Annotated in this window: 99 protein-coding genes, 5 tRNA genes, 1 other RNA gene and 1 pseudogene (1 of these 106 cut by a window edge); 47 read left to right on the forward strand and 59 right to left on the reverse strand. The window is 59.1% G+C overall.

Going from position 1 to position 103730, the window contains the following annotated elements; genetic code table 11:
* The 10 genes from GWQ27_RS06480 to GWQ27_RS06525 form a co-directional block, all read left to right on the forward strand.
* Nucleotides 1–914, forward strand: the 3' portion of a protein-coding gene (locus GWQ27_RS06480; protein WP_275906949.1) for a CoA-acylating methylmalonate-semialdehyde dehydrogenase. The gene continues 598 nt to the left of window position 1, outside the view; 914 of the gene's 1512 nt are visible here — the last part of the coding sequence; the start codon falls outside the window, past its left edge; its stop codon occupies nucleotides 912–914.
* 114 nt (nucleotides 915–1028) lie between these two features.
* Entirely contained in the window at nucleotides 1029–2186 is a 1158-nt protein-coding gene (locus GWQ27_RS06485; protein WP_275906950.1) for an acyl-CoA dehydrogenase family protein, read from the forward strand.
* Between the two features lie 201 nt (nucleotides 2187–2387).
* On the forward strand, nucleotides 2388–3185 hold the full coding sequence (locus GWQ27_RS06490; protein ID WP_275906951.1) for an enoyl-CoA hydratase: 798 nt from the start codon (nucleotides 2388–2390) through the stop codon (nucleotides 3183–3185).
* Complete coding sequence (locus GWQ27_RS06495) at nucleotides 3178–4290, forward strand: enoyl-CoA hydratase/isomerase family protein (RefSeq protein WP_275906952.1); 1113 nt, start codon at nucleotides 3178–3180, stop codon at nucleotides 4288–4290. The genes GWQ27_RS06490 and GWQ27_RS06495 overlap by 8 nt, the downstream gene beginning before the upstream one ends.
* 76 nt (nucleotides 4291–4366) lie before the next feature.
* Nucleotides 4367–5299: a 3-hydroxyisobutyrate dehydrogenase gene (mmsB, locus tag GWQ27_RS06500; protein WP_021140245.1), complete on the forward strand. Its 933-nt coding sequence runs from the start codon at nucleotides 4367–4369 to the stop codon at nucleotides 5297–5299.
* Between the two features lie 69 nt (nucleotides 5300–5368).
* Nucleotides 5369–6130: an SDR family oxidoreductase gene (locus tag GWQ27_RS06505; protein WP_059113254.1), complete on the forward strand. Its 762-nt coding sequence runs from the start codon at nucleotides 5369–5371 to the stop codon at nucleotides 6128–6130.
* A 388-nt stretch (nucleotides 6131–6518) separates the two neighbouring features.
* Entirely contained in the window at nucleotides 6519–7955 is a 1437-nt protein-coding gene (gene arcD, locus GWQ27_RS06510) for an arginine-ornithine antiporter (protein WP_021140247.1), read from the forward strand.
* Between the two features lie 92 nt (nucleotides 7956–8047).
* On the forward strand, nucleotides 8048–8836 hold the full coding sequence (locus tag GWQ27_RS06515) for a sulfite exporter TauE/SafE family protein (protein WP_275906953.1): 789 nt from the start codon (nucleotides 8048–8050) through the stop codon (nucleotides 8834–8836).
* A gap of 101 nt (nucleotides 8837–8937) precedes the next feature.
* Nucleotides 8938–9034, forward strand: an RNA gene (gene ffs, locus GWQ27_RS06520) — signal recognition particle sRNA small type.
* Between the two features lie 435 nt (nucleotides 9035–9469).
* Nucleotides 9470–10291: a site-specific integrase gene (locus GWQ27_RS06525; protein ID WP_275906954.1), complete on the forward strand. Its 822-nt coding sequence runs from the start codon at nucleotides 9470–9472 to the stop codon at nucleotides 10289–10291.
* Between the two features lie 187 nt (nucleotides 10292–10478).
* Here the strand turns inward: GWQ27_RS06525 and GWQ27_RS06530 are convergent, their stop codons facing one another.
* Both GWQ27_RS06530 and GWQ27_RS06535 read right to left on the reverse strand, forming a co-directional pair.
* Complete coding sequence (locus GWQ27_RS06530; RefSeq protein WP_275906955.1) at nucleotides 10479–10937, reverse strand: toll/interleukin-1 receptor domain-containing protein; 459 nt, start codon at nucleotides 10935–10937, stop codon at nucleotides 10479–10481.
* Between the two features lie 466 nt (nucleotides 10938–11403).
* Nucleotides 11404–11784 carry a DUF2513 domain-containing protein gene (locus GWQ27_RS06535; protein WP_265468058.1) on the reverse strand — a complete coding sequence of 127 codons (381 nt, stop codon included), beginning with the start codon at nucleotides 11782–11784 and terminating at the stop codon, nucleotides 11404–11406.
* 829 nt (nucleotides 11785–12613) lie between these two features.
* Here GWQ27_RS06535 and GWQ27_RS06540 point away from each other — a divergent pair.
* Nucleotides 12614–13373 (forward strand): annotated as a pseudogene (locus tag GWQ27_RS06540) (cytolytic delta-endotoxin (insecticidal protein)).
* Nucleotides 13374–13728: 355 nt separating this feature from the next.
* Here the strand turns inward: GWQ27_RS06540 and GWQ27_RS06545 are convergent.
* On the reverse strand, nucleotides 13729–14499 hold the full coding sequence (locus GWQ27_RS06545; protein WP_021139302.1) for a Crp/Fnr family transcriptional regulator: 771 nt from the start codon (nucleotides 14497–14499) through the stop codon (nucleotides 13729–13731).
* Nucleotides 14500–14912: 413 nt separating this feature from the next.
* Between GWQ27_RS06545 and GWQ27_RS06550 the strand changes: the two genes are divergently transcribed.
* From GWQ27_RS06550 to GWQ27_RS06570, 5 genes are all read left to right on the forward strand, one after another.
* Complete coding sequence (locus GWQ27_RS06550; RefSeq protein WP_238138523.1) at nucleotides 14913–15248, forward strand: hypothetical protein; 336 nt, start codon at nucleotides 14913–14915, stop codon at nucleotides 15246–15248.
* A complete protein-coding gene (locus GWQ27_RS06555) occupies nucleotides 15248–15694 on the forward strand; it encodes a phage holin family protein (RefSeq protein ID WP_059167700.1) in 447 nt (148 codons plus the stop codon). Before GWQ27_RS06550 ends, GWQ27_RS06555 begins: the two co-directional genes overlap by 1 nt.
* A gap of 452 nt (nucleotides 15695–16146) precedes the next feature.
* Nucleotides 16147–16296 (forward strand): lmo0937 family membrane protein, encoded by a 150-nt coding sequence (locus GWQ27_RS06560; protein ID WP_111906204.1) that lies wholly within the window; start codon nucleotides 16147–16149, stop codon nucleotides 16294–16296.
* A gap of 317 nt (nucleotides 16297–16613) precedes the next feature.
* Complete coding sequence (locus tag GWQ27_RS06565; RefSeq protein ID WP_011898735.1) at nucleotides 16614–16925, forward strand: BON domain-containing protein; 312 nt, start codon at nucleotides 16614–16616, stop codon at nucleotides 16923–16925.
* A 552-nt stretch (nucleotides 16926–17477) separates the two neighbouring features.
* Nucleotides 17478–18494, forward strand: coding sequence for a diguanylate cyclase (locus GWQ27_RS06570; protein ID WP_275906956.1), 1017 nt, complete (start codon nucleotides 17478–17480; stop codon nucleotides 18492–18494).
* A gap of 28 nt (nucleotides 18495–18522) precedes the next feature.
* Here the strand turns inward: GWQ27_RS06570 and yjfF are convergent, their stop codons facing one another.
* The 5 genes from yjfF to GWQ27_RS06595 form a co-directional block, all read right to left on the reverse strand.
* Nucleotides 18523–19536 carry a galactofuranose ABC transporter, permease protein YjfF gene (gene yjfF, locus GWQ27_RS06575; RefSeq protein WP_275906957.1) on the reverse strand — a complete coding sequence of 338 codons (1014 nt, stop codon included), beginning with the start codon at nucleotides 19534–19536 and terminating at the stop codon, nucleotides 18523–18525.
* Complete coding sequence (gene ytfT / locus GWQ27_RS06580; protein WP_275906958.1) at nucleotides 19529–20551, reverse strand: galactofuranose ABC transporter, ATP-binding protein YtfT; 1023 nt, start codon at nucleotides 20549–20551, stop codon at nucleotides 19529–19531. Before ytfT ends, yjfF begins: the two co-directional genes overlap by 8 nt.
* A gap of 8 nt (nucleotides 20552–20559) precedes the next feature.
* Nucleotides 20560–22092 (reverse strand): sugar ABC transporter ATP-binding protein, encoded by a 1533-nt coding sequence (locus GWQ27_RS06585; protein ID WP_345893538.1) that lies wholly within the window; start codon nucleotides 22090–22092, stop codon nucleotides 20560–20562.
* Between the two features lie 59 nt (nucleotides 22093–22151).
* On the reverse strand, nucleotides 22152–23111 hold the full coding sequence (gene ytfQ, locus GWQ27_RS06590; protein WP_021139292.1) for a galactofuranose ABC transporter, galactofuranose-binding protein YtfQ: 960 nt from the start codon (nucleotides 23109–23111) through the stop codon (nucleotides 22152–22154).
* Nucleotides 23112–23389: 278 nt separating this feature from the next.
* Complete coding sequence (locus GWQ27_RS06595) at nucleotides 23390–24268, reverse strand: LysR family transcriptional regulator (RefSeq protein ID WP_275906960.1); 879 nt, start codon at nucleotides 24266–24268, stop codon at nucleotides 23390–23392.
* 165 nt (nucleotides 24269–24433) lie between these two features.
* Between GWQ27_RS06595 and GWQ27_RS06600 the strand changes: the two genes are divergently transcribed.
* Entirely contained in the window at nucleotides 24434–25870 is a 1437-nt protein-coding gene (locus tag GWQ27_RS06600) for a glycoside hydrolase family 1 protein (RefSeq protein ID WP_275906961.1), read from the forward strand.
* Between the two features lie 91 nt (nucleotides 25871–25961).
* Here GWQ27_RS06600 and GWQ27_RS06605 read toward each other — a convergent pair whose 3' ends face one another.
* On the reverse strand, nucleotides 25962–26720 hold the full coding sequence (locus tag GWQ27_RS06605) for an SDR family oxidoreductase (RefSeq protein ID WP_275906962.1): 759 nt from the start codon (nucleotides 26718–26720) through the stop codon (nucleotides 25962–25964).
* Nucleotides 26721–26850: 130 nt separating this feature from the next.
* Between GWQ27_RS06605 and GWQ27_RS06610 the strand changes: the two genes are divergently transcribed.
* The 3 genes from GWQ27_RS06610 to GWQ27_RS06620 all read left to right on the forward strand — a co-directional run bounded on the left by GWQ27_RS06610 (nucleotide 26851) and on the right by GWQ27_RS06620 (nucleotide 29803).
* Complete coding sequence (locus GWQ27_RS06610) at nucleotides 26851–27783, forward strand: LysR family transcriptional regulator (RefSeq protein ID WP_275906963.1); 933 nt, start codon at nucleotides 26851–26853, stop codon at nucleotides 27781–27783.
* A 154-nt stretch (nucleotides 27784–27937) separates the two neighbouring features.
* Nucleotides 27938–28783 (forward strand): deoxyribonuclease IV, encoded by an 846-nt coding sequence (nfo, locus tag GWQ27_RS06615; protein ID WP_159166472.1) that lies wholly within the window; start codon nucleotides 27938–27940, stop codon nucleotides 28781–28783.
* Between the two features lie 33 nt (nucleotides 28784–28816).
* Nucleotides 28817–29803, forward strand: coding sequence for a Gfo/Idh/MocA family oxidoreductase (locus tag GWQ27_RS06620; protein WP_275906997.1), 987 nt, complete (start codon nucleotides 28817–28819; stop codon nucleotides 29801–29803).
* A gap of 98 nt (nucleotides 29804–29901) precedes the next feature.
* Here GWQ27_RS06620 and GWQ27_RS06625 read toward each other — a convergent pair whose 3' ends face one another.
* Complete coding sequence (locus GWQ27_RS06625) at nucleotides 29902–30831, reverse strand: LysR substrate-binding domain-containing protein (protein WP_275906964.1); 930 nt, start codon at nucleotides 30829–30831, stop codon at nucleotides 29902–29904.
* Nucleotides 30832–30930: 99 nt separating this feature from the next.
* On the opposite strand from GWQ27_RS06625, the gene GWQ27_RS06630 reads away from it, so the two are divergent.
* From GWQ27_RS06630 to GWQ27_RS06645, 4 genes are all read left to right on the forward strand, one after another.
* Nucleotides 30931–31923: a TDT family transporter gene (locus tag GWQ27_RS06630; protein WP_275906965.1), complete on the forward strand. Its 993-nt coding sequence runs from the start codon at nucleotides 30931–30933 to the stop codon at nucleotides 31921–31923.
* A 275-nt stretch (nucleotides 31924–32198) separates the two neighbouring features.
* A complete protein-coding gene (gene lpxM, locus GWQ27_RS06635) occupies nucleotides 32199–33188 on the forward strand; it encodes a lauroyl-Kdo(2)-lipid IV(A) myristoyltransferase (protein WP_234592942.1) in 990 nt (329 codons plus the stop codon).
* Nucleotides 33189–33321: 133 nt separating this feature from the next.
* Nucleotides 33322–34317 carry a lipid A biosynthesis acyltransferase gene (locus tag GWQ27_RS06640; RefSeq protein ID WP_059114068.1) on the forward strand — a complete coding sequence of 332 codons (996 nt, stop codon included), beginning with the start codon at nucleotides 33322–33324 and terminating at the stop codon, nucleotides 34315–34317.
* Between the two features lie 178 nt (nucleotides 34318–34495).
* Nucleotides 34496–35356 (forward strand): PA4780 family RIO1-like protein kinase, encoded by an 861-nt coding sequence (locus GWQ27_RS06645; protein ID WP_021139282.1) that lies wholly within the window; start codon nucleotides 34496–34498, stop codon nucleotides 35354–35356.
* 96 nt (nucleotides 35357–35452) lie between these two features.
* Here the strand turns inward: GWQ27_RS06645 and GWQ27_RS06650 are convergent, their stop codons facing one another.
* The 3 genes from GWQ27_RS06650 to GWQ27_RS06660 form a co-directional block, all read right to left on the reverse strand.
* On the reverse strand, nucleotides 35453–35968 hold the full coding sequence (locus tag GWQ27_RS06650; protein ID WP_275906966.1) for a GNAT family N-acetyltransferase: 516 nt from the start codon (nucleotides 35966–35968) through the stop codon (nucleotides 35453–35455).
* Complete coding sequence (locus GWQ27_RS06655; RefSeq protein WP_275906967.1) at nucleotides 35965–37203, reverse strand: GGDEF domain-containing protein; 1239 nt, start codon at nucleotides 37201–37203, stop codon at nucleotides 35965–35967. The genes GWQ27_RS06650 and GWQ27_RS06655 overlap by 4 nt, the downstream gene beginning before the upstream one ends.
* Nucleotides 37204–37399: 196 nt before the next feature.
* Nucleotides 37400–37891, reverse strand: a complete 492-nt coding sequence (locus GWQ27_RS06660; RefSeq protein ID WP_275906968.1) for a prolyl-tRNA synthetase associated domain-containing protein — start codon at nucleotides 37889–37891, stop codon at nucleotides 37400–37402.
* A gap of 185 nt (nucleotides 37892–38076) precedes the next feature.
* Here GWQ27_RS06660 and GWQ27_RS06665 point away from each other — a divergent pair, with 185 nt between their 5' ends.
* Nucleotides 38077–40497, forward strand: a complete 2421-nt coding sequence (locus tag GWQ27_RS06665) for a DNA polymerase II (RefSeq protein ID WP_275906969.1) — start codon at nucleotides 38077–38079, stop codon at nucleotides 40495–40497.
* Nucleotides 40498–40687: 190 nt separating this feature from the next.
* On the opposite strand, the gene GWQ27_RS06670 is transcribed toward GWQ27_RS06665, so the two are convergent.
* The 8 genes from GWQ27_RS06670 to GWQ27_RS06705 all read right to left on the reverse strand — a co-directional run bounded on the left by GWQ27_RS06670 (nucleotide 40688) and on the right by GWQ27_RS06705 (nucleotide 44124).
* Nucleotides 40688–40764 (reverse strand) — tRNA-Val (locus tag GWQ27_RS06670).
* 34 nt (nucleotides 40765–40798) lie between these two features.
* Nucleotides 40799–40875 (reverse strand) — tRNA-Val (locus tag GWQ27_RS06675).
* Between the two features lie 101 nt (nucleotides 40876–40976).
* Nucleotides 40977–41053 (reverse strand) — tRNA-Val (locus GWQ27_RS06680).
* A gap of 18 nt (nucleotides 41054–41071) precedes the next feature.
* Nucleotides 41072–41148: transfer RNA gene (locus GWQ27_RS06685), tRNA-Val, on the reverse strand.
* A gap of 13 nt (nucleotides 41149–41161) precedes the next feature.
* Nucleotides 41162–41238 (reverse strand) — tRNA-Val (locus GWQ27_RS06690).
* Nucleotides 41239–41391: 153 nt separating this feature from the next.
* Nucleotides 41392–42438 (reverse strand): DUF3080 family protein, encoded by a 1047-nt coding sequence (locus GWQ27_RS06695; RefSeq protein WP_275906970.1) that lies wholly within the window; start codon nucleotides 42436–42438, stop codon nucleotides 41392–41394.
* Nucleotides 42413–43765, reverse strand: a complete 1353-nt coding sequence (locus tag GWQ27_RS06700) for an MATE family efflux transporter (RefSeq protein WP_275906971.1) — start codon at nucleotides 43763–43765, stop codon at nucleotides 42413–42415. The genes GWQ27_RS06695 and GWQ27_RS06700 overlap by 26 nt, the downstream gene beginning before the upstream one ends.
* 152 nt (nucleotides 43766–43917) lie before the next feature.
* Nucleotides 43918–44124: a YaeP family protein gene (locus GWQ27_RS06705; protein WP_005311233.1), complete on the reverse strand. Its 207-nt coding sequence runs from the start codon at nucleotides 44122–44124 to the stop codon at nucleotides 43918–43920.
* A gap of 130 nt (nucleotides 44125–44254) precedes the next feature.
* Between GWQ27_RS06705 and GWQ27_RS06710 the strand changes: the two genes are divergently transcribed.
* Nucleotides 44255–44872 carry a riboflavin synthase subunit alpha gene (locus GWQ27_RS06710; protein WP_234576954.1) on the forward strand — a complete coding sequence of 206 codons (618 nt, stop codon included), beginning with the start codon at nucleotides 44255–44257 and terminating at the stop codon, nucleotides 44870–44872.
* An 83-nt stretch (nucleotides 44873–44955) separates the two neighbouring features.
* Here GWQ27_RS06710 and GWQ27_RS06715 read toward each other — a convergent pair whose 3' ends face one another.
* The 4 genes from GWQ27_RS06715 to GWQ27_RS06730 form a co-directional block, all read right to left on the reverse strand.
* Nucleotides 44956–45159, reverse strand: coding sequence for a CPXCG motif-containing cysteine-rich protein (locus tag GWQ27_RS06715; RefSeq protein WP_017412080.1), 204 nt, complete (start codon nucleotides 45157–45159; stop codon nucleotides 44956–44958).
* 148 nt (nucleotides 45160–45307) lie between these two features.
* Nucleotides 45308–45967 carry a hexitol phosphatase HxpB gene (hxpB, locus tag GWQ27_RS06720; RefSeq protein ID WP_275906972.1) on the reverse strand — a complete coding sequence of 220 codons (660 nt, stop codon included), beginning with the start codon at nucleotides 45965–45967 and terminating at the stop codon, nucleotides 45308–45310.
* Nucleotides 45968–46073: 106 nt separating this feature from the next.
* On the reverse strand, nucleotides 46074–47252 hold the full coding sequence (purT, locus tag GWQ27_RS06725; RefSeq protein ID WP_275906973.1) for a formate-dependent phosphoribosylglycinamide formyltransferase: 1179 nt from the start codon (nucleotides 47250–47252) through the stop codon (nucleotides 46074–46076).
* Nucleotides 47253–47339: 87 nt separating this feature from the next.
* On the reverse strand, nucleotides 47340–48230 hold the full coding sequence (locus GWQ27_RS06730) for a DMT family transporter (protein ID WP_042871757.1): 891 nt from the start codon (nucleotides 48228–48230) through the stop codon (nucleotides 47340–47342).
* Nucleotides 48231–48456: 226 nt separating this feature from the next.
* Between GWQ27_RS06730 and GWQ27_RS06735 the strand changes: the two genes are divergently transcribed.
* Nucleotides 48457–49044: an FMN-dependent NADH-azoreductase gene (locus GWQ27_RS06735; RefSeq protein ID WP_275906974.1), complete on the forward strand. Its 588-nt coding sequence runs from the start codon at nucleotides 48457–48459 to the stop codon at nucleotides 49042–49044.
* A 112-nt stretch (nucleotides 49045–49156) separates the two neighbouring features.
* Here GWQ27_RS06735 and GWQ27_RS06740 read toward each other — a convergent pair whose 3' ends face one another.
* The 4 genes from GWQ27_RS06740 to GWQ27_RS06755 all read right to left on the reverse strand — a co-directional run bounded on the left by GWQ27_RS06740 (nucleotide 49157) and on the right by GWQ27_RS06755 (nucleotide 51540).
* Nucleotides 49157–49336 (reverse strand): hypothetical protein, encoded by a 180-nt coding sequence (locus tag GWQ27_RS06740; protein WP_005311246.1) that lies wholly within the window; start codon nucleotides 49334–49336, stop codon nucleotides 49157–49159.
* A gap of 163 nt (nucleotides 49337–49499) precedes the next feature.
* Nucleotides 49500–49688 (reverse strand): DUF4250 domain-containing protein, encoded by a 189-nt coding sequence (locus tag GWQ27_RS06745; RefSeq protein ID WP_058393964.1) that lies wholly within the window; start codon nucleotides 49686–49688, stop codon nucleotides 49500–49502.
* Nucleotides 49685–50155, reverse strand: coding sequence for a MarR family transcriptional regulator (locus GWQ27_RS06750; RefSeq protein ID WP_005311250.1), 471 nt, complete (start codon nucleotides 50153–50155; stop codon nucleotides 49685–49687). The genes GWQ27_RS06745 and GWQ27_RS06750 overlap by 4 nt, the downstream gene beginning before the upstream one ends.
* Before the next feature lie 170 nt (nucleotides 50156–50325).
* A complete protein-coding gene (locus GWQ27_RS06755) occupies nucleotides 50326–51540 on the reverse strand; it encodes a UPF0149 family protein (protein ID WP_275906975.1) in 1215 nt (404 codons plus the stop codon).
* Between the two features lie 212 nt (nucleotides 51541–51752).
* On the opposite strand from GWQ27_RS06755, the gene GWQ27_RS06760 reads away from it, so the two are divergent.
* Together GWQ27_RS06760 and GWQ27_RS06765 are read left to right on the forward strand one after the other, a co-directional pair.
* Complete coding sequence (locus tag GWQ27_RS06760; protein WP_275906976.1) at nucleotides 51753–52631, forward strand: S1-like domain-containing RNA-binding protein; 879 nt, start codon at nucleotides 51753–51755, stop codon at nucleotides 52629–52631.
* On the forward strand, nucleotides 52632–52943 hold the full coding sequence (locus GWQ27_RS06765) for a DUF1289 domain-containing protein (RefSeq protein ID WP_021139268.1): 312 nt from the start codon (nucleotides 52632–52634) through the stop codon (nucleotides 52941–52943).
* Between the two features lie 44 nt (nucleotides 52944–52987).
* Here GWQ27_RS06765 and GWQ27_RS06770 read toward each other — a convergent pair whose 3' ends face one another.
* A complete protein-coding gene (locus GWQ27_RS06770; RefSeq protein ID WP_005311259.1) occupies nucleotides 52988–53311 on the reverse strand; it encodes an HI1450 family dsDNA-mimic protein in 324 nt (107 codons plus the stop codon).
* Nucleotides 53312–53453: 142 nt separating this feature from the next.
* Between GWQ27_RS06770 and GWQ27_RS06775 the strand changes: the two genes are divergently transcribed.
* Complete coding sequence (locus GWQ27_RS06775; RefSeq protein ID WP_162829730.1) at nucleotides 53454–53594, forward strand: hypothetical protein; 141 nt, start codon at nucleotides 53454–53456, stop codon at nucleotides 53592–53594.
* A 73-nt stretch (nucleotides 53595–53667) separates the two neighbouring features.
* Here GWQ27_RS06775 and mtgA read toward each other — a convergent pair whose 3' ends face one another.
* The 5 genes from mtgA to minC all read right to left on the reverse strand — a co-directional run bounded on the left by mtgA (nucleotide 53668) and on the right by minC (nucleotide 56762).
* Nucleotides 53668–54438 carry a monofunctional biosynthetic peptidoglycan transglycosylase gene (mtgA, locus tag GWQ27_RS06780; RefSeq protein WP_275906977.1) on the reverse strand — a complete coding sequence of 257 codons (771 nt, stop codon included), beginning with the start codon at nucleotides 54436–54438 and terminating at the stop codon, nucleotides 53668–53670.
* Nucleotides 54423–54749: an HI1450 family dsDNA-mimic protein gene (locus GWQ27_RS06785; RefSeq protein WP_005311263.1), complete on the reverse strand. Its 327-nt coding sequence runs from the start codon at nucleotides 54747–54749 to the stop codon at nucleotides 54423–54425. The genes mtgA and GWQ27_RS06785 overlap by 16 nt, the downstream gene beginning before the upstream one ends.
* A gap of 196 nt (nucleotides 54750–54945) precedes the next feature.
* Nucleotides 54946–55212: a cell division topological specificity factor MinE gene (gene minE, locus GWQ27_RS06790; RefSeq protein ID WP_005311265.1), complete on the reverse strand. Its 267-nt coding sequence runs from the start codon at nucleotides 55210–55212 to the stop codon at nucleotides 54946–54948.
* A 2-nt stretch (nucleotides 55213–55214) separates the two neighbouring features.
* Nucleotides 55215–56027, reverse strand: a complete 813-nt coding sequence (gene minD / locus GWQ27_RS06795; protein WP_005311266.1) for a septum site-determining protein MinD — start codon at nucleotides 56025–56027, stop codon at nucleotides 55215–55217.
* Between the two features lie 18 nt (nucleotides 56028–56045).
* Complete coding sequence (gene minC / locus GWQ27_RS06800) at nucleotides 56046–56762, reverse strand: septum site-determining protein MinC (protein WP_005311268.1); 717 nt, start codon at nucleotides 56760–56762, stop codon at nucleotides 56046–56048.
* A 106-nt stretch (nucleotides 56763–56868) separates the two neighbouring features.
* On the opposite strand from minC, the gene GWQ27_RS06805 reads away from it, so the two are divergent.
* Both GWQ27_RS06805 and GWQ27_RS06810 read left to right on the forward strand, forming a co-directional pair.
* Nucleotides 56869–57147 (forward strand): YcgL domain-containing protein, encoded by a 279-nt coding sequence (locus tag GWQ27_RS06805; RefSeq protein WP_059167725.1) that lies wholly within the window; start codon nucleotides 56869–56871, stop codon nucleotides 57145–57147.
* Nucleotides 57147–58106 (forward strand): lytic murein transglycosylase, encoded by a 960-nt coding sequence (locus GWQ27_RS06810; RefSeq protein ID WP_169046058.1) that lies wholly within the window; start codon nucleotides 57147–57149, stop codon nucleotides 58104–58106. The genes GWQ27_RS06805 and GWQ27_RS06810 overlap by 1 nt, the downstream gene beginning before the upstream one ends.
* A 169-nt stretch (nucleotides 58107–58275) precedes the next feature.
* Here GWQ27_RS06810 and GWQ27_RS06815 read toward each other — a convergent pair whose 3' ends face one another.
* The 3 genes from GWQ27_RS06815 to GWQ27_RS06825 form a co-directional block, all read right to left on the reverse strand.
* Nucleotides 58276–59646, reverse strand: coding sequence for an L-serine ammonia-lyase (locus GWQ27_RS06815; protein ID WP_021139264.1), 1371 nt, complete (start codon nucleotides 59644–59646; stop codon nucleotides 58276–58278).
* Between the two features lie 286 nt (nucleotides 59647–59932).
* Nucleotides 59933–61315, reverse strand: coding sequence for an L-serine ammonia-lyase (locus GWQ27_RS06820; RefSeq protein ID WP_219592564.1), 1383 nt, complete (start codon nucleotides 61313–61315; stop codon nucleotides 59933–59935).
* A 212-nt stretch (nucleotides 61316–61527) separates the two neighbouring features.
* On the reverse strand, nucleotides 61528–61812 hold the full coding sequence (locus GWQ27_RS06825; protein ID WP_005311279.1) for a pyrimidine/purine nucleoside phosphorylase: 285 nt from the start codon (nucleotides 61810–61812) through the stop codon (nucleotides 61528–61530).
* A gap of 269 nt (nucleotides 61813–62081) precedes the next feature.
* Here GWQ27_RS06825 and GWQ27_RS06830 point away from each other — a divergent pair, with 269 nt between their 5' ends.
* Nucleotides 62082–63320, forward strand: coding sequence for a dicarboxylate/amino acid:cation symporter (locus tag GWQ27_RS06830; RefSeq protein ID WP_099993332.1), 1239 nt, complete (start codon nucleotides 62082–62084; stop codon nucleotides 63318–63320).
* A 48-nt stretch (nucleotides 63321–63368) separates the two neighbouring features.
* On the opposite strand, the gene GWQ27_RS06835 is transcribed toward GWQ27_RS06830, so the two are convergent.
* Nucleotides 63369–63785, reverse strand: coding sequence for a MerR family DNA-binding transcriptional regulator (locus GWQ27_RS06835; protein ID WP_234595930.1), 417 nt, complete (start codon nucleotides 63783–63785; stop codon nucleotides 63369–63371).
* A 132-nt stretch (nucleotides 63786–63917) separates the two neighbouring features.
* On the opposite strand from GWQ27_RS06835, the gene GWQ27_RS06840 reads away from it, so the two are divergent.
* Nucleotides 63918–65081 (forward strand): acetyl-CoA C-acyltransferase, encoded by a 1164-nt coding sequence (locus tag GWQ27_RS06840; RefSeq protein WP_275906978.1) that lies wholly within the window; start codon nucleotides 63918–63920, stop codon nucleotides 65079–65081.
* On the opposite strand, the gene GWQ27_RS06845 is transcribed toward GWQ27_RS06840, so the two are convergent.
* The 11 genes from GWQ27_RS06845 to GWQ27_RS06895 all read right to left on the reverse strand — a co-directional run bounded on the left by GWQ27_RS06845 (nucleotide 65078) and on the right by GWQ27_RS06895 (nucleotide 77476).
* Entirely contained in the window at nucleotides 65078–66301 is a 1224-nt protein-coding gene (locus GWQ27_RS06845) for an EAL domain-containing protein (RefSeq protein WP_275906979.1), read from the reverse strand. The two genes, GWQ27_RS06840 and GWQ27_RS06845, sit on opposite strands and share 4 nt — an antisense overlap.
* 144 nt (nucleotides 66302–66445) lie before the next feature.
* The gene (locus GWQ27_RS06850; RefSeq protein WP_275906980.1) at nucleotides 66446–67702 is read right to left on the reverse strand and encodes an outer membrane protein transport protein; all 1257 of its coding nucleotides are present in this window, start codon (nucleotides 67700–67702) and stop codon (nucleotides 66446–66448) included.
* A gap of 253 nt (nucleotides 67703–67955) precedes the next feature.
* Nucleotides 67956–69242 carry an outer membrane protein transport protein gene (locus tag GWQ27_RS06855; RefSeq protein WP_265462119.1) on the reverse strand — a complete coding sequence of 429 codons (1287 nt, stop codon included), beginning with the start codon at nucleotides 69240–69242 and terminating at the stop codon, nucleotides 67956–67958.
* A gap of 408 nt (nucleotides 69243–69650) precedes the next feature.
* Nucleotides 69651–70394 (reverse strand): DUF3379 domain-containing protein, encoded by a 744-nt coding sequence (locus GWQ27_RS06860; RefSeq protein ID WP_275906981.1) that lies wholly within the window; start codon nucleotides 70392–70394, stop codon nucleotides 69651–69653.
* Nucleotides 70387–70977, reverse strand: coding sequence for a sigma-70 family RNA polymerase sigma factor (locus GWQ27_RS06865; protein WP_011898743.1), 591 nt, complete (start codon nucleotides 70975–70977; stop codon nucleotides 70387–70389). The genes GWQ27_RS06860 and GWQ27_RS06865 overlap by 8 nt, the downstream gene beginning before the upstream one ends.
* Before the next feature lie 36 nt (nucleotides 70978–71013).
* Nucleotides 71014–72522 carry a hypothetical protein gene (locus tag GWQ27_RS06870; RefSeq protein ID WP_275906998.1) on the reverse strand — a complete coding sequence of 503 codons (1509 nt, stop codon included), beginning with the start codon at nucleotides 72520–72522 and terminating at the stop codon, nucleotides 71014–71016.
* A gap of 23 nt (nucleotides 72523–72545) precedes the next feature.
* Nucleotides 72546–74051, reverse strand: a complete 1506-nt coding sequence (locus tag GWQ27_RS06875; protein WP_275906982.1) for a VWA domain-containing protein — start codon at nucleotides 74049–74051, stop codon at nucleotides 72546–72548.
* Nucleotides 74052–74075: 24 nt separating this feature from the next.
* Complete coding sequence (locus tag GWQ27_RS06880) at nucleotides 74076–75071, reverse strand: VWA domain-containing protein (RefSeq protein ID WP_275906983.1); 996 nt, start codon at nucleotides 75069–75071, stop codon at nucleotides 74076–74078.
* Nucleotides 75068–75634, reverse strand: a complete 567-nt coding sequence (locus GWQ27_RS06885; RefSeq protein ID WP_275906984.1) for a DUF4381 domain-containing protein — start codon at nucleotides 75632–75634, stop codon at nucleotides 75068–75070. Before GWQ27_RS06885 ends, GWQ27_RS06880 begins: the two co-directional genes overlap by 4 nt.
* Nucleotides 75619–76512 (reverse strand): DUF58 domain-containing protein, encoded by an 894-nt coding sequence (locus tag GWQ27_RS06890; protein ID WP_275906999.1) that lies wholly within the window; start codon nucleotides 76510–76512, stop codon nucleotides 75619–75621. The genes GWQ27_RS06885 and GWQ27_RS06890 overlap by 16 nt, the downstream gene beginning before the upstream one ends.
* Nucleotides 76513–76525: 13 nt before the next feature.
* Nucleotides 76526–77476: a MoxR family ATPase gene (locus GWQ27_RS06895; RefSeq protein ID WP_275906985.1), complete on the reverse strand. Its 951-nt coding sequence runs from the start codon at nucleotides 77474–77476 to the stop codon at nucleotides 76526–76528.
* 182 nt (nucleotides 77477–77658) lie between these two features.
* Between GWQ27_RS06895 and fadI the strand changes: the two genes are divergently transcribed.
* Both fadI and fadJ read left to right on the forward strand, forming a co-directional pair.
* A complete protein-coding gene (gene fadI / locus GWQ27_RS06900) occupies nucleotides 77659–78969 on the forward strand; it encodes an acetyl-CoA C-acyltransferase FadI (RefSeq protein WP_005311309.1) in 1311 nt (436 codons plus the stop codon).
* The gene (gene fadJ / locus GWQ27_RS06905; protein WP_275906986.1) at nucleotides 78969–81119 is read left to right on the forward strand and encodes a fatty acid oxidation complex subunit alpha FadJ; all 2151 of its coding nucleotides are present in this window, start codon (nucleotides 78969–78971) and stop codon (nucleotides 81117–81119) included. Before fadI ends, fadJ begins: the two co-directional genes overlap by 1 nt.
* Nucleotides 81120–81304: 185 nt before the next feature.
* Here the strand turns inward: fadJ and GWQ27_RS06910 are convergent, their stop codons facing one another.
* Nucleotides 81305–81883, reverse strand: coding sequence for an alkylphosphonate utilization protein (locus GWQ27_RS06910; RefSeq protein WP_017412092.1), 579 nt, complete (start codon nucleotides 81881–81883; stop codon nucleotides 81305–81307).
* Between the two features lie 254 nt (nucleotides 81884–82137).
* On the opposite strand from GWQ27_RS06910, the gene GWQ27_RS06915 reads away from it, so the two are divergent.
* The 4 genes from GWQ27_RS06915 to GWQ27_RS06930 all read left to right on the forward strand — a co-directional run bounded on the left by GWQ27_RS06915 (nucleotide 82138) and on the right by GWQ27_RS06930 (nucleotide 86546).
* A complete protein-coding gene (locus GWQ27_RS06915; protein WP_275906987.1) occupies nucleotides 82138–83367 on the forward strand; it encodes a methyltransferase in 1230 nt (409 codons plus the stop codon).
* A 335-nt stretch (nucleotides 83368–83702) separates the two neighbouring features.
* Nucleotides 83703–85154 carry a chitinase gene (locus tag GWQ27_RS06920; RefSeq protein WP_275906988.1) on the forward strand — a complete coding sequence of 484 codons (1452 nt, stop codon included), beginning with the start codon at nucleotides 83703–83705 and terminating at the stop codon, nucleotides 85152–85154.
* A gap of 350 nt (nucleotides 85155–85504) precedes the next feature.
* Entirely contained in the window at nucleotides 85505–85876 is a 372-nt protein-coding gene (locus tag GWQ27_RS06925) for a VOC family protein (RefSeq protein ID WP_219589993.1), read from the forward strand.
* Between the two features lie 271 nt (nucleotides 85877–86147).
* Nucleotides 86148–86546: a GFA family protein gene (locus tag GWQ27_RS06930; RefSeq protein ID WP_256688348.1), complete on the forward strand. Its 399-nt coding sequence runs from the start codon at nucleotides 86148–86150 to the stop codon at nucleotides 86544–86546.
* Between the two features lie 346 nt (nucleotides 86547–86892).
* Here the strand turns inward: GWQ27_RS06930 and GWQ27_RS06935 are convergent, their stop codons facing one another.
* Nucleotides 86893–88191 carry a diguanylate cyclase gene (locus GWQ27_RS06935; RefSeq protein ID WP_275906989.1) on the reverse strand — a complete coding sequence of 433 codons (1299 nt, stop codon included), beginning with the start codon at nucleotides 88189–88191 and terminating at the stop codon, nucleotides 86893–86895.
* Between the two features lie 152 nt (nucleotides 88192–88343).
* Nucleotides 88344–88868 carry an endonuclease SmrB gene (smrB, locus tag GWQ27_RS06940; RefSeq protein ID WP_005315464.1) on the reverse strand — a complete coding sequence of 175 codons (525 nt, stop codon included), beginning with the start codon at nucleotides 88866–88868 and terminating at the stop codon, nucleotides 88344–88346.
* 82 nt (nucleotides 88869–88950) lie between these two features.
* Here smrB and prmB point away from each other — a divergent pair, with 82 nt between their 5' ends.
* Nucleotides 88951–89886 carry a 50S ribosomal protein L3 N(5)-glutamine methyltransferase gene (prmB, locus tag GWQ27_RS06945; protein ID WP_275906990.1) on the forward strand — a complete coding sequence of 312 codons (936 nt, stop codon included), beginning with the start codon at nucleotides 88951–88953 and terminating at the stop codon, nucleotides 89884–89886.
* A 12-nt stretch (nucleotides 89887–89898) separates the two neighbouring features.
* Nucleotides 89899–90987: a chorismate synthase gene (aroC, locus tag GWQ27_RS06950; protein ID WP_021140549.1), complete on the forward strand. Its 1089-nt coding sequence runs from the start codon at nucleotides 89899–89901 to the stop codon at nucleotides 90985–90987.
* 121 nt (nucleotides 90988–91108) lie between these two features.
* Here aroC and GWQ27_RS06955 read toward each other — a convergent pair whose 3' ends face one another.
* On the reverse strand, nucleotides 91109–91951 hold the full coding sequence (locus tag GWQ27_RS06955) for a transporter substrate-binding domain-containing protein (protein WP_265462108.1): 843 nt from the start codon (nucleotides 91949–91951) through the stop codon (nucleotides 91109–91111).
* Nucleotides 91952–92274: 323 nt separating this feature from the next.
* On the opposite strand from GWQ27_RS06955, the gene GWQ27_RS06960 reads away from it, so the two are divergent.
* Nucleotides 92275–93678 carry a DEAD/DEAH box helicase gene (locus tag GWQ27_RS06960; protein WP_275906991.1) on the forward strand — a complete coding sequence of 468 codons (1404 nt, stop codon included), beginning with the start codon at nucleotides 92275–92277 and terminating at the stop codon, nucleotides 93676–93678.
* A 110-nt stretch (nucleotides 93679–93788) separates the two neighbouring features.
* Here the strand turns inward: GWQ27_RS06960 and GWQ27_RS06965 are convergent, their stop codons facing one another.
* The 4 genes from GWQ27_RS06965 to cra form a co-directional block, all read right to left on the reverse strand.
* Entirely contained in the window at nucleotides 93789–94478 is a 690-nt protein-coding gene (locus tag GWQ27_RS06965; RefSeq protein ID WP_021140546.1) for an RES family NAD+ phosphorylase, read from the reverse strand.
* On the reverse strand, nucleotides 94478–94882 hold the full coding sequence (locus GWQ27_RS06970; protein WP_275906992.1) for an MbcA/ParS/Xre antitoxin family protein: 405 nt from the start codon (nucleotides 94880–94882) through the stop codon (nucleotides 94478–94480). The genes GWQ27_RS06965 and GWQ27_RS06970 overlap by 1 nt, the downstream gene beginning before the upstream one ends.
* A 269-nt stretch (nucleotides 94883–95151) precedes the next feature.
* Nucleotides 95152–96345 (reverse strand): aromatic amino acid transport family protein, encoded by a 1194-nt coding sequence (locus tag GWQ27_RS06975; protein WP_275906993.1) that lies wholly within the window; start codon nucleotides 96343–96345, stop codon nucleotides 95152–95154.
* A gap of 331 nt (nucleotides 96346–96676) precedes the next feature.
* Nucleotides 96677–97663, reverse strand: coding sequence for a catabolite repressor/activator (gene cra, locus GWQ27_RS06980; RefSeq protein WP_275906994.1), 987 nt, complete (start codon nucleotides 97661–97663; stop codon nucleotides 96677–96679).
* Between the two features lie 307 nt (nucleotides 97664–97970).
* Here cra and fruB point away from each other — a divergent pair, with 307 nt between their 5' ends.
* Genes fruB through fruA form a run of 3 tightly spaced genes read left to right on the forward strand, consistent with a single transcriptional unit; the run spans nucleotide 97971 to nucleotide 101787 of the window.
* A complete protein-coding gene (gene fruB, locus GWQ27_RS06985; RefSeq protein WP_275906995.1) occupies nucleotides 97971–99071 on the forward strand; it encodes a fused PTS fructose transporter subunit IIA/HPr protein in 1101 nt (366 codons plus the stop codon).
* Nucleotides 99071–100066 (forward strand): 1-phosphofructokinase, encoded by a 996-nt coding sequence (gene pfkB / locus GWQ27_RS06990; protein WP_275906996.1) that lies wholly within the window; start codon nucleotides 99071–99073, stop codon nucleotides 100064–100066. Before fruB ends, pfkB begins: the two co-directional genes overlap by 1 nt.
* Nucleotides 100063–101787, forward strand: coding sequence for a PTS fructose transporter subunit IIBC (gene fruA, locus GWQ27_RS06995; protein ID WP_017411671.1), 1725 nt, complete (start codon nucleotides 100063–100065; stop codon nucleotides 101785–101787). The genes pfkB and fruA overlap by 4 nt, the downstream gene beginning before the upstream one ends.
* A gap of 99 nt (nucleotides 101788–101886) precedes the next feature.
* Here fruA and GWQ27_RS07000 read toward each other — a convergent pair whose 3' ends face one another.
* Complete coding sequence (locus GWQ27_RS07000) at nucleotides 101887–102138, reverse strand: DUF1289 domain-containing protein (protein ID WP_219597286.1); 252 nt, start codon at nucleotides 102136–102138, stop codon at nucleotides 101887–101889.
* Between the two features lie 150 nt (nucleotides 102139–102288).
* On the opposite strand from GWQ27_RS07000, the gene mltA reads away from it, so the two are divergent.
* Entirely contained in the window at nucleotides 102289–103440 is a 1152-nt protein-coding gene (gene mltA / locus GWQ27_RS07005; RefSeq protein ID WP_005315504.1) for a murein transglycosylase A, read from the forward strand.
* The last annotated feature ends 290 nt before the right edge of the window (nucleotides 103441–103730 follow it).

The raw sequence follows: 103730 nt of genomic DNA on the forward strand, positions 1-103730 counted from the left end.
GAGCCCCCAAAGGCATCCTCTCCGTTGTACACGGCGGCGCCGAGCAGGTGGATGCGCTGCTGTGTCATCCCGATGTGAAGGCGGTCAGCTTCGTCGGCTCTGCCCGGGTCGGGGCTCACGTCTATCGCACCGCCACCGAACACCTCAAACGGGCCCAGTGCTTTGTCGGTGCCAAGAACCACATGGTGATCATGCCGGATGCCAACAAGGGGCAGGTGCTGAGCAACCTGGTGGGGGCCGGCGTTGGCGCGGCCGGTCAACGCTGCATGGCCATCAGTGTGGCTGTGTTTGTCGGCAGTGCCCGCGACTGGATCCCCGAGCTTGCCGCCGAGTTTGCCAAGGTGAGGCCCGGGGTCTGGCAGGATCCCGAGGCGGCCTATGGTCCCCTCATCAGCCCGGAGGCGAAAGTCAGGGTAGAGGGCCTCATCGAGGCGGGGATCAAGGAGGGGGCTGAGTGTCTGCTCGATGGTCGCTTCTGCGATGTGGCGGGCTATCCGGTGGGCAACTGGGTGGGGCCGACCCTGTTTCGCGGTGTGACCCCAGAGATGCGAATTTATAAAGAGGAAATTTTCGGCCCCGTGCTCGCCTGCCTGGAAGTAGACAATCTGGACGAAGCGCTGACCCTCATCAACACCAACCCCTACGGTAACGGCACCGCCATCTTCACCGGTTGCGGCGCGGCGGCCCGCAAGTTTCGCCACGAGGTGGCCGTGGGTCAGGTGGGGATCAACGTGCCCATTCCGGTGCCGCTGCCGTTTTTCTCCTTTACCGGCTGGCGTGGCTCTTTTTACGGGGATCTGCACGCCTACGGCAAGCAGGCGGTGCGCTTCTACACCGAGACCAAAACGGTGACTGAGCGCTGGTTCGACGAGGATATCCCCACAGGCCCCAATATGACCATCAGCCTGAGTTAAGGGGGGCGAAAAGACACAGGACTTGGCAATGCCGACCGGCGCGAACCTGACATCAGCCTGCGTTGAGCGCGGGCCACAGAGACAACAGACAAAGGATACAAGGAAGCGGACAAGATGGACTTTACCCTGACCGAGGATCAACAGGCTTATGTCGAGGCGGCCACCGCCTTTGCCAATGAGGCGTTCAAACCCCATGCCGCCCGCTGGGACAGAGATCACGAGTTTCCCATCCCCACCATCAAGCAGGCGGCGGCGCTCGGCTTTTGCGGCCTCTATACCCCGGAACAGTACGGCGGGCTCGGTCTGCCCCGGCTCGATGCCAGCCTGATTTTTGAGCGCCTCGCCATGGGCTGCACCTCCACCACGGCTTATCTGACCATCCACAACATGGTGAGCTGGATGCTGGGCAGCTGGCTGCCTGCCGCGGTTGCCGAGGAGTGGGTGCCCAGGCTCGCCAGCGGCGAACTGCTGGGCTCTTATTGCCTAACCGAGCCGGGGGCGGGTTCAGATGCGGCGGCCCTCAAGACTCGTGCGGTGCGTGACGGCGAGGACTACCTCATCGACGGCAGCAAGGTGTTCATCTCGGGGGCGGGCAGCACGGATGTGCTGGTGGTGATGGCTCGCACCGGGGGCGACGGGGCCAAGGGGATCTCTGCCTTCATGGTGCCTGCCGATAGTGAGGGGATTGTCTACGGCAAGGCGGAGGAGAAGATGGGCTGGAACAGTCAGCCGACCCGGGAGGTGGCCTTCAACGGGGTGCGCATTCCCGCCAGCTATCGACTGGGGCAGGAGGGGGAAGGCTTCAAGTTCGCCATGCAGGCGCTGGATGGCGGGCGTATCAACATCGCCACCTGCTCTGTGGGTACCGCCCAGCAGGCGCTAGACGATGCACTGCGCTATGTGCAGCAGCGCCAGCAGTTTGGCCACCCCATCAGCGAATTTCAGAGCGTGCAGTTTCGTCTCGCCGACATGGCCACCGAGCTGGCGGCGGCTCGGTTGATGGTACGCCAGGCCGCCGACAAGCTGGACAGAGGCAGTCCGGACAAGAGCGCCTGGTGTGCCATGGCCAAGCGTTTTGCCACCGATGTGGGTTATCGCGTCTGTGACGAGGCTCTGCAACTCTTTGGCGGCTATGGTTATATCCGCGAGTATCCGCTTGAGCGTTACCTGCGCGATACCCGGGTACACCGCATTCTGGAAGGCACCAACGAGGTGATGAGGCTGATCATCGCCCGTCGCCTGCTGGCGGATCCTGGTCTGTCACTGGAGTAAGGGGGGCGCCGCTTTTCCTGGAGAGCGCCAAGGCAGGTGATGCGGCTGATCATCGCCCGCCGCCTGCTGGCGGATCCCGGTCTGTCGCTGGCGTAACATATTATCTGCCTCCGAGACGTCATCAGGCTTTGTGAGCCAGCCGAAGGTTGGCTCCATTCAACCCTGTCATCATGGGGCAGTCTCATTCACAAGGACAATGCAATGACAAGGATCAGGCTCGAATATCACGGTCACGTGGCCTATATCACCCTCGACCATCCGCCCGCCAACACCTGGACCCTGGCCAGCTTGCAGGCCTTCTTGCAGATGATGGTGGAGCTCGACAGTCGCCCCGATGTGGTGGCTCTGGTGATCCGCGGGGCGGGGGACAAGTTCTTCTGCGCCGGCGCCGATCTCAAGATGTTTGCCGATGGCGATCTGGACCATGCTCGCGAGGTTGCCGAGGCCTTTGGTCATGCTTTCGAGGCGCTGGCCCGTTTTCATGGCGTCAGCATAGCCGCCATCAATGGTTACGCCATGGGCGGCGGACTGGAAGTGGCGCTGGCCTGTGACATCCGCATCGCCGAGCTGCAAGCCAAGCTTGGGTTGCCGGAAGCGTCCGTGGGTTTGCTGCCCTGCGCCGGTGGCACTCAGCGGCTCACAGAGCTGGTGGGGCCTGGCTGGGCCAAGCGTATGATCTTGTGCGGCGAGAAGGTCAACGCCACCCTGGCCTACGAGATGGGGCTGGTGGAGGAGGTGGTCAAAGAAGGGCACGCCTGGGACGCGGCGCACCAGATGGCCCAGTTGGTGGAGCGTCAGAGCCCGAGTGCCCTGCGCGCCTGCAAGACCCTTATCAATCAGGGGCGCAGCGGCCCTCGTGATGCTGCCTTGCCGCTGGAGCGCAGCCTGTTTCTCGAGCTGTTTGCAGACGCCAACCAGCGTGAAGGGGTGGCGGCCTTCCTGGAGAAGCGCCCGCCCCGCTGGCAGTATGAAAAATCCAATGGAGTGACGAATGAGTGAATCGGTACGCATAGAGACCCATCCCACGGCGGACGGCCATCATATCGGCGTCTTGACCCTGGACAGTCCTGCGTCTCTCAATGCCCTGAGCCTGCCGATGATCCAGGCTCTGCAGCGCGAGCTCACGCGCTGGGAGCAGGATCCCGGCGTGGTCTGCGTGATATTGCAAGGGGCCGGCGAGAAGGCATTTTGCGCCGGTGGTGACATCCGCTCCTTCTATTACCGCAGACAGGAGGAGAGTGAGCAGGCGCTGTTTGGCTATGCGCGGGATTTCTTTGAGCAGGAGTATCGGCTCGACCACCATATCCACCGCTACGGCAAGCCCCTCATCTGTGTGGCGGATGGCATCTGCATGGGGGGGGGCATAGGCCTGTTCGCCGGCGCCGACTTTCGGGTGGTGACCGAGAAGAGCCTGTTCGCCATGCCGGAGGTGACGATCGGCCTCTATCCGGATGTGGGGGCCAGCTGGTTTTTGAGCCGGATGCCGGGGCGACTCGGGCTCTGGCTCGGTCTGACCGGCGCCCGTTTCAATGGCGCGGATGCCATCGGCCTGGGGCTGGCGGATCACGCTATCGCCAGCAGTGAGCGTGCAGCCTTGTTGCCTCGCCTGGCCGGGTTGGACTGGTGTGGCAGCCAGGCGCCACGGGAGCAGATCGATCAGCTGTTGAGGGGCTTGCAGGCAGAGGCAGACAAAAAGCTGCCAGCACCTGTGCTCTTGCCCCATCAGGCCAAGATCGATGCCCTGCTGGTCGGTCGCACCCTGCAAGGGGTGCTGGACAGCGTGTTTGATGCCAGCTTCGATCCCGATCAGGGTGAAGGGTGCCTGGCGCAGGCCCGCGAAACATGCCGCAGTGGCAGCCCCATCAGCCGCGCCATTCTGTGGCGCCAGTACTGGCAGGCGCGCCGCCAGTCGCTGGCCGAGGTGTTTGCCGATGAGCTGGCGCTGTCGGTCAATTGCGTGTTGAAAGGGGATTTTGTGGAAGGGGTGCGGGCACTGCTCATCGACAAGGACAAGTCCCCCCGTTGGCAGGCGCCGCAAGCTGGCACTGAGTGGCTGGATGCCTTCTATCACTGGCCCGAAGGGAAAAACCCCCTGGCGCCTTGAGTCTTCGACGGGAAGGCGTAAGGGTGGATGAACGGACACAGGTGCTGGATAGCCAGCACGGCAAGGAGCAGACGAGATGACAAGGATTGGTTTTATCGGGCTGGGCAACATGGGGGGCCCCATGGCCGCCAATCTGGCCAGGGCGGGGCACGGTGTCAGGGTATTTGACTTGATGCCGGAGAGTGTCGCCAAGGCGATTGCGGCTGGCTGTATCGCCGCCGGGGATGCCCGCGAGGCGGTGGCCGATTGCGAGGTGGTCATCAGCATGCTGCCCGCCGGTGAGCATGTACGCGCGCTCTGGCTCGGCGAGAGTGCTGGAGAGAGGGGCGGACAGGATCTGCTGGCGGCCTTGCCAACGGGAGCCCTGGTGATTGACTGCTCCACCATAGATGTGGCGTCGGCCCGCCAGGTGGGGGAAGCGGCAAAGGCGCGGGGCATTCGCTTTGTCGATGCCCCCGTTTCGGGTGGCGTGGCGGGGGCGAGCGCAGGGACCCTCACCTTTATCGTCGGTGGTGAACTGGCGGATTTCGAGGCGGCCAGCCCCATTCTGGCCCACATGGGGCAGAACCTGTTTCATGCCGGAGCGCTGGGGGCGGGCCAGATCGCCAAGATGTGCAACAACATGCTGCTCGCCATCCACATGGCCGGCACAGCCGAGGCGTTGGCGCTCGGGGTGAAGGAGGGGCTGGATCCGAGCGTGCTTTCCACCATCATGGGCAAGAGCTCGGGCAACAACTGGAGCCTGGAGCGCTACAACCCCTGGCCTGGCGTGATGGAGAACGTGCCCGCCGCCCGCAATTATCAGGGGGGCTTTATGACCCGCTTGATGGTCAAAGACTTGGGGTTGGCCATGGCGCTGGCCGAGCATGCCCACAGCGCTGTCCCCATGGGGGCGCTTGCCCGCAACCTGTTCAACCTGCACGCAAGCCAGGGCCAGGAGAGCAAGGATTTCTCCAGCATCGTCGAGCTCTATCTGGATAAAATGCGGGATCAGTCCAAAGCCGGTTGATCTCGGGTGCTCTGCTCTCAACTCATTCACCCAATCATGTATGGCCAGACAAACTGGCAAGGAGTACCCATGGATATCAAGCAGAAGATCATCGCCGTCACGGGCGCGGGGCGGGGGCTCGGCCGGGCCATTGCCCTCAGTCTGGCCAGTCAGGGCGCAGTACTGGCGTTGATCGATGTGAATCGTGCGGATTTGGAGGTGACCGAAGCCGAGGTGCGCAGTCGCGATGGTCAATGCACCCTGTTCGTCTGCAACGTGGCGAGCGAAGCCGAGGTTGAGGCGACCTTTAGTGCCATCAAAGAGCAACTTGGCGCCTTGCATGGCCTCATCAACTGCGCCGGTATCCTGCGGGACGGCATGCTGATCAAGGTGAAAGAGGGCGTGCTGGTGGAGAAGATGAGTCTGGCCCAGTGGCAGGCCGTCATCGACGTCAACCTGACCGGCACCTTCCTCTGTGGTCGCGAAGGGGCGGCCCTGATGGCCCAGGGGGGGCAGGGGGGTGTCATCGTCAACATCTCCTCCATTGCCCGTGCCGGCAACATGGGCCAGAGCAACTATGCCGCCAGCAAGGCGGGAGTGGCCTCTCTGGTGGTGACCTGGGGGCGGGAGCTGGCTCGCCACGGCATTCGGGTGATGGGCATAGCCCCCGGCGTGTTTGCCACCGACATGACGGCGGCGATGAAACCGGAAGCGATGGCCCGCATGCAGCAGGCCATCCCGGTTGGCACCCTGGGGGAGGCGCACCAGCTGGCCGACACCGTGCATTTTATTCTCGCCAATGACTATCTGTCGGGCCGTATGATAGAGCTCGACGGTGGCCTGAGACTCTAGTTTTGTCGCCCACCACTAGATGCCCCTGGCCGCTGGTACAGGGGCATTTTTATTGTGCGCTTGACTCGCGGGCCAGCCCGGCGGCGCTGACAGCCATCTGCATGCCCATGCAGGTCTGATCCGGAAAAACGGGGGCCAGGTCATGGAAAAATGTGAAATATCAACGGGTCTTTCTTAATTTGAACCAGCTCACAGGCACTCGGGGTCAGTACTGTAAAATTGCGCGCGGTCAAGACGGGGCATGATTGACGGTACGAGGGATTGCGGTCGGAATAGTCATGCAATATAGTTGCCGCCTTTTTCACGGGGTACGGATTTTTAGCCCCTCCCATATTGCGCGCAGTATGAATACGGACGCTCTGCCGCCGCCTAATCAAACAGGATTGAGATGGACAAGAAACTAGGGCTTGGCGCCCTCATCTCGCTGGTGATCGGCTCCATGGTCGGCGCCGGGGTCTTCAGTCTGCCACAAAATATTGCCGCTCATGCCAGTGCCGGGGCCGTTGCCCTGGGTTGGGCCATCACGGGTCTGGGCATGATCTGCCTCGCGCTGGTTTACCAGAATCTTTCCATGCGCCGCCCGGATCTCGATGGCGGTATCTTCAGTTACGCCAAGGCCGGTTTCGGCGATTTCATCGGTTTCAACGCCGCCTGGGGTTACTGGCTCTGTCAGCTGCTGGCCAACGTCTCCTATGCCATCGTCGTGTTCAGCGCCCTGAGCTACTTCTTTGACACGCCGGACAATGTCATCTTCGGTGACGGCAACACGCCGGTGGCCATCATACTGGCCTCCATCCTGATCTGGTCGGTGCATGCGCTGGTGCTGCGCGGGATCCAGGTCGCCGCTCTGGTGAACATCATCACCACCATCGCCAAGATGGTGCCGCTCATCGTGTTCTGCGTCGCCATACTGCTCGCCTTCAACATGCAGACTTTCACCCTGGATATCTGGGGCCACGACAACGTGGAGCTGGGATCCGTGATGGATCAGGTCAAGTCCACCATGAAGGTGACGCTCTGGGTCTTCATCGGCATCGAAGGGGCTGTGGTGGTCTCTGCCCGTGCCCGTCACCGCAAGGACGTGGGCCGAGCCACCGTGCTGGCGCTGCTCGGCGCCCTGACGCTCTATGTCATGGTGACCCTGTTCTCCCTGGGGGTCATGAGTCAGCCGGAACTGGCCCAGCTCAAGAATCCCTCCACCGCCATGATCCTTGAAAAAGTGCTGGGTCCCTGGGGCGCCTGGCTCATCAACATAGGTCTGGTGATCTCCGTGATGGGGGCCTTGCTTAGCTGGACAGTGCTGGCAGCGGAAGTACCTTACATAGCCGGCAAGACAGGTGTCTTCCCCAGCTGGTTTGCCAAGGAGAACAAGAACGGCTCGCCGCAGGTGTCGCTCTGGTGTTCCACCTGTCTGGTGCAGATCTTCCTGATCATCATCTACTTCCAGAGCAGCACCTATCTGGCGCTGGTCAACATCGCCACCTCGGCGGCGCTGGTGCCCTACGTCTTCTCCGGTGCCTATGGCCTCAAGCTGGCAATGAAGGGAGAGACCTACGAGGGTCAACCCCATCAGCGCAAGCGTGACCTGCTGCTGGCACTTGTGGCCACGACTTATGGCTGCTGGCTGGTCTATGCCGCCGGTGTGGAGTATCTGCTGCTGGTGGCGCTGCTCTACAGCCCGGGCATCTTCATCTACTGGAAGGCGCGTCAACACCACGGGCTGCGCGGCCTCAACCGACTGGAGCAGGGGATGACGGCGGCCCTGCTCGGGTGCGCTGTGCTGGCCTTCTACAAGGTGATGGACGGTACCATTCCCTTGAGTTAACCGGCACAATGAAGAGATGGCCCAAGGGCCATCTCTTTTTTTATGCGCGTGTTGGCCTTGGGGCCATGGCGCTGCCTCGGGAAGGAATGTTTATGCTGTTTATGGGTTATCTGTTGCTGGGCGCGTTTGCTGGCATGCTGGCGGGACTGTTCGGCATTGGCGGCGGTCTTATCATAGTGCCCGTGCTGGTGGTGAGCTTCAGGGCCATGGGATTTGAGCCCGACATCATCACCCATCTGGCGCTTGGCACCTCGTTGCCCACCATGATCTTCACCGGTTTCAGCTCGCTGCGGGCTCACCAAGAGGCAGGTGCGGTCGACTGGATGATGATACGGCGCCTCGGGGTCGGCATGCTGATTGGCGCCTGGCTCGGTGGCATGACCGCCAACCAGCTCAGTGCCGGCACCCTCAATGTCATCATCGGCTGTTTCGCCTGGGCCATGGCATTGCAGATGGGGCTCAACCTCAGGCCAAAGGCGGAGCGCCATCTGCCCGGCCCAGTGGGAACCGGCATAGCGGGCACCCTCATCGGCTGGATGTCGGCACTGTTCGGCATCGGCGGCGGCTCGCTGACAGTGCCTTATCTCTGCTGGAACAGCGTACCGATGCGCAACGCGGTTGCAGCCTCTGCGGCCTGCAGCATGCCCATAGCGCTGGCGGGCAGCCTCAGCTACCTCTACGCCGGCTGGGGTCATGCTGACTTGCCCGAGTGGAGTGTCGGTTTCATCTATCTGCCCGCCCTGCTCGGCATAGTGCTCACCAGCACCCAGTTTGCCCGGGTGGGCGCCAGGCTGGCACATCGACTTTCTCCCAAGCGGCTCAAGCAGGCCTTCGCCCTGCTGATGTTGCTGGTCGGGGCGAAATTCATGCTGTTTAGCTGACTCATTCGGCAGATTGTTGAAAAATAAGGCAAACGGTACGCCCGCAGGCAGAAAGCCATTGCAATGAAATGGGACTTTGCTATTCTCCTCGCCGGTGGTCCCATTGGTCCTCTCGCATTGATAACTCGTCAACCTGGTCAGGACCGGAAGGTAGCAGCCAAGGCGGGGGACTCGAGTGCCGGGATGTGGCTGGTGGGGCCACCACCTGTTTCTGCAATTCAATAAGTTACGACTAACAACCCCCTTCCGACCTCTTGGTAATCCACTTTGTGTGGATGAATCAGGAGTCTTCATAGTGAATCTCTGGCTCAGTCCTCAAGGTATCTGGTACTACCGCAAGGTGACCGTGCTCCCCTGTGGTCGCCGCAAAGACATCAAGAAATCTCTCCGTACTCGGGACAAGCTGGTCGCTCGTGAACAAGTGGCTCAGTTGCTCGCCTGTGCGCGTTCTCGGGGAAAGCCTGAGACTGTCCAGCCAGAACCTCAGCCAAGCTCCCTGCCGGAGCCTCAGCGGCTACCGCAACAGACACCATCTGCGACCATGCCAGCCCCTCAGTCAGTCCCTGCGGCTCCTTCTGCCATTGCATCCCTGTACTTTCAGAACTCAGTGAGCGTTACCTGAAAGAAAAGGCGTTGTCCTGGGCACCAAAAGAGCTCAGCAATCAGAAGAACTACATCGGTTACTTCATCAAGGCGCTGGGGGACAGACCTCCAACAGCGTACAGCAAGGCTGATGTGGTCAAGTTCAAGGACGAGCTACTGAACTCAGGGAAGAGCCCGACGACTATCAACAAGTATCTCCAAAAGCTCTCTCTGCTGTTCGTCTGGTTATCGAACCACCACGAGGGGATCGTCAATCACTTCGCTGGACTCAAGTTACAGCGGGTCAAAGAGGTCAATGCTCGAAGCGGGTACACATCTGCGGAGAAACAGCTGTTGATCCAGTGGGCGAAAGAACAGCAGCCATACCGCAAGTGGATAGCGTTGCTCGGCCTGTATACCGGAGCGAGAGCTAATGAGATTTGCCAGTTGTACGCAGACGATGTGCAGCAAGTCGACGAGGTATGGTGCCTGAACATTAGAGACAACCGCCCAGACCAGAAGCTCAAGACGGCCAACAGTACCCGCCTGATCCCTATTCACTCCTCGCTGATTGCTGGTGGCTTTATTGGCTATGTGCAGGAAAGGGCAGGGGGGCGGCTGTTCCCTGAGCTACCTCATCGACAAGACGGTTACAGCCATCTTTGGGGGCAGTGGTTCAGTCGTCATCGTCCTGTAGACAAAGACTTCCACAGCCTGCGGCATACAGTGGCAACAGCGTTAAAGGATCATGGTGTACCGCTACAGTATGCGGCGGCCATTTTGGGCCATACCAACGGGGCGATCAGTTATGACCGATACGGTGGTGGGGTTGCCGTCGAGAAGCTATTGGCTGCTATAGAAGCGGCACTATGAACGGGATCGTCTGGGTAATCTGCCTTGGCGGTGAGAACAGGAAGGTGAATAAGAGGTCTGGCCGTGTGCAGGTCTGGAAGACAGGGCCGAGGTTTGGCTATGTGGACGAGTACGGTAACTGAGCTAACCAGAAGCAAGCCCAGTTACCTAATCACTAAAGCGTACTCATAGAGCAATCGCACCTGAATTAGGAACCGCTGCGTGAAGCGAGCAAGGGGCTTACATTGCGAAGATCAGCATACGTTGTGTTATGCACGATTGGGACAAGCTGGTTACCCGCTAATAGAGCTGAAAGCTCTTTGTCAGCAACCCCCTCTTTGGGCAGTCTTTCCAGAAGCGAAGGGGTAACAAGCACAAGCCCAATTCGGGAGTTTGCCAAACCCCTGTCGATTGCCCGCATCATCGGAACACCAAGACCAAGATCCTTCTCACTGAACCAGACTTTGACTCCCGCCGCTTCAAGCAGATCATGTAGCTCTTTGGCCGCGCCTTTACGGTCATCCCACGCATGACACAAAAATACATCACGAAGGTCTGGCTGTGCTGCTGCTCTTGTTTCTACGGTTTCACGGATTGGTGTGAGTGATGTCACTTCATTGGGAGTGTAGAAAACTACGGAACCGGCTTTTGACCAGCTAGGTTTCACACTACGGCTGCTGCTTCCCGATGAAGATGATGAAGGGCTGTAGCCACCGTAACTACTACCACCATAACTACTACCGCTGTATCCGCCACCGTAACTTCGACTTTTATTACGACAAGCAGGACAGGCAGCCGCTGCCGCAGCTGAACTATGTCCCCGAACTGGTGCTGTACATTGAGCCATGTTTCAATTCTCCCTTACAACTCTATCGCGTATTGGTCGTCAAATTAATTGACTAAATTTCAACAACTTATAGCAGGTTGACTCAGTTGTTGCACGAAAGCACGGTTATAACCCAAATGGGTATTAGAGGGCAATTGAATGATCACTCAATAGCAACAGGCCTCACGCGAGGCCAATAAAAATCCTTAGTCTGGGCTTTGCTGGTGTACTCCTGCTTGAAATCTTCAGGTCTATCTGTGCCCCACAGGGGCCAAGATTTCAAGCAGGAACGCGGATAGAAGTGATGTTACGCAGATAACCCTAGCATTGACGTCATTGCAGCAGCAGCCACCGCTTTGATTGTCTCGAAGGTCATGTCGAGCCCCTTGGTTGTAAAGGTCTCTTTAGTCTTGTTCCACACGGTATCGCTGCGGGTTGCGTCTAGGAATTCATGGCCTGTCCATGTAAGGCGGGTCGCGGTGAAGTTAATGGGACCACGACCAAGAACTCGGCTCATTTTCCCTTCAACTAGCCCCGCTTCAATCAGCAACTCCATGTGGTAGGAGATTGTATAAGCGGCATTCGCATCGGTAAGCTCAAAATTCCCAAGTGACAAGTAGTGGTCTGTGTTTGGTAATCCTTCTAATTTGGTGAGTAGATCTCTTACGGTATCCCAATCACGCTTCATCTTCTGTCCTTGTTATTACACGGCTGATACCAAGCAGCCGCCGACCTTCTTACCTTCGTTTGACCCACGGTGGTTATGGTATGCACGGCAGTAATCAATTGCGTCCCCTCGTGTTTCCACCATGTACTGGTCCCTTATTCCGGCGCGGTTGAACACCTTCCTGATTTCCGCCTCTACGTCCTCTCTAGTGCCATGAATTTGCACGACACGGTGGGTATTCCCTGACTGGCGATAGAAGGTGAGCTGGAAAGAAGTGACCCCATCAAATCGAGACCAAGCGTCAGCGGCGTCAACCACTTGGGTTTCAACCTTAGACGATGAAAAAGCCCACCCAAGCAGGGCAAGTAGTAGTCCCCCGCCGAGGGCTATCAAGGTATTCGTAGCTTGATCCATGTGGGTTCTCAGTCAGATCCAGACAAGATGGCATCTTACCCAATAGGGACCCTTCGGTAAATTTGGAAAAAACTGTGAGTCCACTCTTGAGGATTAAACCGCCAGCCAATACCCCCCGTAGGGGTCCCCTGCATCAGCCTGCCGCTCGCCCTATACATCAGTCTCCATAACTGCCTGAGCGGCAGCCTGTCCTTCTGCTTGTCCGTACCCTAAGCCATCCCAGCGCCAGCACATAGAAGATCCCCAGCGCCATCCTGTGGTCCTCCTTTCTCTATGCCTGCTGTGGTCCCAGCATCCCCATCACTCGATCACCCTAGGTCTGTCCTCTCGCCCATCACGCTGTTGTCCTAGCTCTGCCCTGTAGTCCATAAAGGTATACCTTACTGGCCGTTGAACACCACAGTCAGCAATCACAAGACAACACAAGGACGAATCAATGAATACCACAGTTGATAAAGTGAAAAACGTTGTGACTCGAAACACCTATGTTTCGCTGAGTGCGAGTGCGGACCAGATTAACTTCAACGAGATCTTCTCCATCACGGATCCCAACATTGCCCCCCAGGCGTTTGCGATGGCGCAGGTTTTCCAGCAGGCGCTGGTGCCCACTGATGACAAGAAGTCGCTTCGCTTTGATGTGCAAACAGCCATAAACCTCATCAAAAAAGCATCCTGAAATGGCGGTGATCAACTTCACCGATCAAGTGGTCGAACAATCCAACTCAGCCGTCCAGTTGATGGTAGACAAGGTGCTGGAGATATTGAGCAAGGTGTTGGGAGTCGTGCTTGGTGCAGCGCCGAAGCAAAAACTGACCGAGTCGATCGCGAGTGCGTTCACCGGCCTGGATGAACAAAAGAATGATGCCTGGATTTTCTGGGAGCACACGACAGCCCACAAGACTACCTATCAATACAACATCCTGTTCGGGGTCCAGTCCAAAGAAACCGGCCTGTTCCTCTATGGCCTGCCGATGGGGATGGAGATCACCGTCGATATCGAAAAGGAAAAAGTCCTTTTCATCACGCTGAAGGACAAAGAGTCCTACCGTGTACATCTGCAATCGCTCTCTGTTGTTGAGATGATCAAGGCGCACAGCAACCTGAAGCTGGCAGCGAAAGCTGGCGGGAAGGATCCGCATCAGGAAGCGCAAGAGTTCTTCGCTCTGCAGAAGAAAAAAGAGCCGGTCCGCATCTAATTACCGACATGCCTCAACCAAAACGCCCTTCTGTGAAGGGCGTTTTTTTATCTGGTGTCATGTGGTGATGTTCTTCTTCCATGTCAAACACAGCCAATACAGCGTGACGCAGGTTGTGTCGAGGGAACCTTCATTACATAACAACAGCCGAGTCATGCTCGACATGAAGGGGATGTTGGAGCGTAAAGCCAGCGCTCTCCTTGGGTTGTGTCGCGCTAGCCTGGGTTATCTCATGTGTTTCTGGCTCACTTGCCAAGGCGCAAGGTATCTGCGCCCATGCCTACAGCGGCCGTTATGAAGGACTAAAAAAGCCCTCTCAGGCGCCAGGCAACCTTATGCACGTCTGGCCCAGTCGTCAGCCGCTATGAGTGACGCACTCAAGGGGCTTGGGTATTGGCACTGACTTGGTTGACGAGTGCATATAGGGGAGCAGACGTTCGGTTTCTTTCTTCACCACCGAGTAGCATTCACAGCTTAATCGCTCGAGTTTGGGACGATCCAGCACAGTGATTTGGCCCCGGCGATATTCGATGACGCCCAGTTTTTGCAGTTTCCCTGCCGCCTCAGTGACGCCTTCACGGCGAACACCCAGCATATTGGCAATCAATTCCTGAGTCATCGTCAACTGGTTGCTGGGCAATCTGTCCAGCGATAGCAACAGCCAGCGGCACAGTTGCTGATCAATGGAGTGATGGCGATTGCAAACCGCCGTTTGTGCCATCTGAGTCAACAAGGACTGAGTGTAACGCAGCATCAGATGCAACAAATCGCCGTGGACATTGAACTCGGTCTTCAACAGCTGTCCTTTCATGCGGTAGGCGTAACCTGCGCTTTGCACAATGGCACGATTAGTGGTGCTTTCTCCGCCCATAAACAGCGCGACACCAATCAATCCTTCATTACCGACGACGGCAATTTCGGCAGATGCACCGCTTTTCATCACGTACAAGAGTGAAACGATGCAGTCGAGAGGAAAATAAACATGGTGAAGCGTATCACCTGATTCATAGAGCACCATGCCTAAAGGAAAGTTCATCAACTCAAGATGGGGATGCAATCTGCTATATGTGTCAGCTGATAGCGCAGCCAGCAGGTGATTCTGCTGGGGATGATAATTATCAGTCATACATATTCCAAATGTTAAACAAAACTTTCACCAGCCTATCATAGTCACAGATTGTTTACCTTCGGTATGTGCGCTATCGCACATAGAGAAATATATAAACGTGATGAGAACTAAACAAGGGCATTTTATGTGCTCTACCGTACAGACTAGCCTGACTGGCAGGATTATTATTTTGAGTGACAAGGAATATATTTACAGTCAATTTCATAGCGTAGTGACAGGGAGGTGGCGGGCTGAAAAGAGCCTCCCTGAATAGTGTTTATCCATTCACTCCTGCGTTGCCCCTTGTCTTATGTAACACCGCCAGACAATATTTCAATTCATGGCCTGTGTCCTTTCACCAAGTATCATGTTGTCAGGTCGGATCGTGATTATTTCATCCGCCCTTTGTCATATTGAACGGGAGAGTAATAATGAGTGAACAAAAGCAAGTCATGTCAGGCGAAAGTGTTTCTGATTCGGTTGAGGATACCAGCAAGAAGTTGCATGACGCTGTCGACAGTGCATCCAAGACCGTTCATCCTGCGTTGGATAATTTGAGCGAGCGTTCCCATCAAACGGTAGATAAATTAGCTGACGTTGCTATGAATGTTGCCGAATCCATTGAACAGAAAAGCGATAGTCTGCGAGAAATGAAAATGAAGCTGTTCGACCAGTGTCGTACACAGATTAATGACAAGCCGCTCATGGCGCTCGGTATTGCCATCTCCACCGGATTTTTAGTGGGTTGGTTACTGAAGAAGCGTTAATGAACACGGAACGAACCACAGAGAGTGCGCCCATTCCTGACGCAGAATTGACACCGACGGAGTCGGTGTCAATTACCAGCCTGGCGACCTCGGTTTTTGGACTGCTTGGTGAACAACTGCAAGAGCGATTGCAGTTGTTCAGGCTGGAAGTACAACAGGCAGTGAGCAGCCTGATTGGCATGCTTGTCTGTGGTCTGGTCGGGGCTTTTTTATTAGTCAGCTTGTGGTTGATGTTGGCTGCGGCCTCACTATGTTGGTTACTCGAGCAGGGAATGGCTACGAGTAGCGCCTTATTCATCATCAGTGTGGGCAATGGACTCGCCATTGGCGGGGTCATGATACGGTATCGTCGTTATCAGCAGAATATATGTATCGATGCGGTGGCGACCAGCAATGCACCCGTGCCATCAGACGAGTCCTCAACCATGCCTGGAGCACCTTTATGAAGCTGCCTGTAGCGTGTCATACCCGCCCCCTTGTTCAAGGCTCCCGCCGGGAGAAGATTGCCATCTTGCGGCAGCGACTGCAGTCCCGTCAGTTGACGATAGTCGGGCTGTCCCATCTCATGAAGCAGACACTGCAAACGAGGCTCACTCATCCTCTTGTGCTTTGTTCTGCTGCCTGCGCGGGTTTTGTGCTTGGTTATGAGGGACCGCAAAGGCGAGGCGCGCCAGTCACAACCGGCAGAGTGACGTCAAGTTTGGCATCGGGAATAGATATGTTTCTGCTGGTGTCACGACTGTTTGGTCAGCCAGAACAGAAAAACAAAGACATGTCACACCGTCAATAACAGATGGCAGAATGGCCATATGTTATATTCATGTTCATGAATATATGCTTGCTTAAGCACGGTTATTATAATTCATGAGCAATCACAACCCATTATTTAGGAGAGTATATGCTATATACCCTTGCTATAGTGATGCTTCTGCTTTGGGCTGTTGGTCTGGTAACAGCCACCACCCTTGGTGGTTTCATTCATGTGCTGCTTGTTATCGCGGTAGTTGTTGTTTTACTTCGTATTATTCAAGGTCGTCGAGTGCTATGACATAATCTGACGTGTGCGCTGGTGAATATACTAATGTTAACCAATTTTAGATGTCACATTATGAATGTGGTGGTCAGTTAACTGAGCCGTTATGTTCGTTAGCGCACAGACGACAAGATGATATAGCCGTAAATTATAATGTAGCATGCCAATCAATAAGGTGCTGGCTGCTTGGCTCGACAAGCGTGAGTGTGTGGTTATCGTTATTCACAGTAACGCTATACAGAGTTCTGGCACTCACAGACACCATGTTCTAATGAAGCATACATTTCAGTTTTTAATTTGAAATGTTTAACACTATTTGGAGTAAACATTAAATGAAAACTACAAATCGCTTTTCAATTCTGTTGGCTATCGCCGTTCTGGTCACTGCGGTCGGTTGTGCATCAACTAAAAATAAAGCAGGCACAGGTGAATACTTGGATGACTCTGTGATTACTACCAAGGTTGTCACAGCTATCTTCAATGATCCGGACCTGAAATCAGCCGAGATCAATGTAGAGACCTTTAAAGGTGTCGTACAGTTGAGTGGTTTTGTTAAAGATAGCGCCAATATCAATAAAGCCGTTGTTGTCGCCAAAGGTGTCAACGGTGTCACCTCTGTCAAAAATGATCTGCGCTTGAAATAAGGCAGTGACAGTCACTATCCAAGTTGCCTAATCCAATGACTTGGCTCCTGAATATGCCCCGGGGCGGATCTTGTTATGTGATCTTCCCCAGGTCGAAAAGGGCACGCTGATCACCATGTAAATATGTCTTGGTCAGTTTGATAGCGAGGCCGAACGTTGAATTTATGCTCCTGTTCCGGGAGCATTTTTATATCTATTGATGCTGCATTTTCCCGGGATTTTTCCTGTCATCCGGTGGTGATGAAGGGTGTCAGGTGGTGGCCGATTGCTTCAACGACGTAGGGTGGGTCGATCTGGTGCGCGAAGGCTCCGACTGCGTAGTACGGGTGGGCGCGCTGGGATCCTCGAGTCTGGTGGCCCGCCTCCAGTGAATGAGTTTGGCGCTAATTGAATCGCGACGTCTCTTTTAGAGACGCATTTGGATTTGATGTCAAATTTGATATTTGATGATTTGCTCATTATGAGATCTGGCCACGATCGCTTGGCTAGTCGGGTTCCGTTTCACCTGTCATATTTAAGGCGGTGGCCCAGTGCCGTGAGCGGAGCAAGTCTATGCGGGTGGAACGTCAGCGTCTTATTCGTTCATTGTTTGATGAATACATAGAAATGTATTCGGCACGTGATGTTCGTCTTGTTACCCGGTTTAGTGACAATTTCAGTGGCTATGCAGGCAGTAGTGACCAGCTTGTCACCGATAGGGAAGAGTGGATACGCATCACTCGCAAAGATTTCGCACAAATCCCCGAGCGGATCCATATCGAAATGCTGGATCTGTCATTGCAAGATTTGGCAGAGGATGTGGTCGTCGCGACCGGTTTTTTCCACATTCACCTGCCCATACCTGACCATATCTTGTCGCGGGAGACGGCCAGGTTGGTGTTGATCTTCCGCCACGAAGAGGGCGAGTGGAAAATCGCCCATAGCGGGATCTCGCTTCCCTACGGGTTGGCGCAGGATACCGAAGTCTATCCCGTGGCGCGCTTGTGCGAGCGCAACCTCGAACTGGAACGCATCATTGAGATCCGCACTCATGAGTTGGCCGAAGCCAATCGGCAGTTGGAAATCCTGAGTAACACAGATGCCCTGACCAACATTGGCAATCGACGCCTGTTCGATCACATCCTGCAGCAGGAGTGGAACCGCGGGTTGCGCAGCGGCATTCCACTGGCCTTGATCATGCTCGACATCGATCACTTCAAGCAATTCAACGATCACTATGGTCATCTGGCCGGGGACAGCTGTCTGCGGGCGCTGGCCCAGGCGTTGTCACAGTCCGGGCGCAGGGCAGGGGAGCTGGTGGCCCGCTACGGCGGTGAGGAGTTCGTCATCTTGTTGCCCAGCATGAACATGCAGACGGCGTTTGCCACGGCGCAGCATCTTCACCGTCTCATCCTTACACTGGCCTTGCCACGGGCTGACTCGCCGCTGGGGATAGTGACCGTCAGTTTCGGGGTGGCCAGTTTGCAGCCTTCCACCACCCAATCAGCCATTGAACTGGTGCAACAGGCGGATGCCGCCCTCTATCACGCCAAATTGGCTGGCCGCAATTGCATCGCACTGAGCGAGTAACAAGGCGGTACGTTCTCACTCCACGCCATTATCTGGGGGCACTCTCGATGGAGGCCTGCCGCTTGAAAAGCACGGGTTTGCTGGTTTTTCGATGTTCCGAAAATACGATCAGCATGCGCTGCAGGGCGATGAAGCAAAACAGCAGCAGGCCTATGATGATCTTGGTCCACCAGGAGCTGAGGGTGCCGTCGAAGTTGATATAGGTCTGGATCAATCCCTGGATCAAGACGCCAAACAGCGAGCCAAAGACGGTGCCTACGCCACCACTGAGCAAGGTACCGCCAATGACCACGGCGGCGATGGCATCGAGCTCGACCCCGACAGCGGCGAGCGGATAGCCCGCCGAGGTATAGAGCGCAAACACGATGCCCGCTAGGGTCGCCAGTGTGGTGGAGAGCAGATAGATGCGGATCGTTGTCTGGCGCACCGAGATCCCCATCAAGGCTGCCGAGGTGGCATTGCCGCCGATGGCATAGACGTTGTTGCCAAAGCGGGTTCGATTGGCGAGCAGCATGCCAAGTAACACCACCGCCAGCATGATCAGGGCCAGCAGGCTCAAGCGCCCACCGCCCGCCATCTTCCATGACAGACTCGACAGGTAGGTAAAGGTCGGATGATCGATGGGCAGGGATTGCTCCGAGATGAGGAAGCTTGCCCCCCGCAGAAAGAACATGCCCGCCAGCGTGATGATAAAGGCCGGGATCTTCAGGGTATCGATCAGCCAGCCCATGAGGGCACCAAAACTGGCTCCCAGCATCATGACCAGGGGGATGGCCAGACAGGGGCTTACCCCCAGATCGCCAATGAGCTTGGCGAGCAAGACCCCGGTAAATGCGATCACGGCGCCCACCGACAGATCGATGCCGCCAGAGAGGATCACGAAGGTCATGCCCACGGCTACTATGCCAAGAAAGGCATTGTCGGTCAGTATGTTGCAAATGATGCGGGTAGATAAAAAGGCGGGAAAGGAGGCAAGGCACACCAGATACCCGACCAGAAACACCATGATGGTCACCATCAAGGGAAGATTGCGTTTAAACATGGCGAGCCCCTCGGGAAAACAGGTGATTGAGTGCAGGGGATTGCATGACGAGCACCGCCAGCACCACCATGGCCTTGACGATTTGATTCCACTGGGGCTGATAGCCGGAGAGCAGAATGCCGGTGTTCACCCCTTGAATGATCAGTATGCCGATCAGGGAGAGTGCGAGGTTGAAGCGTCCTCCCATCAGCGAGGTTCCCCCTATCACCACCGCCAGAATGGCATCCATCTCCAGCCAGAGGCCGGCGTTGTTGGCATCCGCTCCCCTGATGTCGGCCGCCACTATCATGCCGGCGACGGCAGCCAGCATGCCACTCAGCAGATAGGTGGCGATCACCACCATGGGAGTATTGAGGCCGGCATTGTTGGCCGCCTTGATGTTGATCCCCACGGCTTCGATGAAGAGCCCGAGCGCGGTGCGCTTGGTCAACAACCAGATGAGCAGCGCCGCCCCCAGGGTGATGATGACAGGGGTAGGAAGATAAAAGAGTGACCCGCTGCCGAGCCAGGCCAGGGCCTCGTTGTTGAAGGTGATGATCTGCCCCTGCGTGATGAGCTGGGCGATACCGCGTCCCGCCACCATCAGGATCAGGGTTGCCACTATGGGCTGGATCTTGAAGACAGCGACCAGCACCCCATTCCACAAGCCGCATAAGAGCCCGACCCCGAGCACGGAGCACAGAATGACGGGAATGCTGTGGTCGCCGGTGGCCATGCTTGCCATGGTTGCGCCGCTGATCGCCATCACGGCACCCACCGACAGGTCGATGCCGCCAGTGGCAATCACCAGTGTCATGCCAAGGGAGAGCAGGGCCACAGGGGCGCAGCGGTTGAGAATGTCGATCAGGCTGCCGAACAGGCGGCCATCCTGAATATGGATGGCGAAAAAATTGTCGGCGACCAGGGCGTTGATGAGCAGCACGCAGAGCAAGGCCACGCATTGCGCCGTGCCTGTGGGCAAATATCGGCTGGCCCGCGCTCGCCGGATGGGGATGGGTAGTATGGATGACGTCATATCAGGCCTCACATGGCAATGGCGTTCATGATGGCAGGGACAGACAGCGCATCGGTTGCCAGCTCTGCCACCTGTTTTCTGTCTCGCAATACGATCACCCGATCGGCATAACTCACCAGCTCCTCCAGCTCCGATGAGATGACCAGCAGCGCCAGGCCATTGGCACAGAGTGATTCGATCAGGCGGATGATCTCGGCATGGGCCCCCACATCTATGCCCCGGGTGGGTTCGTCCAGGATCAGAAACTGCGGTTTGGTCAGCAGCCAGCGGGCCAGCAGCACCTTCTGCTGGTTGCCCCCTGACAAGAACTGGATCGGCTGCTCCGGACCCGGGGTCTTGATCGCCAGCTGTTCAATGAAGCGCGCCGTGATCTCGTCCTGCTCCTTGCGTGACAGGGGATGCAGCCAGCCCCGCTGGGCTTGCAGGGCCAGCACCATGTTCTCTCGCACCGAGGCCGAGGCGATGATGCCGGCGTTCTTGCGATCCTCCGGGCAAAAGCCAAAGCCGCTGGCGGCGGCCTGACGAGCGGAGCGGATTGAGGTGACCTTGCCGCGCACCCGGCATTCGCCACTGTCACTGGGCTGAATGCCAAACATCAGCTCGGCGGTTTCGGTACGACCCGACCCCAGCAAGCCAGCCAGACCGACGATCTCCCCCGGCATGACGTCCAGGCTGAAGGGGGCTATCACCCCTTTCTTGCCATAGTGTTTGAATGACACTGCGGGGTGGCTGCTGCGCAGGGTTTTGCCCGCACGCTGGAGCGCATTCTCGGCCAGCTCGCGCCCCAGCATCATCTTGACCAAGTCCAGCTGCGGCAGTGTGGCGGTTTCACGGGTGCCGACCCGCTCACCATTGCGCAGCACAGTGATGCGATCGCTGATGTCGTAGACCTGGTCGAGAAAATGGGTGATGAAAATCAGGCTGACGCCCTTGTCTCTCAAGCTGCGCATGATGGAAAACAGCATCTGCACTTCGCTGGTATCCAGGCTCGCCGTTGGTTCATCCAGGATCAGGATCTTCGCTGACAACGAGATGGCCCTGGCGATGGCGACAATCTGCTGCATGGCGACCGAGTAGTGCCCCAGTGGCAGCGAGACGTCCATTTCGAAACCGTGGCTGGCCATGATGGCGCTGGCTTGCCGTGACATGCTGGCCCGATCGATGAGGCCAAACCGACGGGGTTCATGGCCGATGAACAGATTGTCGGTCACCGACATATTGGGGAGCAGGTTGACCTCCTGATAGACGGTGCCAATCCCCAAGCGCTGGGCGTGGGCCGTGCCCGTGGGGGCTATCAGGGCACCATCCAGCTCGATGCGACCCGCATCACCTTGATAAACCCCTGTGAGGGTTTTTACCAGGGTGGATTTGCCCGCCCCATTTTCGCCGAGCAACGCCATTATCTCTCCCCGACGCAGTGAGAAATCCACCTGGTGCAGCGCGCGAACTCCGGGAAATGTCTTGCAGATCCCGGTGGCGTTTAATATGAGTTCATGATGATTATCTGGCATGAAAATAGGCACTCCGGTATAGCCGGCCATATAAGAGGTTGTACCTATATGGCCGGCTATTAAAAGGACTGGCTCACGACGGGCGTGACTTAGTAACCCATGCTCTTTTTCATGTCGAGCTGGGCCTGTGCACTGTCAGGCTGGAACAGAATCGACGCTGTCTTGATGTGTTTGGGGGGCAGGCTGCCATCTTTTTTATAAGCCAGTAGCGCGTCAAAGGCGGGGCCTGCCATGTTCGGTGTCAATTCCACCGAGGCATTGGCTTCACCGGCGATCATCGCCTTGAATATATCCGGCACGCCATCAATTGAAATGATTTTGATGTCTTTACCCGGTTTCAGTCCGGCCTCTTTAATCGCCTGAATGGCACCGATGGCCATGTCGTCGTTATGGGCATAGACGGCACAAATATTCTTGCCATTATTCTCGGCCTTGATAAAGCTCTCCATGACCTCTTTGCCCTTGCTGCGAGTAAAGTCGCCTGATTGGGTCCGGATGATCTTGATGGTGGGTACTTTGGCCACGGTATCGAGGAAGCCTTTTTTGCGATCCAGCGCTACGCTGGCGCCAACAGTGCCTTGTAACTCAACGACATTGCAGGCTTTTCCATCGAGTTGTCTGACCAGCCAGTCTGCAGCCACAGCCCCTTCATGCACGCTGTCTGCGGCGACGCCCGTCATGAAGAGCGAGTCATCTTTCACAGTAATATTGCGATCCAGCAAGAAGACGGGAATATCCGCCTCTTTGGCCTCTTGCAGCACGGGTTCCCAACCGGTCTGGACGACGGGGGCAATAAAGATGGCATCCACACCCTGGGCGATGAATGAGCGAATGGCCTTGATCTGGTTCTCCTGTTTTTGCTGGGCATCTGCAATTTTCAGTGTGATGCCACGTTTCTCTGCTTCTGTCTTGGCCACCGAGGTTTCAGCTGCCCGCCAGCCAGACTCGGAACCAATTTGAGAGAACCCCACCGTCATGTCGGCAGAATAAACAGTTCCCGAGAGCAAGACTGCACTGATAATTCCCGCCAGCTTCATCTTTTTATACATATGACACTCCTTTGTGATGCGTTTTTAAATAAACAGGGCTGAGCCAAATTGGTTATTGTGCCAACCAAGAGTAGAGGCTTCTTTTTTTAGCGGCGGGAGCTGGTTCACAGAAAATTTTTGGCAGCATAATTCTTCATACAAACAGCAGGTAAGTTCATATATTCAGCAGGGGAGCTGTTGATTTATTTGCCTATTTATTTCGATCCCTGACCATTGTGTCCAGAGCCGGCGGATGAGGGGCCGTCAACAGCCGTGCTGTCAGCGCCGCAGGCGCAGGACTAGTACGGCTCTGACTTCAGCTCGCTCATGGGGGAGACAACCTGCCAGAAGGCGTCGATGAGCGGGCCCTTGCTGTGGGGCGGGCGGATAAGGCCTATGGTCCAGCTCGCTTCGCGCTCGGTGAGAGGCAGGGTGAGCACATCCGGGTGCTCTATGGTGGTGGAGGAGGGCACCAGGGTCCAGGCGATGCCGGCGGCGGCGGTGGCCACCCCGGCGGCGAAGTCGTTCACATACTGGATATCGCGAAACCGCAATCCGCTCTGGGCCAGGTAGTTCATCAGGTGATCGTAAAACGAGGGCGCCTTGTCCCGGCGCAGGATTGCCAGTGGTTTGTCCACTAGATCCGCCAGCTCGCTCACGCCGCTGTAACTGGCGGGCAGCACGGCGACAAAGTGGGCCTGCACCACGGGCAGGCAGTGCCACCCCTTGGGGGCGGGCAGGCGGCAGAAACCGAGATCCAGTCGCCCTTCGCTCAGGGCCAGCAGCTGGTGATGGGTGGAGAGATCATTGAGCTCTATGGTCACCTGGGGACGCTCGGCGCGAAAACAGGCGATGGCGGCGGGCACCAGTATCTTGGTGGCAACGCCAAAGCCGATGCGCAAGGTGCCGCTGTTGCCTGCCAGCACGTCACGGGCGGTGCGTGCCAGCTGTTCGCTGGAGGCCACCAGGGCGCTGGCATCTGCATAGAGCGCCCGCCCCAGCACTGTGAGCCGGGTGGTACTGGCATTGCGCTCGAACAGCTCGCCGCCAAGCTCCTCCTCCAGCCGTTTTATCTGCTTGCTCAGGGCCGACTGGGTGACATGCTGGCGTACCGCCGCCTGACCGAAGTGCAGCACTTCCCCCAGGGTAACGAAGGCTTTCAGATCTCTCAGCTCCATCCTGACTCCTTTCATTCCTGTCAGGAATGTTGAGCGGTTAAATTTGTCATTGGACGGAATTTTAGAACTGTTCGATGCTTATGCCAATTTATTTGGGGCGCCTTGAATGGGGTGCCGACTTATCAGAGATGGCTGACACCATCCGCGCAGAAGGAGCAACACCAGATGCATCACCACACGTTCAACGACTTCCCCAAGGATTTCCTGTGGGGCGCCGCCTCTGCCGCCTATCAGGTAGAAGGGGCCTGGAACACGGATGACAAAGGGCCCTCGGTGTGGGATCTCTTCACCAAGTTGCCGGGCAAGACCTTTGAGGGCAGCAACGGTGACGTGGCCGTCGATCACTACCATCGCATCGAAGAGGACGTGGCACTGATGGCCGAGATGGGGCTCAAGGCCTACCGCTTCTCGGTGAGCTGGCCGCGCATCTACCCGACCGGCCGGGGTGAGGTGAACGAGGCGGGTCTGGCATTTTACGAGAAGCTGATCGATACCCTGCTGGCCCACCAGATCGAGCCAGTGCTGACCCTCTATCACTGGGACTTGCCCCAGGCGCTGCAGGATGAATACGGCGGCTGGGAAGACAGACGCGTCATCGAGGATTTCGAACGCTACTGCGTGACCCTGTATCAGCGCTTTGCGGGCAAGGTGAAGTACTGGGTGTCCCTCAACGAGCAGAACTACAACCTGACCAATGCCTACCAGCTCGGCACCCATCCGCCTGCAGTGCAAGACAGAAAGCGCTTCTTTGCCGCCAACCACATCGCTTTTCTGGCCAATGCCAGGGTGATCAAGGCGTTTCGTCAGCACGTGCCAAACGGCCTGATCGGCCCGAGCTTTGCCTACTCGCCCGCCTATCCGGCGTCGTGCGATCCCAAAGACATGCTGGCGTTTGAAAATGCCGAGGAGTTCACCAACTACTGGTGGCTGGATGCTTACTGCTTCGGCCGCTACCCCCAGGCGGCGCTTGCTTACTTGCGGGAAAACGGCGAGGCGCCACAGATATTGCCAGGGGATCTGGAGCTGCTGCGGGAAGGCACACCGGATTACATAGGGGTCAACTACTACTACACCCTGACCTATACCGACAACCTCCTCGGCGGCCAGACCTTGCAGCGAATCAATACCACGGGGCAGAAGGGCACCACCCCCTCGAGCGGCATTCCGGGCCTCTACAAGACGGCGCCCAATCCGCATCTTGAGACCAGCAACTGGGATTGGGCCATAGACCCGACCGGGATGCGCATCGCCCTGCGCCGCCTCTCGTCCCGCTACGGGCTGCCGCTGATGATCACCGAGAACGGGCTGGGGGAGTTTGACCAGTTGGAAGCGGATGACAGCGTGCACGATGCCTATCGCATCGCCTACCTCAAGAGCCATCTCATTGCCTGTCAGCAGGCGCTGCAGGACGGGGTTGAGCTGATTGGTTACTGCGCCTGGTCGTTCACCGACATCTTGAGCTGGCTCAATGGCTACCAGAAGCGTTACGGCTTCGTCTATATCGACAGGGATGAGCAGCACGTCAACTCCTTGCGCCGCATCAAGAAAGACAGCTTCTACTGGTATCAGTCAGTCATCAGTTCGGGCGGCAAGGCGCTTTAACACATCCCCTGGTCTTGTCATACGAAAAGGCCCTGCCGTGAGGCAGGGCCTTTTGCATGGCCGTTTTCCCGCCCAATGATGGGATGGTTCTCTAGATAAACATGCCGCCCGAGGCTTCGATGCGCTGGGCATTGATCCAGCGATTGTCATCCGAGAGCAGGGCCGCTATTACGCCGCCTATGTCGTCGGGCTGGCCGACGCGCCCGAGCGCGGTCTGGCTGGCGATGAAGTCGTTGACCGCCTGGTTGTCCCGCACCACACCCCCGCCAAAATCAGTCTCGATGGCACCGGGTGCCACCACGTTGACGGCGATCCCGCGCGGGCCCAGCTCCTTGGCCAGATAGCGGGTCAGCACCTCTATTCCTCCCTTCATGGCGGCATAGGCGGCGTAACCGGGCAGCGCGAAACGGGTGAGGCCGGTCGAGAGGTTGATGATGCGCCCGCCATCGCAGATCAGGGGCAACAGCTGCTGGGTCAGGAAGAAGGTCCCCTTGAGGTGAATGTTCATGAGGGTATCGAACTGCTGCTCCGTAGTTTGCTCGAAGCTGGCGTGGATGCCGATGCCGGCATTGTTGACCAGAAAGTCGAACCGCTCCCGTTGCCACTCTCGCTGCAGCAATTGGCGCACCTCAGCCGCGAAGGCGGCGAAGGAGGCGCTGTCGGCCACATCGAGCGGCAAGGCGTGGGCTTTGACGCCGAGTGCATTGGCTTGCGCCACCACGGCAGCCGCCTCTTCGGCCTGGCTGCGGTAGGTGATGATGAGGTCGACGCCCTTGGCGGCGAGGGCAAGAGCCGAGTGTTTGCCGAGGCCGCGGCTGGCGCCTGTGATGAGAGCGATGGAACGGGTCATGGTACGACTCCTGTCAATGGGGTGGGGGCGGGCTCGAGACGAGCCGGTAGTGCCACTCTATTGGTACGTACATTATGGATAAAGAGGGTAATAATAGATGTACTGTTCCGTTTAAAGTGACAATGACGCCATGGATCAACTGGATGCGATGAGAATGTTTATGCGGGTGGCCGAGCTTGAGAGCTTCACCCGCAGCGCCGAGCAGATGTGCATGCCCAAGGCGACGCTCTCCGCGGCTATTCGACGGCTGGAGGAGCAGCTGGGAGCCCGCTTGCTTCATCGCACCACCAGGCGGGTGCAACTGACCACGGATGGCCAGCTCTGCTATGCCCGCTGTCAGGCGTTGCTGGCCGATATGGAGGAGTTCAATGGGCTGTTTCGGCCGCATGGGCAACTCAGCGGCCAGCTGCGGGTGGACATGCCAAGCCGGATGGCGCGTCATCTGGTCATACCGGCGCTGCCTGCCTTTCTGGGGGCCCACCCCGACCTGCAACTGATGCTGAGCAGCACGGATCGGCGTGTCGATCTGGTACGCGAAGGCTTCGACTGTGTAATACGGGCGGGGGAGCTGGAATCTTCGAGTCTGGTCGCCCGTCCCCTGGGCCACTACCGCCAGATCAACTGCGCCAGCGCCACCTATCTGGCCAGTTACGGGGTGCCGCAGACCCTGGCGGATCTGGCGGGGCACCGACTGGTCCACTATGGCGCCGTGCCGGGGGACAGGGAGGCCGGTTTCGAGTACTTGCAGGCAGATGGCTCTCGCGCCGTGCTGGCGATGGCCGGCGCCCTCACTGTGAACGACAGCGAAACCTATCTGGCCGCGGCGCTGGCGGGGCTCGGGATCATCCAGATGCCGCGAGTCGGGGTAGAGGCACTGCTCGCCAGTGGGGAACTGGTCATGGTGTTGCCCCAGTGGCAGGCGCCTCCTTTGCCCATTCATGCTCTCTATGCCCATCGTCGTCAGCTCTCGCCCAGGGTGCAGGCCTTCATTCACTGGCTGGGCGGTGTGCTGGAGACGGCGCTCGCCAGTGAACCTGCCCCGGCATTGTCGAGCGGCCAGTGACGGGGCGCCTCCCTCTGTCATGCACGACATCGGTGGTCAGATGCTCTGGTCGGGCTCTCTATAGTGGTAATCGAAAGTGATCATCGAAGATCCCGGTTTGGCGCGGGCGGGGCAGATAGGCATAATGGCGCTCTCACAGAGCAGAGGAGATCTCATGAAATATATCGGAGCCCACGTCAGTGCGGCCGGCGGGGTGGAGAACACCATAGCCCGCGCCCAGGCCATCGGTGCCAACGCCTTCGCCCTGTTTACCAAGAACCAGCGCCAGTGGCAGGCGGCGCCGCTGTCCGAGGCCAGTATCCGAGCCTTCAAACTGGCGTGCGAGAAAGCCGGTTTTCGCCCGGAGCAGATCCTGCCCCACGACAGTTACCTCATCAATCTGGGACATCCCGATCCCGACGGCCTAGCCAAGTCTCGCGATGCGTTTCTCGATGAGATAAAGCGCTGCGAGCAGCTCGGGCTTTGCTACCTCAACTTCCACCCCGGCAGCCATTTGAAGCAGATCCCGGAAGCGGCCAGCCTTAGACTGGTGAGCGAATCCATCAACTGGGCGCTGGAGCGCAGCCAAGGGGTGACGGCCGTGATAGAGAACACAGCCGGGCAGGGCACCAACCTCGGCTGGTCGTTCGAACACCTGGCCACCCTCATCGACGGGGTGGAGGACAAGAGTCGGGTCGGTATCTGCTTCGATACTTGCCACGCCTTCGCCGCCGGTTACGACTTGCGTACCCCTGAGTCCTGCGCTCAGGTGTTTGCCGATTTCGATCGCATCGTCGGCTTCCAGTATCTCAAGGGGATGCACATCAACGGCGCCAAGTGCACCTTCGGCAGCCGGGTCGATCGCCACCACAGCTTGCGTGAAGGCAATCTGGGGGAGGCGGTATTCCACCACATCATGAATGACGACCGTTTCGATGGCATTCCGCTGATCCTGGAGACCATAGACGAGACGATCTGGGGCGACGAGATCAGTTGGTTGCGCAGTCTGGCAAAGGCGTAAAGCGCCGTGGCCACCGCATAAGGAGCAATGATGATGCAAGAAGAGTCACACGCGCGGCCACTGCGCTGGGGCATTGCCGGGGCGGGGGCCATTGCCCGTCGCTTTTGCAAGGACGTGAATGAGCACGCCAGTCTGGGACAGGTGGTGGCGATCGCCGCCCGTGATCAGGGGCGAGCCCGGGACTTTGCCGAGGAGCAGGGATTGCCCCTTGCCTATGGCAGCTACCAGGCGCTGGCGGCAAGCAGCGAGGTGGAGGCCGTCTATGTGGCGGTGATCCACCCGGAGCATGCCGACCTGATCAAGCAGATGTTGCTGGCGGGCAAGCACGTGCTGGTGGAAAAACCGGCGGTGACTCAAGTAGCAGACTGGGATGCGCTGGTGCAGCTCGCCCAGGCCCGTGGCCTGCTGCTGATGGAGGCCATGAAGGTGATGTGCTTCCCCGCCATGCGCGAATTGCTGCGGCGACTCGGCGCCTTGCCTGCCCCCAATCGGCTGCAGGCGGCCTTCGGCTCGGTGCAGGAGAGGTCCGGCAAACTGTTTGATCCCGCCTTGGCCGGGGGCGCTGCCTGGGATGTGGGTGTCTATCCGCTCTGGCTCTACGCTGCCATCTGTCACCAGCTGGGGCTGGCTGCCGGTGAGCCGCAGGTCGCTCTTTCCCGCCAGACGGGCGAGGTGGACGAGGCCGCCAGCTTCCGCTTTGCCGGCCCCCTCGCGGCCGAGCTGGATGCCTCCATCGTCCAGGATCTCGACAAGGCGGCGTATCTGGGCGGCGAGGGCTGGGCCCTGCAACTGGTCGGCAAGTGGTGGAACCCCCAGCAGGTACGCTGGGTCACGGGGGATCCCTTGCCTGCCTGGCCGGGAGACATAGAGGCGCAGGTAGCGGGCGGTGGCATGCAGCACGAGGCGGATCATTTCGCCGCCTGTGTCAGGCAGGGATTGAGGGATTCCCCCTGGGTGCCGCAGGCCCTGACCAGACAAGTGCTGGGGTGGGTCGAGCGTGGTTTGCAACCCGCACCCTGATAACGGATGGACAGAGAGGGCGCCTGGGCGCCCTCTCTTTTTTTGTCTGGGCAAGGGGTAAGCCAGTTGATCGGGCGCGATTATCGAGTCCGATCATCTTATTGCGCTTTTGCCCGTGTGGTTATGTCCGCCAGGGGTTGAGGCAGGGCCCCCTCTTGCGCGCGGCAAAACTGCAGAAAGCGGCGCAGGGTGGCGGAGTGGTATTTCTGCCGGTGCCAGATGAGGGAGAGCTGGCGGGGAAAATGCCGGGCAAGGGAGAAGGCCACCAAACGACCGGCCTGCAACCGATCCGACACTGCCAGGCGGGAAATGAAGGAGATCCCCAGCCCCTTTTCAACCGCCAGCATCACGGCCTCCAGGGTGTTGAGCTCCAACCCTGCCTGCCAGCGAGGCAGCCCGGGCTGGATCTGTTGCTCGAATTGCTCGCGGCTGCCTGACTGTGGCTCGCGCAGCACCCAGGTTTCATCGCTCAGCTGGCTGAGCGACAGGCGACTGCGCCGGGCGAGGGGATGATCAGGATGAGCCACGATCAGCATCTCGTCATTGAGCCAGGGTTCACTCACCAGATCAGCATGGTGGTTCTGCCCCTCTATCAAGGCCAGATCCAGCTCGAAGTTGGCCAGCAAATGGCAGAGCTGGTGGGTGTTGGTGATGGTGACCCTGGGCGGCAACCCCAGCTCCTGTTTGCTGCTGGCCAGCAGGGTTGGGAGCAGGTAGTTGCCTATGGTCTGGCTCGCTCCCAGACGCAACTGGCCGCTTGGCTCTGCATCCGGGCTGAACAGGGTTTCAATATCCAGCATCCGGGTCAGCAGCTCTTCGGCGGCCGGTTGCAGCAAGCGTCCCTCGTTGTTGAGCTGCAATCTGGGGTGAATGCGGTCAAACAAGGGGGTGGCGAGCTGGCGCTCCAGTTCCTGCAATGATTGGGAGACGGCGCCCTTGCTCAGGCAGAGCTCGTTGGCGGCCAGCCCCAGATTGCCGTAGCGGGCTATGGTGGCGAAGACCTTGAGTTGTTGCAGGGTCAGTTTCATGTTTGGTTTACCTGAACAATTGATTCAATTCATTTAGATATCGTAAACGATAGCGGCGCTTTATCCTATGCTCATCGTCTCTCACAAGAGGTTTCAGCCATGATCGCAAGAACTCGTCAATCCTTAGGCAAGGCACCGACCCCCATGGCGGGCCTGGCACTCGGGATCGCCAGTCTCGGTTGGTGCTGGGAAAACGCCGGTCAGTTCGATGGTCGCCTGCAACTGCTGGGCGCCGCCGTTGCCGCCGTGCTGCTGGTGATCCTCACCTTCAAGTTTCTGCTTCATCCACGCCTGCTGTGGCAGGATCTGGCTCACCCTGTGGTGGGCAGCGTTGTGCCCACCTATGCCATGGCCACCATGGTGGTCTCCAAGGCGGTCGGCATGCTGGCCCCCGGTCTGGGCGAGGGGCTCTGGTTGTTTGCCGTTGCGCTGCATCTGCTGTTTCTGGCCACGTTTGTCTGGCACAGAGCCAGGCAGTTCGAGATCCATCACATGGTGCCGAGCTGGTTTGTGCCACCGGTGGGCATCATAGTGGCTGACGTGGCCTTTCCGGGTGGCCAGTTTGCCGCGCTGGCCGACGGCCTGCTCTGGTTCGGTATGCTCTGCTACGGCCTGATGTTGCCGCTGATGCTCTATCGCCTCATCTTCAGCCATGAAGTACCGGATGCCGCCAAGCCGACCATCGCCATTCTGGCGGCCCCTGCCAGTCTGTCACTCGCCGGTTATCTGACCGTGACCGAGGATCCTTCCTTGTTGCTGGTGGCCGTGTTGCTGGGGATCGCCATTCTGATGACCTGCATCATCTATCTGGCGTTTATCAAGTTGTTGCGCCTGCCGTTTTCACCTGGGTATGCCGCCTTCACCTTCCCGCTGGTGATAGGTGCCACCGCCCTGTTCAAGGTGAGCCACCTGCTGGCGCAGTGGCCACAAGCAACCCACTATGTGGAGCAGGTCAATCTGCTGGCCCACTTCGAACTGGGTGCCGCCACCCTGATCGTCGGCTATGTGGCCTTGCGCTATCTGATGTTCTTCCTGCCACTAAGGGAGATCAACATGGATCACGGCATCGCCCGACACGGCGCCCGCCGCTAGGCACGACTCTCCTGGAGAGACTCGGGGTAAGGGGTCAGTCTACGAGAAGGGCATGCGTGTACGACATGCTCCACTGGCCAGAAGTAGTGAGAGCGCTCCGCCATGGGTGGAGCGCTTTTTTGTCTGCGGTTAAGTGTTGAAGGAGACTTTTTTTGCCGCTGGGAAATCCATTTTTTGAACCAGCGCTCACCCTGAGGTGCTCACGATGAATTTCACTGGTATTACCTGTCAGGACGAATACAATGCAACCCCATTTTCTTCGTTTGACCTCATTCATGTCTTCCCAAGATCCTGTGTTTGATTCCTCTTTTCAGACCCGTTTATTGCGACCGCGTTACTGGCCAAGCTGGTTGGCACTCGGCGCACTCTGTGTGCTCGCCTTCGTGCCGCCCCGCTGGCGTGACAAGCTGGCAGAATGGCTGGCGCCGCTGGTGGTTAAGGTCTCCAAGAAACAGATCTACATCGCCAAAACCAACCTCGATATCTGCTTTGCCAACAAGAGCCAGGCCGAGCGTGATGCCATCCTGATGACCTCCATCCGCATCGGTCTCAAGACCCTGCTTGGATTTGGTGAATTTACCGTGCGCAGCCCCGCCTACCTGATGAAGCGCATCCAGGTGAGGGGCTGGGAGCATATCGAGGCGGAGCAGGCCGCCGGCCGCCCCATGATACTGGTTGTGCCCCATAGCTGGCCGGTCGATGCTGCCGGTTACTACTTCACCCAGCGTGGCGTGCCCATGTGCGCCATGATGAAGAGTGCCCGCAATCCGGTATTTGACTGGCACATCAATCGGGAACGAGCCAAGAATGGTTGCCGTGTCTATGAACGCAGTGCCGGCATCAAGTCGGTGATCAGAACCGTCAAGCGTGGACACAGTTTCTTCTATCTGCCGGACCAGGATCATGGCCGTGAGGCGAGCATCTTTGCGCCCTTCTTCGGCTATCCCAAGGCAACCCTGCCTGCTCTGCCGCGGTTGGTGCAGGTCAGTGGTGCCAAGGCAGTGCCCATGCTGGCCTGCTACGATGAGGCCAAGTACTGCTACCGTCTGGAGATAGAGGCGCCGTTTGCTGATTACCCCAGCGCCGATCTGATGGCGGACACCTGCCGCATGAACAACATGATTGAGCAGCAACTGACTCGTGATCCGGGCCAATACATGTGGTTTCTCAAGATTTTTGATACCCGTGAAGAGCAGGAAGGGTCGGACGGCCTCTATGAAGAAGGGATCAAGCGGATCCGTGGCGATCTTCCTCCCGGCGCCTGACCTGTCATCGTGATCATGGCCCTGCGGGGCCATTTTTATTGGGTACGAGTCTGTGTGTTGGTAAGACCACTGCACCCCAAAGTGGAAAAAATTGTCAGGATAATTAAAATAACCGTTTATTTTCTATGACTTGATGGCGGCGATGTCTTCACACGATCCGGTTTTTGATACCTCATTTCATGCCCGTCTGCTCCATCCGCGCTGGTGGGGCAGTTGGCTGGCGCTTGGCTTTTTGTGTCTGTTGGCATGGGTGCCTCACGGCGTGCGTGGGCGTTTTGCCAATGCCGTGGCCCCGGCTTTGCTGCGACTTTCCAAAAAGCAGGCCTACATTGCCGAGACCAATCTCAAGATCTGTTTTCCCGAGCTGGATGCCGCAGGGCGCCGTACCCTCTTGCTCAAAGCGATCCGGACCGGTCTCAAGGCATTCATGGGCTTTGGCGAGCTGACCCTGCGCAGCTCCGCGCATCTCAAAAGCCGCATCAAGGTACGGGGCTGGGAGCATATAGAGGCGGAGCTGGCCGCCGGGCGCACCATGATACTGGTCGTGCCTCACACCTGGGCGGTGGACATGATTGGCCGCTACCTGACCGATGAGGGTCTTGCGCTCTGTACAATGATGAAGAGCCCGAAAGATCAGGTATTTGACTGGTATATCAACCGCGAGCGATCCAAAGCCGGCAAGGTGTATGAGCGCAGTGTCGGCATCAAACCGGCCATCAAGGCCATCCGCAGCGGCTACAACTTCTTCTATCTGCCGGATCAGGATCATGGTCGTGAGAAGAGCATCTTCATCCCTTTCTTCGGTCACCCCAAGGCAACGCTGCCGGCCCTGCCCAAGCTGGTGAAGCTGACCGGTGCCCGTGCTGTGCCCATCCTCGCCTGCTATGACGAAGATGAAGAGTGCTACCGGCTTGAGATTGAACCCCCGTTTGATCCATATCCCACGGACGATTTGACCGCAGACGTCAATGCCATGAACCGCATGGTGGAGCAGCAGCTGAGCCAGTATCCAGAGCAGTACATGTGGTTTCTCAAGATCTTCGAAACCCAGGAACATCAAGAAGGGGAGGATGGTCTCTACGAAGAGGGGATTAAGCGGATCCGCAGCGGTCTGCCACCCGAACCCTGAAGGGAAAGACACTGGCTGGCGACCTGAGATGACAGCGGTGACAAGCGCTTGTCCTTTAAGCAGTTTGGTGAGTAAAACAGCGGCAAATGGGGCACCGGAAGGTGTCAAGGAACAGGGATATGCAAGCTGGCCTCATAGGGGCTATCTTCTGAGGCGCAAATAGGGTAAAAGGGCGGCCATGAAAATTCCAAATCGAATCCAACCTCTGGTTGATGACGGCCTGGTCGATGACGTCATCAGCCGGCTGATGAGCGGCAAAGAGGCCGACGTCTATGTGGTGCGCTGCGGCGACGAGATCCGCTGCGCCAAGGTCTATAAAGAGGCGTCCAAGCGCAGCTTCAAGCAGGCCGTGGTGTATCAGGAAGGGCGCAAGGTGCGTAACAGTCGCAGCGCCCGCGCCATGGAGAAAGGCTCCAAGTACGGTCGCAAACAGCACGAAGAGGTGTGGCAGAACACAGAAGTGGATGCCCTGTTCAAGCTGGCGGCAGCTGGCGTGCGGGTACCGCAGCCCTATGTCTGTCTCGACGGTGTGCTCTTGATGGAGCTTATCACCGACGAGGATGGCAATGTGGCGCCCCGTCTCAATGACGTGGCACTCTCACCCGAGCAGGCTGTCATCGATCACGACAAGGTGATCCGCTATGTGGTGCGCATGCTCTGCGCGGGCCTTATCCACGGGGATCTTTCCGAGTTCAACGTGCTGGTGGATGCCCAGGGCCCCGTCATCATAGACCTGCCCCAGGTGGTGGATGCCGCCGCCAACAACCAGGCCAAGGCGATGCTGGAGCGGGACGTCAACAACATGCGCAACTATTACGGCATGTATGCCCCCGAGCTGCTCAATACCCGTTACGCCAAGGAGATGTGGGCCCTGTTTGAAGATGGCAAGCTGACCCCGGAGAGCGAGTTGACCGGCCTGTTCGAGGAGAGCACAGAGGCCATCGATATCGATTCCGTGCTGCACGAAATCGAGAGCGCCGAAGAGGAAGCCCATGCCCGTCTGGCCCGAATGAACGCCGAGCAGGAAGACAGCTACTGATCGCCACTCATCATCACGTCATCAGTCACAACATGAGCGCCTTCGGGCGCTCATGTTGTTTATGGCTGCCGTTTGACGCGGCATCTGGCTGGCGGCTCAACGCAGGGGCGGGAGGCGGTAAAACCGTACCCAGCAGTCATCCCCTGCATGGTAGCGACGATCCAGCCACTGTCCGTTGGCAGCTTCAATGATCCTGAGGGAGGCTGCATTCGTTTCATCGCAGCTGATGAGGACGGGGCCGGTCAATACATGTTGTTGCAACCAGCGCAGCAGGGTGCGGGCAACGCCCTCACCGCGGCGGGAGGGGCGGGTATCGTAACCTATGTGGCCAAGCCACTGCGCCGTGGCCGGGTTGTCGCCGTGGCGTAGCCGCAGTGTGCCGAGTATCTCCCCCTCCTCAAGTGCAAAGTAGGTAGTGGTGGGCAGATACCCCATGGGCAGATGACGGCCCTCTGCGTGATCGAGCAGGCTTTGCAGCCAGCCGTCAGGGTCAAATTGCGCCACCTGATAGAGCGGCAGACCCGCTTCGCCGCACTCGGTCACATAGCTGCGATAGGCGGGGACATCGTCAGGTTGCGCCGGGCGGCACTCTATGGTCGACGGCCTGTTCACGAGCCAGTGACCAGGGGTTGGAGCAGTTGCGGCTCGCTGTGGTGGGGCTCCTGTACGCAGGTCCGTTGTCGCCCCCCTTGCTTGGCCGCATAGAGCGCCCTGTCCGCTCTGGGGTATGCCTGCTCGAAGCGCTCTCCCGGCTGCAGCGACGTCAGACCTATGCTCATGCTGATGGGACCGCCCGCGAGCTGCGAGGTGGCCTGGGCGATCCGTTGCTGCAGGGTGTGGCAGTAATGTGGCAGCGTTTGCGGATTTTCCATCAAGAAAATGACCAGCTCGTCTCCCCCCAGTCGCCCCGCTATCCCCTGCCGTGGCAGGGTAGTGCGTATCACCTGACCCACCAGCCGCAACATGGCATCCCCGGCGGGATGACCGTGCCGGTCATTGATCTGCTTGAAGTCATCCAGGTCGATCAGCAACAGCTGACAGGGGTTGGCTCCTGCACTGACCTGTGCCTGCAACAGTTGCTGAAAATAGTGGCGGCTCAGCAGACCGGTCAGCTCATCCTGATTGGCCCGCCGCTCCAGCTCGCGCTGGGTCGCCAATAGTGCCTGTTGCTGGCGGGTATGAACAAGGCTGAGCAACAGATAGCTGCGGGCTATGGTAAAGAGCAGGCTGAGCAGGATCACGGGGCCGAGCAAGGGGTCGGTAAAGGTACTGGCGTTGAGTTCCGGCTGCCAGAGGTGCTTGGCTATCCGGAGCAGCTGCAGCAGCAACTGCAGACCGAGCAGCAGTATGGCAAAGCGCAATACCCGATAGAGGGGGGCCAGACGTTGATAACGCCAGAGCTGCCAGATCAGTACCGCGAATTGCAGGGAGAGCACGGCGGAGAGGACCATGATCCGGCTGTGGACGTCAGACAGGGGGCGCAGGCTGGCGGTCAGGGCAAACAGCACAAATCCGATGAGTGCTATGGCAGGGCAGAGCCAGCCAAGCTGGTCTGCCTCGCGTCGAAAGAAGTGGCGCAAGCCTCGCTCATACAGCAGGGGCGCGGCAAGCAGCAGCAGGTTGGTCAGCAGTATGTTGGCAAGGGAGATATCCCCCTCGAGCGGCCGGAGCAGCAGACCGCAAAACGAAGCTGCGATAGCCAGTTCGCTGGCAGACCAGTAGAGCAGGCCCTTGATGCGGCGCTGGGTATGCCACACATAGGCAAAAATGACCGCGACCCCGACATGGGACAGCGTGACAAACAGTACCAGACTCAGCAATTGTGCGGAGGAAAACAGATTATGCATCAAGGGTCTCTCAGGGCTCTTCCACCTGTTAACCGCGTCCCGACCTATGAGGTCGATAGCTGGCAGTGCTGGATCACAGCATGAATCCAACCCATTATCAATGGCTTAAGCATCCAGCCATGCATCACTGCGACGCGGCCGCCCTGGCAGCCGCTGATGCGTGTGTGGGGAAAAGCAGTCCCTGATCCGCTGCCCGTCACTCAGCCAGTACTGGCAGGATCATGACGGTGGCTTCCCGGCCCAGATGGGTCAGCAGGCGGCGTACATCGTCCAGTCGGATGAGCAGGGTGGCGGTATTGACCAGCGGATGGCACTGCACCTGCTCGGCCTGCCAGACTTGCTCATCCACCACCAGTTCCACCGCCTGCTCCGTATCACGCACCATGGCAAGCAGGGTGACGGCACCCGGGGTTAGACCGAGCGCGGCATGCAACCGCTCCGGGGAGCCAAAGCTCAGTCGCTTGACTCCGAGCTTGGCAGCCAGCGCCTTGAGATCGACCCGGCTCTCCTGTGGCGTGACCACCAGAAACAGCCGCTCGCTTTTAGGATCGCGCAAGAACAGGTTCTTGGTCCTGGCGGCGGGCAAGTCAGGCAACAGCTGACTCGCCTCCTCACAGGTAAAGACGGGAGGGTGATCGAATCGCTGGTAGGGAATGGCCAGCCGATCCAGCAGGGAATAGAGTGCCACTATGGATTCCTTGTATGGGGTGAACCGGTGCAAGCAGGTATGCCGGTGACAGCACGCTTGCCCACGTGTGCGCGTCTTCGAGCTTATCAGCATGAGCCTTGCGGTGCAGCCTGGCATGACGATTGCGGGCAAGCACTGTATGAACGTACAATACTCCCATCCCAAAACCGGCCCCTTTATCCTGAATGATTGTGACCCAGCCCACCGTGACGACGACCTCTCCTGCAACTGCGCCCCTGGACGGCTTCATCCTGACCCGCCATGGTCGGGACGTGCGCGGACGCACAGAGATAGTGATGTGGCTCTGGAGCGAGCAGGGACCGGTACGGCTGGTGGTGCCCGGGCAGGAGCCTGTGTTCTTCCTGCCACAGAGCCACATGCAGGAGGCGGCCGAGCTGTTCAAGGGCTCAGGCGTGAGCGGACGGTTTCGGCGCCTGCCCATGCACACCTTCGATGGGCGTGCCGTGGTGGCTTGCTATTTCTCCACCTTGAGCGCTTTTCACCGCGCCATCGAGTTGTTGCTGATCCGCGGGCTGGAGCACTTCGAGGCGGATATCCGGCTGCCGGAGCGGTTTCTGATGGAGCGCTTCATCACAGCCGGAGTCCGCTTTGGCGGCAAAACGGCGCGCAAGGGGGGCAAGCACGGTTACTGGGAGGTGAACGAGGCGCGCTGTGCGCCGCAGGCGGTGACGCCGACGCTCTCCTGGGTGTCTCTGGATGTAGAGTGTGCCATGGACGGGGCCCTCTTCTCGGTGGGACTTTACAGCGAGCTGGATGCCCGCGTCATCATGATAGGCTCCCCCGAGGTCGGCGCCGATGAGTGGAGCACAACTCTGGAGTGGGTGGCGGACGAGAATGCCTTGCTCGGGGCGCTGGAGCAGTGGTTCAGCCAGCATGATCCAGACCTGGTGATCGGCTGGAACGTGGTGAATTTTGACTTTCGGTTGCTGTTGCGCCGCGCCGAGCTCAACAAGCGGCGGCTGCGGCTCGGGCGGGGGCGGGAGCTCTGTTTCTGGCGCTCATCGCGTAACGATCCCCAGACCGGCAATGTCATCATACCGGGGCGCATGGTGCTCGACGGTATAGATACCCTGAAAAGCGCCACCTGGCAGTTTGCCAGTTACAGCCTGGATGCTGTAGCAAGCGAGCTGCTCGGCCGCGGCAAGGATATCGAGGATGTGGCCAATCGGGGGGAGAAGATCACCGAACTGTTCCACTCCGACAAGGAGGCGCTGGCCCGCTACAACCTGGAAGATTGCAGGCTGGTATGGGAGATCTTCGACTACTGCCACCTCATTCCCTTTGCCATCGAGCGGGCCTCCCTTACCGGCCTTGAGCTCGACCGGGTCGGTGGCTCTGTGGCGGCGTTTACCAACCTCTATCTGCCGCGGCTCCATCGCGGTGGCTATGTGGCCCCCAATCTGCCTGCCGACGGCGGGCTGGCAAGCCCCGGCGGCTATGTGATGGACTCAAAACCCGGTCTCTATCGCCACGTGCTGGTGCTCGATTTCAAGAGCCTCTATCCCAGCATCATCCGCACTTTCTGTATTGACCCCATGGGGCTGGTGGAGGGGCTGCAGCATCCGGATGAGGCGATCCCCGGCTTTCGTGGCGCCCTATTCTCCCGTACTCGCCACTTCCTGCCAGATCTCATCGCCACCCTGTGGGCGGCGCGGGACAGGGCCAAGGCGGCCAACAACAAGGCGCTTTCCCAGGCCATCAAGATCATCATGAACTCCTTCTACGGCGTGCTGGGCTCGGGGGGCTGCCGTTTCTACGACCCCAGGCTTGCTTCTTCCATTACCCTGCGCGGTCACAGCATTATGCAGCAGACTCGGGAGTGGATTGAGGCGCAAGGTTTCGAGGTGATCTACGGCGACACTGACTCCACTTTCGTCCACCTGGCCAGGGAGACAAGCTCGCAGCAGGCCGATGAGATTGGTCATGGATTGGCGCGGATGATCAACGACAACTGGACGGCACTGATCAAGCGCGAGTTCGACCTGCCCAGTCATCTGGAGATCCAGTACGAGACCCACTACCGCCGCTTTCTGATGCCGACCATTCGCGGGCTGGAGAAGGGGAGCAAGAAGCGGTATGCCGGTCTGGTTGGCAAGGCGAGCGAGGGGACGGAACAACTGGTGTTCAAGGGGCTCGAGTCGGTGCGCACCGACTGGACCATGCTGGCCAAACAGTTCCAGACCCGGCTCTATGAGCTGGTGTTTCACGATGAAGATCCCAGCGGCTATGTGCGCACCATGGTGGATGAGACCCGGGCTGGCTTGCACGATGATCTGCTCATCTACCGCAAGCGGCTGCGTCAGAAGCTGGAGGAGTACCAGAAGAACGTCCCGCCCCATGTACGGGCGGCGCGGCTGGCCGATGAAGAGAACCTGCGCCGCGGTCAGCCCCAGCGCTACCAGCACAGGGGCACCATTTCCTATCTGATGACCCTCAATGGGCCTGAGCCGCTGGAATACAGGCGCAGTGCCATCGACTACGAGCACTACATCGACAAGCAGTTAAGGCCCATAGCGGATGCCATACTGCCGTTTATCGGCGAGTCATTCGAGCGGATCTGCGGCCAGCAGCTGGATCTCTTCTAGTCCCGTCAGACAGTGTGTGGTGACAGGGCAACGAGGGTGGGAAACAGAGAAGCCAGCAAGCTGGGTAGTGAGGCGGCTTATTCAGTACAGCATCAAGGGGAGGGCGCACGGGCCCTGCTTTTTGATCCGGTAGCGATGCAGGTGGCCCTGACATGCAAAAATCCCGCTCATGTAGCGGGCTTTTTTAATCTGGTGCGTCCTAGTGGATTCGAACCACCGACCCCCACCATGTCAAGGTGATGCTCTAACCAGCTGAGCTAAGGACGCAGGGTGCGCAATGCGACTTCTTTTTGCAGGGGAGTGGTGGGTTTAATTGGATTCGAACCAACGACCCCTACCATGTCAAGGTAGTGCTCTAACCAACTGAGCTATAAACCCACATCTGCACTCAAACTGGTTCGAACCAACGACATCGCCTGTGCCATGTCAATATAGTGTTCCAACCTGCCGAGTTATAAACCCACATCTGCAATCTATTATGGTGCGTCCTAGTGGATTCGAACCACCGACCCCCACCATGTCAAGGTGATGCTCTAACCAGCTGAGCTAAGGACGCATACTCGGTATTCTGTGATGGTGCGTCCTAGTGGATTCGAACCACCGACCCCCACCATGTCAAGGTGGTGCTCTAACCAGCTGAGCTAAGGACGCATCACAGAAAAAGTGGTGGGTTTAATTGGATTCGAACCAACGACCCCTACCATGTCAAGGTAGTGCTCTAACCAACTGAGCTATAAACCCACTGCAAGAATCGGTAATGACCGCTTCATGACACCAGCACTGCTGACGTGGTCGGCATACTACCCATGCCCCCAAAGGCTGTCAACAGGCGGTATGCACAAAGGAGACCGTTTGCCGAGTTCTTGCGCAGCCTGTTGATTTTACAGGCACACCCTATCCGGACTTGGGTAGCAGGGGGGGCTTGCCACCGGGTGCTTCACAGCGCAAAAAGACCCCTTGCCAGGCCTTGGCATGGCGCACTGTGGCGGCGCGAAAATCCAGCCAGACGCGGCTCTCCAGCCCGCTGGCGTAGCTTGTCTGCCATGCCTGCAGGGCTGGCGGGGATGCATTGTCAAACAGGGCGGCCAGGGAAGGGGAAATCTGGCGGAACTGGCGATCAAGCTGAGCCAGCCAGGGTTGCAGCCCCCTGGCATAGTAGTGCGTCATGGCCCCCCGCAGACGATCTTGTCGCTGTGGATCCGTGGTCGGGCAGAGTGTGGTGATGGGCAAAGGCTCCAGTTGTGCACTTATCTGGTTGAGCCAGGCCGTAGCCAGCGGCAGTGAATAGAGCAGCCGGGGCAGGGCATCCGATCGGTAGAGGCTCTCCAGCGCATCCGTCAACGGAGGCAGGGATGCCGTCACATGGTCGGGACTGGCCACCGCCTCTTGCCAGCGCTGCAACTGACCCAGTGCCTGGCGGGTCTCCAGCAGAGTGCTGGTCAGCGACAAGGGGGTTCGTCTGGGGGTCAGCACCCGGCGCAGCTCCGGGGTGCTGACCAGCGCATTCCAGAAGCGATCCGGCAACATGGCCGCTTTCTGTTGTCGAAGGCTGGTCAGCCACTGTGTTACCACGGGGTCCTGTGTCTTGCAGCGTGCCAGCCCCTGCACCAGTTGCCACTCATAGGCCAGCTGGCTGAAGTTATCCGTGCTGCGCCCGACAGGGCCGTTGCGTTCAGCCACCAGGGTGCCGAGGCCACACTGGTTGAGGGGCAAGATATCGAGCAGGCCAATGCGCAGATCTGGCAGTGAACGCTGCAGTTCCCGCTGGGCGGGGAAGGGCACCAGCGTAATGACGGGAGAGGGAGTGGACGGGAGACTCAGTACATGGGCCACCCTGGTTTGATAGGTGGCAAATTGATCCTCTATGGTGGGGGTACAGCCTGCCAGCTGCATCCCCCACAGCCAGATCAGTCCGTTACGGATGGGTGCCGAAACGGCCATAGATCACCTTGAGACGGGCGCCCAGCATCAGGGCTGCACCGGTCAGGCCGACGATAAAACCGACCCAGAAGCCCTGCGGCCCCATGCGAGGAACGACCCAGTCGGTCAGTCCCAGCAGCATGCCGGTGGGCAGGCCCAGACCCCAGTAGGCGACTATGGTGACGTAGAAAATCGCCTTGGTGTCCTTGTATCCGCGCAGCGCCGCGGCCGCTATCACCTGTACCGAGTCGGAGACCTGATAGATGGCGGCGAAGAACAGCAAGGTAGCCGCCAGCGTGATCACCTGCATGTCATCTGTGTAGATGGTCGCTATCTGTTCACGCAGCAGCACTGTCAGGGCGGCGGTGCAGGCCGCGACCGCCATGCCCAGCATGAGGCCGGTACGGGCCGCGACACGGGCGTGGTCCGGCAAGCCTTCCCCTATGCTGTGGCCGACCCGGATAGTCACCCCCACACCAATGGAGAGCGGCAGCATGAACACCAGGCTGGAGAAGTTGAGCGCTATCTGGTGGCTCGCTACCGTTTCTGCTCCGAACGGAGCCAGCATCAGGGCCACCACGGTAAACAGGGTCACCTCGCAGAAGATGGCCATGGCAATGGGAAAGCCGAGTCGGAACAGGCGCCAGATCCGGCTGCCATTGGGGCGTGCTAGCTGGGCAAACAGGTTGATCTTCGTGAAGTGAGGGGAGAGTTTCACATAGATGATCATCGCCAGCAGCATGGCCCACAGCACGATGGCGGTGGCCACCCCACAACCGACACCGCCGAGTTTTGGCATGCCAAAATGGCCGTGGATGAAGATGTAGTTGGCGGGAATATTGACCGCCAGCCCGACGAAACCTATCACCATGGTGGGCATGGTGTGGGAGAGTCCCTCACTGAAGTTGCGCAGCACCTGGAACAGCACGAAGGCGGGCAGCCCCCACAAGATGGCATGCAGATAGCCGGCAGTCTTGGTGGCCATGACGGCGTCCACGTCCATGAATTGCAGGGTCAGCGGGCTGAAATAGAGCGCTATCATGGCGATGGGAGTGACCATAAGTGCCAGCCAGAAGCCCTGATGCACGGCCGGGCGGATCTCGTCCCGTTTGCGAGCCCCGTTGAGCTGGGAGACGATGGGGGTGAGCGCCATTATGATGCCCTGCACCAGCAATATGATCGGCAACCAGAAGCTGGTGGCGACCGACACGGCGGCCAGATCCATGGCGCTGACTTGCCCCGCCATCACGGTATCGACAAAGTTCATGGCGATCTGGGCCACCTGGGCGACCAGAATGGGGCTGGCTAAACGAACGAGCTGCCTCGCCTCGGACCAATAACGTTGCACTGACACCTCCGAGTGGATCAGATAAAAAGAGCAAGAACGGATAACAGGATGGGCTTTTGCCCCCTCACCGGGAGGAGACAAAATGCGGGGGTGTCATTCTAGCCTGAAAGTCGCCCGCCGCGAAACGGTTGGCGGCAGGCTTTCTGCCTGGCTCAGGCGTCCTGATGATCGCTGATCAGCAGATTGGCGGCGGCATAGGCGGCTTCCTGGCGCAGTTCAGCCGGCACCCGCTCGTCGGAGGCCACAGCATTGAGGGCCCTGATGGTCGCCGCTATGGCCTGCGGCACATAACCCTGCTCACCTGAGCCAATCTGGTTATAGGCGATGCGAATGGCCTCACAACATTGATATACCTGCATTATTTCTTCCTCATTAACCTGAATGTGAACGCCGTCACTATAGCGATCAGGGGCAAGCTTGTCAGCAGGCGTGCTTGTCTGGGCGGCGGGCCGGGGTTAACCTGCCTTTTTTCGTAGCAGGAGAAGAGACATGTTCACCGGCATAGTGCAGGGGACCGCCGAACTGGTTGCCATCAAAGCGCTTCCCAACTTTCGCACCCATGTGATCCGCATGCCAAGCCTGGCCTGGGGCGAGGGATTGGCGTTGGGGGCCTCCGTGGCCCATAACGGCTGCTGCCTGACAGTCACCCGGGTGGAAGGCGATCTGGTCAGCTTCGATCTGATCCAGGAAACCCTGCGCCTGACCAACCTTGGCACGCTGCAAGCGGGGGACAAGGTCAACGTGGAGCGGGCTGCCCGCTTTGGTGACGAGATCGGCGGTCATACCATGTCTGGTCATATCATGGGCACGGCGGAAGTGATCTCGGTCATCGACACCCCCAACAATCGTCAGGTGTGGTATCGCCTTGCCCCCACGCTCATGAAGTATGTGTTGACCAAAGGCTACATCGGCATCGACGGCATCAGCCTGACAGTGGGTGAGGTGCGAGAGGGTGAATTTTGCGTCAACCTGATCCCGGAGACCCTGGCTCGCACCAATCTGGGCTGGGTCAAGGCGGGCTGGCACACCAATATCGAGATCGATCCCCAAACCCAGGCCATCGTTGATACGGTGGAGCGGGTACTGGCTGCGCGCCAGTTGGGCTGATCTGGGCGAAAGCTTCCGACATGCCATGGAAAAGGGCCTGCATTGCAGGCCCTTTTGATCGCTCGAATTGTGATGACTCGCAATCAGAACATCTGCTCGTCGTCTGCATCCACAAACAGTTGCAGGCAGTCACGGGCTTCGTCCAGATGCAGCCGCAGGTGGATGGGGTTGCAACAGGCCATGCAATCTTCGTAGAACTCCTGATCCCCCTGGCTGGCATCCAGCTCGACCCGGGTATGATGGCCACAGTGGGGGCAGACGATACGCTTGCTGGTGTACTCGATCATGGTGACCTCCTCGGGCCCTCGGGCCGCCTCTCTTCCCTGATTCTAGTTGGCCGGGAGGGAGTTAACCGCGAGCAAGCGCACGTTTATGACAGTGGTCAGGGGGAGACGGCGTTCTGGCTCCTTTAGCACCATTGCTGTCTGCGGGAGTCTATGCCGCCCAGCTGGCCAGCGTGGCGGCATTCAGCTCCCCGAGGGATCTGAGCTGGTGATCGGCAATGGCCAGACGGGGATCGCCGACCAATGCCGGGTCCGGTACTATGAGCGCCCTCATGGAGGCCGCCTTGGCCGCCAGCAGGCCGGTGAAGCTGTCTTCAATGGCCAGACAGTGTACCGGTTCTACCCCGAGTTTTTCCGCCGCGTGTATGTAAACGTCCGGATGCGGTTTGCCGAAGCGCTCCACCTCGGCGGAGTGCACCGCCAGAAAGCGATCACGGATACCGAGCTTGCCGAGCACCGCCTCGACCATGGTGAAGGGGGAGGAGGTTGCCAGCCCAATCTTGAGCCCTTGTACCTCCATCAACGCCAGCGCCTCCAGCACCCCCTCCTTGGGTTGGCCTTCACTCAGGATCAGGGCAATGACCTGATCCAGGATGCGTTGCATCACCTCTTCCTGGCTGGGGCCCACCCAGGGGCGAAGCCGATACCAGTGTGCCACCAGCTGGTCGATGCGCACGCCTATGGTGGAGTTGCAATCCTCCTCGCTGTGGGGATGACCCAGCCCGGAGAACACGGCCATCTGGGCCCGTTGCCAAAAGGGTTCCGAGTCGATCAGAACACCATCCATATCGAAGATCACGGCAGCTAACATCTTGTACTCCTGACAAATTTGAAGGGGGATTATAAGCCTGACGGGAAAATGCAAAAGGGGCATTGCCATGCCCCTTGCGCCTGATCACGTCAGCAACCGGTTTTGGTCAACAAATCACCTCGACCCGGGCGGCGACCGCCTTGGCTTTTTCCACCGCCTCTTCACACTGCTGCCCACGGGCCAGGGCGACCCCGAGCCGGCGGCGACCGGCGATCTCGGGCTTGCCAAACAATCGCAGCTGGGCGCCCGATACCAATGCCAGCGCCTCCCCAATGCCCTGATAGCGGATGTCCTGACTGTGACCATCCCGCAGCACCACGGCCGAGGCGCTCGGCCCGTACTGGGTGATGGTGCCGATGGGCAACCCCAGGATGGCGCGCACATGGAGGGCAAATTCGGAGAGATCCTGAGAGATCAGGGTCACCATGCCGGTGTCGTGGGGACGGGGGGAAACTTCGCTGAACCACACCTCGTCGCCCCTGATGAAGAGCTCGACCCCGAACAGGCCATAACCGCCCAGCGCCTCGACCACCTTGGCAGCGACCTCCTTGGAGCGGGCCAGCGCCAGGGTGCTCATCGCCTGTGGCTGCCAGGATTCGCGGTAGTCGCCATCTTCCTGGCGGTGGCCTATGGGGTCGCAAAAATGAATGCCATCGACGGCCCGCACCGTGAGCAGGGTGATCTCGTACTCGAAGGGGACGAAGCCTTCCACAATCACCTTGCCGCGACCGGCGCGGCCACCCTCCTGGGCATAGGTCCAGCTTTCGTCCAGTTTGGCGAGATCCCGCAGCACGCTCTGACCCTTGCCCGATGAGCTCATCACGGGTTTTACCACGCAGGGCAGGCCGATGGCTTCGACAGCGGCGATGAACTCCTCTTTGCTCTGGGCAAAACGGTAGGGGGAGGTGGGCAGACCCAACTCTTCGGCGGCGAGCCGGCGGATCCCTTCCCGATTCATGGTGAGCTGGGTGGCGCGGGCGTTCGGCACCACCTTGACCCCCTCTTGCTCTAGTTGCGCCAGGGTATCGGTGGCGATGGCCTCGATTTCAGGAATGATGAGATCGGGTTTGACCAGGGTGACCAGGGCGCGCAGGGCATTGCCATCGAGCATGTCCAGCACGTGGGCTTGGTGCGCCACCTGCATGGCGGGGGCATTGGGGTAACGGTCGGCGGCGATCACCTCGATCCCGAACCGTTGCAACTCGATGGCGACTTCCTTGCCGAGTTCTCCCGAGCCAAGCAGCAGGGCGCGGGTGGCGCTGGGGCGGGTGGCGGTTCCAAACATACGATCTCTCCTGATGTCGATGGTCACAATGTCTCTGTCGCTATTGGCAGCAATAGCAGGCAAAAAAAGAGGCACGCATGGCGTACCTCAGGAAACAGATTGATGGGCGCGCTGCTCCAGATGGGTAAGCAGCGTGATGGCGCCAATGATGATGGCAGCGCCGAGCCACAATCGGCCGGGCGGTGCCCAGCCAAACACCAGCCAGCCGGCAAGCACGTTCATGGGCAGCTTGGCAAAATCAAAGGGTTGTACGAACGAAGCCTCGGCCACGCTGTAGGCGCGGGCGATGGACATCTGGGCCAGTGCCGACAGTACCCCTGACACCGCCACCAGCAGCCACTGGGTTTCGCTCGGCCACTGCCACTCCGGCAGGGCCAGCATGGCATTGAAGGGGGTGCTGAAGATGAGCAGATAGACCACTATGGTGTGGGATGACTCGCTTGCCGCCTGATAGCGCACCAGCAGAGAGTAACCGGCCCAGAACAGGGCGGCCGCCACCGGCAGCAGGGAGGCCCAGCTGAAATCATCGGTCCAGGGGGCCAGGATCACCATGGCGCCGACAAAGCCCGCCAGGGTTGCCAGAATGCGGGCCCGGCTCACCTGCTCTTTGAGCAGCAGGGCAGAACCCAGAGTCGCGAACAAAGGGGAAGTCATCAAGAGCGCTATCCCCTGCCAGATGGGTACGGGCACCGCCAGCGCCCACAGCCAGAACTGGATGCCGACCACGGCCAGGGCGACTCGCAGCAGGTGCAGGCGCAATTGGTTGGTCATCAGAGATTGACGCAGGCCGTGGCGCACCAGCCAGGGCAGCAGACATACCAGGGCGATCAGGTATTGATGAAAGGCAACCTGGGTCGAGGGGAGGCCGAGCTTGAAGCTGACATATTGGCTCAGACTGTTGACGGCGGCAAAGCAGAGGCCTGCCACCATCATCCAGACTGCACCAGCAAAAGGAGAGTGCCTGCGCGAGGGTGCCATGGGATCCGGGTCGCTGGAAAAAAGTGCGGCGGATCATAACGGCAATCGTTTGTTCTGCCAAGCATTGGGCGGTTGGCCATGGGGCCGTTGGCGATAGAATGAACTAAGGTCAAAATTTTTGAACAAGTTGAGCATCTATTTTCGCTATCCGCAGAGAAGCTCAATGTTTAGAGTGACCTCCATCGACAGCCAAGCTGTTCAACCGACAACCAAATGGAGTTTCACCATGGCCAATATCCTAGTACTCAAGTCCAGCATCCTGGGCCAATATTCCCAATCCAACGCCCTGATAGACGGCTTCCTGGCTGACCACCAGTCCGACACAGTCACGATGCGTGATCTGGCGACCCTGAACCTGCCGGTGCTGGACGGCGAGCTGGCCTCGGGTCTGCGCGGTGGTGACAACCTGAACGAACGTCAGCTGGCAGTCATGGCACAATCCGACGAGCTGATCGCCGAACTCAAAGGAAGCGATTTGGTGGTGATTGCCGCCCCCATGTACAACTTCAGTATTCCGACCCAGCTGAAAAACTGGATTGACCTGATTGCCCGTGCCGGCGTGACCTTCCGTTACACCGAAACAGGTCCGGTCGGTCTGGTGGAAAACACCCGCGCCCTGGTGATCAGCCCCCGTGGCGGCATGCACGTCGGCAGCGCCACCGATCTGGTGACCCCCTACATGCGTACCGTGCTGGGTTTCATCGGCATCAAGGACGTGGACTTCATCTACGCCGAAGGCATGGGCATGGGGCCGGATGCGCAAGCCAAAGGCATTGAGCAGGCCAAAGGCCAGCTGGAAACCCTGGCACTCTGATCAAGACACTGGCCATGGCGCAGTGCCATACCGTACCAAACAAAACAACGCAGCCCTTGGGCTGCGTTGTTTTTTCTGTGCAGGTATAACGGCAGTTGCCAGTCGGGGTGAGTCAATCCTGAATGAAGTGACGACAGCCGCTGCCCACCATCAGGCACACGGCGACCAGAGAGCCCAGTAACAAGGTGCTGAGCCACTGCTCGGCGCTGTCAGGCAGGCTGGGGGAAAACAAACTGATCATGAGAATGGCACAGAGGGTGATCAGCGTGGTCTGTCGGGTCAGGATCATCATGGGTCGTCCTTGGCTGGCGTGTCACGGGTCAGAGGCTAACGACCGTGTATGACAGCTTGATGTATCCATACATGTCGCTGGGTGTCATTCCACGGTGTCATCATCACCATATCAGCTTTTAGCCCCGGGGCCAGTGCCGTTGGCCGGGTTGTGATCCGGATCCCTATCTGAACTGTTTCTGATCCGGCAGGTAGTGGAAATCGCCGCTGGCGAGTCTGGCGACCAGGGCCTCCTGGTCGAGATCCTGCGCCTTGCAGAGATCGTCCAGATCATCAAAACGATCACGCAACTGCATATTGACCAGGCTCAGCAGCATGTTGACATCCATGGTGGCGAAATTGTTCAGGTTCATGACTTGTGCTCGCTATCCAGCAGGTGCAGTTGTTCGATGGCGTCGCTGACACTTTGCAGGTGCAGACGAATGGACTGACGCGCCTCGGCAGGCAGGTAATCGGTGAGGGTATGCTGCCAGCTGCCCGCTTCGGTCTTGAGCTGCTGGAACAAGGTGAGCCCGGCATGGGTGAGAGAGACCAGGCTGACCCGCTTGTCCTGTTCGCTGCTCTCGGTAAACAGTATCCCCTTCTCCACCAGTCGGTGGATTTCGCGGGAGATCCGCACCTTGTCCATCCCGCTCGCCTCCACCAGCTCTTTCTGGCTGATGGGGTAGTTGGGGCCGAGCACCATCATGAGGCGCCATTGGGGTACCGTCAGCTGATAACGCTGCTGGTAAAACTGCTCAAAGGTATCGCGCACCATCTCGGCGGCGTGAACCAGCTGATAGGGGGGGTAGTGCGCAAGCAGCTCTATGATCTTTGACATATGACATCCTGCTGTGACGGCTGCATCGAGTGCAGTTTCTCTTGATACTTTGACCTTGATGATACGTAACACAAGGGCGTTTGTCTGAACATGCACCAGAGAAATGTGCGGTTGCGCACGTCATACGCCGCAACCAGGTCTGTTCGAAGCTGATTTATACGACTGGCTGCTCAGCCTTTACGCAACCAGATCAAGGCGTTGTGCTTTAGCCAGGCCTCGCGGCTCTGCAGTGTGTAGAGCGCTGCTTCATCGCGACTGCCCGCCTGCCAGCTCTGGGGCTCCTGTTTGGGCAGCTTGCGCTGGCCCAGCAGACAGGCCGGAATATGGGCATTGGCCTTGATGGCGGCGTCCAGCTGCGGCTGAGCCGCCTCGGGGCCGTCACAGACAAATGCCATCAAGGCCCTGTTGTAAAGCAGCCAGCTGGAAGCCTCGTCGAAGCGCACCAGCAAGGCGCGCAGGGCGGCCCAATCCCCTTGCAGGGCATAGAGGCTGGAGAGGGGATAACGGCAACCCAGCTCATCGGCGATGCACAGGTCGAGCAGCGCCAGATATTCCTGGCGAGCCTGCTCCAGCTGGCCGAGACGCAACAGGCAATCGGCGCGGCCAGCCCTGGCGGCGAGCAGCGGGCGTGCATCGTGGGCACTCCAGCCGTGGCCAGCCATCTGCTGCCAGAAAGCGGCATCGAACAGCGGCTCGGCATCGTCAATCACCTTGTCAAACCAGCCGAGGCGAGCCTGGGGGTCGCGGCAGGCATCGGCCAGTTCGAACCACTGCTGCCACTGCTCGGCCTGCTCGCTATCGAGGGCTGCCTGAATGCCGGGCACAGCTTGATACTCATCCAGCTGCAACAGCTGGTTGAGTGCCGTCTTCATGTTCTGGCGCTGGCGTTTGCAAAATTCCATGAAGGGTAGCTCGCTGCCGGCGGCCGCGTGCAGCATCTGGGCCATGGGCTTGTCGCGAAACAGACTGAGTTCGGCAGCGAGGCTGAAACGATACTGGGTGGTGGGATCGTTCAGATCCTTGGGCTTGGGCCAGCTGGCAAATCCCTGACTGAAACCGTAGCACCACTGACCGAGGGGGTGACTCTGCTCGAACACTTGCTCCGGGCTGTCGGTAGAGAGGCGGCACTGGCTTGGCAAGGCCAGCTGGGCCTCGTCGGCCTGAGCTTCCAGCTCGGCGATAAGATGGTTCAGCGCCTCTGCGCTCTTCTCATCCAGTTCGGCGTCATGTGGCAACAGACCGGCCAGCGGGGCCTGCCAGTCAGGGGCATCCGGCCCCACCAGACGGGCACACAGAAAACCATGCAGCGCCGGGTAGGTCATGTCCTGCCCACTGTGGGTCTGGATCCATTGATTGAGATGACGGGTACGAGTGGATGGATTCATCGACAGTTCCTCTGGATTTGAACAGCGGCGCAGTCTACCCAAAAGTGGGGGTATTTGCAGTAAAGCACCGGCCGAATGACGATTATATCGCCATAAACCGTGAAAACGGCCTCGAAAATCATGCGGGAGCAGGGCAAGGGGCTAGGCCCTGTTGCCGCTCTTGGGGTAACATGCGCGCCCATACGGGCAATGAAAAATTGACCATCCGGATAATGAAAGAAGAGATCAGCATGTTACAGATTGGCAAGATGAACACCCTCACCGTAATCGAGCTCGAAGACAGGGGCGCCTGGCTGGCGGCCGACGAATATGGCGAGCTGCTGCTGCCCAAGCGTCAGCTGCCTGAAGGGGTGGCTGAAGGTGACGGTGTGGAGGTCTTCCTCTATCTGGATGCCGACTGTGAGCCGGTGATCACCACCGACAAGCCGTTTGCCATGGTGGGCGACATAGTCGGTCTCAAGGTGATCAATGCCAACAAGATCGGTGCCTTCCTCGACTGGGGCATGAAAAAAGATCTGTTTGTGCCGACCCGTGAGCAGAACAAGCCGATGCAGGTGGGCCACGTCTATCTGGTGCATCTGATGCTCGACAACGAGGGCCGCATGGTAGGCACCAGCCGGCTGGAGCGGTTCCTGCGCACCGATAACCCCCCCTTCAAGGCTGGTGACGAGGTAACAGCACTGCCGGGTGAGCACACGCCGCTTGGCATCAAGGCGATCGTCAACGGTGAATATTCCGGCATGCTGTTCAAGAACGAGGTATTTGGCCGGGTGATGACGGGTCGACCGTTGACCGCCTGGGTCAAGCAGGTACGTGACGACGGCAAACTGGACCTGACCCTGCAAAAGCCGGGCATGGATCGGATGGACGATGCCGGTGGCCGGATCCTGACCCGGCTGATGAAGCAGGGTGGCAGTCTGGCTGTCGGTGACAAGAGCGAACCCGAGCTCATCTACAAGCTGTTCAACATGAGCAAGGGCACCTTCAAGAAGGCCATCGGCGGCCTCTACAAGCAGGGAAAAATCGTCATCGAAGACAACTGCATCACCCTGGTTGCCACAGATACCGACTCGGCAGTGGACAGCGAGTAAGTGCCGAGCCCCTGTATCGGCCACTGTCAGGCCAAGGACGGGCTCTGCCTCGGCTGTGGCCGTACCCTGACCGAGATTGGTCACTGGTCGGCCATGGAGAGCGACGCCCAGCTGGCCGTGATGGCAGAGCTGGACGGCTCGAAAAGCACCCATGCGTGCCCTGGTTGTGGCGAGCCGGCATTTTGCGCCGTGTCGGCCGGTGCAACAATCGCACAGTGCTGGTGCAGCCAGTTGCCTGCTCTGCCCATGAGCGAGGCCAGCGCCTGCTGGTGTCGCCGCTGTCTGGCCAAGGCCATTGCAGCGCAGCCCTGAGTGGGGGCATACCAGAAAAGAGAAAGGCGCCGGGGGCGCCTTTTTTATGCCTGTTGCTGGCGATGCCAGCGCACATGGACATCGTGCTCGTTAAGAAAGCGGGGCAGCAGGAAGGTGGCGTAGATCACCTCAAACTCATCCTGATGGTCCAGCAAGCCAACCCACACCTCGACCCAGGACTCCATGTCGACCGGTACACCGAGTTCGGTTGACCAGTCTCCATTGGGCAGGGTCGCCTCGACGGCGCCACGCTGTTCGAATTCCAGTGTGATGTCGACGATTTGTTCGGGGGCCAGCATGTCTGCGGCCTGCTCAAGAAACTGATCATAGGCCCATTCGACCAGCTGATCCGGGGTACGTTGTTCCATGAAATCACTCCAGATACATCGAGGTTCGCTACTGTAGCAAGTATTGGCGGTGGCGGCCAGACCGGTGCGGATACCGATCCGCCACCTGTCCAACGGCGCGGGTAGAAGGTATGGTTGAAGGGGGATCCACTGGAGGGGTGTCATGAAGCGACGAGTGCGGCGGCAGCAGATCAAGCGACGACGGGAGGCCTGGTGGTGGCACTATCTGCCGCTGCACCAGAGCACGGTGGGCGGTCATCTGGGCCCGCCGGCAGAGACATTGCCTGCTGACCCCGATCCCTGATAGATGACGCTGATGCGCTCAGGGGCGATGTACGGCCATCGGGCATTGGTAGAAGTGGCTCTGTGCCCGCTCCTCAATCGTTCTTGTATACCTTGTTGAGGGTAGCCTGGCCAAGTTGACCCATCTGGCGACGGATCCAGGCCGAGCGTTGCTGAACATAGGGGGAGGGAGGCTGGACCCGATAGCGCCAGGGATTGGGCAGGGCGGCAGCCAGCAGAGAAGCCTCGTAACGAGTCAAGCGGGCGGCCGATTTGCCAAAATAGTGCTTGGCGGCGGCCTCGGCGCCATAGATGCCGGGGCCGAACTCCACGATATTGAGATAGACCTCGAGGATGCGGGATTTGTCCCAGCCCAGCTCCATCAGCAGGGTAAACCAGGCCTCGATCCCCTTGCGCAGGAAGCTGCGATCGCTCCACATGAAGAGATTCTTGGCCGTCTGCTGGCTCAGCGTGCTGGCGCCACGTACCCGCTTGCTGCGCTGGTTGTGCTTGAGTGCCGAGTTGATGGCATCCATGTCAAAGCCGCTATGGTCGGCAAAGCGCTGATCCTCTGCGGCGATCACCGCCAGTTGCAGTTCCCGCGAAATACGATCTATGGGCACCCAGTCATGCTTGACCACGGCTATCTTGGCGGGCGGAAACAGGGCCCGTTCGATGCGCCAGGTCCACATGGGGGGATCGATGAAGCGCAGCAGCACCACCGAGACGATGGAGCCGAGCAGGACTGCCGCCAGCAGCTTGCCGAGCCAGCTCAGCATGCGCCGTCCCAGAGCCGGACGTACCGGCTCGGGGGCATAATAGCGGGGACGCTGATCATCGGGATCCGGAATTATTGGGGCAACCATTCGATGTGGCAGAACTTCTCGTCAACACGGCGGGAGAGCAGCATGCGGGCAAACAGGTGCTCATATTCTTGTTCGGCATTACCAAGCCCGATCCAGATCTCGGCATACTCGGTATCGCTTACGGCAAATCCCACGTCCGCTTCCCAGTCATCGGCCGGATCGGTTTCCGCCAGCAGGCCGCGACTGTTGAACTCCCGGTTGAAGACGGCAATCTCCTGCTCCGGCAAGTTGTCGGAGGCCAGCTCCATGAAAAGTTCGAGTGCGGTGTCGAGCAGCTCCTCGACGCTGTGCATTTCATCGTTCAAAGACATAGGTCGTCTGTTCCAGATAATAAAAATGAGACGCCCCGTCGGCAAAGCCGAACAGTGGCGCGCGGTATTCTAGCTGGCCCCCTCTTCCTTGGCGAGATCAGGCGTGTGGCCCGCCCTGTTTGCGGCAATAAAAAACCGGACCCTGGTACAGGATCCGGTCTTCATTGGGGGAAGGGGTCACGCATGTGGCGTCAGCTCATCCCTTTTTGTCATCGGCGAAGGTGATGTTGAGCTCTAGCACAGACAGCTCATCACTCTTCTTGTCCAGCTGGACCGTGATCTTGTCAGGGTCGATCTGCACATACTTGCGGATCACATCCAGCAGGTCCTGCTTGAGCTGGGGCAGGTAATCCGGCCCCCCTCTGGATGAACGCTCGTGCGCGACTATGATCTGCAACCGCTCTTTGGCCAGTTGTGCGGTGTTTTGTTTCTTGTTGGAACGAAAATAATCCAATAATGACATGTTTAACTCCCGAACAGTCGGCTAAAGAAGCCCTTCTTTTCTTCTTCCAGAAAACGAAAATCCTTGGTGTCGCCCAACAGGCGGGCAACGGCATCCTCATAGGCCTGACCGGCATCGGACTCCTTGTCCAGAATGACCGGCTCCCCCGAGTTGGAGGCGCGCAGCACAGCCTGGGACTCCGGGATCACCCCGAGCAGCTTGATGGCCAGGATATCCTGTACATCCTGTACGCTCAGCATGTCGCCACGGTTGACGCGGGTCGGGCAGTAGCGGGTGAGCAGCAGGTGTTCCTTTATCGGGTCTTCGCCGCGCTCGGCACGACGGGACTTGGAGGCCAGAATGCCAAGGATGCGATCCGAGTCACGCACGGAAGAGACTTCCGGGTTGGTGGTGACGATGGCCTCGTCGGCGAAGTAGAGCGCCATCAAGGCACCCGCTTCGATCCCGGCTGGCGAGTCGCAGACGATGTAATCAAACTTCATTTCCGCCAGCTGATCCAGGATCTTCTCGACCCCTTCATGGGTCAGGGCGTCCTTGTCCCGGGTCTGGGACGCGGGCAGGATGAACAGATTTTCGCAGCGTTTGTCCTTGATGAGGGCCTGATTGAGGTTGGCCTCACCGTTGATCACATTGACGAAGTCATACACCACGCGCCGCTCGCAGCCCATGATGAGATCCAGGTTTCTCAGACCGATGTCAAAATCGATGACCACAGTCTTGTGGCCACGCTGAGCCAGACCTGTACTCAGGGCCGCGCTGGTTGTGGTCTTGCCAACGCCACCTTTACCCGATGTAACGACTATGATTCGCGCCATTCTCGCTTCCTTGTAACTCTATTTGATATGGTCTATTCGGAGTTGTTCGTTATCCAGCCGGACATGCACCGGCTGTTGTATCAGGCCTGCCGGCAGTGCATCGCTCAGTTGGAACGTGCCTGCGATGGATAGCAGCTCGGCCTGCAATTGCTGGCAATAGATCCGTGCCTGGGTGTTGCCCTTGGCACCGGCAATGGCCCTGCCACGCAGGGCGCCATAAATATGTATGCTGTCGTCGGCGATGACTTCGGCCCCTTGGCTCACCGAGCCCAGTATCACCAGCGAGGTGCCGGCGGCGTAGAGCTGTTGGCCGGAACGCACGGGGCCCACGTGCACCTTGCTCGGAACCAGAGGCGCCGGCGCGGCCTTCACCTCGGCCACCGGAGACGGGGTGGGTTCCGGCAGTGGCAGCGGCTCGACCTTGCGGCTCTTGCCAGAAGCCATTACCGCCAGCCCCGCGGCCTTGGCTGCCGTCTTCATTGCCTCATCCCTGGCGCCCGTGATCCCGACCAGCACGAAGTCCTCTGATTCGACCAGCCCTTTGAGCTGGTCAAAATCGGGGATATCCGCGAGTCGTTCCACATTGATGACGAGGGGGGCACAATTAAAAAACTGAGGCGCCTGGGCGACTTTTGCCGCCAGTAACTGACGGATCCGCTCAGGCTTGCCATCGCTGATATGCAACACAGAAATAGTGAAGGTAGTCCCTTTCAATTCGTTATCGCGCTCAACCATGATCTTCCCCGAGACAGAGACGGTAATCCGTTATTGTTATTCAATTCCTGATGTTATAGTTTGCCACCATCAGAGGCAATAAACCCGTCGGATTATATCAACTTCCATGTTATGTGCAGTCTATAAAAGTCGTAAAAAAGCCGAGACCTATCTTTTTGTTGAAAGAAGAGAGGATTTCTCCCGCGTACCCGAGGTGCTGATGAGTACATTTGGTCGTCCAGAGCTGGTATTGATGACCAAGCTGGATCCAGCCAAGCCCCTGGGGATTGCCTCGACCAGCCGGGTCATGGAGGCGCTCGGCAGTCAGGGCTTCTACCTGCAGGTGCCACCGCCGCCCGAAAATCTGCTGGAACAGCACAAGGCACAATTAAAGGTCAGCCGCTGATGAAGGGTCAGCTGGCACTGTTATTACTGGGGGGACTGTTAAGTTCTCAGTTGCAGGCCAGTCCCGATTTTGAGCGTTACGTGATTGGCCTCAAACAGGAAGCACTGGCGGCCGGTATCAAGGCCGAGACAGTGGCGGCTGCGTTTGCCGATATTCGGGTCATCGAACCTGCCATCAAGCACGATAAAAACCAGCCGGAATTTAAAGTGACGCTGGACACTTATATTCCCCGTGCGGTCCCGCAGTGGAAAGTCAATCAGGCCAGGGCCCTATATCGTCAGCATTTGCCGCTGCTCACAAAAATAGGGGCAGAATATGGCGTACAACCGCGCTTTATTGTCGCCTTGTGGGGCGTCGAAACCAATTTCGGTAAATTGACCGGTAAATTCCCGCTCATTTCTTCGCTGGCCACGCTGGCCTGGGATGGTCGACGTGAGGCATTTTTCAAAGGGCAGCTGTTTGATGCCCTGCATATCATAGAGCAGGGACATGTGACCCCTGCGGCCTTAAAGGGCTCCTGGGCCGGTGCCATGGGGCAGGTGCAGTTCATGCCATCTTCCTTCCTCAAATACGCCGTCGATCAGGATGGTGACGGCAAGAAGGATTTGTGGGGCAATCTCGCGGATGTGTTTGGTTCGGCAGCCAATTATCTGCATCAGAATGGCTGGCACGGGGATGAAACCTGGGGCCGTCAGGTCAAGGTGCCCAAGACGCTGGATCCTGCCTTGCTCGGGCTGGAACAGTCCAGGCCGTTATCGGCTTGGCAGACACTGGGCGTGAGGCAGCTCGATGGCACAACCTTGCCCCGTGCCAAGATGCAGGCCTTCCTGGTTCGCCCCGACGATGTGGAAGGGCGCGCCTATCTGGCTTATCCCAACTATCTGGTACTGCGCCACTGGAATCGCTCCCACTATTTCGTGGTGGCGGTGGGAACCCTGGCCGATCGTATCGTGGAGTAGCTGGCTCAGATCCTGGTACTTCCTCTGATTGGGCATTTCATACGATAAACAAGGGATGCGATTGCAGAGTGAATAAATCGCAGCGGTAATCCAGATGGCGGGCGTCTCCAAATAGCAGGCAACAAAAAGGCGGGAATTCCCGCCTTTTTGTGTTTTTGGCAAACACTGCTTATTCGCAGGCAACCTGCATCACCTTGATGGCCAGACCACCACGGGAGGTTTCACGGTACTTGGAGTCCATGTCCTTGCCGGTGATGTACATGGTCTCGATGACCTTGTCCAATGACACGCGTGGCTTGGAGGTGCGACGCAGGGCCATGCGGGAGGCGTTGACCGCCTTCATGGCGGCGATGGCGTTGCGCTCAATGCAGGGGACTTGCACCTGACCGGCCACAGGATCACAGGTCAGACCCAGGTTGTGCTCCATGCCGATCTCGGCGGCTTCACACACCTGTTCCGGGCTGCCACCCATCAGTTCGGTCAGACCGGCGGCGGCCATGGAGCAGGAGACACCCACTTCACCCTGGCAGCCCACTTCGGCGCCGGAGATGGAGGCGTTCATCTTGTAGAGCATGCCGACGGCGGCGGAGGCCAGATAGAAGCGGGTGTATTCGTCACGGCCGACCGGCTGGATGAACTTGTCGTAGTAGGCCAGCACGGCCGGTATGATGCCCGCGGCGCCGTTGGTCGGCGCGGTCACCACGCGGCCACCGGCAGCGTTCTCTTCACTCACTGCCAGGGCAAACATGTTGACCCAGTCGACGATGCTCATCGGATCGTTGGAGAGATGTTCATTGGTAGTCAGCTGACGGTAGAGCGGGGCGGCACGACGGGGCACGCGCAGCGGGCCGGCCAGGATCCCTTCGGTACGGCAGCCGCGTTCGATCCCCTCCCGCATGGTGGTCCAGATCTTGCCAAGTTTCTTGTAGATCTCTTCCGGGGTGTTGAAGCACTTCTCGTTTTCCAGCATCAGGGCGGAGATGGAGAGACCGGTCTGGCTGCAGTGGGCGAGCAGCTCTGCCGCACTCTTGAACGGATAGCTCACCGACATGTCGCCACTGTCGGCCTTGCCGAAGTTCTCTTCGTCGACGATGAAACCGCCACCGATGGAGTAATAGGTCTTGCTGTAGGTAGCCTCATCTTCGATGAAGGCGGTCAGCTTCATGCCGTTTTCGTGCAGCGGCAGCGCCTCGTCATGGAACACCATGGCGCCCTGCGGGAAGCTGACGGTGTGGCAGTGCAGGCCGATCGGCAGGCGGCCGGTCTGCTCTACGCGGGAGATGAATTCGGGGATGCCGTCGATGTCGACGTTCTCGGGCAGATTGCCCGCCAGACCCATGATGATAGCGGTATCGGTGTGATGACCTTTGCCGGTCCAGGAGAGCGAGCCATAGACATCGACCTGGATCCGGGTGATGTCACGGATCTTGCCGCCAGCACGCAGTTCATCCACGAACTGTTTGGCAGCTTTCATCGGGCCGACAGTGTGGGAAGAGGAGGGGCCAACACCGATTTTGAAGATATCAAAAACGCTGATCATGTAACAATTACCTCAGGATAGAAGGGGGCGCCATGCCCACTCGCAGAAACGGGGTGATCCATGGGACGAGGGCGTCGTCGCCGAGGTCAATGAACCAGAGAACCCTAGTGTAACGATTCAAAGCCTAAAAAAAGTTGAAATAGATCTATTTTTGTTGAATCAGAGGCGCGAGTATAAAATTTATTTTGATGCTTATCCATTTTGTTAAGCACTTGGCAAACGTTTTGCAAAAAAATACCCGGCCAGGCCGGGTATTGCGGGAAAAAGTGGAGTCAATTGGCTGTTTTTAACATTCTGTAATGTTAACAGCCAGGCCGCCGCGGGCTGTCTCCTTGTACTTGGTCTTCATGTCGTTGCCGGTTTCCCACATGGTTTTGATCACCTTGTCCAGCGACACCTTGTGTTCACCTGTGCCACGCAGGGCGAGGCGGGAGGCATTGATGGCCTTGACTGCACCCATGGCGTTGCGTTCTATGCAGGGCACCTGCACCAGCCCTCCCACCGGATCGCAGGTGAGGCCCAGATTGTGTTCCATACCTATCTCGGCGGCGTTTTCGACGATGGCGGGGCTGCCGCCCAGGATCTCGGTCAGGGCGCCAGCCGCCATGGAGCAGGCGACGCCCACTTCTCCCTGACAGCCCACTTCGGCTCCCGACAGTGAGGCGTTTTTCTTGTACAGGATGCCGATGGCGGCGGCGGTGAGGAAGTAGCTCAGCAGCAGCTCGTCATCCACCTTGCGCACAAAGCGATCGTAGTAGTGCAACACGGCGGGAATGATGCCGGCGGCGCCGTTGGTAGGGGCTGTGACCACACGGCCACCGGCGGCGTTCTCCTCGTTGACGGCCAGCGCAAACAAGTCCACCCACTCGATCACCATCAGGGGATCCTTGTTGAAGTTGGTCTCGCAGTTGAGCTGGCGATGGAGGGCCGGGGCCCGGCGCTTCACTTTGAGGCCGCCCGGCAATACCCCTTCGCTGCGGCAGCCGCGTTCGACACAGGCCTGCATTGCCTGCCAGATCTTGCGCAGACCGGCTTTGATTTCCTCTTCGCTCCGAAATACCTTCTCGTTGGCCAGCATCAGACCCGAGATGGAGAGACCGCTCTCCTGGCAATGGGCCAGCAGCTGGGCGCCGCTCTCGAACGGGTAGGGGACGGGGTGGGCTGCATCGAAGCGGGCCGCCTCTTCCTTGGCGTTGGCAAAATGGCTCTCCTCTATGATGAAGCCACCGCCGATGGAGTAGTAGGTCTGCTCAAGCAGCAGAGCATTGCCTGCGAATGCGCGCAGCGTCATGCCGTTGGAGTGAGCGGCCAGGGTCTTGCGGCGATTGAAGATGATGGCACCGACCCGGGCGAACTGGCATGGCTGCTCACCCGCCAGCAGCAAGGACTGGCTGCGATCCACTTCGCTCAGGAAGGCGGGAATGGCTTCGATATCCACCGATTCTGGTTCAAAGCCAGCCAACCCCAGAATGATGGCCTTGCCTGTGCCGTGACCCTTGCCGGTCTGGCCGAGAGATCCGTAGCACTCGACTTCCACCCGTTCTGTGCCAGGCAGCAGACCTTGCTGCTTGAGCGCGTTAACAAAGGCGTAAGAGGCCCGCATCGGCCCCACCGTATGGGAAGAAGAAGGGCCGATCCCGATGGAAAACAGGTCGAAGACACTGATCATGACACCACTCCGATTATGGGTTTCGTCTAAACATTGTAAATTTTTTGTAGTCGATGGAAAGCGGGGAAGCTGAGGCGTGTGATGGCGGCATACAAATGAGTGGCTGGCAGCGGGCAAAGAAGGTTGGAATGAGCGCACTGGCATCAAAGAGAAGGAGCGAGACCCGGGCCCGCTCCTTTGCACTGTTCAGTCACTCATCTGCATTCGGTCACTCAGTCGAGGAACTCGCACAGATAGGCGGTGGGGGTTTTCACTTCCAGTTTGAAAGAGGAGTGGCCGGCCACCTCGAAGGATTGGCCCTGACTGTAGGTGTGCCATTCGTCCTCATCGGCCAGCTGTATGGTGAGAGCACCCTTGACCACCGTCATTCGCTCGGGGGCGGCGGTATTGAACTGGTAGTCACCGGCTTCCATCACGCCAACAGTCGCTTTGTCACCTTTTTGCTCGAAACCGATGGATTTTACATTTCCGTCAAAATATTCGTTAACTTTCAGCATGTTTTCATCCCTGTATGCACGTTTGCCCAGCAAAAGTAGCACAATGTTTTGTCAGTTGTCATGAATAAAGCTGGAAAAATCGTCATGTTCCTTTTGAATCTTCACTTTGTCGCAAAGTTATCAATAAGTTCCGTTAACGATTTGTCGATTTAAAACAGCAGATAAATATGAGATAAAACGCGCGCTCAGGGGAATGAACAGGTGTTTTTCCCCTGTCTGGTTAATTGCACTGGGAAAGTGTGAATTTTTGCTAAATAAAGGAACATTCTGTGTTAACAAAAGGACTCATTAAGAACATTGGCTTCCAGGTTGTGGTTGCCATGGTGCTGGGCGCATTGGTGGGGGCGTTCATGGGTGAACAAGCCAGCATCTTTGCACCGCTTGGTACCCTCTTTATCCAGCTGATCAAGATGCTGGTGATCCCGCTGGTGGCAGTTGCCATCCTGTCGGGAGCCGCCAATCTGGGCGCGAGCCCGGCTGCGGGCAAGATAGGCGTCACCACCCTGGCTTTCTTCCTCGGCACGTCGGCACTGGCCGTGCTGCTGGCGCTGGTGATGGGGCAAGTCTTCAAACCCGGTGTCGGCGTCGAATTTGGCTCCATGGCCTCCATGTTCTCCGGCGACTACGCCGACAAGGGCGCCCTGCCGGATGCGGTATCTACCTTGCTTGGCATGATCCCGACCAACGTCTTCCAGTCATTGAACGAAGCCAACATACTGCAGATCCTGGTGTTCTGCATGTTCCTTGGCATCGCACTGGCCAAGCAGCCCCGTGAGCGAGCCAAACCGCTGATAGATGGGCTCAACACCCTGGTGGACGCTTTCGTCTGGATGATCAACAAGGTGATGCTGATTGCACCGCTCGGTGTGTTCGGCCTGATGGCCGAGGCCATTGGGACCTACGGCTTCGACGTACTGACTCTGGTGCTCAAGTTGTTCGTGGTCTATGTGGCTGCCATCCTGATCTTCGGGTTCGTGGTCTACCCGCTGCTGGTTGTGCTCTTCTCCAACACACCTGTGCGCAAGTACTTCTCCGCCATGAAGAAGCCGCAGATCGTGGCTTTCTCCACCGCCTCTTCCATGGCGACCCTGCCGGTGACGCTGCAGACCTGCGAAAAAGATCTAAAGGTGAGCAATGCCACCGCCTCTTTCGTACTGCCACTTGGCGCCACCATCAACATGAGTGGCAACGCCATCTATTACGGTCTGGTTGCCATCTTCTTTGCCCAGGTGTTCAACGTTGACCTCGGCGTGGGGGCCTGGGTGGCCATCATCCTTACCTCTACCCTGGGGGCGATTGGTCAGGCCGGTGTGCCGGGCCCGAGCTTCCTGGTGGTGGCCGTGTTGCTGGCTGCCGGTATCCCCATCGAGGGTCTGCCGCTGTTGTTCGCTCTGGATCGTCTGTTCGACATGATCCGTACCGCGCTGAATATCACAGGGGATGCGGCCTGCGCCGTCATCGTCGACCGTTACAGCCCGGATTATGACCCAGACCGCTGGTCAAAATAACAGCTACACAAACGAGTAAATGACAAAGGGGCCTGCCGGCCCCTTACTTTATGGTGTCTCACCCGTGTTTAGCTGCAACTGGACCAGCGCCTGCTGGCAGCGCTGCTCGGCGGCGTCGAGCTCCAGCAACACCATCTTGATGTCTTCCAGCTGCTGTTGCAGCGTTTCCCGCTTGTCGGCCACCAGTCCCAGCATGGTTTGCAGCTGGGTACGGCTGCTCTTGTCTGCATCATAGAGATCAAACAGATCCCGGATATCCGCCAGGCTGAAGCCCAGCCGCTTGCCGCGCAGGGTCAGTTTGAGGCGCACCCTGTCCTGCTTGCTGTAAATCCTGGTCTGTCCCTGACGGGCAGGGTTCAACAGTCCCTGATCTTCATAAAAACGAATACTTCGGGTCGTAACATCAAATTCACGGGCAAGTTCGCTGATGCTGTAGGTCCGTGAGTCATCCTTGGTTCGGTTCATGGCGCTATCTTGACTGTCATTTTGTTGTCAATGCAGGCTGGCACCTTACCCAAACGTCAACTGCCCCGCAAGTCTTGTTCCAACAGCGGGAGCAGCATATGTTATGTCCATGTAACAAGGAGAGTGCAATTGATGGATATTGTGATTGTTGCGGCCAAGCGTACCCCCATGGGGGCCTTTCAGGGAGCCTTGGCCAACCTGACAGCCCCCGAGCTCGGCGCTTGCGCCATTGCTGCCGCCATGGCACAAGCCGGGCTCAAGGGGGAGCAGATCGATGAAGCCTACATGGGCAATGTGCTCAGTGCCGGGGTGGGGCAGGCGCCCGCCCGTCAGGCTGTGTTGAATGCAGGTTTGCCGGAGAGTGTGCCATGCACCACTGTCAACAAGGTGTGTGGTTCCGGCATGAAGGCGGTGATGCTGGCGGCAGACAGCTTGCGTCTGGGTGACACCGACATAGTGATCGCCGGCGGCATGGAGAGCATGAGCCGCGCCCCCTATCTGCTGGACAAGGCGCGCAGCGGTTTTCGCATGGGGCATCAGAGCGTGCTGGATCACATGTTCCTCGACGGCTTGCAGGATGCTTACGAAGGCCAGTTGATGGGGCATTATGCCCAATTGAGTGCGGATCACGCCGGTCTGGCTCGCTCCGACATGGACGCTTTTGCCATTGCTTCCCTGACGCGTGCGCTGGCGGCCCAGCAGAGCGGTGCTTTCAAGGCCGAGCTGGCACAGGTTACTGTCGGTGACACCCTGCTTCTTGCCGAGGATGAGCAGCCTGCCAAGGCCAGGCCCGACAAGATCCCCCATCTGAAACCGGCATTCAGCAAGCAGGGCACCATCACGGCTGCCAATGCCAGCTCCATCTCGGACGGAGCGGCGGCGCTCATCCTGATGCGAGCCGAGACGGCGGCGCAGCTGGGCCTGCCCGTGCTGGCCCATCTGGTGGGTTATCAAAGTCATGCCGCTGCGCCTGCCGAGTTTACCAATGCGCCCATCGGCGCCATCAATGCCTTGCTATCCAAGATCGACTGGCGGGCGGAAGAGGTCGATCTATTCGAAATCAATGAGGCGTTTGCCATGGTCAGCATGCTGGCCATGGCGGGTTGCAACCTGCCTCATGACAAGGTGAACGTGAACGGCGGGGCCTGCGCACTGGGGCATCCACTGGGGGCGAGTGGTGCCCGTATTCTGGTTACGCTCATTCATGCACTGCATGCGCGCAGTCTGAAACGGGGTGTGGCAAGCCTGTGTATCGGTGGGGGGGAGGCGACTGCCGTCGCCATCGAGTTGAGCTAATCTGTTTCCGCCATGGCCTGGAATTGCTGATTGACCCAGGCGGTGGCGGCCAGATAGAGCTGGCTGACCTTCTCTTCATTGAGCCCGAGTCGGGCCGTTCTGGCGGTAATTCGCTGCCAGTTCGCACTCTCATAATCTTCACAAAACGAGAGATAGAAACCCAGGTTGCCCTTGCGTTCCAGCAGGGCGACCCGGATCTCCTCGATCAGGGGGATAGTGCCGAGCAGCCTGTCCATCGGCTGCTCCATCAAGACATCCAGCAAAGAGAACAGACCCGTGATAAAGGCTTGCTGCGCCTCCTGGGTGGGGGCATGGGTGTGCGCCAGCAGCTCGCAAAAGCGGGCCCGGATCATGGACATCTGATAGAGCTCGGCACTCTTGCCATGGCCCGCGCTGGTGGCGGCGACCAGGGTCACGAAGCGCTTGAGCTGGGTGTGCCCCAGATAAACGGCCGCCTGGCGAAACGAGGAGATGGGGTTGGCGTGGCTCTTCAGGTGATTGACGTAACGCAACAACTTGAGGGATAGCGAGATATCCTGACTCAGCAGCTGTTCGATACGATTGAGATCCGGCTCCTCCTGGTTGACTACATTGAGCAGTTGCATCACCACCACCTGGGCGGGCTGCATTGTGGTCTGCCTCACCATCTCGGGCCGGCTGAAGAAGAACCCCTGGAACAGATCGATACCGAGCCGCTTCACTCGTTCAAACTCCGCCTTGTCTTCGACTTTCTCCGCCAGATAAGTGAGCTTGAGATGCTGGTGTTGCTGGATGAACACCTTGATCCGCAACACCGAGGTGGCGCGCAGATCGAACTTGATGATGTGAATATAGGGCAGGAAGCGCTCCCATTCGTCCGACATGGTGAAGTCGTCCAGCGCGAGCTGATAACCAAGCTCATGCAACTGCTGCACTTTGGCCAGCAAAGCATCGTCAGGATCTGCATCTTCCAAGATTTCGATGACGACCTTCTCTTGTGGCAGACATTCCGCCAGCCCTTCCAGCAGCAGGGAGTGGGGAAAGTTGATAAAGCAGGGGCGCCCGCCAAGCAACTGATCGATGTTCTGTTGCAAAAATTGCTCGACCACCAGTCTGGCCGTGGCCTGCTGGGAGGAGATCACCGGAAACACATTATCCAGACTGTCGCGAAACAGCAGCTCATAGGCATAGGTGTTCAATTCCCGATCCAGAATGGGCTGCCTTGCTACGTATGAATACATGCATCTCTCCAGCGTGAGTACTGGATTGATTTTATTGTGAAGATGAGCACTATGCCAGCGCGGCGGGACCGGAAACAGTCAATAACTGGCATAGTGCTTGAATGGAAGGGCCGGGGTTGGAAGAGCCGGGTTAGAAGAGCGGGGTTAGAAGAGATAGTTCAGCTGCAGGCCAGCCAGCCAGGCATCCCCTTCCGAGGTGCCCTGGAAGGTAGAGGTGGTTTGCGGGATCCCGGGCTTGAGCTCCATGGTCTCGGATACATCCACTTTCTTGCCGTCGATCAGCGTCAGGCCCAGATCCAGCGAGAGGTTGCGATCAAACTGATAACCCACACCGACGCTGTACCAGACCCGGTCCGAGTCTGGGATGGAGATGGTGCGGCGATCGGCCGGGACCGGGCTGCGATCATAGGCAATACCTGAACGTAGTTGCCATTGTGGCGCCAGCTGATAGGTCAGGCCCAGCGCATAGCGCCAGCTGTCTTCCCAGTGCTCATCCTTGATGTGCATGATGCCGTGATTGTCGAGCTCGGATTCGAGCTGCACGAATTTGCTCCAGTTGGTCCAGTTGATGCTTGAGTGCAGCGCCAGGGTCGGGGTCAACTGATGGAACAGAGCCAGCTCGGCCGTGGCGGGCAGGGGCAGATCCAGGCTGCCGGTGTCGGTAAACTCCTGACCATTTTGCTCGATGCCGATGGCATCGCCGGAGAGCGTCAGGGTCACATCATGCCGGTAGGAGAGACCCAGGCGAGTTGTTTCTGACAGCTCCAGCAAAGTGCCAAGGTGCCAGCCCATGGCCCAGCCATCCCCTTTCAGGTGTTTGGCTATCTTGTTGTTGGAAGGGAAGGTGCCACCCACTTCACCTTCACCCTGAATGGCGGAAAGGCCGCCGCCGACAGACCACATCTGATTGATGCGATAGGCCAGCGAAGCACTCAAATCCAGGGTCTTGATGTCCGAGATATTGCCGAAGTGACCGGCATTGTAGTTATCCGGCATCTCGACGCCGAGGCCGTAGTCGGAGGTGGCTGCCAGCCCCAGTCGCCACTGCTCATTGAGCAGCACTATCAGATACGCGTTCGGGACCCAGGCATCGCCAGCAATATCGTGGGCTGCTGCATCCAGATTGACCGGTCCCATGGCGGTAGGCACTCGGGTGGTCCCCTCTATGTTGACGTCGGGGCGGACATAGATGAAACCACCAGAGAAAGCCACTGTATCGAAACGGGTCATTGCGGCCGCATTGCGGGAGAGCACGCTGGCGTTGTCAGCGATGGCTGCCTCGCCTGCGAAGGCGCGGCCCATGCCGGTAGCGGATTGTTCGGCCAGCTGGAAACCTGCTCCCTGGGCCTGGCTTGACAGTACCAGCAGGGCGACAAGAGATGGCTTCATGAAGGAGTGCATTGCGTTGTCCTTGAAAATGAACGCTGGGTTCAATCGGTCTTATGGTCGGGTGCAGGATTTTATATGGTATGACCAGTAAGGCAACGGGCTCAGCCCTGTGGGGTGTAAAACAAGATTAAATGCTGAGAAGTAGGGGGCTAACGGCTTGATAAAAAAGGAAATGTGAACAGGTGTTTGCTACAGCTGTGCGCTGAAAACAGTATGTTGAATAAAAAAAGAGCGCCCGTAGGCGCTCTTTTGGTTCTGCAGATAATCAGAATTTCATGTTGAACTGAGCGGAGGCCAGCAAAGCGGTACCGCTAGATGTACCCTTCCAGCGTACCGGATCGGAGTGGCTGGTAAGGCCTTCGTTCACGTCCACTTTCTTGCCGTCCAGATAGGCCATGCCGAAATCGACACTCATGTCCTTGTCGATGTTGTAGGTGGCACCAGCGCTATACCAGACGCGGTCGGAGTCCGGAATGCTCAGGCTGCGATATTCAGCCTCAATCGCAGTTTTGTCATAGGCGAAACCGATGCGGGCTTCCCAGGACGGATTGATGTACCAGGTTCCGCCCAGAGCGTAACGGGTGGAGTCCTTGAACTTCTCGTCTTTTTGCAGACAGACGCCGCCGGCGCAGGAGTTGCTGGTGGCCTTGAGTTCCTGGAAGGCGCTCCAGTCAGTCCAGTTGACGGAGTAGTGCACGGCGAACTGCTGATTCAGACGGTGGTAACCGGCGAACTCGGCCTGGGCCGGCAGATCCAGTTTCAGATTGCCATCAACGGTGTTGTAGCCTGAGCTCAAGCCCTTGAAGTCACCGTCAAAGCTCAAATCCACCTGGGAGCGATAGGTCAGAGCGAAACGATGATCCTCGTTTACCTCGTACATGGTGCCGACGTTCCAACCAAAGCCCCAAGTGTCGCCTTTCAGGTGCGCTATGGCGGTGTCGCTGTTGTGGACTATACCTGTCTTGGCAGTCAGGGCCGGGGCGAGGGCACCGGCATAACGGTTTAGCTCGGCCTTGGCGTAGACTGCGTTGATGCCGGCACCGACGCTGAAGTTTGAGTTGATGCGGTAGGCGATATTCGGGTTGATGTTGAAGGTCAGCAGCTCGGTATCACCGGCACCGGCACCGGCAGCGAAGTTCTTGGAGTACTCGGTCGCCAGACCGTAGTTGGAGAACATGCCGATGCCCCAGGCCCACTGATCGTTCAGCGGCTGGATAAAGTAGGTAGCAGGGACGAAGGCATCCGGTGCAATGTCAGACTGGCTGGCGCTGGCCATTTTAGCGGGGCCTGCATAGATATCACCTTCAACATCCACATCCGGTTTGATGTAAGTACCGGAAACGGAGAGTGCCATCTTGTCAAAACGGGTCATGGCTGCCGGGTTGCGTGACAACACGGAGGCGTTGTCGGCAATGGCGGCTTCCCCTGCATACGCACGACCCAGACCGGAGGCCGAGTGTTCGTTCAGCTGGAACGCGGCAGCGAAGGTTTGGGTACTGGCCAGAGTAACGGCGGCCGCGATCAGGCTTTTTTTGAAAAAGGCAGTTGTCATAGTGTTCTCTCTTGTAGGCAGATTTTCTGTCAGCATCGGGGCTTTTTTGCCGCCGTATACGACAAGATCTGTTGTTATTTCAGCTTCTTCCCATTCAATTCTGGCGTGATTCTATGGATCTGGTAGGAGGTAAGAAATCAGACCAGTGACAGCAGAATACATAAAAGTGTCTATTGTGTTAATCATTTGTTTTAACTTGGCGTTTAAACAGTCTCTTTTGCCAGTTATTGAGTGAAAATTGAACGTTGATGCTGATCTGCATCACAAAAATAATTTTTGCTATTTGTGGTGATTGGGCGCTAATGGGTGAGGATTGTGGCGTTAAAGGAGAAGAACGAGCAGACAACCGGATTGTCTGCTCGTATAACGGACACTATGCCGCCTGAGTCGGGATCGCGTTAAACCCGGTTAAATCGACCAGTGCAAACGGGACTCCAGTTCCTGCGCCACCGGGTTCAGTGACTCCTGCATATCCCCGATCAACACCATGTTGGCTCCCTTGAGCGGCACTATCTCTCCCTTGAGCTGGCCATCATCGAAGTTAGGCTCAAGGGTCAGTGGCACATGCTTGGGTACCAGAAATAGGGTGACAGGCCCCATCTTGCCCTGGATCACCATGTGCAGCGCCGGCCCCTGGTAGAAAGCACAGTGATTGACATAGGTTACTTTCATGCCGTCCATGCCCATCAGGGTGGCGCCATATTTTTCCATCTTGGCGTTGATGGTACGCAGGCTTACCTTCTCATCCACATCCTTGATGAAGGGCTCCTCCCCATAGACATGAGCCATGGCGACTTGACCGAGGGAAAGCTCACTCTGTGTTGTCAGTGGCCAGCTTAACCAGCGGGTACTCATGTCAAGCAGGAAGGCGACCGACGCGGCCATGGCCAGCATACGCCAGCTGCTGCGTGGGCGAGATGGCAGCGGGACAACCGTTTCTGCCTCTGCCTCCAGCGCCTGCCTGAGCAAAATACGCTCGGCCAACCCTGCTGGCACCTCGACCTTCATGGCCTGATGCAGGTGACGATCCAGCTGCTTCATCTCGTCCATGTGCTTGCGATTGGCAGGGGAAGCCTGCGCCGCTTCGAGAAACTCGGGAGTCTGTTCCAGTGGATGGGTGATGGCCCGACGGCGAAATTCCAGCTCATCCATGGGTATGTCCTCTTTGTTGTGTCTTTGACTCCATGGCCTCTTTGATCTGGTTGCGGGCCCGAAACAGGCGAGTCATGACGGTATTTTTGTTCAACCCCAGCTGCGTCGCTATCTCGTCGCCGCTGAATCCCCCCAGCACCTGCAGCAGCAAGGGTTCCTGATATTCGGCGGGCAGACGGGCGATATGGCGTCTAAGCCATTCGTGCTCCATCTCCTGCTCGCTGTGCAAGGCATCCGGATCGCTCTGGGGATGCTCGTCGAGATCGATGAGATCAAATTGCCTGCGCTCGAAACGACGGGCATTTTCCCGCCGCAATATGGTGATGAGCCAGGCCTTGGCGGCTTTGTCATCAACCAGCGTATCAATGGCCTTCCAGGCGCGCAGGAAGGTCTCTTGCACCAGATCTTCCGCCACCTGGGGATCCCGGCACAGCCAGTAGGCGTAGCGGTAGATGTCCCCGTGCAGGGCATGCACCAGAGCCTCGTATTTGGTTTGTTTGTCTGCCATGCCTTCATAGACCGGAGAAGCCGTTGGATCCTTTCCGACCGTGGCACCTTTTTTTCTGAAAAAACCTAACGCCATCGCTGGGCTTCCTTTTAAATGGGGGATCCTGAGGGATCAGCGGCCTCGTCGTGCCAGCTGCCTGAGGCCATAGGCTATCGCAAATGTCTCGTACGCGCACAGCGGGACGGCGAGCCCTTGCCAACAAGCCAGGTTGTCAAGTGATGTCCCATGGGCGGTGAAACAGGCCCGTTCCAGCGCAGCAAGTCTGGCTGCCAGGTGGGGATCCTGGCGACAGGGCAGGGTGGTGAGGTGGGCATGACGCCGGTGCCAGCGCAGACCGGCCCACTTTAGCAGAGCCTGTCTGGCATGGTTTGCATCTGCGCGCTGCAGCGTTTGTTGCAAGCGGTAGAAGGCGTGCCAACGTGGCCACCCTTGCCAGAGTGCGCGCAGCAGCAGAGCCCAGATAACCCAGTAGAGGCTCTCATCACTGGGGCCAACAGGCCCGCGTTCTGCAGGCGTGGTTTCATCCATGTGCACCGATATGGCAGGTAGACGAGCATGTTCGATGCGCCCGTTTTGGGTGTTGAACCAGGGCACTTCTATGGCTGGCAGCAGATAGTCGCCAGGCTCGGTGGCCGTGAGGGCCTGACGCCACTGGCGCTCGAAACGCAGCGCCCCTTTGGCCAGAAAGCGCTCCTGTTGTTGCTCTCCGTCCGGCCTTGCCTGCATGCCAGCAGGCATATTCGCAGAGATCCCCGCCAGTTGGGACAAGGCTCGCGTGCCATCACCCCCTTCCATTGTCAGCGTCAGCGTGCGGATCACCGGCTCGCCGGCCCTGGCGCCCGAAGCGGGACTCAACTGCTGGTTCAGGGTCAGCTGGCTTGCCACGGGTTGCACCGGCGCCTTGTCAATCTTCACAAACAGGGTAGCGGCTCTGGCCGAGAGGGGGTCGCTGGTGCCGTTATCCTGCGGTAAACGGCCCTGAAAACGCGGCGAGGCCAGTGGGTGGAGCCCGGGGGCTCTGGCTTGCAACAGCCAGCTGCGGGTCAGCCGACCCGGCAATCCCGGTCCTGCCGGGGCTTGCCATTGATCATCCCCGAGTCGACGTATGGTAAAAGTGTCACTGTCGGGTTCGGTGAGATTGGGGGCCTCCATGTTGGCTGGCAGCCAGAGGCTGAGCTCATAGATGAAGGGCTGACCGGGATAGAGGGGCCCCTGATGCAGCACCCTGGCCTGCAATTCGATGGGAGAGAGGGCTGCCTGGCTGGGTGCGGATACAAGAGTCCCGGTCTGGCTGCGTTTTGGCAACGGCACCTCAGGGGTCTGTTCCGATCCCAGTGACAGTGCGGGAACAATATGGGGACCGTCATCCAGGGTATGCAGCGGGATCTGCCAGCGGGTCAGGCTGTGGACTGGCGTGGTGACCCGGCTGATGGTCACCTTGCCCACCGCGAACTGGCGCAGCAGGGGGGCGATGATGAGCTCGTTGCTCTGACGCTCCCCGTCCGCTTCTACGATAAGCAACCAGTCGCGGCTGTCGGCACCCGGCAGCAGCTCGGCCCGTGGCGGTGCTGCCAGCACTGGATGTGCAAACAGCCAGAGCAGCAGCCAGCAAGGGAGCAAGAAGCGAAGAAGAGGCGCGCTCTTTACCAAGGCTCTTCTCCTTTGTACTCCTGGCCCCATTCTGTCTTGAGCAACTGACGGCGCTGAGCCTCTTTGCGCAGCCGCTGCTCCAGCAGCAACACTGGTGGCGAGGGGGGGAGCTGGCTGTCCGGCGAGGCCGCTTGCTCGGGAGCGTCTATGGGGTCGGGATCCTGCGCCTGTGGGGTCGCTTGCGGTGGCTGAGCCCGCAGCAGCGCAAGGTTGTAGCGTGCATCCTCGTGATTGGGCTCCTTCGCCAACGCAGCCAGATAGGCTTGCTCGGCAGCGACAAGGTTACCGAGTTGCACCAGTGCGTTGCCCCGGTTGTAGTGAGCAGTGGCACTGGTTGCACTCGCATAGGCGGCGGCGGCCTGGGCATAGTCGCCGGCTCTGTACCAGGCATTACCACGCCAGAGCGGATCCTTGAAGTCGCGTGCTGCAGCCAGATAGCGTCCCTGTTGATAGGCTTGCCAGGCCTGGCTCTCCTGCACGGAGGAAGAGGCAGTGGGAGCTGCCTGCAAGGGCTGTGGGTTGAGGATCCCAAATCCGGTCCCCAGCAACAGCAGCCAGAGTGTGCCGACGCGGGCCAGCAGAGCCAATGGCAGCAGGGGCAGCAACAACCAGGGGCCGAGATCCTGCGACTGATTGGCCGTCAATGTCTGGGTCATGGGGAGCGGTGCAAAGCGTGGAAGCCCCGCCTGCAACCACTGCAACTGGCCACCCAGCTCGCGTGCAAGCTGTTGCATGACCGTCACATCGGGGGCTGGCAGCTCGCGGCCGAGCGCTGCACCAAAGCCCTGCACTTCACCGGAGGCGGGGGGCAACCGGCTGGCCTTGCCGCCGCTGGCGAGCAATATATCCAGGCGTGGCGCTGCACCTTCATGGCAAAACAGCTCGTCCTGGCAGGGCCAGAGTGCGCGGATCCGGTCAGCCTGTCTTGCCGAGAGGCCGTCGCTGATCAGCAGCAGTCGTGCACGCTGGCCTGGGGCTATCTGGCTGAGGGCCAGCGCCACGGCGCGCTCAGGGGCACTCCCCTGTTTGGGCATGATGGCCGGACGCAGGTCGGGCAACAGCAGCGCTATGGCCTGATGATCCCGGGTGGCAGGCATGGCGAGGTAGGCATCACCGGCAAACAGAATAAGGGCGATGGGGCGCCCCTCTTTGTTCGGGAGGGCCTCGGCCAGCATATCTTGCAGCAGCAGGCGCACCCGGGTTGCCCGGTCCGGCAGCAGATCGGTGGCCAGCATGGAGCGGGAGAGATCCAGCAACCAGATGTCGAGGGCGGGGGATGCAATGGACTGGCTCTGCTGGCGCAGGGTGGGGCCACTCAAAGCCAGTATGACGGGCAGACAGGCCAGCCAGAGCCAGGGACGGGGGCGGTGGCGTCCCGGCAGCAGGTAGGCCTGCATGGCGGGAGCAAGCAGAGGAGCCTGTTTGCGACGACGCCAGCCCTGCCACAACCAGGGCAACAGGGCCAGCAGCCAGAGCGGGCGTAGCAGTATCAGCTCCATGATGGCCATCCGGGGCCATGGCGATCAATCATGGGCGTCTCCCCGTTGCAGTTGGGGGCGCAAACGCAGCAGGCGGGGCCAATGCAGACGGTCAGGCCACATCAGCAACAGCCAGGCGAGTGCCAGGGGCCAGGGATAGAGCTCCCGGTTCGGCAGATAGCGGGTTCGGGCCGTGGCGGCAGGCTCCAGGGTATCCAGGGTCTGGTTGATGGCATCGAGATCGCCCTGGGTCCTGGCGCGGAAATAGCGGCCCTGACCCACCTTGGCCAGCTGTTGCAGCAGGGCCTCGTCCAGCTCTGCACTGGGGTCGCTTTGTGCCGGTTGCAGCGCGTCGACGAAGGTATCGGGGTCTGCACCCACCCCCAGGGTGTAGAGGGTCATGCCGCTGGCGGCAGCCCGCCGGGCCTCACTCAGGGGATCGGCGCTGCCCGCCGTGTTGCGGCCATCTGTGACCAGCAGCAGGGCGGTGGGGCGTTTGGGATCTGCATGCTGACGAGCCAGCAGTATGGCTTCTCCCAGCGCAGTGGTACGGCCAACCAGATCAAAATCGAGCTCACGGGTCAAGGTCAGCAGGGCCTTGGTCTCCTGGGTCAGGGGGGAGAGCAGGTAAGCGTGATCGGCGAACACAACAAGGGCGATGCGATCGCCGGGGCGCGTCTCGATCAGTCGGCTTATCTGCTGGCGCACCGCGCTGAGCCTGTCCCGCTGCTCCCCCTCATCCAGCATGTCCTGGGTACGCATGCTGTCGGAAAGGTCTACCGCCAAAATGAGATCCCGGCTGCTCTGGTAAGTGACCAGGGGGGGCTCCTGCCATTGAGGACGGCACAGGGCCAGCACCAGGGCGCACCAGCACAGCGTCATCCGCCAGAGTGGCCGGCCGGCATGGGGCCGCAGCAGGGGAAAGCCGTCGTGCAACAGCAGGGTTCGGTTTTGTTTGTTAGCAGAGAGTGGCGGCAGGCCGAAGCGCACCAGCAATGGCAGCACCAACGCCAGCGCAAACCAGGGCCAGGCGAGGATCATGATGGCCTCCGGTCACGCAGGTGCTTGACACCTTGCTGCCAGCAGTTGAGCAAGACGGCCATCCCGGATGGCAGCCAGATGCAGGCTCGCCCCCAACTCAGGTAGGCGCAGCGCAGTGCCTTGAGTTGCCTTGCGTTTGGCGCCCCCTGGCCATAGAGCCATTGGGGCCACTGGAGGGCAAATTCCCTGAAGCTGCAGCCCCCTTTGCTGTCCAGAAACACGAGCCAGGCATCCCCTTGCAAGGTACGCACCTCGGGCCAGCGGCGCAGGGCTGCTTCGCGCAGCACGGTTTGCAATCGGGGCACCAGATCCGGCGCCTCCCAGTCAATTTGTCGCTGCCAGCGGCGATAGCGTCCAAGGTTTTTCAGCGTCATGCAGATCAGCACGGCAATCAGAAGAGTGATCAGCAGCCCCCACCAGCCCTGAATACGGGGATCTGATGCTGCAACCAGCATGGGGCCCGGGTGTATGTCACGCAGTTGCGCCGCCAGAGGTGAGAGGGGCGGGATTGTGGCCACGGCAGTGGATGCGCTGGCGAGCAGCATGCTCAAAACAGACGACATGCACCCTCCTGCCACTGCTGTTGCAGCGACTGGCCGTTGTCGAGCCGGTAGAGGCGTTGTACCAGCGGCAGTAATTGCTGGTGGCACTGGCTGGCCAGACGTTCGGCAGCCAGCTGGTAGCGATGAGCAAAGCCAGGCTCAGTGGCATCGAGCCAGCCGTTCTGCCTGACTGCCTGCACGGCCAGCCGTCCCTGGCTTGGCAGGCTCGCCTCCAGCGGATCCCGGATCTGCCAGCAGTGGATGTCGTGGCGCCGCCCGAGCAGTTGCAACTGCTGGCTGAGCGACTCATCGCAGGGTTGGTGGTCGGTGATCAGTGTCAATCTGGCGCCGTGAGGCAGGCTGAGTCGCGCCAGCGTCCGGGCCAGGGATTGCGATTGCAACGGCGTGCGATTCAGCCCCTCGTCATAGTGATGGCAAAGCGCTTCAAGCAAGGGCACCAGAGAGCCCCGCTGGGGGTGGATATGAAGCTCGGCGCCGTGGCAGATCAGGGTATTGGCCTGTTTCTCTCCCTGCCACAGCAGGGCCGCGGCCAGCTCGCAGCCCAGTCGGGCCTTGAGTTGTATCCGTGAGCCAAAGTACATGGCAGGGGAGAGATCAATCAGCAGCCAGTGGGCCTGATCTTGCTCCTCGCTGTAGAGTCGGGTGTAGGGGCGCCCCAGCCGGGCTGTGACCCGCCAGTCGATGTGGCGCACCTCATCCCCCGCCTGATAGGCGCGCAGCTCGCGAAAGGTGAGCCCCGGCATGCGGCCAAGCCTGCCCTGCTGAGCCGGTTGGACACGCGCCCTCGGCCCCTGTCTCGCCCACAGCCTGATGGCCAGCAACTGGGCCAGGGTGAGGGCAATATCTGGGTGTGCGCGGGGCTCGTCCGGTCTGGTCATGGGCATGGGGTTGCTAGGGGCATGGTATCGCGTCCAGTAGCCGGGCTATCAGGGTGTCGTTATCAAGATTGTCGGCCAGTGCCTGATAACTGGGAATGAGGCGGTGGCGCAGTATGGCGGGGGCCAGTTGCTGTATGTCCTCCGGCAGCACGAAATCCCGTCCGTCGAGCCAGGCCTGGGCGCGGGCGGCGCGGGCCAGGCCTATGCTGGCCCTGGGGCTGGCACCGACGGCAATGAAGGGTTCAAGCTCGGGGCACAGGCCGCTACCCGGGCGAGTCGCGCACACCAGTTGCACCAGATAGTGCTCGAGCCGCCCCTGCATCTGTACCTCTTGAACGCCGGTGCGGGCTGCCAGCAGATCGGCCTGACTCAGGGTCACTGGCGGGGGGGCTAGTTGCTCGCCCCGGGCGTTGAGCTGCAAGATGGCGAGCTCCATGGCGGGGCTCGGGTAATCCACCATCAATTTAAGCAAGAAGCGGTCGAGCTGGGCCTCCGGCAACGGATAGGTCCCCTCCTGTTCGATGGGGTTCTGGGTCGCTGCGACCATGAACAGCGGCGGCAGGCGCCAGCTCTTCTTGCCTACCGTTATCTGGTGCTCGGCCATCGCCTCCAGCAACGCGGATTGCACCTTGGCGGGAGCCCGGTTGATTTCATCGGCCAGCACCAGGTGATTGAACAGGGGGCCGGGCTGGAACACGAAGCTGGCATCTTGCGGGTGAAACACCTCGCTGCCGGTGAGATCGGCAGGCAGCAGATCGGGGGTAAACTGGATACGGGCGAAGCGCCCCTCCACCGCACTGGCCAGTGCCTTGACGGCGCGGGTTTTGGCAAGACCGGGCGCCCCCTCGATTAACACATGTCCTTCACATAGCAGGGCGATCAGCAGCCCCTCTATGAGGGCGCCCTGTCCCAGGATCTGGCTTGCCAGATAGTCTCTCAGTTGTCTGAACTCGGCCGCTGCCATGGGATGAACCCGTTGTTTTTATGGACGTTGTTCTTTTTATACTCCAGTTGTTCCAAGAGGGCGAGGGAGGGGGCCAAGATGACGGCAATTTAGTTTCAATCAGCCGTATGAAATTTGTGAGTGGATTGTTAAGATGTGGCCCAATGAGGTCAGACCTCTGCCTTTTAACCCAAGGAGCCAGGATGAAACAGCCATTGAAACTGACGACTCGCCAGGGCGAACGGATTGCCGTCGTGGCGGGTCTGCGTACCCCTTTTGCCAAACAGGCCACCGCCTTTCACGGCGTGCCTGCGGTGGATCTTGGCAAGCTGGTGGTGAGTGAACTGCTCGCCCGTACCAGCCTCGATCCCAAGCTTATCGACCAGCTGGTGTTCGGCCAGGTGGTGCAGATGCCGGAAGCGCCCAACATAGCCCGCGAAATCGTGCTCGGTACCGGCATGAGCGTCACCACGGATGCCTATAGCGTGTCTCGTGCCTGCGCCACCAGTTTCCAGGCAGTGGCCAACGTCACTGAATCCATCATGGCCGGCACGGTCGACATCGCCATTGCCGGTGGTGCCGACTCCTCTTCCGTACTGCCCATCGGGGTCAGCAAGAAGCTGGCCCGCGCCCTGGTGGATCTCAACAAGGCGCGCAATCTGCAGCAGCGCTTCAATATTTTGCGTGCACTGCGACTCAAGGACCTGATGCCGGTTCCCCCCGCCGTGGCTGAATACTCCACCGGCCTCTCCATGGGACAGACCGCCGAGCAGATGGCCAAGAGCCACCAGATCAGCCGCGAGGCGCAAGATGCGCTGGCCCATCGCTCCCACACCCTGGCGGCGCAAGCCTGGGCCGATGGCAAGCTGAGCGGCGAGGTGTTCACCGCCCACGTGCCCCCCTACAAGTCGCCGCTGGAGCGGGACAACAACATCCGCGAGAGCTCGGATTTGGCGAGCTACGCCAAGCTCAAACCCGTGTTTGACCGGGTCCATGGCACAGTCACTGCCGCCAACGCCACCCCGCTGACCGACGGTGCCGCCGCCGTGCTGTTGATGCGGGAAGGGCGAGCAAAAGAGCTGGGGCTGGAGCCGCTCGGCTATATTCGCAGCTTCGCGTTTTCCGCCATCGACGTTTGGCAAGACATGCTGATGGGTCCCTCCTATGCGACGCCGCTGGCGCTGGAGCGCGCTGGCATCACACTCGCGGATCTGACCCTGATCGACATGCACGAAGCCTTTGCCGCCCAGACCCTGGCCAACCTCAAGATGTTTGCGAGCGCAGAGTTTGCCCGTGACAAGTTGGGGCGCAGCCAAGCCATAGGTGAAGTGGACATGGACAAGTTCAACGTCCTCGGTGGCTCCCTGGCCTACGGTCATCCTTTTGCCGCGACCGGTGCGCGCATGATCACCCAGACGCTTCATGAGTTGCGTCGTCGGGGTGGGGGATTGGGGCTCAATACCGCCTGTGCGGCGGGCGGGCTCGGTGTGGCCATGGTGTTGGAGGTGGAATGATGAGTGCGAAGACTTTTTCCCTGACGGTACGTCAGGATGGCATCGGTATCCTCACCATGGACGTACCGGGCGAGAGCATGAATACCCTGAAGGCCGCCTTCGTGGACGAGATCCGTGCCGTGCTGGCCGAGGTAAAGGCCAACAAGGAGCTGATCGGGTTGGTGGTGGTCTCCGGCAAGAAGGACTCCTTCATCGCCGGTGCCGACATCAGCATGCTGGCGGCTTGTACCAGTGCCGAGGATGCCCAGACCCTCTCTCGCGAAGGGCAGATCATCTTCGCGGAGATCGAGTCGCTGGCCATTCCGGTGATCGCAGCCATTCACGGCCCCTGCCTCGGTGGCGGGCTGGAGCTGGCACTGGCCTGCCATGGCCGTGTGGTGACCGACCACGGCAAAACCGTGCTGGGATTGCCGGAAGTACAGCTCGGCCTGCTGCCGGGTTCTGGCGGGACCCAGCGTTTGCCGCGCCTCATCGGCGTGGCCAAGGCACTGGATCTGATGCTGACCGGCAAGCAGGTGCGGGCCAAACAGGCCAAGAAATTGGGGTTGGTGGACGATGTGGTGCCGCCTTCTATCCTGCTTGAGGCTGCCATCAAGTTGGCCAAGCAGGGCAAGCCCCGCCATCAGTTGAAACGGGATCTGCAAGGCAAGGTGCTGGAGACCAATGCGCTGGGTCGCAAGGTGCTGTTCGATCAGGCACGCAAAGGCGTCATGAGCAAAACTCGCGGCAACTATCCGGCGCCGGAGCGGATCCTGGAGGTGGTGCGCATCGGCGTGGAAGAAGGGATGCAGGCCGGTCTTGCCGCTGAATCCCGCCACTTTGGCGAGCTGGTGATGACGGCAGAATCCGCTGCCCTGCGCTCCCTCTTCTTTGCCACTACCGAGATGAAGAAAGAGGTCACCTATCAGGGTGCCGAGCCACGCAAGGTCACCCATGCTGCCGTGCTGGGCGGGGGCCTGATGGGGGGCGGTATCGCCTTCGTCACCGCCACCAAGGCGGGGGTGCCGGTGCGGATCAAGGATGTGGCGAGCGCCGGTATTGGCAATGCCATGCGCTATAGCTACGACATTCTGGCCAAGAAGCTCAAGCGTCGTCACATTCTGCGCAGCGAGCTGGAAAAACAGATGAGCCTGCTCTCCGGCACCCTGGATTACTCCGGGTTCCATCGGGTAGACATGGTGGTGGAGGCGGTGTTTGAAGATCTCGCCCTCAAACACCAGATGGTGAAAGAGGTGGAGCGCGAGTGCGGTGAACACACTGTGTTTGCCTCCAACACCTCCTCCCTGCCAATCCATCAGATAGCGGCAGAAGCGGCGCACCCGGAGCGGATCGTGGGGCTGCACTATTTCAGTCCGGTGGACAAAATGCCGCTGGCCGAGATCATCCCCCACGTCGGCACCAGCGCCGAGACGGTGGCCACCACGCTGGCGTTTGCCCGTGCCCAGGGCAAGACCCCGATAGTGGTGAAAGACGAGGCCGGTTTCTACGTCAACCGCATCCTGGCGCCCTATATGAACGAGGCGGCCCGCCTTGTGCTGGAAGGGGAGCCGGTGGAGGTGCTGGACAGTGCCCTGCTGGACTTCGGCTTCCCGGTCGGCCCCATTACCCTGCTCGATGAGGTGGGGATAGACGTGGGGGCCAAGATCTCCCCCATCCTCGAGAAAGAGCTGGGTGGCGAGCAGTTCCAGGCACCCAAGGCGTTCGACAAGCTGCTGCAAGACGATCGCAAAGGCCGCAAGAACGGCAAGGGTTTCTACCTCTATGGCAAGGCTGCACCACGTAATCGGCTTACCGGCAAAGAGGGCAAGAAAAAGGTCGATGAGAGCGTTTACGCCGTGCTCGGGGTCAAGCCTGCGCCCAAGCAATCCAGGATGGAAATTGCCGAGCGCTGCGTGCTAATGATGCTCAATGAAGCAGCCATGGCGCTGGACAGCGGTGTGGTAGCCTCGGCGCGAGATGGCGACATTGGTGCCATCTTCGGCATCGGCTTCCCGCCCTTCCTCGGTGGCCCGTTCCGTTACATGGACACCCTCGGTATCGACCATCTGGTGGAGCGTCTCGAGCACTACCAGAAACGCTATGGCGACCGATTTGCCCCCTGCGATCGCCTCAAGGCAATGGCTGCGGAGCAGCAGCGTTTCTACGGGTAACGCTTGTCGGAAACCTGAATCATGCTCTGCCTAATGGCCCGAGCAGGATGAAAGTGGTGGCCTGTTGCCCCGGATAACAAAAGACCCCCCTCAATGGCATGAGGGGGGTCTTTTTGTATTGCTATCCCGCTAGGGTGGCTTGCACGGGATGTGACTGCGATCGGCTAGATCCTCAAGCCGAGGAGTCAGGCCTTTTTCAGGTAGGCGGCGACCAGCACTATCTGTACGCCGTTGACCTTGCCTTCGATGTGCAGCGGGTTGTTGGTCAGGCGGATGCCCTTGACCAGGGTGCCGCGCTTGGCGGTGAAGCCGCCGCCCTTGACGTCCAGATCCTTGATCAAGGTAACAGAGTCCCCTTCGACCAGCACGGCGCCGTTGGAATCCAGGGTCGGTACGCTGTCGTCATCGTCGCCAGCCTGGCCAGCTTCGGCCCAGGCCTTGGTCTCGTCTTCCATGTACATCATGTCCAGCATGTCCTGCGCCCACACTTCGCCCTGGCCGGACAGGGCTTTCAGCTGACGCCACGCCATGACCTGCACGGCAGGAACCTGGCTCCACATGCTGTCGCCCAGGCAACGCCAGTGATTGACCACTGTGGTGTCCGGCTGTTCCAGCTGGCCACGGCAGGTATCACACAGGGCAAGGCTGTGATCATCATCGCTGGCCGGTGAGTGGGGCACAGCGAAGGCAGTCAGTGCCTGTTCGGCGCCGCACAGTTCACACTTGGCGCCTGCGCGCGCTTGCAGGATGGCATTGATGGTCATGTTTTGGTTCCATTCATGTTGGTAAAATGGCCCGCCTTGAGCGAACCAGGGTAAAGAGGGGGCGGAATATAGCATAAAACCCCTCTCTTTGTCAGGCCAACGCCCGGGCTCCGGGTTGTTTGCCTGGTTGACGCCTGTGCTTATAGTTGCCTGCCGGGGCAAGGCCAGGGTTAATGACCGCCGGTCAGGCTCAAGCCCGGTCTCATGGCGGCCGATCCGCATTGGCGAGTGCTTTTTGGGAAGGGATCGCTAAAATGAGCCTCTTTTTTGACTGCAAGGCAGGGGCAAGCGTGCTGGCTCAACGTTTTCAACAACTGGATAGATTGCTGACCGAGACCCGGCGCTGGTGGCAATACCAACCCTATCATCACCTGAACCTGGCTTTTGCCGACGAGGCTCCCGCGCTGGCCGCACAGCTCAACGCCATGCCCCTCGAGCAGATCAATCGGCTCGATGATGACATGGGGGCCCTGTGCGACCTGCTCGCCCCCTGGATCCCGGCGGGGGAGACGCTGCACGCCTTGAGTGAACTTGCGCTATTTACCCCGGAGTCCATCCAGTGCGCCAAGGAGATGGCGCTGCACATGCCGGGTCGCAAGCAGGCGCAGATAGAAGCCTTTACCGGCTGCCTGCCACCCCATCAAGGCCCCTATCTGGAGTGGTGCGCAGGCAAGGGCCATCTGGGGCGGCTGGTCTCCCTGCATCGGCAGGCAGAGATCCTGAGCCTGGAGCTGCAAGGCCCGCTTTGTGAAGAGGGCCGTCGACTGGCGGCCCGCGACGGGGCTCGCATGCATTTCGTGCAGGCGGATGCCTTTGCGGCTGATGCCGGCCAGTTGCTCGTCACGGATCACCACGCCATGGCGCTGCACGCCTGTGGCGAGCTGCACACCCATCTGTTGTCGCTGGTGGCAGAACGTGGTGCCCAGGGAGTGACCATCTCCCCATGTTGCTATCACCTGATCCGCGGCACCCACTATCGCCCCTTGTCTGCTGCTGCCAAGGCCAGCGCGCTTGCGCTTGCCAAGGCGGATCTGCGGCTGCCGCTGCAGGAAACGGTCACTGCAGGTGCGCGCATCTCCCGTCTGCGCGAGCAGGAGGTGGTATGGCGGCTCGGGTTTGACTGCCTGCAACGCCAGGTGCGCGGGGTGAACGAATACCTGCCGGTACCCAATATGCAAAAAAGTCTGCTCACCGGCAGCTTCGAAGCGTTTTGTGAATGGGCGGCCGAGCGCAAGGGGATAGCCCTGCCTGCGGGGATGGATCTTGCCGCTTTTCTGGCGCAGGGGGAGGCGCGTTATGGCGATGTCGCTCGCATGGAGCTGGTGCGCCATCTGTTTCGTCGTCCGCTCGAGATCTGGTTGGTGCTCGATCGGGCGCTCTTCCTGCAAGAGCATGGCTACCGGGTGGAAGTGGGAGAGTTCTGCGACAAGCCCATGACGCCGCGCAATGTTTTGATCCGTGCCGTGCGATCCTCGCTCGCATGAACCTGTGAGTGGCGTGCCCCGGATTACCCTGCGGCCAGCGGGGCAATCCGGGGATAATCAGACAAGTCATTGTCATGGCCAGTGGCCAGGATAAGAGGGTGAGGCAGGGCGATTATCATGCCGCTCCTGTCTTCCTCTATCCTGTTTCGACATACCAGTGGTATGCCCACGTATCAGGCCGACATTCAGTCTCTCTTTTTATATGCTTTTCATGGCCCACGGCCACTAAGTGAAATGGCTCACAGAATCGTTTTATTTCTTAATTTTTGATGAGAATTTAGTTATAAAAAGGCCTATTCTCGGGATGAACTTTTCCGAGACAAGGACTGTACCCCATGTTCAAACCCAAGCACTCAGCCTGGTTAGTTGCTGCTGCCTGTGCATTGCCAAGTTATGCCGCCATGAATATTCAGCCAGATCCACAAAATGCCGGTGGATATGTGATTGCTGCGCCAGAATTGGCCGTCGTTGAAAAAAGCAAAACTGCCAATCCCATGTATGGTGTCTGGTCAAAAGCATTGGCAACTCGGCCCAATAATATTGTCGATGCCATCATGCCAAGAGCGGCCAGCAATCCGGATAACGTCAAGCGGGTCGAGCGGGTGTTCACGGAGTCTGACTGGGAATATTTAACCCAGATGGCGGCGCCGGAATATACTTATGAACGATTCTTGCGGGCCATAGGTAAATTCCCTGCTTTTTGTGGTGAATATACCGATGGCCGGGATTCGGATGCCATCTGCAAAAAATCCATAGTGACCGCCTTTGCCCATTTTTCCCAGGAGACGGGTGGTCATATCAGCAAAGACAATATTTCTGATAATCCGCTGGCGCTCGAGGAGTGGCAACAGGCACTGGTGCATGTGCGTGAAATGGGCTGGTCAGAGGGGCAGGCGGGTTACACCACTGGGTGTGGGCAAAATGACTGGCAGAACAAGAAGTGGCCCTGCAGCACAGGGCAGGGCTATTTCGGTCGCGGCGCAAAGCAGCTCTCTTATCACTTCAATTACGGCGCCTTCTCCGAGGCGATGTTTGACGGCGATGCCTCTGTGCTGCTCAACAGCCCGGGGCTGGTGGCCGACTCCTGGTTGAACCTGGCGTCCGCCATCTGGTTTTTCCTCACCCCCCAGGCGCCCAAACCTGCCATGCTGCATGTGATTGACCGCACCTGGGTGCCCTCCCAGCGCGAGATAGCGGCCGGTATCGGCTATGGTTTTGGCACTACTATCAACGTCATCAATGGCGGCATAGAGTGTGGTGAACAGAACAAGGACAAGGGCCAGCCGGTCAACCGGATCCGTTATTGGGAGGGGTTGGCCGAGCATTACCAGATCCCCGTCAAGGCCGACGAGAAGAACACCTGCTGGCAGCAGACCCCCTACGGCAGCCTGAATCTGAACGGTGCCACCGATGTGCTTTATACCAACTGGGATGGCAACTGGAAGTACTACCCGGACAGACCCGGCGGTTACTCCTTCGAATGTGAGCTGGTGGGTTTTCAGACCGCCTATTCGGCCCTGGTGCCGGGAGACTACGAGAAGTGTGTGACCAACTTTTACGGCTCCCATGCCAACTGGCCGAAAGTGCGTATTGTCGCCAAGCTCGATCCCGCACCGGTCGATCCGGTTGACCCGCCCGTTGACGGCCATGCTGCCTGGGATATCACCAAGGTTTATACGGCGGGGGCCAAGGTCAGTCATAAGGGTGCTGTTTATCAGGCCAAATGGTGGACTCAGGGTAATGAACCCGGCAAGGGCGATCCCTGGGCGCTGGTGCCAGCCAAGTAATGAGGGCTCGGCTCCGTCACTGGAGCTAACGATAGCAATACAAGGGATCCTTTATATATCTGGTTGGACGGCAAGGGGGAGGCATATTGCCTCCCTCCTTTCGATATAGAGGCCATTTATTCATCCGGGAGGGAGATGCATTACCATGCTTGCATATCCTGTTTATCAAGATATAACCATCATCTGATGGTGACTGTTCATTTATCCTCTGTTCATACCCAGCATATTATGGTTGTTTCGTGTCGTGACTATATGTCTGGCGGGACGCCATTTTCCTGTTTGGTGATGGGCTCTAGACACTAGATTGATGATGCGCTGGCAGAAACGGGATAAACAAGGAGGGGGACACAATGAATATCGCCATGCATTTTGAAATTCCGGTGACAGATATGACACGAGCCATCGGGTTCTACTCTCGCGTATTTGGCATCACGTTCGAGCGAGCTGAGATAGATGGCAACGAAATGGCGTTATTCCCGCTCTCGGAAGGGGGGGAGGGGTGTTCCGGTGCGCTGGTCAGGGGAGAGACGTATGTTCCGAGCCTGGATGGTACGCGGATTTATCTGGCGGTGGCCGATATCGAGCAGGTGATGGCGAGCGCCTTGCTGGCCGGTGCCCAACGTCTGTATCCCGTTACCCGGGTTGGCGACACCATCAGGGTGGCGGAATTCCAGGATCTCGAGGGCAACCGGATCGCCCTGCAGGAAACTGCCAGGCGCTGATGCAATGGCTGAATGGCGGATTGCATTCAGGACACTGGATAAGTGTGCTTCAAGAAATGTTTGCGGAAGTATGGGTGAAGAGCAGGAAGTGGCGAGCGTGTCCCTCTTTGGTAGACAGATAGAGGCGCCGCCACCCCAGATGCGGTGAACATGCCGGATCCGTGCCACGTTTTGTGAGGCAGTTAATGGCGAGGGCGTGACAGACATGGTACTCATCTGATGCGAAATCTGGCCGAAGAACGGCTTGGATCCATCTTGTTAGGGAGGCGTTATGCAAGGACATTGTTTGTGCGGTGGCATCGTTGTGTCGACCGGAGATCACCAGGAGGTCAATCTCTGCCACTGCACCACCTGCCGGCGCTGGTCGGGTGGACCGCTGTTTGCGGTGCATTGCGGTGCGGACGTGCGCTTCACCGGGATCGCCCCTGTCGCCTATCGATCATCGGAGTGGGCGGAGCGCGGATTTTGCCCCACCTGCGGCACTCACCTCTTCTATCATCTGCTACCGACGGATGAGTACATAGTGCCGGCCGGCCTCTTCCAGAGGAACGATTTTAAGCTGGCGAGCCAGATCTTCATCGATGAGAAGCCTGACTTTTACGAGTTGAAGAACGAGACGCCCACCCTGACCGGCCAGCAGGTGTTCGAGCAGTTTGCGCCCAAGCCATGATGTCGCCTTCTTGATCAGCTCATGTGTTATGACGTGCCGGGTGCGGATCACTCAGCCACCTCATTGGTGCAGGCTCGGCAGGACTTCCCTGAGCAGGTCTGGATCGAGGCAGGTATTGAAAATGATCAACCCGCAGGGCCTTTCGATGGGGTGGTTATCTGGGATTCACTGTTTCATCTGCCAAGAGCTGCGCATCAACCCTTGTTGCAAAAAGCGTATGGGGTGCAGGCAGGTGGGCTGATCCTATCCAGTGGTGGGCGGGACAAGGTCCGGTTTGCTGTGCTGCTGCGTCAGACCTGAATTCAACATCATTCAGGTCGAGTTTTTGGTGTGGTCACATTCCGGCTTACGGCTGCTCAGTTGCCTCTTTGATGCAGCAGTTTCGCCCCTGCTTTTTGGCCAGATAGAGCGCTGTATCGGCCCGGCGCACCATGTTGTCGACGTTATCTTGTGGGCCTTGACTGGCGCTGATGCCGATACTGACGGTAAGCGGGATCTCGATGTCGGCGTCCAGAGGGTGGCTCTCTGACGCTATGGCTAGCCGGATCCGCTCTGCACTGGCCCAGGCCAGATCCAGCGAGGTTTCCGGCAGCAAGATGATGAACTCCTCGCCACCCCAGCGGCCCAGTATGTCCACCTCCCGCAGTTGCTTGGCAATACGCCGCACCTGACTGAGGATCGCCTGATCCCCTTGTTGATGGCCGTGCGTGTCGTTGACTTGCTTGAAGTGATCGATGTCGAGCAGCAGCAGACTCATGGTATGGCCGAAACGCTGGCAGCGCTGCACTTCCTGCTTGACCAGCTCATCGAAGCGGCGCCGGTTGGCGATCCCGGTCAGGGGATCCGTGGTAGCCGCCACTTTCAGCTCTTCCACCAGACGGGCCCGCTCCGAAATGTCCCGTAGTATGGCGGTCATCTCAGTGATTTGGCCCAGATTGATCTTGGCGATGGTCACTTCCAGCGGAAATTCGCTGCCATCGCGGCGCAGACCCATGACGGAGGCACGGGCGTGCATGGGGCGCGAGTTGATGGGGGAGTTGCTGAAGGCTCTGAAATAGCTCTCGTGGTTGGAGCGAAAGCGCAGGGGCAACAGGGTTTCCAGCCGTTTGCCCACATAGCTCTCATCGACCCCGAACATCTCGCAGGCAGCGGTATTGATGAGCTCGATACGGGATTCGCTGCTGACGCTGATGATGCCGTCATAGGCCGAATGCACCACGGCTTCGAAACGCTTTCGACTCATTTTGAGTGCATCTTCCAACTGCTTTTTGGCCGTGATGTCGATGGCGGTGACAATGATGCGGGTGATCCGGGACTGTTCGGGAATGATGATGGGGGAGAGGATGAAACGCCACCAGCTGGTACGCGACAGGGTATCGATGGGGAGCTCGCTCTCCAGCCCTGTTTGCTGGCTGACACAATCATGCATCGGCTGCTCTATGCTGCCGGTGATGTAGCGGGGAAACATCTCGTTGAGTCGTTTGCCTATGGTGCCCGGCACATCCAGCTCGAATGCCTGGGCAAAGGTATCGTTGGCCGAGACCAGGATGAAGCGATCATCCGCATCCAGGGAAAACACCGCCACCGCCGCACCGATGGCATCGAGAGATGATTTGATCTCGGCATGAGAACCCTTTGTAAACATGCAACCTCCATGGCGAATAACACATTGATATTCAGTATAGTGCTGCCGATTTACTCGTTGCGGGAGGCATATGGAGCTTTGGTGTGAAGGTGGAGCCGGGTGCCTTGCTGACGTCACCAAGACGGCAACGGCAGCTCGTCGAGAAGCGAGCGCTATTCCTCTATGTCCAGCAGCACCAGAATGGCGCTGTCGCCGCCCCATTCACGGGGGGCTTGATGGAAGGCGCGCACATTGGGGTGCTGGGCCAGCCAGCTCGGGATCCGCTGCTTGAGGATGTGTTTGCCGATACCGTGCATCACGGAGGCGACATGGATGTTCTCTTTCTGGCAGAGGGTGAGCAGGGCGGCCAGCTCCTGTTTTGCCTGATTCTGGTTCATGCCGTGCAGATCCAGATAAATCTCCGGCGGATAGATGCCGCGTTTGAGCTTTTTCAGCTCGAATTTTGACACATCGTCACGCACGTAACGGGTCGGGCCATCCTCATCGAGATGGGGCTGGTACTCGTCGCTGAAAAAGTGGCCAACCCCAAGCTTTTCGCGGCTTTCCCGCAGTTCGCGTTTCTGCTTGACCGGGCGCAGGTCGGCCCTTATGGTATCTTGCTTAATTTTCCGGGTACCTTTGACAGCATCGCGAAACAGCAGGCTTTCCTCGATCGTCGGTGAGGGCGTTTTTTTCATCAGAGGCTCATTTGTCAGGTATGCGTCTTGCCCGCTATACAGTGGGTGCTCGGGCCGGATATTACTCGACTTGGAGGTGGATTTGGACAAGATATTTATCGATGAGGTGGTTGCCGAGATGCACACCATCCAGGACATGTTGCGCTGGGCCATGAGTCGTTTCAACGACGCCGGGATCTTCTACGGACATGGTACCGACAACGCCTGGGATGAGGCCGTGCAGCTGGTACTGCCCGCGCTACATCTGCCGCCTGACGTGGATCCGGGCATGCGCCACTCCCGTCTGACCACCAGCGAGCGTCATCGCATCGCCGAACTCATCATTCGCCGCGTGCAAGAACGCGTGCCAGCCGCCTACCTGACCAACAAGGCCTGGTATGCCGGTTGGGAGTTCTACGTGGACGAGCGGGTACTCATTCCCCGTTCACCGATTGCCGAGATGGTGGCCAACCGCTTCGCCCCCTTCCTCAAGCATGAACCGACCCGGATCATGGATCTCTGTACCGGTTCAGGTTGCATCGCCATCATCATGGCTTACGAATTCCCGGATGCGGAAGTGGACGCCATCGACATCAGCGTGGATGCACTGAACGTGGCCGAGCGCAACATCACCGATCACGGTCTGGAGCAGCAGGTCATCCCGATCCGCTCCGATCTGATGCGTGATCTGCCGGTGGGTGACAAATACGATCTCATCGTCTCCAACCCGCCCTATGTGGACTCCGAAGACATGTCGGACTTGCCACAGGAGTTTCGTCACGAGCCAGAACTGGCGCTCGCTTCCGGTTCTGACGGCCTCAAGCTCACCAAGCGTCTGCTGGCCAATGCTGCCGACTTCCTCAAGGATGATGGCGTGCTGGTGGTCGAAGTGGGCAACAGCATGATCCACCTGGAAGCCCAGTTCCCGGAAGTGCCCTTTACCTGGGTCGAGTTCGAGAACGGTGGTCACGGCGTGTTCGTGATGACCAAGGCGGAACTGGAGCAGTACCAGGATCATTTCGCGATTTACAAGAGCTAAGCAGGAGCACTCATGGCAGGGAACAGTTTTGGCCAACTCTTTCGGGTCACCACCTTTGGCGAGAGCCATGGCCTGGCGCTGGGCGCCGTGGTCGATGGTTGCCCGCCCGGACTCGAGATAAGCGAAGCGGATCTGCAGATAGACCTGGATCGGCGCAAGCCGGGTACTTCCCGCTACACCACGCCGCGGCGCGAGCCGGATGAGGTGAAGATCCTCTCCGGTGTGTTCGAGGGCAGGACCACGGGCACCTCCATCGGGCTGCTTATCGAGAATACCGATCAGCGCTCCAAGGATTACTCCGACATCAAGGACGTATTTCGTCCGGGCCATGCGGATTACACCTACCACCAGAAATATGGCCAGCGGGATTATCGGGGGGGCGGTCGCTCCTCCGCCCGTGAGACAGCCATGCGGGTGGCGGCGGGTGCCATTGCCAAGAAGTACCTCAAGCAGATGCATGGCATCGAGATCACCGGCTTTCTCTCCCAGCTCGGCCCCATCAAGGCGGAAGGCTTTGACGCGGCGCAAATTGAGCAGAACCCTTTCTTCTTCCCCGATGCGGGCAAGCTGGAGGCGCTCGATCAGTACATGCGCGATCTGAAAAAAGAGGGCAACAGTGTCGGTGCCAAGGTACAGGTCATCGCGACCAAGGTGCCTGTGGGCCTCGGCGAGCCTGTGTTCGACAGGCTCGATGCCGACATCGCCCACGCCATGATGGGCATCAATGCGGTGAAAGGGGTGGAGATAGGCGACGGTTTCGCGGTGGTGGAGCAAAAAGGCTCTGAACATCGCGACGAGATGACCCCGGCCGGCTTTGCCAGCAATCATGCGGGTGGCATTCTGGGGGGGATTTCTTCCGGTCAGGATATCGTGGTGAGCATGGCACTCAAACCGACTTCCAGCATTACCGTGCCGGGCAAGACCATCAATACCGAAGGTGAAGCCATAGAGATGATCACCAAGGGTCGCCACGATCCCTGTGTCGGCATTCGCGCCGTGCCCATCGCCGAAGCCATGCTGGCGCTGGTGTTGATGGATCACCTGCTGCGCCATCGTGCCCAGAATCAGGGTGTGCTGACCCAGACGCCGCAACTGCGCTGATCGGTTTTTCGAGTGCCCGGCTGATCCGGGGGCACGATCAAGAAGCACTGTCAAAAACAGAGCAAGAAGGCGACCTCAGGGTCGCCTTCTTTATGGGTTTGCGTTTAATGCTTCGGGACTGTCAGCCTGGCTGGGGTTGTGCAGATGCTGGTCGAGGCATTGCTTCGTCCTCTGGATTGCCAAAGCGACAGGGAGGCGGGGCAAAGCGAATGTTTGGCGGGGGCAGGGTGGCGATGGCCTCATTGACTCGAGTTATCTCGGCCTCGCTTACCGCCTCTTTGGCAAACATCAGGCTGACGGGCTGGTGGTGCAGCAACAACTGACAGCTGATAACCTTCTCGGCCCCCAGCTGTGTCAGGCGATAGCGTGCGTATTGCCACTCCATGATGACCCCGTCCAGACGGCGGGCCAGCAACAGATCGATCAACCTGTCGTCGGCGTTGTATTCGGTGGCGCTCTTGAGGGCTGGGCAGTCCTCTATCTGCTGGGTGGGGTGGGTGCCGCGCAGCTTGCCCAGGCGTAGTGCTGTCTGCTGGCACAAGTCGGGGAGGCTCTGGATACGCAGCCAGGGATTGGCATGGCCCGGTATGGGGTTGTTGCTCAAGAGCACGAAGGTGCTGCGCCGGTAGGGGACAGAGAAACGCGCGAACTGGCGTCGCTCCGGCGTATCGAGTGCTCCCATGGCCAAGTCCAGCTGTTGCAGCTCGATGAGATGCAAGGCGCGGGCCCAGGGCAGATTGCGAAAACGCGTCTCCAGCCCCGCTTGGCTGAGGATCTGGCTGGTCAGGGTGACGTCCAGCCCATCCAGAGTGCCTTGTGGATTGATGTAGCTAAAAGGGGGCCAGTGATTCCAGGCGACCGTCAAAGGGGGCTTGGCGCCAAGGGGCAGACTTGCCCCCAGCGCTATGATCAGCAGGGCAACGGGTCGCCATGCCCTGTGGATGCGTGTGATATGAACTGCCATGAGCCTGAACCTCCTTGTTCCGGGACTGAGATGATGGTCGCATCTTATCTGGCATCCAGCATAGCTTGATTCGAATGAGTTCTGAGGTGGGCGGGCTGAATAGGACGCTGACCCACTTTTTGGGTTTGTGCTGGGATGAATATCACATTTTTCTCGTTTATCCACAGCAACTCCGTTAGACTGCGCCTCTATTCTTTCCCCTTTGCTCTGCTCCCCGGGGAAATCGTTGTTTTCTCAATAGGCCCAGTTCTTGTGAGATGGCATCGGCTCAGCAGAGGAGCCCCACCACAAATCCCCGGCGCCACTATCCCTAGCAGGTAATTATGAGTTTTTCTTCCCTCGGTCTGGCCGAACCCTTGTTGCGTGCCGTTGCCGAGCAAGGCTACGACACCCCGTCTCCCATTCAGCTGCAAGCGATCCCCGCCGTTCTGGCTGGCCGCGACCTGATGGCGGCGGCCCAAACAGGGACTGGCAAGACCGCAGGCTTTACCCTGCCGATGCTGCAGCGTCTGATGGAGAGCAAGCGCAAGGTTTCTCCGAACCGTATTCGCGCTCTGGTACTGACCCCGACCCGTGAGCTGGCTGCCCAGGTGGGCGAGAGCGTGCGCAATTACGGCAAGCATTTGCCGATGCGCAGCCATGTGGTGTTTGGCGGCGTCAGCATCAATCCGCAGATGATGGCGACTCGCCGTGGTCTGGACGTGCTGGTGGCCTGCCCGGGCCGCCTGATGGACCTCTACAACCAGAATGCCGTCAAGTTCGACGAAGTCGAAATACTGGTGCTGGACGAAGCGGATCGTATGCTCGACATGGGCTTTATCCGCGATATCCGCAAGATCCTGGCCCTGATGCCCAAGCAGCGTCAGAACCTGCTCTTCTCCGCGACCTTCGCCGAAGAGATCCGCGAGTTGGCCACCGGCCTGCTCAACAATCCGGCCGTGATCGAAGTGGCGCCGCGCAACAGCACGGCCGAGCGTATCGAGCAGCTGGTACATCCGTGTGACAAGGCCAACAAGATAGGTCTGCTTAGCCATCTGGTCACCAGCAATGACTGGCAGCAGGTACTGGTCTTCACCCGTACCAAGCACATGGCCAACCGTGTTGCCGAGACACTCGACAAGAACGGCGTCAGCGCCGCCGCCATCCACGGCAACAAGAGCCAGGGTGCCCGTACCCGTGCCCTGGCCGGTTTCAAGGATGGTAACGTCAAGGTGCTGGTGGCGACCGACATCGCTGCCCGCGGTCTGGACATCGACAAGTTGCCGCAAGTGGTCAACTTCGAGCTGCCCAACGTGGCGGAAGACTATGTTCACCGCATCGGCCGTACCGGTCGTGCCGGTGCTGCCGGTCATGCCATCTCCCTGGTCGCTGCCGATGAAGGCAAGCTTATCAAGGCGATCGAGCGTCTGACCAAGCAGAACATCCCGTGCGAGCAGGTGGCCGGTTTTGAAGCCTCCCGCGAAACCCTGGACAACATTGCCCGTGGTATCGGCGCGCCCCTGCGCAAAGAGCCTCGTGACCCGAGCGAGCCGCGCCGTGCTGCGCCGCGTCCGCAAGGTCAAGGCCAGCGTCAGGGTGCCGGTCGCTCTGCCAATGGTGGCAACGCTGGCGGTGCTCGCACCGGCAACAGTGGCAAGCCCAAACCGCAAGGTGCGCAGCGTCCGGTTGATGCTGCTGGCAAACCGGCCCAGGCTCGTCGCTCCCGTCGCGCTACCCACAACCAGTAAGCAGGTGAGGGGACACCCTCACGCTGCATCGGTTGATGTAAAAAGCCCTGCCAATCCGGCAGGGCTTTTGTCATTTCTGGCGGGCAGTTTATTGCCGTTTCGTCTCGATATCACTCCCCATACAGCTTGATCTCCAGCACATTGGCGATGGCACTGCCATTCCAGTGGTACTCCAGATGCTGGGCCTGATGGATCCGGGTAATGAGACAGGGGCGGTAGAGTACATGGCAATTGTGACCGCTGTGACGCACCGAGCGGTAGTGGATGCCATCCACCCCCCGGGTTTTCTGCTCCAGGGCAAAGACTTGAGACTGGCTATAGCTGGTGGCGTGATAGAGAGGGGTGGAGAGAAATGCGTCCCCTGTGATATCGACCAGGTTGGCACTGAACTCGGCACAGAGCACCCGCATCTGCACTTTCTGGGCTGGTTCTCCGGTGTAGCCGAAGATCCGCTCCTGATGGTAGACCGTCTCCTTGACGGCGGTATCGAGCAGAGGTGCACAGTAATAGCCACCGAAATCGCCCGTGGTAAAACGGGCCCCTTCCGGATTGACATGGGTAAAGGCGGCCATCACATAGCTGCCCCCGTGCAAGCCCACCAGCCAATCGGCCCTGGGCACGCGAGACAAGTCTCCCGCCTCCTCCCGCAACCTGTCGTTGGTCAGTGCCTCCATGGCCCATACCGCCTCCAGTTCGTCCGCGTTGGCCACATCTTCATAGACACAGATAGTGGGGTAGCGGCTCGGAATGATCCGGTAGGCCCGCTCTCCCTTGAATGGGATCAGTGGCGGCTCCTGCATCAGGCCATACCCCCGCGCCAGGCGTGCAATCGGGTCGCCACTTCATAGAGATCGGCCACCCGGCCACCCTTCATGATCTCCATCGCGCTGCGACCGGCAAAGAAGGGGTGGCTGTTGGGCTTGCGTACCCAGCCATAGATGCTGTCATCGGCGCTGAACAGCATCCTCAGGCTCTTGTGGATGTTGAGGAGGTAGCTAATCCGCTCCTGCATATCCACGCTGAGGCGGATCCCGCCGTTTGACTCCTTGTATTTGTTCAATGTTGAACGAGATGAAATGCCGAGCAGTGTCAGTTGTTCATCTGTGTTGCACTGCCACTTGTCCAGGATGCGGAATACCACAGGCAGCGCCTTGCTGGGGTCTATGGCGCCTTCTTTCATTGCTTTTTGTGCTGTTGCGGCCATATCTCCTCCTTGTATTGTTCACGCCGGATAAGAGGGCGTGAAGGGTGAATCTGCACTCAGTGTAGAAGACTTGTACATATATGTACATATTTACGTGGCTAGTGATGAGTATGTACATCGATGTATGTGCTGAAGAGAGCGTTATGACGGGGCTAAGTGATACCGACCACGATAAGGAGTCATCCATTGGGTTTTACTGTACTCCTGCTGGCAAAAAGCCCCGCCAACGGAGGTTGGCAGGGCTTTCGTTATCCATCATGGGGCGAGGGTTACAGAGCTGGCAGTAATCCCAGGCTGACACTCACCTGTACGCCGACGATCAGCACCCCCATGGCACCGGCAAGGCCCAGGGCCAGTACTCCACCCGGGGCGCGGTAGTGGTGCGCCTCTGCCTGCTTGCGGCTCTGCCACACCAGGGTGACCGGCAGCAGTACCGCCAGAACCGCCAGTGCAATGGCGGCGTAGCCCAGCGCCATGATGAAGCCTTGCGGGAAGTAGAGGGCAAACAACAGGGGCGGCACGAAGGTGATAAGCCCGGTCTGGCTGCGGCCCTGCCAGTTGTCCTTGCGACGAGTCACTTTGGCCATGAAATCAAACAGCCCAAGGGTCACGCCGAGGAAAGAGGTCGCCAACGCCAGATCGGCAAACAGATGCATCGCCTGATTAAACGCAGGCCAGCTCACCAGATTGCCGACGCTTGCCAGGAGGCTGTCGAGCGCCCCGCCGCTCTGGATCAGGGTCTGCTGACCGAGCAGCCCCAAAATGGCCACTTGCCACAGCACGTAGAGAATGAGCGGCAGGGCGGAGCCCCAGACAAAGACCCGGCGCAGCTGCTTGGGGCAATCCCCCAGATAGAGCATGACGCTCGGGATGGAGCCGTGAAAACCAAACGAGGTGAAGATGACGGGCAAGCCTGCCAGCAGCAACCCCTGGCCGAGCGGCAGGGAGAGCAGGTGCTGCCCTTCTGCACGGGGCAGCAGCAGCCCCAGTACCGCCACCATGATCACCAGTTTGACGGCAAACATCAGTCGATTGAGGTAATCCACCGAGCGGGTACCGACGCAGACCATGCCACCGAACAGCAAGGTAAAGGCCCAGGCCGCCTGCTCCTGGCTAATGGTCATGCCCGCATCGGCCAGCGCCTGGGCCAGCAGGCTGCTGCCGCCACTGATGTAGGCGGAGGCCAGGGAGTAAAACAGCATCAGGATACAAAAAGAGGCGATGCCCTTGCCCCAGGGGCCGAGCAGGTGATCCGCCAGCTGGTGCAGGTACCACTTGCCGGTGTTGAGGCTGGCTTCCACCTGCAACATGGCGGTGAAGGCCATCAGGACCCAGAGCCCTATCATCAGCAGCAAAGTGGCGGGGCCACCCAGAGATGAGGAGGCCAGCGGCAGGGCCAGCATGCCTGCGCCTATGGTGGTGCCGGCAATCAACAGGGTACAACCCAGGGTTTTGGTGTTCATTGTGTCCATCCGGATCGAGAAACTGCGTGTTCATAAAGAGTGAAAGTGGCGGTGTCATCAAGACGCCTCCGGGCTTGAAACCGGAGGCTAGCAATATCGGAGTGGACGCATCGTTACGAAAACCCGTTGGTTGTAAAAGTTGGTTGCCAAGTTAACGGATCAAAATAGTGGAAACAAGCCTGTAAAGTCGGATTTTGTACTGAAAGGGCGCAATAGGTGGAAATAAAAGATGACAGAACTATGTGCCGGGGAGTGAAAAGGGCTGGCAAGCCAATGGAGGAAAAACGCGCTGGCGAAGATGGCGGTCGCCGCCAGCGAGTGAGGGGGCTGCTTAGCGACGACGCTTGAGGGTCCGGCTTACGTAGTGCAGCCCGCATTGGTACTCGCCATTGATGGCCTTGAGGGCGAGCTCCAGCGCCTGGCTGGCCAGTGCATCGTGTTGCTGGGGCAGGGAGTTGATGCCAAAGGGGAGGAAATCGAGCAGGCGATCGTCGCCGAAGGTGGCCATGGCGAGCTGGCTCATGTCGGTCTCTTGTTCCAGCAAATAATCCAGCACCCCCTCCATCAATATGTAGGAGGTGGTAACCAGCGCTTCGGGCAGCTGGCCGAGTTGCTGGTGAAGTCCCTTGATCAGGCGATAGCCCTCGACGCGGGAGAAATGTGCTCCTTCGCACAGGTGACGGGCTGTGGTGTGGCTGGCGACAGCCTGCTCGAAGCCCGCTTTTCGTTCCTGACTGATCGTGAGTGCTGGCAGCGCGGTGATCAAGGCGATGTGCTTGAGCGCCGGTGTGAGCAGGGAGGCGGTGAGATCAAAGCTCGCCTTCTGGTTTTCACTGGCGACGGTCACGAACTTGTCGGCGGCCATGGCCCGGTCGATGGCGAGCACATGGATGCCGCGCGCCTGCTGGCGCGGATAGAAGGAGTCGTCCGGCGGCAGGCAACTGGCCACCAGCAGGGCATCCACATGGCGACTGGCCAGCATCTCGGCCAGTTCTTTCTCGGTGGCGGGTTCATCTTCCGAGCAGACGATCAGCAGCTGATAACCCTGGGCTCGGGCCCCCTGTTCGAGGCGCTTGGCGAGTTTGGCATAACTGGCGTTCTCGAGGTCGGGCAGGATAAAGCCGAGGGTCTTGGTCTGGCCGCCGCGCAGGGAGGCGGCGCGGCTGTCAGGCTGGTAGTTGTGGGCGGTCACCACCGCCATCACTTTGTCACGGGTTGCCTGACTGATGCGGTATTGATCGGCCTTGCCATTGATCACATAGCTGGCCGTGGTGCGCGAGACACCGGCGAGGGCGGCGATTTCATCCAGTTTCATCATATCGGCTCTGTTTGAGTTGCAAGGCCCACGGTCACTGCCAGGTGAGGGCACCGAAAAGTGTGCGCGGGATCATATCATTGAAAAGCACTCTTTGCGGGTACTTGATCAAATGGCTGAAACGATTCAGTCTGAGTGTAAGTGAAACGATTCAGCTTGTCAGCAGGCAATCGATGTCCGGGTATAAAAATGCGATATCGCTCCGGCGGGATGCAATCCGGTCTATTGTCAGCAGGCAAATTACCCGAATTTTCAATTGTATTGATCCGGTGAGCCGCACGGCCAGCCCGGAACCTGATGGAGAATATCTATGTTGAAGTTGGCACAGCAGCAGATTTTGCTGGGGCAGTCGGTGGCGACCAAGGCGGATGCCATCGCTCTGCTGGCAAGCAAACTGACCGAGACCGGTCTGGTGGAAGCGGGTTATGTGGACGGCATGCTGGCGCGGGAAGCGCAGCACGCCACCTACCTTGGCAGCGGCATCGCCATTCCCCACGGCACCACGGATACCCGCCATCTGGTCAAGAGTACGGGTGTCATGGTTGCCCAGTTCCCCAAGGGGATCGAATGGGACGAGGGGCAGATCGCCTATGTGGCCATCGGCATTGCCGCCAAATCCGACGAGCATCTGGGCATTTTGCGCCAGCTTACCCATGTGCTGGGTGACGAGCAGGCGGCAGCTGCGCTGAAAAATGCCACAGATGCCGACACCATCATCAATATTCTGACCGGTGCCAGTGCGGCGAAAGAAGTGCAGTTCCTGCCCCTGGCCGACTTCCCGGCCGATGATCGCGACCAGCTGCTGCTGGGGGCTGCCGCTCGCGCCAAATCCGCCGGTTGGGGGGAGGCCGCCATGGTCAGCTCTCTGCTGGCAAGTGACCCTGCCTATCTGGGGGAGGGTGTCTGGCTGGCCCGTACGCAAGCGGCCCAGACCGGCTGGGTGCTGGCAACCCCGAGTAGCGCACTCACCGTGGGTGAACTGCCGGTCAGTGCCTTGCTGCTGCTCTGTGCCGCCGATGCGAGCCATCTGCCGCAGCTGGACAATCTGGCCAAGCTGGCCGCCGCAGGCCAACTTGCGACGCTGGCTGGCGCCGAGGGCCTTGCAATGTTGCAAGCAGGGCCGGCGAGCGGTCTGTCTGATACCTTCACCATCATCAACCCCCATGGCTTGCACGCCCGTCCGGGCGCCATGCTGGTCAAGGTGGCCAAGGAGTTCGAATCCGATATTCGTGTTGCCAACCTCGATGGCAGCGGTGAGGCCGTCTCCGCCAAGAGCCTGATGAAGGTGATCGGCCTTGGGGTCAAGTGCGGTCATCGCCTGGCATTTCGCGCAGAAGGGGCGGATGCCGAAGCTGCCCTCAAGGGCATTGGCGCCGCCATCGCCGCAGGCCTGGGTGAGGGGGCGCACTGATGGATATCATCACCATCACCCTCAACCCGGCGCTGGATCTCACCACCCGCCTGGGCGCCATGGCCCTTGGCGAGGTGAACCTGGTGAGCGAAGCCAATTTGCGCGCCGCAGGCAAGGGGATCAACGTTGCCATGGTGCTCAAAGATCTGGGCCGTGACGTCGGGCTGACCGGCTGGCTCGGCGCTGACAATCAGCAGAGCTTCGTCTCGCTGTTTGCCGAGCGAGCCCTGGATGATCACTTCGTGCGCGTGGCGGGCAACACCCGCATCAACGTCAAGATCTCCGAGCAATCTGGCAGGGTCACCGACCTCAACTTGCCGGGACTCATCATTGACGAGTGTGAAGTGAAGACCCTTGAGGCCGCGATTGACGAGTTGGCACCACAGGCAGACTGGTTTGTGCTGGCTGGCAGTCTGCCCAAAGGGGTGGCACCTGATTATTGCGCCCGCCTCATTACCTTGCTCAAGGCCAAAGGCAAGCAGGTGATCTTCGATTGCAGCGGCGTGGCTCTGAAAGAGGGCATCAAGGCTGCACCGACCCTGATCAAGCCCAATCTGGAAGAGCTGAGCCAGTGGGCCGGTCGTCCCATCAAGACCCTGAGCGAGCAGGTTGCCTGTGCCCGTGAATTGCAGGCCAGCGGGATCCCCCATGTGGTCATCTCCAACGGTGCCGATGGCCTCGTCTGGTTTGGTCCGGATGCCACCTGGCAGGCCATACCACCCCGTATGCAGGTCGTCAGTACCGTCGGTGCTGGTGACTCCCTGGTGGCGGGGCTGGCCCATGGCCTCAGTCTCGGCTGGGCGCCGGAGCAGACCTTGCGTCTGGCCACCGCCGTTTCGGCGCTGGCCGTCAGCCAGGTGGCAGTCGGTTTTAGCGATATGAACGTGTTGACACCCTTACTCGAGCAGGTGCGTGTGCAACGTCTGGATGACCTTGCCCCTGCTCAACTCAATACCCATTCCCCTTCAATGGAAAACTCAGGAGATGCCCAATGAAAGCAATCTTGGTCACGGCTTGCCCGGCGGGCATTGCCACCAGCTTTCTCGTTGCGAAACGGATAGAACAACAGGCCAAACTGGCGGGTTGGGAGCTCACACTCGATGTTGGCTCCAGCGTACAACCGCGCCAGATCCCCTCAAAAGAGCAGATAGCCGCCGCTGATCTGATCCTGGTGGTGGCGAGTGCCCCCGTGGATCTCGCCGCCTACGACGGCAAGCGTCTCTATCAGGGGAGCATGGATCTTGCCTTGCAGGATCCGGCCGCCGTGCTTGACGCCGCCGCCAGTGGTGCCAGTGTCTATCATCATCAGGCTGCGCCGGTCGCCGCCGCCCAGCCGGCCTCGGCCAAACGCATAGTCGCAGTCACCGCCTGTCCGACCGGGGTGGCCCACACCTTCATGTCGGCGGAAGCGCTCGAGACCATGGCCAAGCAGCTGGGTTACCAGATCCGCGTCGAGACTCAAGGATCGGTCGGTGCCCAGAATGCCCTGACCGCAGATGAAATCGCCGCCGCCGATCTGGTGTTCCTCGCCACCGACATCGAAGTGGACATGACTCGTTTCGATGGCAAGCAGGTGTATCGCACCAGTACCGGTGCTGCGCTGAAGAAGACCCGCGCCGAGCTCGACAAGGCGTGGCTGGAAGCCAAGGTCTATCGCCACAGCGGCGCCAGTCAGCCCAAGAAGGAGGAGAAGGCGGGCCCCTACAAGCATCTGCTGACCGGTGTCTCCTTCATGCTGCCCATGGTGGTGGCCGGTGGTCTCATCATTGCCATCTCCTTCATCTTTGGTATCGAAGCGTTCAAGGTGGAAGGCAGCCTGGCCGCCGCCTTGATGACGATCGGTGGTGCCTCAGCCTTCGCCCTGATGATCCCTGTGCTGGCCGGTTACATTGCCTACTCCATCGCCGACCGTCCGGGTCTGGCGCCAGGCATGATTGGCGGTATGCTGGCAAGCTCCCTGGGCGCCGGTTTCCTCGGCGGTATCGTCGCCGGTTTCCTGGCCGGTTACAGTGCCAAGTACCTGAGCGACAAGGTGCGCCTGCCGGTGACCCTGGAAGCGCTCAAGCCCATCCTCATCATCCCGCTGTTTGCCAGCCTGTTTACCGGTCTGGTGATGATCTACGTGGTGGGTGGTCCGGTTGCGGGTATCATGAGTGCCATGACAGAGTTCCTCAACAACATGGGCTCTGCCAACGCAGTGCTGCTGGGTGTCATCATAGGCGCCATGATGTGCTTCGACATGGGTGGTCCGGTCAACAAAGCAGCCTACGCCTTCGGTGTCGGCTTGCTCGCCTCCAAAACCTATGCCCCCATGGCTGCCGTGATGGCCGCCGGCATGGTACCGGCACTGGGGATGGGGATCGCCACCTTCCTGGCGCGCGCCAAGTTCATCAAGACGGAGCAGGAAGCAGGCAAGGCCTCCTTCGTACTGGGTCTGTGCTTCATCTCCGAGGGGGCCATTCCGTTTGCCGCCAAGGATCCGATGCGCGTCATCCCGGCCTGCATGGCGGGTGGCGCCCTGACTGGCGCGCTCTCCATGTTGTTCGGCTGCGAGCTGGTTGCGCCTCACGGTGGTCTGTTCGTGCTCTTCATTCCGAACGCCATCAGCCATGTGTTCATGTACATACTGGCAATCGCCGCCGGTTCCCTGGTGACGGGGGTTGGCTATGCCATGCTCAAGCGCGGCGAAGAGCAGGCCAAGCTGGCGACGACCTGACAACGTCAAGGGTGTAAATGACAAGGCGACCTGCGGGTCGCCTTGTCTGTTTCTGATGGGGGTAAACAAGCGGAAGAAGAGAGCCAGTCCGTGGGCAAGTTAAAAATCCCAGCCGGACTGCACTGGCTGGTTGGCTTGCTCGGCCTCCTGTGCCTTGCGGCGCGCGGCCTCAACCCGTGCCTTGCGGCCACGGCAAAGACGCATCACCTCCTGCTGCTGGGTTTGTGTCATGGTGAGCCAGTTGAAACGCTCCTCCCGATTGCGCAGGCAGCCCTTGCAGTAGCCCTTGTTGTTCACTTCGCATACCCCGATACAGGGGCTCTGTAGCGGGAAGATCTCGAGCTGTTCCATCCATGGCCTCTCACACCTTGTTACCTTGTTATAACCCAGAAGATCCCCTTTGGAGAAATCCGTCGCCAAGGGGGTGAAGGCGTTTGCTTTCCCCCAGCAAATTTGGCATCTTCCCCGCCAAGCATGAGGCTTGGTGTTATATGAGGACATATGAACAAACACGCGTACTGGCTGACCGCTGCCGTGCTGGGGCTGGCCGGTTGTGCGGGCAATCCTGAGCAGGTGCAGGTGCCCAAAAAGAAACCCGATGCCGGATGTTTTCTCAACTGCGAGGTGCCGGAAAACCTGGGCAAGCAGTATCTGGACGGTGCCCTGCCGGGCGATCTGGTGCGGGTAGAGCGCATCAACAGCCGTCAGCGTTCTGATTTCAGCAAGTTCGGCCCCCAGAGCCGGCTGGTGCTGGAGCGTTCCGGCAAGATGACCCGCCGTTATGGCGAGCTCTATCATCAGCTCTCCCGCTGGGTCGCCAATGGTGGCAATCCGGCCCATATCACCCAGTACGGCATCAGCCTGGCCCAGCTTGGCGGCGCCGATCGCATGGGCAACGTGCTGTTCACCGGTTACTACTCGCCGGTGCTGGAGGTGCGCCATCGCCCGGATGCCAAGTACAAGTACCCCATCTATGCCATGCCAAAATGTGGTGGCCGCTGCCCAAGCCGGGCCGATATCCATCGGGGGGCGTTGGCCAACCGTGGGCTGGAGCTGGGCTACAGCAAGTCTCTTATCGACAACTTCCTGATGGATGTGCAGGGCTCGGGCTTTGTGCATTATGGGGATGACGATCGGTTGCAATACCTGGGTTACAGCGGCAAGAACGGTCACGGCTATGTGAGCATAGGCCGGGTGCTGATCGACCGGGGCGAGGTACCCAAAGAGAAGATGTCGATGAAGGCCATCAAGGATTGGGCCAACGCCCAACCGGAGGAGAGCGTCAAGGAGCTGGTTGAGCAGAATCCCTCTTATGTCTTCTTCGAGCGTCGCCCCACCAATGACGTGATTGGTGCCGCCGGTATTCCGCTGTTGCCGCTGGCGGCCGTTGCGGCCGACAAGAGTTTGCTGCCGATGGGCACCCCCATCCTGGCGGAAGTGCCTTTGCTCGACAAGGCCGGCAACTGGACTGGCAAGCACCAGCTGCGGCTCTTGATTGCGCTGGATGTGGGTGGCGCCGTAAAGAAGGGGCACCTGGATCTTTACCACGGCATGGGTGAGAAGGCGGGTGTTGCGGCCGGTCACTACAAGCACTTTGGCCGGGTCTGGAAGCTGGGTCTGCACCATGGGCCGACTGCTGCGCCATGGTTATAAGCAAAACAGGGATTGTACTGGAATAAGGCGACTGTGGCGGGTGATGCCGCTTTTCAGCTAACCCACACAAGGCGCTGATGACCCTTTCCCTGCTCCTCCTCCTTCGAGGGGAGGCGCCAAAAAAAAAGCCGCCGGAGGCAATCTGGCGGCTCTTTTGTATGTGCTGTCCCGTCCTGAATATGGTTTACACCTTTCCCCCACATAAACGGAGAGCCCGATGGGACAAGGTGTGAAACGGACACAGCGCGATTACTCGCTGACTTTTAAACTGGCGCTGGTCGAGCAGATTG

This window comes from Aeromonas sp. 5HA1 (assembly GCF_029237245.1).
In the GTDB taxonomy this organism is placed as follows: Bacteria; Pseudomonadota; Gammaproteobacteria; order Enterobacterales; family Aeromonadaceae; genus Aeromonas; species Aeromonas salmonicida.

What these genes read in the sequence shown, in the direction of transcription:
- arcD (WP_021140247.1), top strand. Translation starts at nt 6,519, where the DNA reads ATGGACAAGAAACTAGGGCTTGGCGCCCTCATCTCGCTGGTGATCGGC.
- GWQ27_RS06890 (WP_275906999.1), bottom strand. Translation starts at nt 76,512, where the DNA reads ATGACCAGACCGGACGAGCCCCGCGCACACCCAGATATTGCCCTCACC.
- lpxM (WP_234592942.1), top strand. Translation starts at nt 32,199, where the DNA reads ATGTCTTCCCAAGATCCTGTGTTTGATTCCTCTTTTCAGACCCGTTTA.
- aroC (WP_021140549.1), top strand. Translation starts at nt 89,899, where the DNA reads ATGGCAGGGAACAGTTTTGGCCAACTCTTTCGGGTCACCACCTTTGGC.
- GWQ27_RS06640 (WP_059114068.1), top strand. Translation starts at nt 33,322, where the DNA reads ATGGCGGCGATGTCTTCACACGATCCGGTTTTTGATACCTCATTTCAT.
- GWQ27_RS06805 (WP_059167725.1), top strand. Translation starts at nt 56,869, where the DNA reads ATGTTATGTGCAGTCTATAAAAGTCGTAAAAAAGCCGAGACCTATCTT.
- GWQ27_RS06865 (WP_011898743.1), bottom strand. Translation starts at nt 70,977, where the DNA reads ATGGCGTTAGGTTTTTTCAGAAAAAAAGGTGCCACGGTCGGAAAGGAT.
- minC (WP_005311268.1), bottom strand. Translation starts at nt 56,762, where the DNA reads ATGGTTGAGCGCGATAACGAATTGAAAGGGACTACCTTCACTATTTCT.
- GWQ27_RS06855 (WP_265462119.1), bottom strand. Translation starts at nt 69,242, where the DNA reads ATGACAACTGCCTTTTTCAAAAAAAGCCTGATCGCGGCCGCCGTTACT.
- GWQ27_RS06740 (WP_005311246.1), bottom strand. Translation starts at nt 49,336, where the DNA reads ATGATGATCCTGACCCGACAGACCACGCTGATCACCCTCTGTGCCATT.
- GWQ27_RS06705 (WP_005311233.1), bottom strand. Translation starts at nt 44,124, where the DNA reads ATGCAGGTATATCAATGTTGTGAGGCCATTCGCATCGCCTATAACCAG.
- GWQ27_RS06960 (WP_275906991.1), top strand. Translation starts at nt 92,275, where the DNA reads ATGAGTTTTTCTTCCCTCGGTCTGGCCGAACCCTTGTTGCGTGCCGTT.
- GWQ27_RS06545 (WP_021139302.1), bottom strand. Translation starts at nt 14,499, where the DNA reads ATGACTGATAATTATCATCCCCAGCAGAATCACCTGCTGGCTGCGCTA.
- GWQ27_RS06485 (WP_275906950.1), top strand. Translation starts at nt 1,029, where the DNA reads ATGGACTTTACCCTGACCGAGGATCAACAGGCTTATGTCGAGGCGGCC.
- GWQ27_RS06630 (WP_275906965.1), top strand. Translation starts at nt 30,931, where the DNA reads ATGATCGCAAGAACTCGTCAATCCTTAGGCAAGGCACCGACCCCCATG.
- GWQ27_RS06695 (WP_275906970.1), bottom strand. Translation starts at nt 42,438, where the DNA reads ATGGCCGTTTCGGCACCCATCCGTAACGGACTGATCTGGCTGTGGGGG.
- GWQ27_RS06495 (WP_275906952.1), top strand. Translation starts at nt 3,178, where the DNA reads ATGAGTGAATCGGTACGCATAGAGACCCATCCCACGGCGGACGGCCAT.
- minE (WP_005311265.1), bottom strand. Translation starts at nt 55,212, where the DNA reads ATGTCATTATTGGATTATTTTCGTTCCAACAAGAAACAAAACACCGCA.
- GWQ27_RS06810 (WP_169046058.1), top strand. Translation starts at nt 57,147, where the DNA reads ATGAAGGGTCAGCTGGCACTGTTATTACTGGGGGGACTGTTAAGTTCT.
- GWQ27_RS06965 (WP_021140546.1), bottom strand. Translation starts at nt 94,478, where the DNA reads ATGCAGGAGCCGCCACTGATCCCATTCAAGGGAGAGCGGGCCTACCGG.
- GWQ27_RS06560 (WP_111906204.1), top strand. Translation starts at nt 16,147, where the DNA reads ATGCTATATACCCTTGCTATAGTGATGCTTCTGCTTTGGGCTGTTGGT.
- purT (WP_275906973.1), bottom strand. Translation starts at nt 47,252, where the DNA reads ATGTTTGGAACCGCCACCCGCCCCAGCGCCACCCGCGCCCTGCTGCTT.
- GWQ27_RS06915 (WP_275906987.1), top strand. Translation starts at nt 82,138, where the DNA reads ATGAGCCTCTTTTTTGACTGCAAGGCAGGGGCAAGCGTGCTGGCTCAA.
- GWQ27_RS06875 (WP_275906982.1), bottom strand. Translation starts at nt 74,051, where the DNA reads ATGGAGCTGATACTGCTACGCCCGCTCTGGCTGCTGGCCCTGTTGCCC.
- GWQ27_RS06730 (WP_042871757.1), bottom strand. Translation starts at nt 48,230, where the DNA reads ATGGCACCCTCGCGCAGGCACTCTCCTTTTGCTGGTGCAGTCTGGATG.
- GWQ27_RS06595 (WP_275906960.1), bottom strand. Translation starts at nt 24,268, where the DNA reads ATGGAGCTGAGAGATCTGAAAGCCTTCGTTACCCTGGGGGAAGTGCTG.
- pfkB (WP_275906996.1), top strand. Translation starts at nt 99,071, where the DNA reads ATGGATATCATCACCATCACCCTCAACCCGGCGCTGGATCTCACCACC.
- GWQ27_RS06825 (WP_005311279.1), bottom strand. Translation starts at nt 61,812, where the DNA reads ATGCTGAAAGTTAACGAATATTTTGACGGAAATGTAAAATCCATCGGT.
- GWQ27_RS06755 (WP_275906975.1), bottom strand. Translation starts at nt 51,540, where the DNA reads ATGAATCCATCCACTCGTACCCGTCATCTCAATCAATGGATCCAGACC.
- mltA (WP_005315504.1), top strand. Translation starts at nt 102,289, where the DNA reads ATGAACAAACACGCGTACTGGCTGACCGCTGCCGTGCTGGGGCTGGCC.
- fruB (WP_275906995.1), top strand. Translation starts at nt 97,971, where the DNA reads ATGTTGAAGTTGGCACAGCAGCAGATTTTGCTGGGGCAGTCGGTGGCG.
- GWQ27_RS06955 (WP_265462108.1), bottom strand. Translation starts at nt 91,951, where the DNA reads ATGGCAGTTCATATCACACGCATCCACAGGGCATGGCGACCCGTTGCC.
- cra (WP_275906994.1), bottom strand. Translation starts at nt 97,663, where the DNA reads ATGATGAAACTGGATGAAATCGCCGCCCTCGCCGGTGTCTCGCGCACC.
- GWQ27_RS06555 (WP_059167700.1), top strand. Translation starts at nt 15,248, where the DNA reads ATGAACACGGAACGAACCACAGAGAGTGCGCCCATTCCTGACGCAGAA.
- mtgA (WP_275906977.1), bottom strand. Translation starts at nt 54,438, where the DNA reads ATGGTTGCCCCAATAATTCCGGATCCCGATGATCAGCGTCCCCGCTAT.
- GWQ27_RS06490 (WP_275906951.1), top strand. Translation starts at nt 2,388, where the DNA reads ATGACAAGGATCAGGCTCGAATATCACGGTCACGTGGCCTATATCACC.
- GWQ27_RS06605 (WP_275906962.1), bottom strand. Translation starts at nt 26,720, where the DNA reads ATGACCCGTTCCATCGCTCTCATCACAGGCGCCAGCCGCGGCCTCGGC.
- GWQ27_RS06570 (WP_275906956.1), top strand. Translation starts at nt 17,478, where the DNA reads ATGCGGGTGGAACGTCAGCGTCTTATTCGTTCATTGTTTGATGAATAC.
- GWQ27_RS06515 (WP_275906953.1), top strand. Translation starts at nt 8,048, where the DNA reads ATGCTGTTTATGGGTTATCTGTTGCTGGGCGCGTTTGCTGGCATGCTG.
- GWQ27_RS06860 (WP_275906981.1), bottom strand. Translation starts at nt 70,394, where the DNA reads ATGGATGAGCTGGAATTTCGCCGTCGGGCCATCACCCATCCACTGGAA.
- GWQ27_RS06565 (WP_011898735.1), top strand. Translation starts at nt 16,614, where the DNA reads ATGAAAACTACAAATCGCTTTTCAATTCTGTTGGCTATCGCCGTTCTG.
- GWQ27_RS06845 (WP_275906979.1), bottom strand. Translation starts at nt 66,301, where the DNA reads ATGTATTCATACGTAGCAAGGCAGCCCATTCTGGATCGGGAATTGAAC.
- GWQ27_RS06735 (WP_275906974.1), top strand. Translation starts at nt 48,457, where the DNA reads ATGGCCAATATCCTAGTACTCAAGTCCAGCATCCTGGGCCAATATTCC.
- GWQ27_RS06745 (WP_058393964.1), bottom strand. Translation starts at nt 49,688, where the DNA reads ATGAACCTGAACAATTTCGCCACCATGGATGTCAACATGCTGCTGAGC.
- GWQ27_RS06665 (WP_275906969.1), top strand. Translation starts at nt 38,077, where the DNA reads ATGATTGTGACCCAGCCCACCGTGACGACGACCTCTCCTGCAACTGCG.
- GWQ27_RS06620 (WP_275906997.1), top strand. Translation starts at nt 28,817, where the DNA reads ATGCAAGAAGAGTCACACGCGCGGCCACTGCGCTGGGGCATTGCCGGG.
- yjfF (WP_275906957.1), bottom strand. Translation starts at nt 19,536, where the DNA reads ATGTTTAAACGCAATCTTCCCTTGATGGTGACCATCATGGTGTTTCTG.
- fruA (WP_017411671.1), top strand. Translation starts at nt 100,063, where the DNA reads ATGAAAGCAATCTTGGTCACGGCTTGCCCGGCGGGCATTGCCACCAGC.
- GWQ27_RS06910 (WP_017412092.1), bottom strand. Translation starts at nt 81,883, where the DNA reads ATGACCATCAATGCCATCCTGCAAGCGCGCGCAGGCGCCAAGTGTGAA.
- fadJ (WP_275906986.1), top strand. Translation starts at nt 78,969, where the DNA reads ATGAGTGCGAAGACTTTTTCCCTGACGGTACGTCAGGATGGCATCGGT.
- GWQ27_RS06750 (WP_005311250.1), bottom strand. Translation starts at nt 50,155, where the DNA reads ATGTCAAAGATCATAGAGCTGCTTGCGCACTACCCCCCCTATCAGCTG.
- GWQ27_RS06935 (WP_275906989.1), bottom strand. Translation starts at nt 88,191, where the DNA reads ATGTTTACAAAGGGTTCTCATGCCGAGATCAAATCATCTCTCGATGCC.
- nfo (WP_159166472.1), top strand. Translation starts at nt 27,938, where the DNA reads ATGAAATATATCGGAGCCCACGTCAGTGCGGCCGGCGGGGTGGAGAAC.
- GWQ27_RS06550 (WP_238138523.1), top strand. Translation starts at nt 14,913, where the DNA reads ATGAGTGAACAAAAGCAAGTCATGTCAGGCGAAAGTGTTTCTGATTCG.
- mmsB (WP_021140245.1), top strand. Translation starts at nt 4,367, where the DNA reads ATGACAAGGATTGGTTTTATCGGGCTGGGCAACATGGGGGGCCCCATG.
- GWQ27_RS06760 (WP_275906976.1), top strand. Translation starts at nt 51,753, where the DNA reads ATGAAAGAAGAGATCAGCATGTTACAGATTGGCAAGATGAACACCCTC.
- GWQ27_RS06835 (WP_234595930.1), bottom strand. Translation starts at nt 63,785, where the DNA reads ATGAACCGAACCAAGGATGACTCACGGACCTACAGCATCAGCGAACTT.
- GWQ27_RS06775 (WP_162829730.1), top strand. Translation starts at nt 53,454, where the DNA reads ATGAAGCGACGAGTGCGGCGGCAGCAGATCAAGCGACGACGGGAGGCC.
- GWQ27_RS06885 (WP_275906984.1), bottom strand. Translation starts at nt 75,634, where the DNA reads ATGTCGTCTGTTTTGAGCATGCTGCTCGCCAGCGCATCCACTGCCGTG.
- hxpB (WP_275906972.1), bottom strand. Translation starts at nt 45,967, where the DNA reads ATGTTAGCTGCCGTGATCTTCGATATGGATGGTGTTCTGATCGACTCG.
- GWQ27_RS06600 (WP_275906961.1), top strand. Translation starts at nt 24,434, where the DNA reads ATGCATCACCACACGTTCAACGACTTCCCCAAGGATTTCCTGTGGGGC.
- GWQ27_RS06645 (WP_021139282.1), top strand. Translation starts at nt 34,496, where the DNA reads ATGAAAATTCCAAATCGAATCCAACCTCTGGTTGATGACGGCCTGGTC.
- GWQ27_RS06920 (WP_275906988.1), top strand. Translation starts at nt 83,703, where the DNA reads ATGTTCAAACCCAAGCACTCAGCCTGGTTAGTTGCTGCTGCCTGTGCA.
- GWQ27_RS06850 (WP_275906980.1), bottom strand. Translation starts at nt 67,702, where the DNA reads ATGCACTCCTTCATGAAGCCATCTCTTGTCGCCCTGCTGGTACTGTCA.
- smrB (WP_005315464.1), bottom strand. Translation starts at nt 88,868, where the DNA reads ATGAAAAAAACGCCCTCACCGACGATCGAGGAAAGCCTGCTGTTTCGC.
- GWQ27_RS06975 (WP_275906993.1), bottom strand. Translation starts at nt 96,345, where the DNA reads ATGAACACCAAAACCCTGGGTTGTACCCTGTTGATTGCCGGCACCACC.
- GWQ27_RS06655 (WP_275906967.1), bottom strand. Translation starts at nt 37,203, where the DNA reads ATGCATAATCTGTTTTCCTCCGCACAATTGCTGAGTCTGGTACTGTTT.
- GWQ27_RS06585 (WP_345893538.1), bottom strand. Translation starts at nt 22,092, where the DNA reads ATGGCCGGCTATACCGGAGTGCCTATTTTCATGCCAGATAATCATCAT.
- GWQ27_RS07000 (WP_219597286.1), bottom strand. Translation starts at nt 102,138, where the DNA reads ATGGAACAGCTCGAGATCTTCCCGCTACAGAGCCCCTGTATCGGGGTA.
- ytfT (WP_275906958.1), bottom strand. Translation starts at nt 20,551, where the DNA reads ATGACGTCATCCATACTACCCATCCCCATCCGGCGAGCGCGGGCCAGC.
- GWQ27_RS06930 (WP_256688348.1), top strand. Translation starts at nt 86,148, where the DNA reads ATGCAAGGACATTGTTTGTGCGGTGGCATCGTTGTGTCGACCGGAGAT.
- GWQ27_RS06610 (WP_275906963.1), top strand. Translation starts at nt 26,851, where the DNA reads ATGGATCAACTGGATGCGATGAGAATGTTTATGCGGGTGGCCGAGCTT.
- GWQ27_RS06535 (WP_265468058.1), bottom strand. Translation starts at nt 11,784, where the DNA reads ATGAAGCGTGATTGGGATACCGTAAGAGATCTACTCACCAAATTAGAA.
- GWQ27_RS06770 (WP_005311259.1), bottom strand. Translation starts at nt 53,311, where the DNA reads ATGGAACAACGTACCCCGGATCAGCTGGTCGAATGGGCCTATGATCAG.
- GWQ27_RS06785 (WP_005311263.1), bottom strand. Translation starts at nt 54,749, where the DNA reads ATGTCTTTGAACGATGAAATGCACAGCGTCGAGGAGCTGCTCGACACC.
- GWQ27_RS06925 (WP_219589993.1), top strand. Translation starts at nt 85,505, where the DNA reads ATGAATATCGCCATGCATTTTGAAATTCCGGTGACAGATATGACACGA.
- fadI (WP_005311309.1), top strand. Translation starts at nt 77,659, where the DNA reads ATGAAACAGCCATTGAAACTGACGACTCGCCAGGGCGAACGGATTGCC.
- GWQ27_RS06880 (WP_275906983.1), bottom strand. Translation starts at nt 75,071, where the DNA reads ATGATCCTCGCCTGGCCCTGGTTTGCGCTGGCGTTGGTGCTGCCATTG.
- GWQ27_RS06710 (WP_234576954.1), top strand. Translation starts at nt 44,255, where the DNA reads ATGTTCACCGGCATAGTGCAGGGGACCGCCGAACTGGTTGCCATCAAA.
- GWQ27_RS06820 (WP_219592564.1), bottom strand. Translation starts at nt 61,315, where the DNA reads ATGATCAGTGTCTTCGACCTGTTTTCCATCGGGATCGGCCCTTCTTCT.
- ytfQ (WP_021139292.1), bottom strand. Translation starts at nt 23,111, where the DNA reads ATGTATAAAAAGATGAAGCTGGCGGGAATTATCAGTGCAGTCTTGCTC.
- minD (WP_005311266.1), bottom strand. Translation starts at nt 56,027, where the DNA reads ATGGCGCGAATCATAGTCGTTACATCGGGTAAAGGTGGCGTTGGCAAG.
- GWQ27_RS06505 (WP_059113254.1), top strand. Translation starts at nt 5,369, where the DNA reads ATGGATATCAAGCAGAAGATCATCGCCGTCACGGGCGCGGGGCGGGGG.
- GWQ27_RS06815 (WP_021139264.1), bottom strand. Translation starts at nt 59,646, where the DNA reads ATGATCAGCGTTTTTGATATCTTCAAAATCGGTGTTGGCCCCTCCTCT.
- GWQ27_RS06895 (WP_275906985.1), bottom strand. Translation starts at nt 77,476, where the DNA reads ATGGCAGCGGCCGAGTTCAGACAACTGAGAGACTATCTGGCAAGCCAG.
- GWQ27_RS06625 (WP_275906964.1), bottom strand. Translation starts at nt 30,831, where the DNA reads ATGAAACTGACCCTGCAACAACTCAAGGTCTTCGCCACCATAGCCCGC.
- GWQ27_RS06970 (WP_275906992.1), bottom strand. Translation starts at nt 94,882, where the DNA reads ATGGCCGCAACAGCACAAAAAGCAATGAAAGAAGGCGCCATAGACCCC.
- GWQ27_RS06840 (WP_275906978.1), top strand. Translation starts at nt 63,918, where the DNA reads ATGGATATTGTGATTGTTGCGGCCAAGCGTACCCCCATGGGGGCCTTT.
- GWQ27_RS06715 (WP_017412080.1), bottom strand. Translation starts at nt 45,159, where the DNA reads ATGATCGAGTACACCAGCAAGCGTATCGTCTGCCCCCACTGTGGCCAT.